Consider the following 99323-nt stretch of genomic DNA (forward strand, 5'->3'; position numbering starts at 1 on the left):
AGCGAGACCTGGGCGAACCTAAAATAAAAGGACTTGAACTTAAGATAAACGGCGGCCGCGTGCAAAGCAATGTCCGGGATACCAGCATTCAAGTATTTGATCTTATACCTTATACGAGTTATTTGATCGAACTAAATCCCAACAGTTTTGACAATATTGCATGGCAGCTGAAAAAAAGTATGTTTAAACTTACTATTGATCCTAATAAAGTGAAGCTGCTTGAAATACCCGTTAAGGTAAGCGGAGAAGCTTCAGGAATGGTTTATGGATGTTCTCGTGACTTGATCGGACAGGATCGAATTGTTATTGATTTTTACCAGGGTTCCAGACTTGTTGGAAAAACTATTACAGAAAGTGATGGTAACTTTAGTTTTCTCGGTCTTCTTCCGGGAACCTATACCGCATGCGTTGACCCGGAACAATTAAACAAATTAAAGATGAGAGCATTTCCATCTTCAGTACCCTTTAAGGTTAAAGTAAAAACAGATGGTGACGTGGTGAATAACATTAATTTTAAGCTTGAGCGATTAGTGGATAGAAGTGCAACACCAGCAATAAGTAAATGAAAGTACGCTTGCCTACGCTCTTATTCGAGTTGTTCAAACCATAATTATATTCTAAAAAGGTGTAACCTACAACGACGTTTTACGTACTATTGGTTAATTTTCGCCAATTTAATAACTATAATTTAAATAACTAATTTTAGTGCAAATCATGGAGTTGACTATGGCTATCTCTTCGCCACCGGCATTTGAGTTTTTTGTTGAACCGTTTTTATTCAGGTTCGCTCCTTCTCCAACAACCACTCAGCTGGACCTTTCCGTGACTTTGTTTTTAGCGGAGGCGGGGCTCCAATGTTGCAGCTTTTTTCTTTCGCCGCCGTCTTCTCAATTTAATTTAAGTGATTGCAAAAGTAAAATTTCCAGTCCGGAGTGGCCCTGCGGATACAGTATGTCGGGTCCCATTTGGGTGGTTTTTGGTGCAGATGGAAAGAATAACGTTATTTACGGTAATGATATAATATTCAAAAAAGATGGATACCAAACGCCACCTTTCAGCGGGATAATGGGTAGTTGGTCCTGGTAGATTCTTGACAGGTAAGTAATAATATTAGACATTTCAGAGCCATTAAGCAACATGTTCCGGAATTGGAAACAAATTGTTCCGGAACACTGTGACCATGCCAATAGTCTTAAATGCCGAATTTATCAATGATATACCTTACACAATTGACTAAACTTAGGGATGGAATCATATGGTCCAGTGTACCGAAATAGCCACTTTTAAAAAGCCGGTAGTCTTAAATCAGTTAAAAAGGAGTCGAAAAGTTTCCCATATGAGCTCATACACAACAAACATTTCCATCATTAAAAGAAAAGCCATACTGCCTAACTAACAATCCTCAAAACAGTATGGTTAGTTGTTGGTTCTTACAAGGTTTTTTTTATGTCTTCCAAGCGCTCATAATTTAAACTCCCCATGTTGTAATATCGTTTATATTAAGGTATAAATAGCGCATTGTTAGCAGCGGCATTTTGTTGCCGTTTATTCCTGAATAAACAGAAATATCAAAGAAAAACTTCTTGTTAAACCCTTGCGGCATATAAGCATCATTCCATATTTTCATAGCTCCTGTTATTTCTTTTGCGATGGCAGCAAAATTGGTATCCTGGTTTGGGGGGATAGGTATTGATGGGGCAAGGAAAACAGGCAGGCTGATGTCAATACTATCCGGAGCATTTTGCAATGTATAGTTGTAAGAGATCTCGATTTTCATAGTGATGTCAAAAGGAATCTTTTGTCCCAGCAGGCCAATGAACATACCAGATATTTGCAGTTGCAAATCCTGCGGTTGTCTCGCTATATTATAATTATATTTCGGATCACTGTAATCCAATAATGGAATTAACTTATTACCAAAGCTGATAAGTGGTGTCTGGTATACGAAATCATCGGCTGTTCTTATCCATTTGCCTGCCTTATCTTTTACTAAATTTTCATTTCGTTTTACCTTAATGAATGAAAGCGCATTCTGGAAATTGATCACATCTACTTTAGACATAGAAACAGTTCGTTTAGTTATCACTTTTGATTCTTCTACCGTCAGGTATTTGGTCGGGTCAACAAGTGATTGATAAGCGTATCTGTAGTCTCTGAGATCATTTACCAGCTTTAAATTATCCTGGGTAATTGTTTTGTAACCTTCAATTTCAATAAGTGGAGGCACTAAGCCCGGTGTTTGATTATCCGCGGCAGATAAGGTTATGATCAGCTTTTGCTTATCTATTGGTTCCTCATTCTTTTCAGGACGTTCTATTACACTGAACAGGTAGTTGCCGCTATATATTTCTTTCAGACTGTTTGAGAAAAGCCTGAATCCTCCCTGCCATGCGTGGGCTACTTTTTCTGTTATTTCTTGGAAAGACCTTAAGGCCGCTGCAGCTACCTTGTACTCAGGTGCGGCCCTGTCTGTTTTGGTAGTAACCGTTGTAAGCGATGCTATCAGGTCTTTGTGTATATCAGGATAGGTTGATATAAACTGTGCAAGGGTAGCGAATAAAGCTGCATTCACAGCCATAAAATTGACCGGCCCCGGGCGTAAATTAAACCTCATCTCAGAGTGTATCGTATCCTGCTGTGCATAGTGCTGGGTGTAATCGTAATCAAAGTCCCATTGCCTTGCAGTAGGTATCGTTACAGTATCATCCGAATTCGATTTTACACCTACCTGTGCTGTAAGTGAAGGTGGAGTAGGGTAGGCCCTTAGCACAATAGGCAGGTTTAATGCTTCAGTAGGAGTTAGGTTATTTACAGCCGGAACAATAACAAAATTCAGCCAGTCAGATGCTTCATATTCCTGTATCCCGTCTACTTGTGTTATATTATGCTCCAGGTGTGTTACCTGGTATTGCAGATCTAATGGTATGAATGTTTGATTTTTCGGATTCTTTACTGTAAAGATGAAATTCAGATAAGAAGGCAACTTGTTGTCGTTAGTCAGCACAATCTTGCTGTTAGACAGGCTAAACCCATCATTTTTAGGCGTATCTCCTGACAGGCCCGCGTTAATTGCTCTTGTACCCTTCATGCTGCCATATAATCTCGGATAACTTATTGCATTTTGCTCCTGGTTGGTCCAATCTACCGATACATCGATCGGATATTGAACTACTGCTGATACCGCATAAAAATCAGATAAGCGTATCAGCATTTGTTGTTTGAATTTATCTCTTGCTGTTGTATTATCTCCGGTATATCCAAAGAGAACGGGCTCTAAGTAATTAGCCAGCGATCCTGCTAATGATTTTTTGCTATTGATAATTGATAACAGCAAGTCTTCTTTTTTAGGATTTTGCGGATCATCTTTGTACAATTTTGATATCCAGAATGTAGCGTTGACATAAGCCGGGTTCAGTAAGTCATCTATAGAAAGCAGGAATTGTCTGCCCCATGCATCCATATCTATGCCAGAGAACGTTTTCTTAGCTACATTAGGGTCGTTCCAGTCAATTCCCTGCGCGGTTACGTATGGATAAATGTTTATGTTCGGGTACCCTTCTAATTGTGTAGAGATAGGCCTGGCAGCATATACGGTTGCATTCTTGTCGTCTTTTTTATAGAATATACCTTTAGCCCCTTCTTTCAGCGCCCATCTTACTATCCATATTCCTTTGCTATCGCGTTTGTATTCATTAGGATTTGCGCCCGAAGCAGTAGCTATTTTCAATACCAGGTCATCATACTTGAAGATGGTTTCGAATATACCCGCAAATACTTGCAGATTCATTGCGTCATCTGTAGATGAAGATTGAGGATTAATACTGCAAATAGCTTCATATACAGCATTATCGTCAAGAAAATCATCGTGCACACGTACAATATCCCTGTATATACCTACTGATACCAGCAATTCAAAAATGTTATTCATGTTCAGGGTAGCGCAGATCGCTTTAGATAACGGCGCTTTTATAACAGGTTTCTGATTAGCATCCCATTTTATGGTGCCGGCAATTAATTGATCAAGGTAAATATAAATATCGCTTATAAAGACCAATATACGCTGCACCTGTGCGTCCGGCAGCATATTATCCGTATCGGTGGTTAATGTGGTAGAAAGTGTGAACCGAACGTCACTTTTCTTCTGGCCTGGATTTGCAGGTTCAGGAGCATATAATTGGTTCAACTGGTAATATACTTTCTGGTATACCTCTCTGTCGCCGATCGCATTTTGTTTCCAGATAGGCGTGCTATCCGTTGTGCCCGGGCGAACCATGCTTAGTGAAGGGTCGTAGCGCGAATTATCAAAAACAACGTCTACCAATAATTGACGGTTATTAGATGAGTTGTCAAAACGATAGTTGGTGGTAATACCCGGCCATTGGTCTATGCCCAATAAAGTATCAGTATATCCTACTTGTATAGGTTGTTTATTTAAGGTGACGGTCGGGTCAATATCAGGATCAGTAAATGTATTTTGGATACGGTTACCATAAGTATCCTGCCAGTCAAGGAATAATTGGGCATAACCACTGATACCTGCATAAGGATTATTGGCAGCAGCAGGGAGGTTAGGCTTATCAACTATCGGGTTGTATTTGGCATAGCTATGTATCTTTACCACCTGTTCATAAGGCCAAATGCCAGGGTCATCATTACTTGTTTTTGCTCCAGCATTTTGGTCGGTTTTGTTGCTCTTTAATGGTCCTACAGGCAAGCCGAAATCTGACAGCTTAAAGTCTGCATTGTCGCTGGACGCGTAAGTAAGCAATTGATATTCATTTTGCAACGATTTTTCTGCATAGTCTGGTGGTAACGGCTGCCCCGCAGTGATAGCTGGTACAACGCCCGGATAATTTCTATTTAACTTAAAACCAATATTGCCCTGCGGTACTACTTCTTTATAATCAAGTACCTGATCTCTTACCGTTATATTGCCAGTCTTGAAGATATTGGCTTTACGGTCATTATAAAATGCCAAAGCCTCAATGGTAACGAAATAGTAGCCGGCAATGTTTTGCATTGTATTTCCTTGCGCTGCAGTATCGGATATTACATATTGAAGATTTGGTATGCGAAGCAATGTCCAGATGGCCAGGTTATCAAAATTTGGCACTTCCGGGTTGAACGCCTTGACGGCATCAGGTGTTACGCCAAAGTAACTGGCAATGGTTGCTAATGTTTTTCCCGGTTTCCTTTGTTCAGGACGCACCTCATACCTGATATTCTTAATATCGAGCGTAACACCATTTGATAATAGCGCAGTCGCATTTACCAATGCAATTTCGCTTATTGCTGCGTTGTATTTGTTACTTATTGATAGGATTGTATCATCGGCCTTTACCGGGTAGCTGATATCGTTTTCTTCAGAGCGTGACGCAACAATATCTGCCGACGGATCTATTTGATCGCCGGTCACCACACTGTTCATATAATTATATAGCGGTATCTCAGTGTTTTTGATCGTATTTGCCTTATAGGTTATTAAGATAGAGATCGTTGCATTACCATCACGGTCAAACAGTACATCAGCCAGCGCATTATTATTTACTTTCTCCTGGTAATATAAATAATAACCACCTGAGCGCACCACGCTGCATTCCCATAGTAATTTGATGAAATCATATTTACTATTAATAACACCGCTCGGATGTTCTATGGCCGCAGCTTTTAGCAATGGCTTCGCAAACTGTACCGGGTTAGTATCTGTTGAAAGGTTAACCTGTGTAAGGAACATATTCACATTATCAGGACCGTCGGTTAGGTAGCCTTTTGCATCAGCAGCAGTTGGGTTAGGCTGGTACAGCAGACTTATCTGGTCTATTATATTATCATTGCCAGTTGGCATAGCCGAGAGCAGTTTTTCAAGCAATGCAGTTCCGGCTTCGTCACTGCCTATGACTTCATAGGTATTGGCTCTCATGGCTGAAGCAGCTTTTTCTGCTGCAGGCACTCTCTTTATGCTCACATCAATTACGGTGGAATAACCATAGAAATTGCCTGGGGTAAATTCAAGCATATTTTTTCCTGCACTGAATTTTCCGATTTGTAAACTCATTAGCGGAGCCGCTGAAATTTTTTGTGCTAATAAACTTAACAGTGCAGGTGTAAAGGTCCATATGATAGGCGAAGGACTGGCCAGTTTTTGCTGGTCAGAACGTTTATCATAAGGTAATACAAAAGGATTGCTGGCGGTTCGTAATTGGTAATAATTCTGGAATGAATAACTGCCTGACAGTTTATCTACCGGCGAAATAATGCTCAGGTCTTTTATGGAAGGCCTAAGTTTGGTATTTCTGGCAAAGGCAGCTACTGCATTTACTACATCTATATCTACAGGTTTCAATATCGCAGCAAGGTCATCTCCGCCACCAAACGATATATAAGTACAGCCATTTCTTTTCAGCGTTATTTTATAAGCATCCGTATTCTTCATATCAGGCAGCGGGAATTGCTGTCCTGTTATACTCCACATAGAGCAATCTTTCGCTGTTCCGGTCACCCATTGTGGTGTAACTGAATCTGCAAATGAGATACCGCTAAGCGGCAAACGCAGTCCGTGCATCTGATACCTGGCTATCATACCGGCAATTTGTGCACTTTTGCCCTGCGATGATAACATACCGAAGATATCCTCAGTGCCGATGGTTTGCAGCGCTGTTATTACAAGGTATTTATCATCTTCTTTGCCGGCAACAAAAATATTTTCGATAGATGTATTCTTAGGCTCGTTGGCTAATGTGTCCACATCCGTATTATAGAGGGACAATATTTTTTGGAAATTATCATTCTCTTTGAGTTTATAACTCACTGTAGGAATACTGATAGTAGCAAGCGGCCGAAGAATATTGTTTAATTTCTGGAAATCTGCATTGTTAGCCAGGGTATTTATATCGGTTTTCAAACTTCCAGCCAAACTGGTCAAAGTATCTGCCGAAACAATGGTCCACTCATTACCCAACAACTGTACTTTCACTCCGGCGGCTAAAATATTATGGACTGTGGCGTTTAATAAAACAACAGCGCTTGGTGTTAATGCATACAATGGTTGAGTTGCGATGGAATTAAAGGAGTCATTTACTTTTATGTTGTATGATTGACTGTTAACGGTGATAATCTTATCTTTAGTAAGCGCATGTGTTTTATTGGCACTGATCACCTGGCTGGCAGTTAAATTACCCGGTTGAATAGCGTTTGCCCAAGTTAAAATTGTCTGGATGTCCTCACCGCCTTTTAATTCATAGCGGTAGTTTTGTGCAGCGTCGATGCTGTCTTGTATTACCTGCCTGGCCGTGAGCAGGAAATAGTCCTGGAAGATGTATTGGCTCAATGGGGTTTTATCAAGCGTACCTCTTATTGCCTTAGCTTTAGGTGCATTGCCTGTTTCTTTTTGTACCTGTACCGCTAATTGATTAAAATAATCTGAGAGTGCCTTCAGGTAATTATCATCAGCAAATGAATAATTATTAAAGGTTACTGCATACTGTGGTGCATCATTTAGCGAAGTATCCAGGCCAAATACCGGCGGCATCGGGAACACGGTTGCATTAATATTTCCGGATAACGGGAATGCAGTAATAGTTAATTGGTTTTGGAGAAAATCCGAGAGATCCGTATAAGGTATCGTATATCCCTTTACCGATAGTGCTGCGTAAATTGCTTTTAGGGTTTGAACGGGTATCCTTGCAAAATCAGGTATGTTAGATTCTGGTGTTGCAGCAGTAATTAACCACTTAAATAGATTCTCAATGATATTGTCAAACGACGTTTTCCCAACATCGGTGGCTCTACTATCTCCCTTAATGATTACCGGGCTATCTACAAACATCATGGAAACATAGGAAGCTTGTACAGTATTGGTATTGTTTTCACTATTTACAGCCAGATGAGGCGTGAAATATATTTTTACGGCATTATTAGCCTGCTTCGGAAATGGTCTGAACTTGAGTTGTATTTGTTGTGCAGACAAGTTGGCATTTGCGCGCAACATATGTTTAGGAGCTGCAAGGCAACTCCATGGTGCATCCTGAGTATGATCGCTGCCCAATTGGAATGTTTCATTTATAGTGGTGCTGAATGAGAAATCGATGGATATAGAGAACAATCCAAAATCAATAGAAATAGAAACTGCAACAGATACACCCGCAGAGATAGCAAATATGATGGCTTTATAAGATTCATAAGTGATGCGTGCCATTACATATACAGTAAGGCTCACAGAAGCTTTTACAATTGCAAAATCTACGGTGCCGTATAGTTTACCAAGGATGCCTAATGTTCCCTGTAATTTAAAATAGTAAGACTTTTGAACATCTGAGGGATTATCCCCAGGGCCTATGGCATTAGTATAGGGTAGCCATGTGGCTATCACACCTTCTACGATCCCTACGACAGTTACACTAAAGCCCGCTTTCAAAATCCCCTTATCAATATAGCGGCCTATACCTAACTGCATACCGATACCGAATATCAGCACAGGATCAAACTGACCACAGTTTGCATTAGGCACATCGTTTGATGTTGCGCTGCTTAGCTTGCCAAAATACAATCCGCCCGACCCCATCACGGGCACACCAAGAATAATTCCCTGTACAGTAAATGAACGGGAGAAATCCATATTGTAAGGGAACCCTATATCTACTTTAAAGTCGCCGTTGGTATAAATCTGCAAAGCTACCACAGGCAATACCACAGACACCGCGCCAAAATCCAAATAACGCATCGCATTTGGTAGTGTCAGTTCCATTTGGTACACACCGACCGAATCAGATATTTTGCGATATAGGATTTCAAATTTTAGTCCGGCAAATATTTTTGCTTTCTCACCATTCATTTCTATACGCAATCCGTATAGCTCAGGGTCTGCAAATACAACGGACAGATCAATAGTATATTGGTCTCCTACCTTCAATATACCAAAGTTGGTAGCAAAGAGCCAGCCATTATCAGCTTTAAAAGTCGGTTGCCCAGGCCCGCCAATAGGTATGGCATCACCAACTGGTGTGTTCAGCGTTTTTATTGCTTTTATTACTTCAGGTATGGTTTTAAATTTATCTGCTCCTATTGATACCCTTTGTCCTAATGCCAAAGCACGCAGGTCAAAATAGGCATTGCCCCGTCCCGGCACCTTTGGCATGTTCTGCACATCCTGCGGTTTATTCTTCCCAAATCGATCATTATCCCCTATCTCCTTGCCCAGGAATCTGCCTTTTATAGACAGTGTCATTTTTTTGTCTTTATTATTATTACCAAGCTCTAATGTAGTAATGGTGATAAAGCCAAGATTTATTTCGCTCGGTAGTGTATAGGTTACGCCAACACTCTTCGTGTCAAGGTCAAATGTGATACCGAATCCTTTTAGACTAATGTCGTTCAATATCGTCCATGGCGCCTCCAGTTTAAAATTGTGCACACCGATCACATTCATAATATTGATCAGCAATTCGCCTAGAGTCAGATCTCCGATCTTCAAGCTTATTTCCCGCTTCTTTTCTGTTATCGAATATTCAGCAATAAATTTTTCCCAGAATATGAAGTTGAGTATTTTATTATCCTTATCAAACCTGTATTGAATACCTACTTTTAGGTTAGAGAAGCCCGGAAATTCAAACACACCCTTTATTGATCCCGAGAAGGTGCTGGATTGGTATTTTATATCTACCGCTGCTGTTACATTTACTTTTGGCAAAGGCCCAAACTGAAAGGTCCATTTTCCGTCTGTACGTGCGGCAAAAGAATAACTCGTCGTATTATCAGACTTATCAATGGTGAATCCTATATCCGTTACACCAAGATTTGACGGGAATATTTCTGTAGGCATTACCACATTCAATGGCTTCAGTAATTGATTTACGATTGCCTTCAGGTCAATTACAGCTCCCGGTTGTGTCGCTGCAACAAATTTCCAGCCGGTAGCGTCTTCCTCTTTTGTTGCCGACAGATCAAAAGGTAGGCTAACAAGGGTGACCTTACCTTTTATCTCACCAAAAATAAAACGGTTGGAGTTTAAGGGATTTTTAATGGTCAGGTCAATAGCTGGATTGGATATTTCTAAAACATCTTTTAGAATCGTCCATTCTAATTCTGCCTGCACATTCACTTTTATAAAGGAGACAGTTCGGTTAGATGGATTAAATGATACTGTAAATTCTTCAAGGTTGAGGCTTTTGAAATCAAAGACATCTTTTGGTAAACCTATTGCCTGGGTATTGAGCCCGCCTGGTATATTAGTGTTATCTAAGGCTGCTATATCATTTATACTCGCATCAGTAGTGCCGGCCGAAACAGATAATTGCCAATCATTATTTCCCGGCGGAATTATAACATCTACTCCAAAATTCAGTGCGTTAGAAAAAACATAATGTCCTGTTATCAGCGTATTAATAAGGCGTTTGTTGTTCTGCCAGCTTATATTAAATGTTATACCTGTATTAATTATTTTGAATTTTCCGGGCACCACATCCCATGGTTCTACCGAACCGAGATCTAAAAATAAGGAACTGATTTTAGCCTGGGTAGGATCAAATACTACCTGCAATTGTTTTACACTAAATAGGTTGCCGATCTTTACCACAGCATCAGGTAATATCGAGAAGAGATTTACACCTAAGAATAATTTCACAAGGTCTGCAAGGCCCTGCACCAAGGGCGTAGAGGAGCCAAATGTAAGTATCCATATATTCTTAGTGCTTTGTGTGCTTACCGGCACTACTAGCTCAACAGTAAGATTTGTTTTTCCTAATGCAAGTGTTCCTATTAACTGAAACTGTACATCTTGATTAGTTACCCCTGGAATCTGCGTGATGATAAGACCAAAACCGAGATTAGTAAGCGACAGGCCAAATGCCGATATTAGACTTATATTCAGATCAGAACTGTCGCACAGCATGTTCAGTGTGAATGTGCTCGTATCTACTTTAAGATTTGTATTATTAAATAATCCTTTCGGGAATATAGCAGGATCAGAAACTTTGTCCAGGGCTATCAGTCCCTGGTTTACGAGCATAACTATAGAAATATTATTTAATTTCCCTGAAAAGGCGGACTGGTATTTATCTGTTCCGATTTCAGTAAATGTCCATTGAATGGTACTATCGGCATCAAATAACGAAGTCTGTGCATCTGCTATATTTATAGTATTGCCTGTTACCGTTACTTTGTCCGCGCTAAGCCCTCTCAGCCTAATAGACGACAGCTTCACATAGCCTAATGCGATGCCAATACTTTCGCATTTGATGGGAAAATCGTCAGGAAAATTAAGCACACCACCCTGGGCTGTAATGGTATCTTTTAGTTTCTGTGCAATGCTGTTAATATCCATGGATTGTTTTTTATCACAAACTGATTTTGTGTTCTATTGATGGCATTCATATCGTGCAAGAAATGTATGCTTTGATATATTATTAGTATAATTAAAGGGGCAGTTTACTCGCCATACCTGGAAATCGCTATAGTTTGCTATGTTTTGTGGCGGCACTATTATCAGGTAACTACCGTTGGTGTTAATATTATTATTTCCATAGTCATAACTTGTATTTGCCCGTGCAGCGAAAAGTGTATTAGCATAGGTAAGGCTAGCCTGCCCGGTAAAATTATAGAGATTGGTAAAATAATACCCTTGGCTGTATATCCCCAGGGTTGGGTTGCCATTGTTTGATAAAGGTGCTACCTGGCTCATGTTATAGAGCGTGTTTAATCTCGGAAGTTTATGATGGTTATCGCTGCCGGCAGAGGTAAAGATGGCCGCAGGTCTGAGCGTATTAAGCCACATTATATTATTGCTGCAGGCGCTTCCGTGATGGCTTATTTTTATGGCACATATATGCCCTGCCACATTAGTGCCCCCTCCTTTTGGTTGTGCATTGGGCAATAATGTCTGTAGTCCGGCAGCTATTGACGTTTCCTGGTCAGTATATGAAGCGCAGTTGCCCGTCACGGTAAGTGTGCCGGTACCATAAGGTATATTTTGGGTGTATTTAGCGTTGTGACCGCCGATATCTCCGGCAGTATAATATCTGAATTTACCATATACCAACAACCACCCGAGGCTGAAATTATTCTGGTTATTTCTACGTGCCGCAATATTATTTACTACTGCACCTCCTGTACCTACATTAGATCCATTTCCGGCAATGCATATCAGGTACACGTTAACGCCCTTTATACTTCCAAGAGTGAGGGTGTCGCGTATCTGGTTTGGTAAATTAGTTAACCCTGCTGGTCTTCTTGCTGCAGTATTAACGTTGTTCCCATAGGCCGAAACATTTGTTTCCCAGACGCCCGCTGCGCGTGGAGGGGGAAAAGTTATATTAGGAGGCGCTAATGCAGGATTGTGTGCTCCTGCAAGTATGGTATAGTTACCGCCATCGATTATATAATTGGCCCGTATTGTACCGTTACCAAGTGCCAGTAAGCCATTATAATGGTCGTTATGAAAATGGGACAAGATGAGATAATCGAAATTAGCATTACCTCCGAATTCCTGGTTGATATATGGGATCAGATAAGTTGTAGCGCTAGACTTACCGCCGTCTATTATTGTCTTTGCTACTACGGCGCCTGCATTATCAGTAATAGCGATGATCGTACAATCTCCATTTCCAATATTTACCTGGTGTATCTGTAACTCATTCTGCGCCTGAATAGTCAGCGGAATAGCCAATACTATCCATTGTAGAAGGAGAAAAGTTTTTATATAACCATTGTTTTTTGTTTTCATCTTTTCAGGTTAGGTTTTATTGATGGCATACATAGTTACAAATAGCAGGTAAGTAAATGTGTTAGAATTACCCCCCGTCAATTATTATTTCAGCTATAACAGCATAGTTATTATTCTTATGGCTATGATCGGTAAAGTCGCGATTACCAATATTTAACTCATGGATTTTGGACTGTTGTGCATTTACCAGCGGAATAATAAGCACGATCTATAAAAAAGAAAAAAGTTTTCTCATGTACTATTTAGTTTTCTCGGTTTCAGGTTTAGCAATTCTTTTTTTAGGCGCAGGCTCCGACGCTATTTTAGAAGCGTTATCATCTTTTACATACGCGGCATACCAGCCAAGCGTATCCTTCGATGTATCGGGCGAAGGATTGCCGAATAAATAGAAAGAGATAGTAGCCCCCGGTGGCAGCTTCGCTATACCCAGGAATTTTACGCCGATATCTACCAGTTTCAGAAGAAATGATTGTTGTTTGGGAGCATACAGCAAGTTAATATCCGCTATGCTCACTTTTAGAACCCCTTGAAGGCTCAATAGTTTAGCGTCGCCACCTGTGCCCGGAAGTTTCATTCCCACCATCAGGTTATAGTTGGAGTCGGTAGCCTTGCTTCCCGGAGCCCAGGCAAGCAATAAATTAGAATTAAAACCCACAGCCGATGCCAATGCGCCCGGAGTACCAAGATTTAAAGAACAATCCAGTCCGTACCAATCTCCGTCAGGCAAACTGTTGCTAAGTTGAGTGGTTGCCTCCAGGTAGCCAAGAGACATAGGTTTTTTATCCTTATTGCCGCTTATCAGTCCATTTAGTTGCAATGCAAAATTAGGGTATAAACTATCCTTTCTGCTCGTAGATTGTTTTAAGTCAAAAGCAACATGCGACGTGTCAAAGCTGAAAGTGCGAACCGTAGGCGTAGTGACATCAAAATCCATTTCTATAGCCAGGTTCGAGATGCTTAAACCTATCAATGTTGTATTCGGCGTTACATTGCCAAAAGAGAACAAATCAAGATTAACCGTGTTCTCGCCATCGATATAGGTAGGTATGTCAAAACTCAAATATCCCCAGAAGCTAAATCTTGATTTTACAAGACCCGTATTTGTTTTGCCCTGGTTAACAACCGTATTGAATTGAGATTTTATTACCTCTACATAATTCAATACATTGCTGTCAAACAGAAATTGATTATCGCCTACCTGATCAAATATATAAATAGGTTTTGCATCTCCTTGCTTCTGATAGCTGCCGTTGTAGACAATGGTATTGTTACTATTCACGCCGCTGTTAGTTCTGATACCTATCACTTTGTCAGAGAAAAGGCGATTCATTGTAAGCTGTGCCTTGCTGCTAAAATCTTTTACAGCGGCATTTTCAAAAAGCACCTGTAATTTCAATACCTTAAAGTCATAATCCACACCCGTAGGGGCCTGGACAGGCGTATTGGGATCTCCGCCCTGGTTTAATTGTGCCTCATAGGCCCTATCAAAATAATTGATCAGCCCAAACATCGACGATGTGCTCGATATATCTACTGTAGCAGCGCTCAGCGGGTTAACGCGTGTTCCAAAATGGTGCGCGTTGAATCTTGATATATCAATGCCGCCTATCAGGCCCTGCAATTCGGAAGGAAAAGTTTTAAGGTTGATATCAGTCTTTAAAGCCAGTACACCATTCCAGGTAGGATCAGTAACAATATTTACAAAATTTTGAAAAAATGTATCCTTATGAACATTCAGCTGTGATTTTGCATCAGCAATATAATCCTGTATCCATTGCGATACGGCAGTCAATTCCAATTGTGCAGCGTCAGGCGTTTCCTGCGAGGCGTTAAAATCCTTAGCCTGTGTCCATTTCTGCGGATTTCTCACCCTTTCCTCAAGCGTGCCCTCACAAAATTTGAAAATAAGCACATTGGTATAATCACCGAACTGTTTTTTTAAACCTGTATTTATTATAAAAGGCCATGCCTCTAAATTCATTTGGTTATAAAAAGCAATCCCAGGTGCCAGATCATTTGGATTAAGCGTAGAAGTGAGTGTACCTAAATTTTTATTTTCAGTAATTACTAAAAATTGCTGGCTCACCTGGAATGCCTGGAATAACGTAGCATTAGGGTAGGTAAATTTGATGTCTTGTTGCGCCGGTTGAAAATTACGTGCAATTAAAAGTTCTGCCCAGCTACCGTCACTTGTGTTCACAGTTGCAATAAGCCCCTGTGGTGTAGTAGCCTTTTTAGTTTCCCCTGAGCCCGATAACTGGTATAAATGTGCTGTGCCGGAAGGAGGTGGTATAATTTTACTTTTTCTGTGCGGGTTCAATATTTCAGCTTCAAAAGTTACCGCATCAAAATTTCCTTTCACAATACCTGTGTAGGCTACTAAAGGGAAGGCAACAGATTGGGCATTTTTTATGACAACGGGAGAAGAAAACCCGCCCAGGAATTCTGCATATGTTTTATTTATCAGCGCATCCTTATTATACAGGGAAGAGCCTTTAGGTTGGGTACTATATTTAGGTTGTACCGCGTCTTGTTCAATCGGATAGATGCTCACCCACGATGTCAAACAGTGGCCATCTAAAAGCAGTTTTTCCTTGCCATCACCTGTATCATATAATGATACATTTTTCATGGGAAAAGCAGGTGAGAAAGCGCTTTGGCCGGGTATGAAAGCTATCTGGTCTCCCTTGGTATTATCCCACGGTTGAAAATTGATTATTTCAGTTCCCGAAATACCGCACAATAAGTTTTGCCTGGAAGTAATACTGGTGTTATCTAATGCAAGCGTATGTATACCACCCGGCGCCAGATAAAAATTCCCATTCTCCGGGTGATCAGTCTGGGCATTATAAAACAGCATAATAGCGGTGGTACTAAGCGGTTGTCCGGTAACGGGGTCTATGCCGGGATGAGGTTTTAGGTTGATTTGGTAAGCAGTGTCAGTTTGCAGCCAGGTGCCTAATTGCGTATTGGTACCGTCTGAATTCTGCCCCGTAAAAGCAAACCACGTTCTTAATGGATTTATTTTGTTTAAAATATCTGTCGGGTCGAGGTTTGATTTAAACACAACAGAGATACCTTTGTTCGAGGGTTTAATGATCGGGTAATCTTGCGAGATCAATTGATTATCCTTATTATAGAAATAAGAAAATTGAAAATTAATATGATCAAAATCACATAAGCCCATTTGATCCCGTTGTGTTTGAAAATTTGCCTGATACCCAAAAGAGCCTCTCAGATTTCCCGTCAAAGGTAAGTTTGCAAAATTGGGGCTTATGTTACCCCTTATTTGGTATAATTGCGAAACCAGGCTGATATTACTGCCGCCGGCAGAACCAAATACAAAATCATTCTCCGACAGTTTTATAACACAACCGCTTGTTATAGAATAAGTCAGGTCATTTGTCATTTGAATATTCAGATCCCCAAATGTCGTAAAAGTACTACCTGTAGAAATGCCGAAATTAAACGATGTTATATTTTTTGAAGTTAATTCTGCTGCATTTGGATCAAGCAACCACATCATTATCCGCCCATTGAACTGATTGCCATAATTTTTGCTGATATAGTCCCTTGTATTTGAAACAAAGTCATCAGTTTTTTGCGGAGTGCTCAGGTCAGGCCCTTGTCCGCTATAGATGTACGATCCATCATATTTATTCCATGAGTTATCTATGGAAAAAGCATCTTTGGGTGGGGTACGCGTTGTACTAAATAAGTAGCCCACCCAACTTTTATCACCCCCATTTAACGGGGTGAGGAATAAAAATGGATTTGCACTTGGGAAAAAATATTCAGCCATAATAACTAATATTTAATGATCAAATATTGATGGGCTCAGGTCCCAACTTGCAACCTGTGCACTAAACTTTGCTGGGTCATGGTCATCACTTGTTATAGTGCAGGAAAGCTGTATATAACCCTTCTGTAATTTAGAAGGAACCTGCATTACTATTTTTGCACCTTTTGCAATTGTCAATCGTCCTATTGTAAGATCGTTAGGTATAGTAGCTGAAGGAGTGACAGGGGTCAGGGTTATGTTATACATAGGTGTATTCACATAATAAAAAATAATGGTTGTAATGTCTTGATTGTCTCCACTGATCGTAGTTTTTATCGAACATACAGTCCCCAGGTCATAGCTTTGCTGGCTTCCTGTCTGGTCGGTAGTGTTCCAGCCGGCCAGCTGCCCTACAAATTGGTTATTGTCACCGGGTTCGGTAAGCTTTAGGTTAGCATCGAGCGTACTTATTTGGTGATTACGACCAACCTTTAGCTTTATAGTTCCCGTTATACTACCGGTATTCCAACGGCTATCGATAGCTGTTACCGAGTCAGTCGCAGTTAAAGTATGCGTTACAATAGCTTGCTCTTTATAAGCGAGCACAAGTTCCACATACTTACCTGACTGGCTTGGTTTTATTTTTGCTGAAAAACTACTGCCCAGCTGCTTTTGATAGTATTTTCCGTTCTCTATTACCTGCGATCGCCCCACGTACGGTAACAATAGCAACAACAAGAACGACGAACATAATCTCATTGTTTTCATCGCTGCTTGGTATTAGGATAGATCACAGAGAATAAATGTGCTTTCCTTGAAAAGCACATTTATATAATTAGCTTGTTAAAACTCTAAGAGCTTAAAGGCCACTGTGCTACCATTGCCGAAAAAGGAGCTGGGTCATTATCACCGGATTTGAGCATGCAATTTAAAAACACGCTTCCTGGCTGAAAATTTGACGGAACGGTAAGTGAAAGCGTGGCACCTTTCAAGATCGTTAGCGATCCAATAATAAGGTCATGCTTAGTTGTTGCATCTAACTGAAGGGCATTCAGTGTTGTGGTATAAACCTGTGTGTTGACTTTAAATATCGCTATTGAAGCGACATCTCTGTCATCGCCTGTAACTGTAGTAACAATTTTGCCTTCGTTACCAAGAGTGTAACTCTTAACGATTGGATTTCCCATAATGATTTTTTTGTTTGAATGATAAGGTTTAAAAATGATAAGGTTCGAATTATAAGGATTAATTATAAAGCAATTCAAACTTATAGAAATATTTTCTAAATACAAATTATAAAGTGATTTTTTTAAAAAAGAGTAATACACGCTATTCTTATGCCTATAATTTTATTATCGTTTTGGGAACTTATCATCGCCCGGCTATTTTCTAAAGCCATGTTCAATTTGGTTTGCGGATGGATCTGCTTTAACAGGAAATGAATATATTGAATTAAAACAGAGCATTCCTGTTTATCCAAAGGAGGAGATAATTCCATGGGATTGGACTGGAGTAAATTTAAGTAGAGAAGCTCATTAATCGTAATGCGCATGTAGATGGACATTGCCCCCCTTTGTAGTTTTTTTGCTTTCTGATGTAAAAAAGCAGATGGAAATTACTTTTCATAATTACAAGCTTAAAAGTAAAACAAAAGTAAGTTTGTAGCCTGCTTTTATCAAGATGTTTAATATTTGAATATGTTGATAATCAATTAATTATAAGTAATTCGGTGCGTAGTGTTTTTCCATGTGTTACGCACCGAATTACGCTCATTTTTGTTGCGATTTGGTGCATATTAGGGTGTTTTGATATCAACAAAAAACCCTGCAAACTTTGGATTTGCAGGGTTTTAGCATCTTTTGGTATTGTTTTTTGTAGCCCCAAGGGGAAATTTTTCGAACCCCTTTTACAGGATTTAAGACTATTGGCCGCTTCCTAATAAGTGGCAAATATCTGACATTGAGAACCTTAAGAAAGTTTGTAAGTTTTCATGTTTAAAATTTACTTAACATAATATTCGGGAGAGCGTCCAAATACTCGGTCTAATTTTCTTTGAGGCGCTTGAAGAAAAGAAGTCGCCGCTAGCTCTCATTTATTTTTTGGTTTCACCAAGCCAAAGTTATTTTAGCAAATAAAGAGCGTGGATTTAACAAGACACTTCCATAAGTAACGATGAGGTTAATGCGCAGAATTATTTCATATATCAAATCCTCCATAAATTTTTCAGGGATTATGAGCGTACTTCTGAGGCATAAATTAGTGTTTACATTTCGGACACCTTCCGTTAACGAGAAAATTGTCATACCAATGATTTAAAAAACGAAGGTAATCAAAATGAAATGTTGCTCGAATCAAAAATCGAAATGGAGATTATTCCAAATGATACAACAAAACCGTATTTCAAACGGATCGAAGACGAAAACCGCAAACTTTTTCCAATAATTATTGCTCCAGGAGAGTATAAGACAATCAATCTAATTGGGGATAACAAACATTATTCAAAAGGTATGCTCGAATATACCCCATACGGTCCAAAGTTTAGAGAAATCACCAGATTTGATTCTTTACATCTGGTCAAACCGGGGGACCAAACAATTAAGGTTTTTGCAAACATTAAAAAATGCGTTTCCAAAACGCTCCCCCGGAATATTGCAAAAATAGCGCTATTTGGAATAAATGTCATCCTCCGTCAGGCGAGATAAAAACCGTAAAAATGGATCTGTTGTGGTAGTTGCCAAATTAAAAAACTCTTTAATCCAATTCATTTGGCCTGTTGTTATTGAATATACATTATTATATCATACTAAAAAACTGCTGGTCTTTTAATCTGCGATTTGACCTTCTGTGCCGTATGGAGAAAATTGGAACGCAGCCTTTTGGACGCAGAAAAGGCAACTGAAAAACACTGCGAGTATAAGCATTGGATTTTTCATGAGTTAAGGTCTTTAGACGAGTAATTTACAAAGATAGTTTGAAACTTGCCATTGTAGAAGATAGTAAATATCCCGGGTGGTTGATACCCATTTCACGGGATCAGCTAAAACGACCATTAGGGACGTGCCACCGTCGGAATGGCAGCAGAAGCCTTTAAACGGAAATGGATCATGAAGCAGGAATTCTCAGCCTTTTTCACTTATCAGCTAATTGGGGTTGTTTGATTTCGACCACGCCGATCATTCCTGATCCAAGTAGGTTCACCCATAATTTGCCAGCTTTAGTATTTAAATGGCAACAAATAGGCTTTGAAGTCATGTGCGACTATCGCAGGCTCTCAATGCTGCAAATAATATAATAAGCTTTGACCATTTTTTTAATTTGATTGAACTATAGTTATTTTACGGATTTTATTACCGGCAGCGTCCGATATAAAAATATTACCGGATGTATTGATTACTATTCCGAATGGGCCAAAAAAGGATGATGTTAGCCCGACGCCATTTGTTTCAGCCGGCATCCCATTACCTGCAATGGTTTGAACAATGGCCTCTGGCGATATCAACCTGATCAGGCTATTACCAGAGTCGGTTACATAAATGTTGGACTTAGAATCGACCGCCACTCCAGATGGGTGTTGAAAAGAAGCTGAGGTTCCTTTTCCGTCGACGTTTCCAACAAGGCCACTCCCCGCTACAATACTTACTTCAGCTTGTTGATTTATTTTTAAGATATTATTGCCGGCATTATCAGCGACATATAAATTTCCGGTTTGATCAATTGTTATTCCTGTCAATGTCTTAAACGAAGGGTCTTTTGAAAATGTACTTACGACCCCTTGATTAGTTATTTTACGAATCGCATTCAAGTCAGTAACGAATAGAGTCCCTTCTGAATTTATCGTTATACCGTAGATCCCTTGAAACGAAGCTGCCGCTCCTGTGCCATTTGACTGGCCTATGTAGCCGCTGCCGGCAAATATGCTTACCATCCCATCCGGGGTGATTTTTTTGATCAATAGGTCTGATTGATCGCTGACAAAAATATTCCCATTAGCATCACAGGCGATTGCGGTTGGATAATAAAAAGTTGATGTTGCTGCTGGTCCAATATCATTACCTTTTTTGCCAGTTCCCGCATAAATAGTTACCGTACCATCCGGTGTGATTTTTCTAATAACACAATTGTCATGATCTGCAACATACAAATTATTGTTTTTGTCCAGAGCAATGCCCATAGGATAGCCAAACGATGCGGCTGTGCCTATACCGTTGCCAGAACCGACACTTCCGCTTCCCGCAAAGCTACTTACTGTAAACGTTGAATTTGATTGAGCCGGGACTAAAGATGATTTTTTTGAACAACCAGATAAAAGTCCGGCAAAAAAAATGACTAGTATGAGAATTGATAAGGGCAGTTTCATGATGAGTGAATAAAATTAAGATTGTTCACAAGATATCTCATTTTAAATAGTTTTCATAATTTAAAGCGTGTTCTCAACATTTATCGCCATTCCGGCCGCCGGAACACAGTATAGAGAGCCATCAGTTATATATTTCGGCAACGTGGCAATAAGTTGTCGAAATTCGATGACTGTTAAATACTTTAAGTTTTAAATCCCAGGAGACTGGAAAATGATGATTAAATATAATTAATAGCAAATCTTATGGGAATTCGAACCTTGGCAATAAAAAAACCGTGCAAAATGGTTCGAATTCCGCACCTGCCGATGTAAATTAGGCTGTATTTTATATATGTTTAAACATGTAAATGTTAAAACATAGTCCGACAATAATTAGTTATTTTACGACAATCTGCATGAATTTTGGATAAATAACCTTGCAGCTTTCGCCATTTTTATTTATCTTTGCGTATTATGGCAATGACAAAAGTAGATGAGCTCCGCCGCCATTTAAAGCGGGGGAAGGTTTATAGGAGAAGCGATCTTGAAGTGTATTCCACTGCGGTTGACCGGCATTTGGGTATGCTGGTCAAAGAGGGTGCGCTGCAGAAAATAGCACCAGGTATGTATTATCATCCCAGGGAAACTGTATATGGTGCTGTTCCGCCTGATGAAGAGACTTTGGTTAAAAGTTTCCTAAAGGACGACCGTTTTCTGGTGACGTCTCCAAATGTTTACAATAGTCTGGGTGTTGGCACCACGCAGTTATATAATAAACGGGTAGTGTATAATCACAAGCGGCATGGAGAATATACGTTGGGCAATAAGCACTTTACGTTTTTAAAAAAGCCGCATTTTCCAAAACAGGTTACACCTGAATTTTTGGTGGTTGACCTGGTAAATAATGTAGATACGCTTGCCGAAGATAAAACAATGGTATTGGGTAAAGTAGCAGATAAAGTGCGACAGATGGATCATAAAAAGCTGGCCAAAGCTGTAAGGGAATATGGCAGCGTCAGGACACGAAAATTATTCGACAATGGCCGCTGGCTTTCTGCATAACCGCAAGGATTTCCCTGAGTTGATCAGGGTGATCGAGGGTGAAACAAATATTTTAGCCGGTCTGATCGAAAAGGATTACTGGATCATGCATGCCCTTTTTGGCCTGAAGTAATCAGGGCATGATTTCGAGTTGAAAGGCGGCACCTCGCTATCGAAAGCCTATAAAATCATCCACCGTTTTTCTGAAGATATCGATATTCATATCAACCCGCCTGCCGGGATGAAGATCAATGAAAACCCTAACAATACCAAAACTGCAACTGTCGCCGCACGTAAGGCTTTTTATGACTGGCTTGCTGAAAATATCAAAATTGATGGTATTGAAAAGATTGAACGTGATCTGAATTTTGACAATGATTCGGGGACAAGCGGAGGTATCAGGCTATTTTATAAATCACATTTTCCGGCTATAGCCGGAGTTAAGGAAGGGATCTTACTGGAAGCCGGTTTTGATACAGTAAGCCCAAATTCAACGCTTACGATCAGTTCATGGGCGTATGATAGAGCCGCAGAAAACAAGAGGATCGGGATCGTTGATAATCGTGCGGTTGATATCAAGTGCTATGATCACCGCTACACGTTTGTAGAAAAATTGCAGACCATTGCCACTAAGTTCCGGAAAGAACAGGAGTCAGGTGTCGAAACGCAGAACTTTATGCGGCAATATTATGATATATATTCTTTGCTGGCTGACGGGCAGGTCCAGGAATTTCTGGGAACTGCACCTTATTTGGAGCATAAAAAAAAGCGTTTTCCGGCAACGGATTTCGTCATCCCGGTAGGCGAAAACCAGGCTTTTCTTTTAGAAGACGAAAAGTTGCGCGCAAGATATAAGGTACGATATGAAGCGACTGCAGCGCTGTATTACAATGGCCAACCTGATTTTGAAGGGGTAATGGGACGCATTAGGGCGTTTGTGGCAAAGATGTAGGTGTTTCGTTTTTTATGCAATTTAATTAGTAACGACAAGTAAAATCAGGACGAGACATTAAGTTGGAAATATGGGGCCGTTGACCACCGGATTCTGGAATGTGAAGCAGGTTATCCAGTAACACTTTGACCATAGTAATTTATTGACTGGTTATTGCGATTATTTAGCATGTTCTTTCAAAATTGCGTCAAACAAACGCTCATGAACTAAATAAAAGCCCTCGACGCTGTGTGTAATAGGCGGCTTGTTAACGTCCCACATCTTTACTGATTTGTCCATATTAGCCAATACATCATCTGCTTTGTCCTTATGTTGATGTGCGGTTGTAGCCCATATATTGGGTTGAATTACCTGTTTATTCTCACAGATGAAATACATCTTTCTAAAACGATACTTTGGCATATTACAAAGCTATGCTAAAATTATTAGCAAACGTGAGCGTGTTGAAAATTTAATCCACAGGGAGGACTGCACTTACCAAGATACTCGGAACTTCTAACCTACCACAGGAACAACAGTTTTCTATAGCTTCACTCGATAAGGCAGCAAGCGAAGCAAAGTTTTTGGTGTTAAATGGAAAGCCATTGAATGAACCTGCAATACATAAAGGCCCATTTGTAATGAACACTGCAGAGGAAATAGATCAAGCATTCGAAGATTTAAATTCTGGAAAGTTTGGCTATCTCGAAGAAGAGAAAGTATGAGTTTAATTACTAATTATAGCACTCGCAAGGCTTAATTGTTAGTAATATCGAACTCTTGTTGAATTACTGTAGCCTGAACACCCTTTGCACTTTACAAAGATATTCAAAGCAAATACAGGAAAATCGCCAAGCGAGTATAGACACTTGAATTAAATCGCTACTAATTCCTTCTGCTGAAGACCGAGTAAAAGAAATTCTTTCGGAGCACATTCATTGGCGGAAAATGGATCCTGATTATAATAACCTTCCGCGCTAAGCTCCTTAATTGAACTTTAACCAAGGTTAATCATTCATAAATTTAACCAGGGGATTAAATAAACCCTGCTTTTTTAAGTCTTCCGTGTATTCCCAAAACATTACCCCCGCTAAATTATTCTTTTTCACATATCTGGTCTTATATTTAAATGACCTTACGTCATTATAAGTAACAAACGTGTGGACTTTACTGTTCCACAAGTAGGGTACTTTCGATTTTTTGTCCCAAAATCTTTCAAAACCATTCTTGTTGATGTACGAATTTTCCAGAGAATCATAAGGTAAAGAAAAATGATGGCCAGCAGAAGGCTGATATAATCCCCGATCCTGATCATTTACCATGGTCCAGCCGCGGCCATAAAAAGGTAAGCCCATCACTATTTTATTTGCAGGCACTCCTGCTTTTATAAAGTTTTGGATCGCATCAGCAGCGCTAACCCTGACTTGATGTCCATATTTTGATTGATAAAGATTACTTTGATGACCTGTTACTTTATCATTACCGTTATAAATATCGTAAGTCATTATATTTACATAATCAAGGTACCTACTAACGGGGCCTACTTCTGTATGGTTCATATAAGCAGTATCTACTCCCATAGCTGCTGTTAACAGGTAGTTTTGATGATGGCCTGAAGCAGCCTGTTCATCAAGCGCTGCACGAAACTCTTTCATCAGCAGAGTGAAATTTTGCTTGTCTTCCGGCCTGTATATATTACCTGCTCCTATTTGGGCAGGGTATTCCCAGTCAATGTCAATCCCGTCAAGTTTAAATTTCTCAATGAATGCTAATGCGCTTGCAATAAATTTCGCCCTGGATTCGGCAGTTAAAGAAGCATCCGAAAAATATTTACATCCGCCCCAACCCCCAACTGAAATCAAAATCTTAAGCGCTTTATTTTCGTCTTTAGTCGTATTTAATATAGCGAGGTTTGTTGAGTCTTTTACAGAAGCTGGTGCTAAAACTCCGTTCTGGGTCAGATTTGCAAAAGCATAAATGATATGAGTCATTTTTGTAGCAAGGATATCTTCTTTGGTCCAGTTTTTACTACCAATGTAACCCATTATCACGTATTTGCTGCTCCCGGTGCTATGGGACTGGGCAAATAAACAATGGCTTTGTATTAAAAGCATAATAGCCGCAAGGGAAACAAAAGTGCGCTTCATGAAATTTTGATTAAAAAATTAGAACCAATAGCTGTAAGATGATGTACTGAATAATTTAAAAAACGATAAAAAACTGGCATAAGTGGATATTGCCCTTTTATGAAATCATTAAACTATTCACAATTCAAACCTAATTAAAAGCCGCAATACTTTTTAAATTTTTTTAATAAGTAAGTATATTTGTTACAGTCAATACCGTAAAGTTTGTCGTTTCGCTTCATAATAAACGGTCAATTTAGGGTATCTATCGGTTGTTCCCTCCCTCTCCGCACATTTCGGTGGTAACATCAAATAGATTGAAAATCAAACAATTGTAAGTTTTTGTATTTTGCTCGAAACCCCTATTTATCCACCTATCCCTGACAGAAAAGGGCGTGATTAGGTGAGTAGTTTATCGCCTGCTACCTCAGTATTACGCTTGAAAGTGTCTGGTTAGAAAAGAGCCGGACCCCCATTTTTAAATCTCATCCATAATCATTTCTTACCATACATCAATGCACAGTGTCCGGTTTCGCTATAGTTTTGTTTTATCATTCAGCAGATCGTAAAACAAAATATCAAAGCAAACAAACACTCATATATTCATAAAGAAGGAAATGTACGGGCAGGTTTTGATCCAGGCAAATGAGAGTGGGGCAATCGCTGATCGATTTGCAATTGCCTCTTTTTTACATTAAAAAGTTGTTTTATGAAAACTTATTCATTACAGAACAGCAGCATTACCGAACTTTTCGATGTCGGTCATTAAGTAGCTAATATATGTAAAGGAATGAAACAAATCAGTTCGAAATTATACGCAGAAATTGATGCGATGAAGGGCAGGAGCATAGGGGATGATTACTACCAGGCGCATATAGGAATCATAGAGGAGCGCATTGAAAAGGCGGGAATTAGGTTAGCGGGCGTATTGAATGAGGTATTTAAAGGAGGGCCGGTTAACGGCGCTATGATCCCGCCACCGGCAATGGCGCAAAACCAGGGCGCCCAAACTGCACAACAAACTGTTTGCGATCAGGTGTATACGACCAGGTTGATAGATGGTTCCCAAATGACGCTGCTCAGCCTGGGGGGAGCTTATCCTAATCAAAAAATCACGATTATGATTAAAGGAAGTGACCGTTCGAAATTTACCGTTGCTCCGGAAGAAGCGTTTAAAGACAAGAAAATCTGCGTTACAGGTATTGTTGTTGCGTATAAAGGCAAGCCGGAAATTATGGTAACAGATCCGAAACAGATCACCGTCCAGTAACGGGGGACTCAAACAGACCCATAAGCTATCCAATCCGGGCGCATGCATTCGAATCAGCTAAGCGCCTGTTCCGGTAAATGAGCCAGGCTCTTTGCCCCGCCGGACATGAAAACCTTGGCCTCTTTATGCGCTTTCTTCGCAATTGGCACAGCAGCTTCTTCCAGAATTTTTATAATGATATGAATTATTTCACTACTTATGAAATAGTACAAATTATTTCACTATTTATGAAATAATTATAAATGTTTCATTATATTTGAAACATGAAAGAATACATCATTATAATGGCCGATGTAATCGGCAGCCGTGATGAAGATCAGGCGCTGCTCATGGCAGATTTCAAGGAGCTGGTAAGCGGGGTAAATGTGTCAAGAAAAAATACCCTGGTTTCACCGCTAACGATCACACTGGGGGATGAGTTTCAGGGGGTGCTGGATAATATTAAGGATGCGGTGAATGTAGTATTAGATTTGGAAGAAGCCATTGTGCGGAATGGTAAAGACTTTAAGTTAAGGTACGTTATTGTGGAGGGTTTGATTGAAACACCTGTCAATACGGAGATCGCTTACGGCATGCTGGGTGATGGATTAACAAGGGCGCGGAAATACCTGGAAAATTTGAAAAAAGACGATTTGCGCTTTTTCTTTTGGCTGAAGGACCAGCCGCAGAAGAACGCGTTAGGTAATGTATTCACTGCTTTACAGGATATCATTGACGACTGGAACCCGGAGCGGGATTTTTACCTGGTTACGGCTTTTTTAGAGTTTAAGGACTACAAAAGGGTGGCGATGGCGTTGCAGAAGGAGCGCTCTTTGATGTGGAAACGGAAAAAGAACTTAAAAATAAATGCTTACTTTGCTTTAAAAGAAGTAGCCAGTTATATAGGAGGAATCCAACATGCCTGAATTTTTGATCTTAAGCCTGCTATTTGTTATTACGGAGGTTTTTATCGCTTTTATTTTTGCTGCGATTGCGCAGATTTTCTATCACCAGATCGGCCTTAATTTTAAGGCGATTTTCAAAGGGATAGCCGAACGGGTGTTTTTATTTGTTACGCTGACGAATGGCTACACCCAGGCATTGACCTTTTTCAGCGCCCTTAAACTGGCGACCAGGCTGAAACATGAGGAACCTAAAGCTGATTTGGACGGGTTCAATGATTATTACCTGATCGGCAACCTGCTATCTGTAGTGGTCGCGATCGCCTATGTGTATACTTACCAGCATTTCAGCGAGATCCATTTGTTTCAATTACTGAGTGGCAAATAAACATGGCTAAATCTTTGAATAGCTTTGCATTTGAAGATTTTTTTATCCGTTTTAAGGAAGCCGCGACCAATGTTGGCATCCCTGGGCTGCCGAAAGATGTGCACCTTTCTATTTCACATCATCCGAACAGCCCGGACATTAATCTTTCAGGTTGTACAGACCTGGTAAATCAGCCCTCTGTGCAATGGCGCTTATGGCAGGCCAACCAGGAATTTGCGCGGCATCAGGCCGGGCCGCCGCAAGCGGGTTTATTGGCTTCACCAAACGCCTTTTTTGTGTATTACTCACTTCAGCAGGCTGTTTTCGACAGAAAACAGACGTAAGTCACGATTTATTTTTCTGGTTCATTCTTTGAGCGGCGTATTAATCGCATCCGGTTTAAAATGTTAATCGCTATTCGCCGGGTATCCTCGGCGTCTAACCGTCATGAAATTGCTATTTATTAATTGAAAAGATCACTAAGGTCGCTAATCAGATTAGTCGTCATAAATAATCGAAATACCGGTAACTTCCATCATGGAAAAGATACCAGTATCTAAGATCAATCGTATCCGGGAGGATTTTCTGGCTGGCGGCATACATCGCACCAATTTAGCTAAAGAATTAAAGTTAAACCGGCGCACGGTGGGAAAGTATGTGCGCGAATTCAAGCAAATCGCCCAACTATATCCCGGTAAGGAAAAAGACTTCAATTTTCGGCTGCCCAGGAAGCGTCGCGCTCAAACACAGTTATTTAAAGATCTCTCGGCGATTCTGCCCGTTTTAATAGAACGTGCGAAGACCCCGCGCTTACAACTCATTCATTTGTGGGCAGACTACCGGACGGTTTATCCGGGAGGCTATGGCTTATTCTGGTTCGAATTTCATTATAATAATTGGCGAAATGAAAATCAGGTTTGTCCTTATTGGAACCGGCGGATACGGCAGATCGATCCCTTCGATGAGGCTGTGCTCCTCAAGTGGAAAAATACCGGTAGCCGGGAGGAATGGAAAAAGGCGACGGTGATCTTAGGGTCTTATCATGGCAGGCCTTTAGCAGAAATGCTGCTGCAGGTTGAAAAAGCACGGGAAACGGTTTTGCTGTGGATCGATAACTTCAAAACCGGCGGTATTCCCAAGCTGGACAAACAACCTTATACCACCTGTCCTGCCTTATTGGAAAAGGTCAAGATCAAGCAGGAAAACCTGACCAAATTATTGCACCAGGCACCTCAGATACACGGGCTCAACCGTGCCTCCTGGCGGGTAGAAGACCTTTGTATTATTTATGAGCAGTTCTACGGGCAGGCGATCAGCCGCAGTTGCGTCCAGGAAAATTTGCATAAAATGGGATTGGGTTATTACCGGTCCCGCGAACTGCTGACCAGCCCTGACCCGGATTTTAGGCCAAAGCTGGATCATATTAAGCAGATTCTGGCCAACCTCGGTGAACGTGAACGGTTCTTCTCCGTAGATGAATACGGCCCCTTCGCCATTAAAATGAAGGTCGGCCGTAGTTTTACACCCAGCGGCCAAATGAAAACCGTGCCCCAGGTACAGAAGAGCAAAGGTTGCATCGTCGTGACCGCCGCGCTGGAGCTTTCCCGCAACCAGGTCAGCCACTTTTACTCGTATAAAAAGAATACCGACGAAATGATCAAGCTACTGGAATTATTACTGGTAGAATATCAGGACACCGATAAGCTGTATTTTTCCTGGGACGCCGCCAGCTGGCATGCTTCCAAAAAACTCTATGACAGGATCATTGAGCTCAATAGTGACGCCTACCGCACCCGGTACCACACACCATTGGTGGAACTCGCGCCTTTGCCTGTTTCCGCCCAGTTCCTGAACGTGATCGAATCGGTTTTCAGCGGCCTGGCCAAAGGTGTTATTCATAACAGCGATTACGAATCTGCAGAAGCCTGCCGTAACGCCATCGACCGGCATTTTCGCGACCGCAACTTACACTTTCAACAGCATCCAAAAAGAGCCGGGCATAAAATATGGGGCCAAGAAACGGTACCTCCTGAATTCAACGAAGGCCGGCACACCAAGAACCTGACGACTATGCGTGGCGCAAAGTAAGGGTGTAAACTAGCTATTGCCGTTCCATCCCTCAAATCCCTGTGTCGTGATCAAGGCTCGTGAATGGTTACCGAATTCAGTTTGCCATTGCGATAGGCTGATTCACCATAAATACCGTTTGACTTGACCTCAGCCACCTGGCTTAAATTGGGGTTACCTGCTATCCAAAAATTTTCGCTAACAGAACCCGGTGAAACTAAAAGCGGCCGCCAATGCGGCGGGCACTGGTGTGAAGGCTGTGGAAGCATGGTTAATAAAGACGTAATAAATAAATCAGATCTGGCGGTTTGTAGCCGGCCGAAGCCTTTGACCGGGTTTTAAAAAAGCGATGCAACAGGCCGAACATCCCCGGCCGCAAATGCCTGCTGGTAACGCATCCTGTACTTTGCAGCTGCTGCTGTTTTATGCTGTGCTTTCAGGCTGTTGTACAAACCCAGCAGCGACCAGCCGTCGCTTGATTCATTTTTAACAGGCAATTACCCAGGTACTGCCGCGCAGGCAGGAGCCACTCCTGCGGTTCGCGGTAGATCAGTTGTTCCCCGGCGCTGACCGTACTTTCACTCAAGTGTGCACATCCGGTCATTGTTATCACCGACAAAAGAATATCAACCGAATATTCCGGCTGGAACAAACGTAGTAGAGGGCATTAGAATCTTGTTGTTGACCAACAAGGGCAGAAAAGAAATAATGTAACAAAATCCGCTATAAGGCATCTGACAATAAACGTTCTGTATTCCTTGCAGATTTTTATAATACGTCAATTAAACCTCCTATAACATGGTCATCGACGAATCACAAGCCAAAGCAGGTAAAGTTGTTGGCTTCACTTACCTTTTCGCGCTGGTCCCGGCCATCTTCGCCGAGTTCTATGTCCGCGCCAATCTAATCGTCTTCGACAATGCCGCGCAAACCGCATTGAACATTGTGGGGCACCAAAGGCTCTTTCGCCTTGGCACCGCCAGCAATCTCATCGTCTTCGCTGTCGATGTGGCCCTTATCACCGCACTGTATGTGGTCCTAAAGCCGGTCAATAGCCGGCTTGCCTTGCTGGCTGCAGCCTGGGGGCTGATCGAGACCACCATCCTGGTCGTCGTTACGCTGAACGACCTCGACGTACTGCGGATCCTGGGCGGCGCGCACTATTTGCAGGCATTCCAGGTAAGCCAATTGCAGGCCTTGGCGAGGCTGTCGGTCAGCGCGCACGATACTACGTATAACGTCGCATTGGTATTCGCGGGACTTCGAAGCACCACCTTCTGCTATTTATGGTTCCGGTCGGGCTACATCCCGCGGGTATTGGCAGCCTGGGGAGTGCTCGCTTCCTTCCTGATGGGCGCGTTCGCCTTTTCGTTCATCATTTTTCCCGGGCTTGCCAGGGCCGTTCCTGTGGAGATCTACGGAGGGCCAATTTTTGTTTTCGAGCTTACAATGGGCTTTTGGCTGCTGTTTAAGCGGCTGCGGCCATCCGGTGTCACCGGGAGATAAATACCCTCCCGCACCGGCGGGCAAAGTGATCATTGTAACAAAACCCGTTGTAATTCATCTGATTATTAACGCTTCCCGCCAAAAACGTTTTGCGCGAATGGTCCATCCCGAGACATTTTAAACGATATTAACCATGGAAAAACCAACTACTGAAACTTCCCGGCAGTTTTACGCGAAGGTCGCCGGCTTCACCATCCTTTTTTACATCGCGGTGGGCCTTACCAGTGTTACTTTGTATAGCCGGGCAACCGGCGCCGAAGGGACTAACGCCATTCTCGCCGACATCGCCAGCCATGCGACCGCCGTGGGCATGACCGTTATACTGGAGCTGCTCGAATGTTTCTCGGCCCTCGTGCTGGCCGTCACGCTGTACCGGCTCACACGCGACGAGAGCCAGGAACTTGCTATGCTGGGTATGGTATGCCGCGTTTGCGAAAGCGTGCTGGCTGCCATCGGTATCCGCACCACACTGGGACTGCTGTGGCTCGCGGCAGGCGGCCATGCCCCTGCCAACGGCGCGCTCGGCACCTTCTTATTGATGCCCATCCCGGCCGCGATGGTCGGTTCGCCATTTTTCGCCCTGGGGAGCATGATCTTCTCGTATCTCATGCTGCGCTCCCGCATCGTCCCGGTCCCGCTCGCGGGGTTCGGCGTCGTCGCGTCGGCATTGCTCGTGGTGTGCGTGCCCCTGCAGCTCGCCGGGTTCTTAAAGGGGCCGGTCACTACGTGGATATGGATACCGATGTTCGCGTTCCAATTCCTGCTCGGGCTTTGGCTGCTTATCAAAGGAGTCGCCACGCCCGCGTCGCGGCAACCGGCATGATCGCGCTGCATTCCCGTGCGCTTAAGCGGAAAATCCTATTTAATCAAATCTTAAATTCAATAAAATGAACCATACCAATAAGTTAGAAGATCTGAAAATAAATGTAAAAATTAAATTAGCAGTATTATGGACATCCGTAATGTAATGATAAATATATGAAGACTATTTTGAATTATATGTTCCAAAAAAGGTTGAGCGTATAATTAGTGGAGAAAATTTTTTATCTACACCGATGACCTTGTTTTATGGGGCATTGCTATTGATAATACCTGCATTGATGATTTCTTTGTCAATATTATTACGACCTAAATTAAGCCGTTTGTTCAATATAATATTTGGTACATTATACACCGCATTAATGTTGTGGATCGCATCAAACTACTCATTGGATAAATGGCTAACATTTGCTGTGTTCTTTGCAATTGTTGAAAGTATAATTACCGCGAACATTGTTTGGTATGCATGGAAATGGCCGAGGCAGTTAAACCTATAATATCATTTTATTTCCCGCCTTTGTTGGTGTTATCAACAACAAACCGAATATTCCAGCCGGAACAAACGTAAATGGCGAATGGCAGTTACGCAAGCGTTCAAATAATAATTATATTGAACATGAAATTGTAAGCAGGGTTACCGCAAATGTTTGATGTTTAGTTGTGCACATCGGTTCTATACGGCGTGATCCCTATATAAAGACCATTGCTAATGGTACTCGGGCAAAGACAATTTACTTAAATTACCTATGTGTTAATATGAAACTAAAAATCAGCTTGTTGTTAGCTATAACATTGTCTTTTGCTCAACATATTCGTTATTCAGGCACACACCATACTTATAGCCATGGCGGGCATTATGCTGGTGGGCATGGCCGTTCACATAGAGGGTGGACATTATCGAAATGTCAGGACACATAATGAGCAGGAATAAAGCATAAGGCTCATGCTTAAGTATACAAGTTGTCTCATCTGTGATCAGGGAATAGTCTTCGGTGCGAAGGTAAATGGCGAATGGTAGGTACACAAGCGTTCAAACAGCAATTATATGGAACATAAAATTGTCAGCAGGGTACTGCAAATACTTGATGTTTAGCTGTGCACATCGGTTCTATTGGGTAATCCTCAAGGCGATACCAATAAGACCGGTGAACTGCTCTAAATAATATTGAATGGTCTTGAGCTTAAAATCTTCCCAATAAGGTGCCATTGGTGCCAATAAATCGTATTTGGCCATCACCGCGTCAAGTACAAACCCATTAGCATCTTGCTGTTGATCCGCAGCTAACCTTAAATCTTCTTCATGAATGACCCCTGGGAATTTGGATAAGAATAAAAGCTGTATGGCTGCTTTGTCTTCCAAATTCAAACGGGGTAGCTCAACGATTCTGGAAGCCTCCGAATCAATCTGTTCCAGCTGCACTAAAAGTGTCTTAAATTCGTTGCCTGCAATACGCAAACCGATCATATCCAGCAGCATCATTTCATCCGGATCCGATGGTGATGGCTTAGTGTAAAAGAACTTTTTAGTGCTGCCATCATAGTAATATCGCTCATCACACCTTGCCGGTGCTGTCATTGCATGGCATAGCCACAGTAGATTAAACTTTTCGATGTCTGTCATTGAGTAGCTAATATAACGTAAGTAAATGAAAAGAGCCAACTGATTTAGTTAGCGCTTGGTAATTGGCAGCAAGCAAATGAGTTTGCGAAGCCTGTCTAAAATCTATTGATGTATTAATAGCGCCCGGCAGGTTCTGTTCTATCAGCCAGAGCTGTAACTTTTTACATCAAGCCATTGTCAATAGCATTAATAGCGTTAGAATCCGGGAGATCGATTTGGATTTTACTATCAGGCCAACAATACAGCAGCGGGATTTTAGGCTATTAAAATAGCCGGTTATCAGGGACGGCACCGATTTATTTTATAGATGATGGCCTGATTTGCTATGATCAACGACGAGTTAAAATTTTGCAAGTTTGCTGATGATCATTGTAAAAATAATATTATTTGCGTAGTGCGAATGCTTATTCGTTAAATATAATATTAGTCAAAGAGATGATTCGCCAACTAAATATCTCCGGGTTCAAAAATCATTTCACTATTGACGCAAACCAATGACGTCAGATGCCCGGGGGACTATTATGGCAACTGATTTGGCAAAGCAGCATTATCAATGCTCAGCTGCGTTCAACCCTCGTTAGGTATCCCCAAGGCATAAGGCTGCGCCCATGACGGTTTACAAAGTTTACAATTTGGTATACAGTTATCTAAAACGGCTAATTTATGCAAAACATGCGCTAAATTTACTTGCCTGATACGAAAGATGCTATTAATTAATAATTTAAACCTTTATTCATGAAAATAAGATCCAAGTTAACCGACCGCAACTTCAGCCCCAGCAGCCCCGGGCATTTTGCCCTGTTTAGATGTCCTGCCTATGTTGTTCTCCAGGGTATATAATTTATAAAAAAAACCAGTAGCCGTTATTTAATGGTGAATTTTAATTTTTCGCAGCTAAATTAATTGACTTTAAAATACAAAAATCACCCCCATACAATTATTATAATACCTGTATTTTTTGATCGTATAGCATTCATACTATAAATAAATGAAAACCATATTCATTGTTGTACTATTCATTTTATCTTTTTGTAAGAATGTAGCTGCTACTAATTTGAGAGGACAAATAGTGCGCTACAACCCTGATTACGGGCGATTTTTTCCTCTGCCAGGTGTAAGAGTTGATTTAATGGTATGGAACGGGACACAATGGATAGATTTAGCCTATTCAGTAACAGGCAATGATGGATTTTATTATTTTGCAAACCTGCAACCCGGAGGCACCTTTCAAATAGCTGTATTTGGGCAGTTTAAGCTTAGTCAACCAATGGTTATCGGACAAGTTAACCCGCCTTACTTTGAGGATATACCGGTAATAAATACTTAGAAAAAAAATCATTATGAGTCTGCCTCAAAAATATTATCTCGAACACATGTTCAAAAACACAGGATACCGGGCAAACTGGCTGCCTGACCACCCTTTGCGTATTGGTGATATCGGTAAACTGGAAGACGGTCTTTTTACGCTGTATACTACGCTCGAACAGCAACAAATAGGATACTCATTAAGAGAAGGCAATTCCGAATTGGACGTGGATTATTCTTCAAAAAATTCAGTTAACATAGAAACAAGCGTATCCACCGGCGATGCATTAAACCTGTCATTGAGCACACCTGTAAACGGACGGGTGATCATCAATTTCACTGAAAGCAATGGTATTGTGTTTCAAATGACAGGCGCCAAAAAAAAGGTAATCGAAAACCTGGCAGAAGTTGAAAATACTGTTCTGAATAAATATAGGTCCGGGGAGTGGCCAAAGGAATGGGTCGTTATTAGCGAAGTGGTCGTCACCGATCATGCGACGATAATAATCTCTACCAGCAGCAATAATAAAATTGAACTGGGTTGTAATGCGCAGCTTGGCATTGCTCAAGGTAAACTGGCAGATCCAAAATTAAACCTGACGCTGATAAGTGAGAAAGGCAGTAGTACCAAAATTTTTGGCGCCAATAACTTAACACCCTTTTACCAGGTGAAGGGCATCTATAAACCATTTTTAAGAAAACCGCAATTTAGGAAAAGAGCGGATATAACCGATGAACTTGAGACGTCAGAAGTGACGGATTTAGGGTTTGACTTAAGAGAATTATAATTAAACAGTAAAGAATGCCGGAAACCAATATCCATGAGATAGAATATTTTGAGGAAAGAGCCAGAAGTTTATCCGATATCGCTTCGAATATTAAAACAGGCAACTGTGTATTGGTATTGGGGCCGATGTTTGGTATTAATAAGGGGCAAAGGCCGATCTATGAAGATATCAAAAACTTCCTGCGTGAGGAGGACGGGTCTCTAATGCTCGATAACGAGTTTCAAAATCTTTACCTCGTTGAAAAGATGGATTCCTACGATCAGACAGAAATAGAAGAAATGATATTTCGGTCGTATGAAAGGTTTTCTGCGGATAATATATATAAGTTTCCAAAGGCCGGTAATGACGAATCAGAAGAGGATATCTATACAACGATCGCTAAAATAAAATTCAGTGCGTTCATAAATTTTTCACAGGATATTTTTTTAAATAATGCTTTTGATCGTAATGAGAACTTGAAATATCAATTTACCTATCTTTCAATTTATCAGACACAGGTAGAATTTGAAAAACTTTCAAATGATCCTGAATATAAAAATGCCCCTTTCATTTACAACCTTTTTGGCCATTATCAGCATAAACAGTCACTTATTTACAGCTATGACCGTTTTTATAAGTTTTTCTTCAAAACCCTTGGAGAAAGCAATGAAAACAATGTGTATCCTCCGGAAATAGTAAAAAGGCTTTCTGATGCCAGGATATTCATCTTACTGGGGTTTGATCTGAAAAAATGGTATGTGCCTATTTTTATTGCCAAACTTTGTAGAATAGGCAGGGAAAATAAAGAAGACAGGCCCATGGTTTTAACAGCGCTGAATAACACAAATTTAGATAACCTTACCTATGTGGGCTGGCTGACACGCTATCCCCTTAAGTTAAAGTTTATAAAGGATACTTATGATTTCATCAATCAACTATCAAAGATTCCCGGAGTTATAAATGAGCCAAAAGTGCCTTTGGGTCATGAACCATCTAATAATGAGGAGGAAGAAGTTTTAAGCGATCGCTTGTCTGAAGAAGAGCGGAATGATTTTTATGACAGAATTTCTGATGTAGGTGATGACGATGAATTACTTAATTTGATAAATGAACTTAAGTCAATCTATGAAAATAAGAAGAATAACGGAGCAGTAAAATTTATGACTAATACAAGATCCGATACTAAAATTTTAAAAGTTTCTAAAAGAAGTAACAAAATAAACCGTGACGATTATAAGGTGGAATTTGCCCAAATAAGAGACAGGATTTTAGATTATATATAGGTTCAGATCACTTACCTTATGACAAATCATGAGTAAATATAGATATCCCGGCCCCAAACCTTTTACAGATAAGGATAAAGACCTTTTTTTTGGCAGGGAAAAAGAGCGGGAAATCTTAATTAACTTAATTAAAACCAAAGGGCTCAGTATACTTTTCGGAAGATCCGGAAATGGAAAATCATCTTTAATTCACGCGGGTTTAATTCCATATTTTGAAGCTGAACAATATAAAATTGTTGAAATAAGGTTGCAGCCATTCAAAAGCTATGAATCGGAACAGTTCTTATTAAAAAACCAGATCATTACTGAGTTAAAAAAAAATCAGGATTCTGATAAGATCTATTTGAATGAAATATTGCCGGAGAATAATGAAAGCAGTCTGTGGCAATACTTCAAAACCTTGCAATGGGATGCCAATAAAAAGGGATTTGAGGGAATCATATTTATTATTGACCAGTTTGAAGAATTATTCAATTTCCCGGCAGACCAATACAAACAGTTTGCAAAAGAGTTCTCGGAAGTTATTTATAACAGAATTCCCTATAAATTTCAGGAAACTTTAAATGAAAAGATCAAATCAGAAAGTAGCTTTATATCGGAGAATAAATATAAAATTGATTTTCTGAGAGGTGAATTATTTTCCAGTTTCTTAATAGGAATAAGGTCGGACAGGTTATATTTATTAGATGAGCTGGGAGATGTAATTCCTATCATTTTTAATAACAGATTTAGGCTTGATCACCTGGATTCAACTAAAATTGATGAAGCAATAACCAAGCCTGCCGGCCTCAAAGGAGATTTCTTGTCGCCACCGTTTGAAATTGCTCCCGAAGTAATAAACGAAATTAAAAAATATTTGTTTGAAGACAATGCTGCAACCCAAATGGGCTACATCGAAACATTCCAGCTTCAAATTATCTGCGAGTTTATCGAGCACAAGGCTATGGAAGTTGAACCGGCAGAGGGGAAGATCGTTATCACAAAAAATATGCTAAGCAAACAGGTCAGCGATATTATAAAGGAATATTATGAAAATATTATAAAAAATATCGATACTGATAGTGCCAGCGATGTTCAGTCATTATTTATACGCTTTTTAATTGAGAAGAAACTTATCGATATAAAAACCAACAGCCGCATTTGCCTGGATAAAACTTCAATTTACCCGCTTGGAATCAATGATAAACTCTTGGCTAAATTAATTGATAGCAAAATAATCCGCAAGGAAATTAATACCGTAAGCGGCGAGAGTTTTGAAATAAGCCATGATAGTTTGGTAAAGCCTATTTTGGAAGCCGCAAAATCAAAAGTATTAGGGAATCTCGAGTCTCAATTGTATAATTATTATTCAAACAACATCAAGAACCTTGATGACAGAGCGAAACGGGATTATAAGCATATTTTATTATCAAAACTGCTCGACAAAGAAGGTAACCTGAGTGCTTTTAAAATTAAAGATGTTTCACAGCAGGAAAGATCAGTTGAATCAAAGCCAAATGAATATATGGAAGCCGGAGAAACCATATTTGAATCATTCAATGAATCAACGGAGTCCATTGAAATACTTGAAGCGTCTGATAAATTAAAAGCATCTATCGATCTGTTTGAAAAATGGAATATTATAGAGAAGGTAAGAGGAAATAAAAAAAATAAAGACTTTTATATAATTAATGAAGCCTTCCGTGACGCTATCATTAAAAAGCAAAACATAGACAACCTGAAAAAGCAGAAAATTATTAATTCAGGTATCGTTGCTTTGTGTATCATTCTGGCTTTTTTCATCGGCTTACACCTTATAAATAGAAGACAGCATAAAATAGATTATGCGAAAATTTACTTATTTAGTCATACTTCATTTTTCGGCCCCCCTACAGATAACAAAGCTGATACCGTTAGGTCTGTCAGAAAACTAATACTCTTATCAGAATTATATAAAATTATTAAGCCTGCTGATCCTGCATCGGAATTAATAGTTAAAAATGTATTTACCACCTTTTTTAATTCCTATGACTTTTTAGGAAAGAGAATTTCTGTTCATAATTTATATCCTTATTCTTTAAAGCGTAATAGCCGAAACCAATTATTGGTTTTCTATAAATCCGCTAAGGATATTAGTCAGAATTCTCCGATGTCGGCATATCTGTACGATCAAAAAGGGAATAGCCTTGATGTTTATAAAAACATTCGGGATGCGGCTTTTGCCGGTGTTTCCGAATTAGTAGTTTTGCTAAATGATTCGCTAATTATACGCACAGATAAGGAAGTTAAAAAAGTCAAATTAAAGCCTGGCAATATAAATCTGAAAAATGCTTTAATTCATATAGACTCTATTAAAGGTGACAATATATTTCTCCAAGTCCGTCTTATTGCCAAAAGCATTAATAATAAAAGTTATCGCCCAATGCCGCATTCCATTTTTAATGCTAAGATAGGCTACGATGGCAATATCAGCGAAGTTAAGCCGCAATTACCATACATGACGAATTATAGTAATGCATATGCTTCAATAAATGAGCTTAATCAAAAAGGAATTACCAAATTTTTTAAACACTTTACCTTGAGTTATTCTTATTTAGGTCATATCTTGTCTTTAAAATCAGATAGCGACAGGTCCAAAAGCGTGTCTTTGGTCTATCCTGTTTTGGATGCTTCATTTTCCTCATCGGGAGATACTATTTTTGTACGTGACGGGCAATATTTAAATATATTTGATAAATCACTGAAAATACACTCCAAATACAGGAACAGTTCGGCCAATTATGGCGAACTAAAAAGCGCCTCTCCCTCCATTGCTTATATTCAACCAGGCTACGTAGTTTTAGTTAATTTTCAAGACCCTGTAATAAAATCTGTCAATACAATTGATCCGAATGATATAATTAAATATATCGACAAAAAGAAAAGTATAAAACCCTGGCAACCTTTAAGTGCTGCCGAGAAAAAGAACTTTGGTTACGATAACCCTTAAAATAGTATTGAAATGTTAGATTTAAAAACTGAACTATTAAGCAAGTTTACAGATATTTCCATTCATGAAGCGATTTTTGGGGTATATGCTGCTCTGCCATCAAATAAGTTTATGATAGGATTAAAAGCTCAGTCTAAAACACTTGAAAAAGATTATAAGTCAAAATTAATTACGCGTGACGTTTATATCGTTGAATCGGAAAATTTACGGAGTTCACTATTTTTCCTGATAGATGAATTAAACGACGCCGACCTGAAAAAGGTTTTTATTCAGGTCGTGAAAAATGTCGACGGAGGAAATCCATCAAATGAAAATAAATCCATATTATTTATCGCCGCCTCACCAAAAGACCTGGATAATCTTCAAATTGCATTCGAATATGCCGCAATTAAAAATGTCCTTGTTTCTTCTATTGACAGAGATAAATTCCTTTTTGAAGATCCGGTTTTAGCTGCCACAATTGATGCCATGGTTGATGCCATAAATATATCAAAGCCGGCAATCATACATTTTTCAGGCCATGCGGGTAAAAAAGGCATCATATTAAGTGATCGCGACAATAATGCCGAGTTGATACCCACAGGAATATTGGATAACTATTTTGGTACATTTCATAATGGAATTGATTGTGTGTTCTTAAATGCATGTTATTCTGTTGAACAGGCAACAGCAATTTCTAAACACGTTAAATATGTTGTCGGTATGAACTGCCCGATAGGAGATGATGCTGCAATAATATTTTCGGAAGCTTTTTATCGTTGCCTTTTTAATGACAATGACCTGAATTATAAAAAAGCGTTTAAGCAAGCCTGTATAAAACTACAATTAAAGGCAGTTGAAGAATGCACTACTCCTGACTTATGGGGAAACGGAGAGAAAATAGTATAAGATTATTTGGAAATTCAGAGAGGCTTGACCATCTCGTTCCGTGCCACAAGTTCCTTCAATTGTGCGGGTGTCAGCGTGCATATGGATAATGCCGGTGGAATTTATAACACCATGCTGGTACTGCAAAACAGGGGTGGCCGGGTTTTAAAAATAAACAGCAGGATATCCGGGTTTTTTGACGCAGGTGGATCGGTATGAAAAATAGGGATACAACAACAAAAATGTTAGCGCAATTTTGCAAGTGAAGCTTGTAAAATCGGGACTTCGGAATTACTGTTATTTAATATTATCTAAGGTTGCTGCCGGTTTACCTTCCATTCCCCGTGTTACCAGGTCAGCTAAAAATATAGCAAACGGCGCAATATTACCGGTTACACTGGCAATTTCCAGGCATTTCATATATTCAGCTCGTTTTTCCACTGGTATTACAGTCCAGGGGTATCCGCCTGAAGATAACATAACATTCATCATAAACCTGCCCATTCTGCCGTTCCCGTCCATGTAAGGATGAATGTTTACAAAAACGAAGTGTCCCAGTACAGCCCGTACAGACGCGTCGGGTTCGTTGGAAAGCAATTCAAAAAGCAGTGGCATGGCATCTCTTAATGCAGCGACATTTAGTGGCACGTGCTTAGAGCCACCAATGTATACCTGGTGGGTACGGTACCCGGCAAGATCACCAGCCTTTAGTATACCGGCAGTTACACCAGGGCTAAATAGTTCCCTGTACCAGTCCTGATGCTCCTCATCGGCAATCACACCGGCATTTGCACCATCCAATATTTTATTAATGCTTTCTTTTACCACCTGGAACGCCTGCCAGTAGCCGCGTGCCGCCATCGCATCTTTCTGTTGACGGTCATCCTTGTTTCCTTCACTGTCCCATTGTCCGCTTCGAACCCTTTCGATCAGGTCGGGTGTAACCCGGTATCGCTCGATGGAAAGGGAATGGTAAGCATCGGTTACGTAAACCTCCTCGACGGCTTTAAGATAGGCATCTTTAACTTGAGGTATACCTGGTGCCTTTGGAAATACGTCGATCACCGCTTTTTGCATCGTGTTCCACGTTAACCTTATCCTGTTCGCATAAGGCGATCGTTCTTTGAAAGATAGGCCAACCTCTATTTTTGTTTCGAAAGGGTCTGTTTCCCGTATATCATAATCAGCAGCCTTCATGGCTTTTAAAATATCATTAGCGATCCTTTCACGGCCTATATTCCGGAAAGCGCCGCATAACCTGCCGGCAATAGTGGTGTGTCCGCCGTTCAACAGGATGGTCAAAACTTCGGCTGAGTCACCTATCAAAGCCAATGCAGTCCGTGCGTCTGTCGGGCTTTGGATAAATATGGATTGACTACAAAACACCAACGCAGCTGGCAGTGTATACAGCATAATACCGTTTTGCTTTTCTCTCAGGTCGTCTGCCGGCAGCTCACCTCTCATATGGAACAGTGAGGTGTGGTGAGCTAAGTCTGTTTTAAAGTTGGATGCTTCAGGTGCACGGATCACTAATTGAGTGGGCACTGTTTGATTTCCGGAATGGAGCTGTAAAGATTGATCAGCCGAAACGGTATACCTATCGCCATACTTTTCGCTAATATACCCGCTGCAAAAATCCCAGTAATTAGCGTACCATGATGTACTATCCCCGGGTAATTCATCCGGACGTGATGGTATATACCAACCCTTGAGTACTTCTTTGAGGAAACCGTTTTTTGTTAACCGTTGTCTGTAAACCGTACTGATATCGTCGGTATGAATCGCTATCATACCCTTGTTTTGCAAGGCGTGCAACGTGTCTAAAGCGTCCGCCAATTTCTCTGCCGGTGTTGCCATATCTGTGATTAATTAATTCTTAAGCCGGATTTAGCATGAAGACATCCGTGTTATTTTTATAGTTATCAACTGTGTTAAAATTATAATTATCAAATGTACTAAAATTATAATTATCGAACGCGTTAAAATTATAATAAATGAATGTAACGATTCTCAAATAACCTTATGGAATCAAAAACCGCTTATTTAACTTATCGATAAATAGCTATTTATAACTATTGTTGTATCGGATCTGCCCACATACCTCTCACAACTCAAATTAACCGAACTTGTCATGAACAAGCCATCAGTCCGAAAATATTTTTTTGCATCCGTTCACTTTGGTGAGCCTCTGGCCATTGGTTTTTTCCGGTTGATGTACGACCTGGTTTCTTCTTATCCGGATGCAGTATTTTATTTGAATCATAGCCACTATAGCCTTCTCTGTAGTAATTAATGGCGACTAGACACTTTGGGGGCTATAAACTAAGCAGCCCCTTATTTTACTGGTTCTGTTCTCTCCGATTGATAAGGAATTGGGTAAATTTGAACCGGAATCGAAAATTGCGGAGAGGAAACCCGGATTTAATTATGGGGCCCGCAGTAAAAAATAAAGAAGCAACAACTGTCTATGATAAACTATAAAATGGAAGCGGCTAAAGCCTGTTTGGGCTTCATAGAGCCTGGCCTGGTAGTCGGGCTGGGTGCAGGGACTACAATTTCTTATCTGGTAGACTGGATTAGTGAGCAAACGGATCTGGCAAAGCAGCTTACTTTTGTATCGTCTTCATTCAAAACACGCCTCTTTTTGAAGGAAAAGGGCCTCATTCAGAAATTATCATCGCAAATCAATAGGCTGGACGTTTATTTTGATGGTTGTGACTGTTTCGACAATGAATTAAATGCCCTGAAAAGTGGCGGTGGAATCCATACGCATGAAAAGATTTTGGCATCAATGGCAAATAATTTTATTTTGGTAGGGGACGAAAGTAAATTGATCCCCGACTTGGGTACCAGCTATCCGCTGGTAATTGAAATTCTGCCGGAAGCTTTGCTCTTTGTAGAAAATTTTATTAAGTCAAACTATCCGGAAGCTTTTTTTGATTTGCGTATGAGCCAGCAGAAAGATGGCGCGGTCATTTCCGAAAATGGAAACTTTCTTGCCGATATCAGGTTCCGCAAATTTCCTGACTTAGGAACATTGAATATAAATATAAAAATGATCCCGGGCGTTGTAGAACATTCCTTGTTTTATCGAATGGCTTCGAAAGCCATCATTGCAGGAGAGAAAGGAGTGCAGGTAATCTGTGCTGACCGGTAGAACCAGCAGTATATCCTGATTTAATATCCCCTTTTGGCCGGCCGGGCCGTTATTATGGCTGGTCTGCAATTTGTCTTATTAGAGCCACCCACACCCGAAATCTGCCAAAGCAGGGCAGCGTATGCCTATCATTCCCATGAGTGCCGGGGGCTATCACGCTGCACCCATGGGCATTGCAAAGATTCCCAAGGCCCAGGCAATCAACAAGGGTACAAGGCCTGCAGGATTTGCTACCGGTAGGAGGGCCCTGCCGACCGTGAAGACTATTATCTAAAAAATACAAATAACGCATATAAGCGTCTATAAAAAACAATCATATGGCTGAATTTCGGTTTTTTACCAAACATCCAAAAAATGATCAGGTTAAAGGCTTTGGTATAAGGCCAAAAACTTTGAAAATGGATGGAGATTTGTCACGGGAGCACTGGCAAGCCTGACAGGAATTCCGCCTTCCCGGGTTAGTAAAATTGAAAGGGAAGATATCAAATCCGGCCTTAAGTGCCATGTATGCTTGGCAACTGGCTTTAATATGTTTTTGTTAGCATTTTAACCGGTTTTTAAACTTACGATAAATAATAGTTGCAACTCACCGTTCTTTATAAGACCATGATTAACAGATCATGAAATAACAGGGAAGCCGGGTTGGCATCCCTGTTACCCGATCATTGCCCGCCATTTTTAGGCTGCAGGTAAGGGAGACCGAAGCGTTCACTGTGAAAGATCATCTCCCGCCACTCCCAAAACCGCCAGGGTTTAATCGTAAATGTCCGGTAGAGCTTATTGTCGCCATGGTCTTTTTCCGGGTGCTGGCAAAGGAAATAGCCATACAAACGCTGACAACCAGAAAAAGATTTGCCTTTACCCGCTTCCTCGTTATAGATAAAACTACTGTCAGCATTACTATAAGCGTAATTTTCTTCAAATAAAAAGCTGATAAATGGCACGTTACTGAATAGGATGAATGCCGTTGTGGCTATAATATATATTTTTTTCATTTTTATCTAGTTACAAGGTCCCTTACTATTAGGCGTTATTCCACCTGTCGTATTAACATTATTTTGGCCTTTTAGCTTCTCAATACTATTGCCAAGACCTGCCGGCGTCATCGCGGTAACCGGCAAAAGCCCTACCGTAGAAAATGGATCAGGCAGCGTAACCCCACCGGCTTCGCAGGCATTATACACAAAATTAGTGCAGTTAAAGTCTGTCAGGTCGTAGTGAGTCGGCGGGTTTGAAATATAACTGGTAATTTGGTTAAATTGACCTGCGCTGACAGTATAGCTAATGCTTACGTTGTATTCAAGATCACCACCATTGTTGACTACTTTAGAAGGTGCATGTATTTTATCGAGCCCGGAAGCGTTTGGGTAATACCCGACAATCTGGGTCACCGAATTGTTGCCGTTTGTTTTGGTCAGGCCGATGGCAACATGACCGACACTGTTAGGCCCGATATTGAAGGAGGTGCCGGGAAATGGTTCCTGGACATAAACGGTGACCTTCATGGCCGCACCTGCACTGGGGACATTTCCGAAACAATCCATCAGGCTTTTTGGGTTGATTGCCGGACCAAGCTCCCCCGGGAGATTGGAAGCGGGTGGGGTGCCTGCGGAATCGCCGTTCCCGCCATCGCCGCTGCCTGCATAGTTCCCGCTGCCGCCGTCAAAGCCATCGCCCGTACCATCACTGCCACTAATGGATAGGGTGCAGATCCTTTCGGAATAAACGACCAGCATACCATCCGAGTTGATATAGTTGTTATCATACCACTCACAATCTTCCGTTACTGCCATGCTATCCGTGCGTACCAGGGAAGAGGTGCCGGAAGCATGAGCGGAGGGTCTTATTTGCCCGGCAAGCTTTCCGTTTGCTCTCAGCTCGCCGCCCAGCAAATGATAGGCCTGGTCATAAATAAAGATCCGGCCCGTATAATCGGCAGTGGTTACTTTTCGTTTTCGCTGGAAATACAAGCCGTCCGGAATGAACTCCAGTATCCGCGCCTGGATTGTCCCGTCAGCATCACGCAAAAATGCCAGCTTCCGGTAGCCTTGTTTTGTTTTTTGAAAAATTGGCGCGCCACTTAACGGGACCAGCCAGTAATTGCCGCTTTTGTTGGCAAATGAACGGGCATTATTCCACGGGACCGCCAATTTTGAAAGACTGAAAGATTGCCCGGTACTTTCAGCGGTAAGATTTGAGCTGGCCGTTTGTTTGCTGTAGAACTGTTTTACCCTGTCAAGTGTGAGGGAATCGGTTTTACTTGCCGCTGCCGCATTGTTCGGCAGCACTTGCTGTTCTTTCCTGCAGGCAGCCAGGCTGCTTAAAAGCAGGAATACATAGGTAATTCTTCTTTTCATTGCTTTTTTTAGGAACAAAATTGGAAAATCCAAAGTGCCGTTTTCTTGATTTAAATCAAATTCGACTTTTGTGCGCGGATCCGGCTTAGCGTTTCCTGCGTTATGCCCAGGAAGGATGCGATCTGCCGGAGCGATGCTTTTTGAAGGATCCCCGGGTGGCTTTGGAGCAGCCGCTGGTAACGCTCCGCAGGTTTTTTTGTACGGAGCAATATGGCGCGTTCCTCGGATTGTATATAATACTTCTCCGTGAGCAGCCGGCCATGGTAGTTGAATTCGGGATGTTCCGCATAGATGGTGTGCACCTGGTCCCAGGTCAGCGATAAAAGCATACTGTCCTCCAGCAATTCAATGTTTTCAGCGGAGGGCTGTTGTGTATAAAAGCTATAAACAGAGATCATGATATCGTGCATGCCCATGAACCAGCTTGTATGTTCATTACCTTCTTTATCATGAAAAAAGGACCGGGCAAACCCCTTCCTGATAAAAAAGATTTTCCGGGCAATTTCGCCCTGCCGCAACAAGAGGTGTTTTTTGGGGTGGTTTTCCTGTTTTAGGTAACCGCCCATCCGTTCCTGCAATGCCGCAGAAAGCGGGGCGATAAAAGTAAGGACCTGGAACAAATGTTCCGCCGCCTCGAGTTCATTCCATTCGGCCATATGATTTTGATTTAGATCAAAACTGCCGGGCTTTACAAGACATTAACTTTGGATTAACAGATCGTAATTAAAGATTAAACAAGTCAGTAAATAAAAAGTTTTTTTACTTATTTTTTTTCAACAGTTAATGGCCCGAATTATACTGAGCCGCAAGTTTTACGAGGTGTTTTGGCAAGCTTTTAAAGCGGGGCCTAAAGATAATTTGAAAAGAATAATTCTTATAAAGAGGAAGACCACACTTTTTTCACCATTAAAACACCTGAAGAGAAGCACAATTTTTGCATCTTTTCCCGGTCAGCAAAATGGAATGAACTTTTTAAACAACATCCACGCTGTTACCGGTCGCCCGGCGAATAACAGGAGGAACTGATTTTAACCCGGGAGGTTAAGTGACCTGCTAAAAGAAGATCTGGAAACCTTAATATGCAGTTAAAGCGATGAGCAAATGTCTACTCAGCAAACAAACCTATCCGTTTACCTGGCTAGAGGAAGTGGTCGAAGTGACCTTAAACCCGGATCAAACCAACATAGCGCAATTACCGGCAGCTCAAATTGAACTGATCCGGTCACAATTAAAAACAGAAAACCGTAATATCCTTTACAGCCTTAAAACCCAAACCTTTTTTTTGTGTTCGCAAAAAAAGCAAAAAATACTGCTCCGGCAGTATGCCCGGGCACTGGAATTTCTAAAGGATCAGGCCATGGTTAACTTTTCAGCCTATCCGGGAAACAGCCCGCTTTTCGAAACGGGTGAGCGGATCATTATGGAACTCGAGCAACTGCAAAATCAACTTGTCAAAAGATATGGCCGGCATATTTCGGACGAGGATGGAAAAGACAGGATGCTGCGGTCAAAAAATAGTTCTGCAGGCTTTAAAGTGCTGTGCAAACTGAGCGTCGACCAGATGGGCCTCATCCTGAAAGCTGCTGACGATACCCGGCTCATCATGTCGCGTTCCATCAGCCTCGTCTTCCGCTCCATTGTGCCCTTCCTGTCCACTTCCCAAAAAAAGGACATCTCCTGGAACAGCATGCGCAGCAGCACCTACCACCCCGAAGAAGCCGATAAAGCCATCGCCATTGACGCACTCGAAAAACTCATCCGCAAGATCAGGGAATATAAATAAACACCAGCGTGAGAAACCCGTTCCGCCCGCGGATAGCGGGCCTTTTCCGGCCAAAAACCAACAACCCTGAATTTTTTTCCGCCCGCCTTTAATCCCTCCATCGCATAGCCTGAACCGTCCTTCCCGGTTTCCTTCCTTCCACCAAATCTTAAGCTTATTGTTTTTTTCTTTCATCAGCAAAATATATCACGCTCATTATCAATCGGATTCAAGGATGCAGCTGCGGGTTCAGCCGGAACTTGAACTTGTAGCGCGAAGCCGGATAAAGTTCTTTTGTACTGGCAAACAGGCAGCCATCTTAGTGCTGCCGGCAAAATAAAAGCATCCAAATTAACCAAAGAGGAAGAAAGAAATGAGCTTACTACACCGCATTACCTGGACCAGCTACCTGGAATTTATCACCTTCCTGCTGGTCATTTATTACATCATGCTGGGCATCAGATTTTTTGCAGGCGACATCAGTCAGCTGTACAACCGGATCTGCGGCAACAAACCCGTTGCAGGCAATGCTTTACCCGCTGCCTTAATGTACGGGGAACCTGAAGCGGCAGCTGCTGCGCCAGCTCCTGCCAATAGCAATTATGATGGACTGCCGGATGATTCCATGGCTGAAGCAGATGAACTGATCGGGAAGATCAAGCAAATTATACTGGCTGCGGCTGACAAGCCCTTTGCGCCTGCGGTGCTCATCCCGCAGCTCAAAAAACTATTCCGCGGTCATGTTTCGCTTAAGACCTCACCGCATCGGCCGGCCATCAATGAACTGGTGGTTTCGGAATGTGAAAGGACAGGCGTTGCCGGACTGACCGAAGATGAGGCAGATGAGTGGTGGAGCGGTTAGCAGGCAGCGCGGCTCCCGGCCCCGGCCAGCTCAAGAGTTGGCCGGGATAACCGGAAGCAGCCAAAAAGACCAGGCAGCAATTTCCTGCTGTCCGCCTGACCCTGCTGCTGACGACGCGGTGATAAACCGGGAGCGCAGGAAAGTTATTGGCCCGGATGATTACCAAACGGCGAAGCGCGCGAGCGCAATTGAAAAAGAATTTTTAACCGAAAAAAGATAAGTGAAGATGGACCCACCAGTCCGGTGAATATCAGGCTGGCAGCCCCATCGCCTTTAAAAACAATGAAGAAGATGAAAACGTGGAGTGGAAAATTCAGGGGTAAACCCCTTAAAACAGGCAGCACCCTCATACTGCTGCTAATCATGAGCATGGCTGCCCGAAGCCAGGACGGCAATGCGGGTATCAACCAGGCGAACACGCAGGTCAGAAGTTATTTTGATTCCGGCACCAACCTGATGTACGGCATCGGGGCAATCGTCGGCCTGATCGGGGCCGTCAAGGTATACCAGAAGTGGAACAGCGGGGACCAGGATACCAGTAAGGTTGCGGCAGCCTGGTTCGGCTCCTGTATCTTCCTGGTCGTGGTGGCCACCATCATCAAATCATTTTTCGGGATGTAAACCCCCTGGCTCCTGAAGGGGGAGCATAGAAACCCAATCGATACCGTCATGAAAGAACTACTTATGAATAAGCTGCACAGCTACCTGGTTCAAAACCACCTGGACCTGCTGATCTCCCTGCAGGAAGATCACCGGCTGCCCCACTACCTCGAACACAAGGTCGACTCAGTAATGGACCTTTGCGAAGCATTGCAGGCAGAGAACCGCCCGCCCTATGTCATTGAAGCCCTGTGCATGGAAGAACTGACCAGGGATCTCAGGCCATCACGCTTCGAATATATGCGGAGCTTGCTGGAGGAAGAGTTTGAGGTAGATTACCGGCGCATGAGCACGAGCGGCATCCTGACCTACGAGCTCATCAACCTGACCGGTGCCTGCGAGCCCATTTTCGAAGTGTTCGGTTTCGGGGAGGAAAACGAGGATAGCAGGGAATTGAAATATGCGGTCATGGGTATGATCGCAGAATACCTTGAACGGTAAGCAAAGAAGGAAATAGTCAGAAAGATAAGTGCGGAACAATGGCTTACAATCAGTTTCAAAAACTAAGGGATAATATCACCGCGATTAAAATCGCGCTGGCGCACCGGAACGGGCAAACCGCCCATCCTGAAGACCAGGCGGCTTTGCAGGCTTATGCCGGTTTCGGCGGACTGAAAGCGGTGCTGTTTCCTGCCGGGGAAAAGCAGGGCTGGATTGACCGGAATGCTTCCCGGCAGGATCTGCGCCTGTACCCGTCCATGATGGAACTGCACGAGTTGCTTAAGGACGGTTTGCCGGAAGCGGATTACAAGGCCGCTGTACAATCCATTCGTGACAGCATCCTGACCGCCTATTACACACCGGCAGTTGTTCCGCAAACGCTGTATGCAGTCTTGAAGGAAAACGGCATCGACCCTAAACATCCCTATGAACCGAGCAGCGGCGCGGGTATTTTCATCACTGAACTGATCAAGGCCTTCCCAAACACTGAACAGATCACCGCGGTCGAAAAAGACATCGTTACAGGTATGGTGTTGCGAGCACTGGCAGCGACCTTACCGGCGCCAGTTAATGTGCAGGTCAAAGGGCTGGAAGAAACGGCCGATACAGAAAATGGGCAGCATGACCTGATCGTCAGCAATATCCCATTCGGCAGTTTCCAGGTTTATGACCCGGCTTTCCCGGATAAGGATATCAGTGGCAAGATCCACAATTATTTTTTCGCCAAAGGGCTGGATAAGCTGGCCGACGGTGGCATTATGGCATTCATCACCACAGATGCTTTTCTTAATAATCCGTCTAACCGCGCAGCCAGGGAATACCTTTTTCACCACGCTGATTTTATCAGCCTCACCGTCATGCCGGATAACCTGATGAAGGATACCGGTAACACCGAAGCGCCCAGCCATTTACTGGTTGTGCAAAAGAACAGCAGTAAAACGGAACTGAACGCTGATGAAGAGATGCTGCTGGAAACCGCGCATAAGGCAAATGAGTTCGGCAGGTACCATGTCAACGAATTTATCGACACCGAACGGGAACGGATCATCGCCGCAGACACCATCAGGGCGGGTAAGAATCAGTATGGGCAGGCGCACGAGGTCACCTGGCAGCAGGGCGACATTGCTGCGGTTACAGGCGTTCTCCGGGAGAACCTCCGCGATGGTTTGCAGGCTCATTTCCGGCCTGAAGCTTTCAAGCTGGCGCAAAGCCCGTTAAATGAAGCGCAAAAAGCAGCACAAAAGCCATTGCTTAACTACCTGCCGATGCCTGAAAATACGGCCGCACAAGTCAGCGTTCAGCTGGGCCTTTTTGACAGCGCACCCGCCGAAAACGGTAACCGGGCGATGGATTATATAAAGGAATCGGACGAAAATACGGTACAGAAGATCAGCGCCCGGCTCATCGGCACCATCCGCACGAAGGATAACCCGGAGCACGAAAGCGTGGTGCTGCTGACCGCCCGCTATCAGGGGGGCAAACAATTCGGGTACAAACTGGTAGCCAACGTAGAAGGGATCGTTGTGCCTTTTCATTGGCTCAATGGTAACTTGCTCAGCCAGGAGCTGCCACGGCTGGTGGCCGCGCTCCAAAAATATAACCATGATTTTTACGTCGAAGGCGACCAGAGCCTGAAGGGATTTTTCAATTTCGGCCAGAATGCCGAAATTTATTACCGTGCACTGAACGCCTTTCACCAGGAAGGCAGCCTGGTCAGCCTGAACGGGCAGACCGGAACGATCCACCGGATCAACGATACGCGCAGCCAGGCCGTCTTTCAGCCGCTGGCCGATCAAAAGGACGCCTTGTTTTATGAGCGGTATATCACCGTAAGGGATCATTACCTCGCACTATATGCAACTGAAGCCGCCGCGCAAACCGAATACCCGGCCTTCCGCCGCGAACTGGAGGAGGCTTATAACCAATTTGTGCAGCAATACGGCGAACTCAATCGTCCGGCTAACCGAAGGCTGGTCCTGGCCGATGAAAAGGAGGGCTTTAAACTGCTGTCCTCTATCGAAGTAAAAAACGGTAACGATTTTCAGCCTGCCGATATCCTGACGGCGCCGGTGTTCCGGAACCGGGAGGACTTTAAAACCGATGACCCGGTATCGGCGCTGGCCCGCTGTCTGAATGAAAAAGGTGCGGTCGACCTGAGCTTTATCGGCGCTGTGACGGGGCTTTCTGCAGATGAGGTAACCATCAGCCTGCAAAGCCATATCTGCCTGAACCCTCAAACCCGGGAATGGGAAACGGTCGACCAGTACCTATCGGGTAACGTGGTGCAGAAGCTGGAAATCGCGCAACAACGGGCGGAACAAAACCCGCAGGATGCACATCTGCAACACAGTTTGCAGGCGATCAGCAGGGTGCAACCCGAACCGATCCCTTTTGAGCTGCTGGACTTTAACCTTGGTGAGCGCTGGTTCCCGCTGGCTTATTACGAACGGTTCGCCAGTGATTTCTTTGAACTGCCTGTGCATATCGCCTACCTGCATTCCGGCGATAACTTTAAAGTCAGTACCAAGGGCAGCAATCTGAAGATCAGCCGGGAATTTGCCATCACGCCAAAAGAAAGCAGCCGCCGGACTTACGGCTATACCTTATTGGAACACGCAATGGAAAATACCAGCCCTTACTTTAGCTACGAGGTTTCTCTGGGCAGCGGCAAAACTAAAAGATACCCCGATAATGAAGCCATCCAGCTGGCTCATCAAAAGATCGAAAGCATTCGTTCCGGCTTTGTGGGCTGGTTACAGGAGCTGCCTGCCGAGGAAAAGAAATACCTCGAAAAGCTGTACAACGATACCTTTAACTGCTATGTACTGCGCGCGTATCAGGGCGATCACCTGAGTTTCCCGGGCCTGGATAAAAAAGCGCTGGGCATCGAAGACCTTTATAGTTCGCAGAAAAATGCCGCCTGGCGGATTGTGCAGAACCGGGGTGCACTGATCGACCACGAGGTGGGTTTGGGCAAAACGCTGACGATGATCGTGGCAGCGCAGGAAATGAAGCGCCTCGGCATCGTGCATAAACCCATGATCCTGGCGCTTAAGGCAAATGTCAACCAGATCGCTGAAACGTACCGGAAAGCCTATCCCAATGCCCGTATCCTAGCGCCCGGAGAAAACGATTTTACGCCCGACAAGCGCCTGCGCCTTTTCCACGAGATCAAAAACAATAACTGGGACTGTATCATCCTGACGCATGACCAGTTTGGCAAGATCCCGCAGTCCCCGGAGATCCAGCGGCGCATTTTCCAAACCGAGCTGGATCATACCGAACGTGACCTGGACACGCTGCAGGACGAAGGCGGCGATATTTCGCGCCGTATGCTCAAGGGGCTGGAAGTCCGCAAAAAGAATTTAACAGCTAAGCTCAAAACGCTCCAGCATGAGATCGAGGGCAAAAAGGACAAGGGCATCGACTTTAAGGAGATGGCCATCGACCACCTCTTCGTGGACGAATCCCATAAGTTCAAAAACCTGACGTTCACCACCCGGCACGACCGGGTGGCGGGCCTGGGCAATACCGAAGGCAGCCAGAAGGCGCTTAATATGCTTTTCGCGGTGCGCACACTGCAGGAAAAGTTTGACGCCGATCTCTGTGTGACTTTTCTGAGCGGCACGCCGATCTCCAACAGCCTGACCGAAATGTACCTGATCTTTAAATACCTGCGGCCAAAGGAAATGGAACGGCAGCGCATTGAGAACTTTGACGGCTGGGCGGCAGTTTTCGCCAAAAAGACGACCGACTTCGAGTTCTCAGTTACCAATGAAATTATCGCCAAGGAACGCTTCCGGCATTTTATCAAAGTACCCGAACTGGCGCTGTTCTATAACGAGATCACCGATTACAAAACTGCTAAACATATCTCCCTGGATAAACCGGCGCTGGACGAACGGCTGGTCAATATTCCGCCGACCCCCGAGCAGGCTGATTTTATCAAACGGCTGATGCAATTCGCCAAAACCGGCGATGCGACCCTGATCGGGCGTCCCCCTTTGAGCGATGACGAGGATAAAGGCCGGATGCTGATCGCCACCAATTACGCGAAAAAGATGGCGGCGGATCTACGGCTCATTGACCCGGTTAAATACGAGGATCACCCGGACTTTAAGGTGAATGTCTGCGCCAGGAAACTGGCCGAATTATACCGGGGCAGTCAAAAGGAACGCGGCACCCAGATCGTGTTTTGCGATATCGGTACGCCCAAGCCCGATGCCTTTAATATCTATGATGCCTTGAAGCAAAAGCTGGTCCGGGATATGGCGATCCCGGCAGGTCACATCACTTTTATCCACGACTGGACGGATAAGCAGAAACCCGACCTGTTCAAAAAGATGAACCGCGGCGATATCCGCATACTCATCGGCAGTACCGAAAAAGCCGGTACCGGCCTGAACGTGCAGGAACGGGTGATCGCCATGCACCACCTCGACATCCCCTGGAAACCCAGCGAGCTGGAACAGCGCAATGGGCGCGGCGCGAGGCAGGGCAATAAACTGGCCAAATCAGGTTACGATAACAAAGTGCAGAACTTTATCTACGCCGTAGAGCAATCCCTTGACAACTATAAGTTTAACCTGCTCAAAAACAAACAGACCTTTATCTCGCAGATGAAGAACTGCGAGCTCAACGTGCGCACCATCGATGAGGGTTCCATGGATGAAAAGAGCGGCATGAATTTCTCGGAATACATCGCTATTCTCTCGGGAGATACGACCCTGCTGGAAAAGACCAAGCTGGAGAAAAGGATCGCGGTCACCGAAAGCCTGAAAACGGCTCACTTCCGGGAGATCGTCCGTATCCGCTACCAACTGGAAAATCTGGAATGGGAAAAGGAGCGGAACATACAGATGCTGAAAGTGCTCGAAAATGACCAGGCAGTTTACCATAAGCAGCTGAAACTGGAAAAGGACGGCTCGAAAGCCAACCCCATCCGCCTGAAAGAACTGGAAAGTGCTGACAGCAAAGCCATCGGAAACTACCTGATCCGGCTTTACCGGACGTGGAAGCCCAAAAGCGCGGCTGATAATCCAAAGGAACTAGGTAGCCTCTACGGTTTTAAACTGTACATCCGGAACGAACAGGAACTGACCAATCTTGATGGCAAGCCACTGACCAGGGAGTACAATACCCTGTTTGCTGAGCGGCCGGGCAGCAGTGTCCGCTATACCTTCAGCTCAGGCACGCCCAATACGGATAATCCCAAGCTGGCGGCCCGCTATTTCCTGAACGCCATTGACAAGGTGGACGGCCTGGTGGAAAAGCAGGGAAGGGAGCTCCGGGAAATGGAAGAACAGCTGCCCCAATTGCAAAGCCTGCTGGGCAAACCTTTTGAAAAAGAAACCGAACTGCAGCAGATGAAAGGTGAATTATCCCGGCTGGAAAGGGAGATCGCGCAAAAGATCCTGGAAAAACAAGCGGCACAAAACCAGCAGGAGGGATCCGAAGAAATGCTTGCAGATGAGAAAAAAAACGGGATCAACCAGGCGGAAGCAAAGGTTATTGCCATGCCCGGCCAGCAAAAACAAAACGACCCCGAGAAATGGGTAACGCAGGCCGTAGTCAATGGGAGCGCGCTGCGCGGGGAGATATCGCTGCGTGGCAAAAAGACGAAAGGTTTAAAATTATGAATGCCCCGACCTTTCAACATATCCGTTGTCCGCTGCACCGTTACATTTTTTCGATCGCTGCTATCCGCCATCGGGTAGAACAGCACTATGAAGGCCGCATGCTCAATTTATTCGCCCGGCAAACGAAACGCGCGGCAGGTGACTCAGGAATGACCCCGACCCAACCAAATACAGCAAATATAAGACCATGAGCAACAGTATATATCACATCAATAAAGGCATTAATAAGAGTATTGAGTTCCGGGGGCTTAAAGCGCAATATATCTGGTATTTCGGCGGCATGGTGATCGCGCTGATGATCTTTTTTGCCGTCCTGTACATCGCGGGAGCGGGAACAGTCATGTGTTTTGCGGTAATCGGCGGAAGCGGTGCTTACATGAGCATCAGACTCTTTGCCATGAGCAGGAAATACGGTGAATACGGCATGATGAAAGCCCTTGCTAAACGGCGTGTACCCCAGGTGCTGAAATCCTATAGCCGCAAATTATTTCGGTATTTATCAAGATAAGGAGGAATGAAAATGAAAAAGCTAAGGCCAGTGCCGTTATTCACGATTGAGGGAACCAGCTTCCTGGTTGATATCGAAAAGCAGGTATTACGGCAAACCAATGACCATGCCAATGAAATATCCTTTATCAACGATATGCAGGATCACGGCGCTTTTTACCGTTTGCTCTATGATCCGGATGAATTGCGGGCGGCGAAAGATCTTTTTGATCAGAACCGGGTAAAAGTTATCGATGTTCCCCAAATGACCGACCTCGACCGCGAGGGAATGGCAGCCAGGTATGGCCTGCCGCCGGAGCTGGTGATGGGTAAATCGGACTTCGAGCTTATCGTTGACCAGGAAGCATTGGACTTGCGCCTGAAAGGCGCACTGCCCAGGATCGATATCGCCGGTGAGGGATTTATCATAGACCTCCGCCTGCAGGAACTGCGGCACGCCAAAAACTTTCACCCGGTCATCAGTTTAAAATCATTCGGCCTTAGCGGCGACGGCTCAAAGTATGAGGCTTTCTACCACCCGCTCCTAAAACAGGTGGTGAAGATCGACCCCAAACTGACGGAATTCCCGGGCAGCGTGGTCAGGATCCAGATACCCAACGGGACCGGCCTCGACCCGGTGGCCGCTGCCCGTCAGTATGGTATGGAGGAAAGGGAGCTGCTCCGCCGCTACCCGATCCAAAAAGAGCTGAAAGCAGCGGTCATCCCGCTCAGCGAAACCCATATTCCCGCGCTTATCCGGCGCAACCGCGAACAATTGCGGCGGGAGCACCAGGAAATAGTACGGCAAATGAAGCCCAAAAACAGGCCACGCTTTTAAAGCAGCCTCAGTTAGAGAGGGGCTTAAAAAAAACAGAGAAGAATAAACGGAGATGGAAAAAGAGTTGAAGGATATATTACCGATTATGGGCGTGGAGCATGACTGCATCCTGTCCACGCAAGGGGAATTTACCGTGGTGTTCAAAGCCACGCTGCCGGAAGTGTTTACGCTATCGGACGAGGATTACGAAAACCTGCACCAGGCCTGGCTGAAAGCGGTTAAAGTGCTGCCCAAAAACAGCGTGCTGCACAAGCAGGACTGGTTCGTCCGGCGCAACTACCAGGCCGCTGAACAAAAAAAGCAGCGCAGCTTTTTAAACGAAAGCAGTGCGCGCTATTTCAGCGGCAGGCCGTATCTGCAGCATGACTGCTATATCCTGCTGACGAAAAGACCGGCAGGCCGGAAACCGGGCAATTCCGTTTTTTCCAACCTGCTCCGGCCGTCCCTCGTTCCCAGCGAGACACTGAAGCCGCAGGCTTTGAGAGAATTCCTGGACCTGGCCGGGCAGTTTAAACGCCTGCTGGAAGACGGCCGCCTGGTCAAACTGACCCAGCTGAAAGCGGCTGACCTGCAAAGCCTGCCCCGAAAAACCGGACTGATCGAGCGGTATTGCTGCCTGCCGGAACAGGATGAGCAGCAGGTATACAAAGACATTCAATTTCAGGATACTATCCGCATCGGGGACCAGCAGCTGGCGATCTATACCTTAGGCGATGCGGAAGACCTGCCCGGTCTTTGCGGTTCGCGGATCACCTATGATGCTTATTCTACGGATAAAACCAAATTCCCGGTCAGCTTCGCCGCCGGCCTGGGATTACTGCTGCCCTGCAACCATATCTATAACCAGTTCATCCTGGTCGGCGACGCACAGGATACGCTCCGGCAACTGGAGAAAAAGCGCCTGCGGCTGCAATCCCTGTCCGCTTATTCCCGTGAAAATGCAATTTCCCTGGAGGCGACCAACGACTTTTTAAACGAGGCGATCAGCCAGCAAAGGCTCCCGGTCAAGGCGCATTTCAACGTGATGGTCTGGTCGGACAACCCGGAAGAGCTGAAGGACATGAAAAACCAGGTCGCCTCGGCACTGGCCGGGATGGATGCCGCTGCCAAACCCGAAACGGCGGGTGCCGCGCAGATCTGGTGGGCGGGCATCCCCGGCAACGCGGCGGATTTCCCGGTCAATGACACCTTTGATACCTTCGCGGAACAGGCCTGCTGTTTCCTGAACCTGGAAAGTAACTATAAGAGCGCGGCACCGGATGAGGGCATCCGTTTTTGTGACCGTTCCGGCAGGCCGGTGTTTGTGGACCTGTTTGACGGGCCGCGCAGGGAAGGCATTTCTTCCAATATGGGGGTGCTTTGTTGCGGGACCTCCGGTGGCGGTAAATCGATGACCGTCAATCATATCCTCCGTTCCCTGTATGACCAGGGGGCGCATTGCGTAACGGTAGACATCGGCGGCAGCTACCTGGGTTTGTGCGAGCTGGTTGGCGGCTATTATTTCACCTATACGGAAGAAAACCCTATCCGTTTTAACCCTTTTTATATCAAAGCCGGGGAAATCCCGGATACGGAAAAAAAGGAAAGCCTGAAAGCCTTGCTGGTCGCCTTGTGGAAGCAGGAAAACGAAGGGTTTAACCGCTCGGAATACGTCGCGCTGTCCAATGCGCTGCAGGGATTTTACCGGTACCTGGAAAAGGACAAGAGCCTGTTTCCCTGCTTCAATACTTTTTACGAGTACCTCGAAACGCATTATGTGGACGTATTGAAGGGGCAGCGGGTAAAGGACCGCGATTTCGACGTCGATAATTTTTTATACGTGCTCAGGCCCTATTACGAAGGCGGGGAGTTCGATTACCTGCTCAACGGCAAAGAGAACCTGGACCTGTTAGACCAACCCTTTATTGTCATAGAGCTGGACAACATCAAAGACCACCCGATCCTGTTCCCGGTGGTAACGCTCATTATCATGGAGCTGTTCATCAGCAAGATGCGCAAGCTGAAAGGCGTAAGAAAAGTTTTGACCATTGACGAAGCCTGGAAAGCCATTGCCAAATCCGGTATGGCGGAATTCCTGAAATATGCCTTTAAGACGATCCGCAAGTTTAACGGCATTCCCATTGTCATCACCCAGGAACTGGAAGACCTGGTCTCATCGCCGATCATCAAGGACGCCATCATCAATAACGCCGATATCAAAATATTGATGGACATGCGGAAATTCCAGGGCAGGATCGAAAAGCTGCAGGATGTACTGGGGCTGCCGGAAAAAGGCAAGACCATATTACTATCGGTCAACAAGGATAACCACGAGATCTTCATTGACATCGGGGGACAACAGCTGAAAGTATATAAAAATGAGCTGTGCCCGGAAGAATATTATGCCTACACCACGGAAGGAACCGAAAGGGTGAAAGTCATGGAACTGGCCGCCAGGCACGGCAGCGTTCAAAAGGGCATTGAAGCCATGGTAAAGGAAATGCAGCAACCCAAATTATTAGCGTGATCATGAAAAAAATAATATTTACTATCGGCGTTATGGTGGCGCTCACAATCGCCCGGCCCGAAAGATCACAGGCCCAGGTCCCCATCGTGGGCTTGTTCACCTCAGCGCTCAAAAAGATCATCACGGCTATCGACCTGAAGGTACAACGACTGCAAAACCAGACGATTGCGCTGCAAAATGCGGAACAACAACTGGAAAACAACATGTCGCTGGGTAGGCTGAACGATATCTCCGGCTGGCTGAACAAGGAAAAGAATTTATACCAGGGGTATTACCAGGAACTGGCGCAGGTCAAAACCATTATTGCAGATTATGACGTGGTAAAACGGATCATCAGCCAGCAAAAGCAATTGCTCAGCGAGTACCAAAGCGCCAATGCGCTTTTTCACCGGGACAAGCATTTTTCAGCCGGAGAAATCAGCTACATGGGGAATATCTATGCCGGTATCCTGCAGGAAAGCCTGCGTAACCTGGACGAGGTGCTCTTAGCGGTCAACTCCTTCATCACCCAGATGGATGACGCGGGGAGGCTGCAAAGGATACATCAGGCCTCCAGTGGCATGCAGGCCAATTTGGACCACCTCCGGCAGTTCAACCAGCAGAACGTGATGCTCAGCCTGGCCCGTGTTAGGGACGAACAGGACAGGTTAGCAGTAAAACAGCTTTATGGCATTACCCCCTAAGCCCCTGAAGGGGGATAAAAGCAGCAGCATCAGCATATAAACAAAAAATAGAGTTTTATGAAACGGATAAAAAAGACCGGGTTATTTTTTCTTTTCACCAGCCTTACCTTAATGCAGGTGAAAGCACAGTTCTTAGGCGGCTTTTTCAGCCAGCAATCCCAAAAAGAGCAGTTAATGGCAGTGCAGATCGCTGACCTGGAGATCTGCCTGCAGGCCATCAAAGGCGGCTACCGCATTGCTGAAAACGGGTTAAGTACGGCACATGAGCTCAAAAACGGCACCTTCGGTTTACATACCGCCTATTTTAATTCCCTTTGGCAGGTCAAACCGGTGGTACAAAACAATCTCCAAGGTAAGGCCATCGCCGGTTTGCAACAGCAAATTATCCATGTGTTTTCCGGTGAGATCAGCTGGCAGCAACAGCAAAAACTATTGCAGCCTAACGAGCTGGCCTATCTGCAAAATGTTTATGACAATATCATAGCAGCATGCAAAAAGGACCTGGACGAATTGACGCTGGTACTGACACCCGGCAAGTTGCAGCTGACCGACCAGCAAAGGCTGGAACGGTTGGATCATTTGTATAATGCTATGAAGGATAAGTACGCCTTTACCGGGTATTTCACTGCGAAATGCCGGAAGCTGGCTACCGGCCGGTTACAGGCCCAAAGAGAAAAGCAACAGCTTAAAAAATTATACGGGATCAATTGAGATAAAAACAGAAAGGGTCAAGGTAAAAAATATGAAAAGCGTGTTTAAAATGGGATTTGTCTTACTGGTGACGGTATGTTTTTCTTCAGAGATAAGTCGGGCGCAGTCCGTTGCCCAATGCCTCGAGCAGCTCAGCCTGGACTACCGGAAGCTTGCCGGGCTGAAAAGCATTTTACAGCAAATGTACAAAGGTTATGAGGTGCTCAATAAAAGCTATAACGCCGTAAAGGCTGTATCACAGGGAAACTTCAGCTTGCACGAAGCATTTCTCGACGGCCTGATGCTTGTCAGCCCTGCTGTCCGGAAGTACCCCAGGATAGCGGACATCATTAATGATCAGGCTGCGCTAGTCGGTGAATATAAAGCCGCCTGCACGACTTTCCGGCGCGATCCGCATTTTGACCCGGACGAGACCGGCTACATGATGGCTGTTTATGATCACCTGGTCAGCGCCAGCCTGAAAAACCTGGATGATCTGACCATGGTGGTGACGGACAGCCAACTGCGGATGAGTGATGCGGAGCGGCTGACAGCGATTGACCGGATCTATACAGACAGCCATAGCCAGCTGAGTTTTTTAAGAAGATTTAACGATCAGGCGTATAAAACCGCCTTGCAAAGATCAAGGGATGTAAACGACCGCCGGACACTCAAAAAGCTGTATGGCATAAACTAACGGATGATGAAAAAAAGGATTTCAAAGGTTGCCATGCTGGCAACATTAGCCACGCTTTCGCCTTTACTCTCCCGCGCGGAAGGCGTGGCGGACGACCTGCATAGTTTACAAGGGATACTCCAGCAGCTGTATAATCAAATGTTGCCGCTGTGCAGCGGAATGATTGGCGTAGCCAGGGGCATCGCCGGGTTTGCTGCCTTGTGGTATATCGCTGCCAGGGTATGGAAACATCTAGCCGCGGCTGAGGCAATTGATATCTATCCCCTGCTGCGTCCTTTTGCACTGGGTTTCTGTATCATGTTTTTTCCAATGGTGTTGTCGCTGGTCAACGGCGTTTTGCAGCCGGTGGTTACCGCCACACAAAATATGGTGATGAATGCTAACCAGGCGATCGCAACAATGCTGGCGGACAAACCGGAGGATGCAAACGGAGAACAAGAACCAAATTCAACGAATAACGACCCGGATAAATGGTATCAGTACAGCCATCCCGGTAATTCAGGTGTAAACGCTGCGAATGCCAATCCTATTGCTGATGCATTTTCAGGCTGGAGCGTCAAGAATATGGCCAGAAAGTGGATCGCCGAATTATTGAACGTATTGTTCCAGGCAGCAGCCCTTTGTTTAGATACGATACGGACGTTCAAGCTGATCGTGCTGGCCATTCTCGGCCCGCTCTGTTTCGGGCTGAGCATTTTTGATGGTTTCCAGCATACGCTAAAACAATGGATAGCCCGGTACGTCAATGTGTTCATGTGGCTGCCTGTTGCCAATATATTCGGGGCCATCATCGCCAAAATCCAGGAAAATATGATTATCGCACAGCAAACGGGCAACCTGCCCGGTACGGAATTCGGCAATAGTAACACGGCCTACCTGATCTTCCTGCTTATCGGCATTGTGGGTTACTTTACAGTTCCCAGTGTCGCCAATTACATTATGAATGTCGGCGGCCATGCATTGTTTGCCAAAACCAGTGCACTATCGTCTATGGCCTTGTCGTACGCCGGGGGAGCTATTATGCAAAACATTTTTAAAAGTAGTTCGGCGAAGACCGGTATGCCAAAAACAGACCCCGGCGGCGTAAACGGACACACCAGGAGCAAGCTTTCAGGCAAGACCTGATAACAATCTATCAGCTAAACAAGGAAGTGTGTAAGAAAGAAAGAGGAAAAAAACCATGTTTAAAAAAATGCGAAATATCGAAACCGCCTTTCAGCATGTGCGCGGTTTTACCATCCTGCTAACGATAGGTTATTTTATAACCATTGGCTATGTCGAATACCAGCATAACGCGCTGGTAGCCATGATACAGCGCCGGCTTTATATTCTTTACAACGGGAAGGTACTGGAAGCCATTGCCACTGACCGGAAAGATAATGTAGGGGTGGAGGCCAGGGATCATGTGAAGACCTTTCACCAGCTCTTTTTTACGCTGGCGCCCGATGACAAGGTCATCCAGGCCAACCTGACCAAAGCGCTTTACCTGGCGGATGAATCTGCTAAAAAGGAATATGATAACCTTTCTGAAAATGGTTATTACGCTGGTATCATTGCCGGGAATATCAGCCAGCAGATCCGGGTGGACAGCGTTGCGGTCGACCTGCGCAGCTATCCCTATCATTTCCGGTGCTACGGTACCCAAAGTATCATCCGCACCACCAGTACTGTTACCCGGAGCCTGGTCACGGAAGGGGAGCTGCGTAATGTATCCAGGAGTGACAATAACCCGCATGGCTTCCTGATCCAGCGCTGGAGTACCCTGGAAAACACGGATTTAAAAATCATCAATCGTTAACGGCACCGCGTTTCAGGATGCCTCAACTCATAAACAAGAAAAAATCAATAGTATGGAAACAACAACATTAACCCTTAAAGAGCGCCGTCAGCGCAAATCCCTGCTGGTGCTTCCGGTGATCGTCTTTTCGTTCACCACGCTACTGTTTTGGGCGTTTGGTGGCGGTAGACCTGACAGTGCTCGGGCCGAAATCCACCAGCGCGAAGGCTTGAGCACAAAACTGCCGGATGCCAAACTGAAAGATGACCACGGTTTGAACAAAATGAGCTATTACGACAAAGCGGCGTCCGATTCCGTGAGGTTGAAGCAACAAATGAAAACCGATCCTTATTACCGGCAAAATAACGGGTCCGATACTGCCGGCCTTCATTTTCCGGTTCATACGAAACCTGTATGGACTAACGAAACGGGCGCCGGTAATCCATCCGGATTAACCGGTACCGGCAAGCAACCGGCGGAAGTTGATGAGGTTTATCAAAAATTGGCCCGGCTGCAAACCGCACTGAACAAACCGGCACAACCCGTCAAGGTCAGTCCCGATCTTTTGTCAACCGGAAATACAACAGTAAATAGGCGGGAGCAGCTTAGCCCGCAAAGCGATGAGGACCCGGAACTGAAACAAATGAACGGCCTGCTCGAAAAAATACTGGACATCCAGCATCCGGAGAGGCTAAGGGAAAAAACAGCGCCGCAAGTTTCAGCGACAAATAATGAACGGTTCAAGGCCATCCCTGCGGTTATTGACGGCAAACAAAAGATCACCGAGGGTACGGTCGTCCGGTTGCGGCTGCTGGACACGGTAACGATCAACGGCCAGCTGATCCCGAAGGGACAATTGCTTTATGGTGGCGGCGCACTGTACAACCAGCGGATGGCGATGACCATAAAGCTCATCCGCCTGGGTACCCTGATCCTGCCCGTGGACCTGACGGTATTTGATATGACGGATGGCTTAGAGGGCATTTGCGTGCCTGAAGCCATTACCGGGGACGCGGTAAGGGATGGCGCGGCGAGCGGCGTGCAGGGGCTGGAACTGATGAGCCTTGACCAGTCCGTCAGCACCCAACTGGCCGGTGCCGGGATCAGCGCGGCTAAGGGTCTTTTTTCCAAAAAGGTCAAGCGCATCAAGGCCAAACTGAAAGACGGGCATCTGCTCTTGCTGCGGGATAATAAAAAAATGAGTCCGGCTATTAACACAAAATGATCAGCGATGGAAATTGAACCAGGCAATCGAAATAAAATTCTTCGCTTTTTTCGCGCGGCAATATTGCTGACAGAAAGCAAAAATTATGTAACGACCGGCTTAGGGAAACCAAACCGGAAGAGCTGAAAGTATCAACCTATCCCGGTCAGTTTAATCAAGAAAAATTAACCATTAAAAATTCAATCGTTATGGAAATCAACATGAAAAATTATGATTACCTGAAAAACCAGGTAAAGTTCCTGGGTTTTGGTGAAAACCTGGACAATGTATTAAAGGAAAAGATACAGGCACAGGAGCAGGAATTTACCCTCCCGCACAAGGCTAAATTCGGAAAGGATGAAGTTTCCTCGACTTTGCATTTCAGCAAGTCAAAGGAAAGCGAAATGTATTTTTTTAACGGGTATGACCTTGCCTTGAAGCAACCGGGTAAGGAAGATGTGCTCAACCAATCCTATTATGTCGGCAAAGAAAACAACTACACGCTGAAAGAGCGGTACAATATGCTGGATTCCCGTGCGGTTTTTAAAGAGCTGAATAAACTGGAAGTGGTGGGAGAAGGCGATGGTAAAAAGTTGAAAGCTACCGACGAAACCTATAAAGCCTGGAAGGCCCTTGATTTTAAGGAAACCGATGAGCGCGGTAATTTCCGGACCAAAACCATGTTCTGGAACCATGAAAAGGCCATAGAAAAGTATCCGATAAAGGAACTTGAGGTGCCTTATGACCGGAGCCGGTTGCTCGCTTCCCTGGAAAAGGGCAATGTTACAAGAATGACGGTGATCAAAGACGGAGAGGAAATTAAGGGAACGATGGCCGCTAACCCGCGCCAGGAACGTTTTGATTTTTATGATGGCAATAACCAGCGCCTGGAGCTAAAGCCGGTCGGAAAGCAACAGGAACAAAAGCAGGTACAGAGTGAAACCAACACCATTCCACAAATGGATGGAGGTGCTAAAGTTGTGCAGCTGCAAAACAACCCGGCGGATCAGCCCAATTCTCCGACTGTTCAGCCGGACAGTAGCAAACCGGCTGAATCATCAACTATCGGAAAGGAGCATAAACAGGATGATCAGAAGCAAGCGCAGGGAGAAAAACAACGTACGCGGCGCCAGGGAATGAGGGCATCCTAAAGCTTTTAATCCAAAAAGTAGAGCATAAGACATGGAGGCGATCAAGCCCTTATCGGATTTTTTTACCGCGATTGAGAAGGATGCGCGCATAAGTATCACTCATATTGGTATTTATGCCGCGTTACTTCAACATTGGCAGCAAAACGATTGTGCAAACCCGTTGCGTGCTTTTAGTTATGAGATCATGCGGATTGCAAAGGTTTCCGCCCAGGCGACGTATCATAAAAGCATAAAGGACCTGCATTCGTTTGGCTATGTCCGCTATGAACCCTCCTTTAAACGCAACAGTCGCAGCAAGGTGTACCTGCTGTTCTGACGAAGATAAATCTGAACAAACAAGACGATGTAGCGATGAGTGTAGAAGTAATAACCAAGGAAGATTTGCAGGCGTTTCGGAATGACCTGATTAATGATATTAAGTTTTTATTCAGTAAGAACATGCAACAGTCCAAAGAGTGGTTAAAAGCTGCAGAGGTCAGGAAGTTGCTTAAAATTTCACCGGGTACTTTATTAACGCTGCGGGCAACAGGCAAACTGCACTATTCCAGGATCGGCGGTACCTATTATTACCGTTACCAGGATATACAAAGAATGTTGACTGACGCAAGCGATAGCCATGAATAGTCAGCTCTTATTTAGCGATCTGTTCAGGGTCATGGCTGCTGACCGGCGTATCAACGTCTGGCATTTCAGTATTTATATGAGCCTGTTCCATAAATGGCTGCTGAATGGATTTGTTAATCCGGTTGCGATCTCACGCAAAGAAATTATGGGACAAACGCATATCGGCAGTATTGTGACCTACCACAAGTGTATCCGCCAGTTGAATGATTTTGGGTATATTATTTATGAGCCATCTTATAACCCGTTTATAGGGAGCTATGTGAGTTTGCTCGTACCAGGAAAATTACCCGAAACCTTCAAGGTGCCAAACCGGCACCCTGAAAAGTTAAAACAGAAAACTTGATGTTCCATTTTGGAACATCAAGTTTTAAAGATCTATTCATTATCCGGTTTATAACCGATCCTTTTTCGTGGGCCAGGTTCTGGTACCTGCGGGATACGTTCAGATAATTCATCAAGATAACGAAATATGATTTCCATGCTTTTATCCTGATTATCCAATTTTCCTTTGATTTTTTCAATTGCTAACCATATTTCCGTTTGGTCTGATAAGGTTTTCCTCAGTTTGACAAATACATCAATGATCAAAAAACTAACTTTAATCGCTCGCTGACTTTTAAGTACATTAGAGATTTGGAGAATGCCGTATTCAGAAAAGGCCATAGGCAAATACCGTGTACCGCCGCGCCCTTCATTTGAGGCCGCATTTTGTGACCTCAAAGATTGAAACTCATCTTGGGTTAATTCAAACATATACGATTCGGGAAATCTTAGCGCATTCCGTTTAACCGCCTGTTTTAAAACTTTCGTTTCAACATTGTAAAGTGCTGCAAGATCATTGTCAAGCATTACTTTCTGACGCCGGATAAAATAGATTTTTCCGGTTATCACTTCTTCATTTAGGCTTGTTATATCATTCATAATAAAATATTTATCCTTTGTTTAATGCTGCATTTTGCGATCAATCATTTTATTCCTTATTGTAATATGTTTTGAGGTCACAAATTGTGACCTCAAAACTTGATGTTCCAAATTGGCACTTCAGGTTTTATACATTAAGATGCCACAAGCACATAGGTGTATTTTGGCGACACAGACGCTGATCTCAGAGGTTCAATTACAACTTCGGCACATTCCTTTTCAGGTTCGGGCGTTGTAACCGCATACTTCTCCCGCAGAGCCGCCATGTCCATGCTGATCTTGCTGTGCAGAATTTTCGCATAGTGTTGGGTCTGCTTGATGGTGGTGTGTCCAAGCATTTTGGATACAGTTTCTATCGGCACGCCGTTGCTTAGTGTGATGGTGGTGGCAAAAGTGTGCCTTGCCAGGTGAAAGGTGAGCGCCTTTTTGATACCACAGATATCGGCAATCTCTTTCAAATAGGCGTTCATCTTTTGATTGGAAAGCACTGGCAACACCTTGTCCTGGTTCAGGCACTTTGGATGATGGGTATATTTATCCAGCAGTTGCAAGGCTACGGGCAGTAACGGTATAGGGCAAGGGGTATCTGTTTTCTGGCGGGGTGTAAAGATCCACTGTTCGCCGTCGACGCCGGTTTCAATCTCGGAGCGTTTCAGCTTTTTTACATCAGCATAGGCCAGCCCCGTATAACAGCTGAATATGAAAATGTCCCGTACCTGATTCAGGCGGCCATTTTCAAAATTCTTTTTGATCATCGCATCCAGCTCCCAATCGGAAAGCGGTTCACGAATGACGGGCCTTTTAGTCATTTTGAAATTGGCGAACGGATCACCCGGCAGCCATTTGTTCTTTACACAGATCAGCACGATCTTTTTGAAGTTAGCCAGGTACTTCATGGTGGTGTTATGATTGCAGACACGCACGGTTTTCAGCCAGAAAGCGTATTGCTCTATAAAAAAATGATCAAGTTTGCGGATAGACCTGTCCTCGGCCTGGTACTGCCACCGGATAAAGGCTTTGGTGTGATCGTAAGAAGTTTGATAACGTTCTAAAGTACCATCGGCGTAGTCGCTTCCAACCAGCGCCTCCATTTGCTGATTGTGACTGGCGAAGATTTCCAGGATCATTTTCCGGCCTTCCTGGCCGGTGAGCATACTTCTGAGAAGCTCAGCCGTGATCAGTTCATCATCTTCAATCAGCTCTTTACGGGCCTTAAATACCTTGCTTTCTAAAGTATCCAGCAAGGAGTTTACCTCCCGGGCGTCCTGCTTGACGCCGATGGCCCTGCACTTTTCCTGGTCCCAGCGGTCTTCCCACCACCGCTTTTTGGTGGACAGTTCTACCGCATGCCCGTCCACGGTTATGCGTAAATAAATGTACTTTTTAGGTTCGAATCCTGCCTGCTTCAGAAAATACAGCAGGGAAAAGCTTTTTTCCATGATTTTGCCACGATTAAGAGTGAATAAATGTCGGAATACAGCTATCGGGTATCAAGATGTTCATCTCATGTACAACTTGATAATCAGTAAGTTATACAGTAATTCGTGGCAGTTTTATTAAAAATAAAAACTGCCACGATTCTGCCACGAACTTATGGGCATTTTTGGTGTTTTTTGTGCATTTGATAGAAAAACAAAAGCCTGTAAATTATTGATTTACAGGCTTTTGTTCATTTTTGATGACACGGGTTGCGGAGAGGGAGGGATTCGAACCCTCGATACCCTTTTGAAGTATACACACTTTCCAGGCGTGCTCTTTCGACCACTCAGACACCTCTCCTTTTATCAGTTGGAAACGTTATAATAGTTGTAAATGTTAAAACTATCGCAATTACAACAAACCCTTCTGCAACTCCCGCAAAGGTAAAATAATATTGCTTTTTATGAATAATAAAAAACCTTAATGAATTCATCATTCTGAAACTTCGCAATAACTGCAATAATTCTAACTTTTGTAACCTCTGCAACAACCAATAAAAAAGCGTCCACGGCAAAAAGCCGTGAACGCTGCATGAAAACTAAACTTATACAAAAACTATAATCACTATTATCTTATCCGCTCATTATGTTTGTGGCGATAAATGGTCTGGCTGGTGCGGTTTTCTTCGCGACGCAAATGTCTGCGTTCTGCAACGCTCACATGGTCGTCGACGCGGGCCATCCGTTTATCCCTGCTAATTTTCCGTTCATCAGCACGCATATGATGGGCTTCGTTGCGGGTAAGCTGTCCACTGCGAACGCCGTGGTTAATACGACGGTCCTGAATGTGTTGCCTGTGAGTTATAGCAGGGGTTCGGGTTTGCGCTTGTGCCATTGAGGTGATGGTTAATATGGCCACTAGTAAACCTCCAAATATTTTGATCTTCATAATGTTTTTTATCTAATGTTGTTATTGTAGTAGAGCGAATTTGTTGTGAAAGGTTTAATGGGGAGGTTGATTGGGTTGATTAAGTTGGATTAAGTTGATTGAGTTAGAATAAGTAACAATTTCTATCAGCCTAATAAACCATTCACTCAATCTCAACTTAATCAACCTAATCAACTACTCACAAAGCAAAATTTACCTTATGTTTGTGCGGACAGCCGGTTAAGCGGCGCAACACATAAAAAAGCGTGTATTTTAATGCTGAGCATCAACGAGATTAAAAAACCAATTGCGGCTGATATTGACGTTTTTGAAGGGAAGTTTAAAGCTTCTATGCAAAGCTCAGTTCCGCTGCTTGATCGTATTACTCACTATATTGTTAAGCGTAAGGGGAAACAGATCCGGCCCATGTTCGTATTTTTTTCGGCCAGTATTTGCGGTGGCATCAATGAATCAACCCACCGGGGTGCCGCCCTTGTTGAGCTGTTGCATACCGCTACCCTGATTCATGATGATGTGGTTGATAACTCATACCAGCGGCGCAGCTTTTTTTCGATAAACGCTTTATGGAAAAACAAAATAGCTGTTTTAGTAGGCGATTTTCTGCTGTCAAAAGGCTTGCTGCTCTCCATGAAGAATGACGATTACAGGTTTCTGAAAATAGTTTCTACAGCAATGGAACAGATGATTGAGGGTGAGCTGCTGCAGGTGGAGAAGGTACGCCGGATGGATATAGAGGAGAAGGTTTACTATGAAGTGATAAGACAAAAAACGGCCAGTTTGATAGCCAGTTGCTGCGAGTGCGGAGCAGCATCGGCAGGGGCTGACGATGAAACCATTGAAAAAATGCGCCTGTTTGGCGAAAAAATAGGCATAGCTTTCCAAATAAAGGACGATATGTTTGATTTTGGCACAGATGATGTCGGTAAACCGCTTGGAATTGATATAAAGGAAAAAAAGGTTACCCTGCCGCTTATATATGCGCTTAATAACAGCAAAGCTGATGTTAAGAAACAAATGATAAACCTGGTAAAAAACCATAATGACGACCCGGCTAAAATTGCCCGCATTATTAGTTTTGTAAAGGAAACCGGCGGACTGCAATATGCCGAAAGCCAAATGAAGAAATACCAGGATGAGGCATTTGAGATCTTAAATACATTCCCAAATGGTGATTCACGCCTGGGGCTGGAGCAGTTAGTAAGGTTTACGACCGAACGCAATAAATAATGAGTAACGAATTAATTTTTATTTCGGGTTTCATTGTATTCATTTTAATAATGCTTGCGCTTGACCTCGGCTTGTTTACAAAAACCGACAAGCCGGTAAGCCTGAAACAGGCAGGAATTATGAGCGCGGTTTGGATAGGCATGTCGCTGGGTTTTTATACCCTGATCTTAAATTTCGGCCACCTGCTGCACCATATTGATAGTTTTGCCGCCCTGCAGCAGGTCAACATTGATAACTTTCATCACCTTAAGCTTAACCCTAATGATTTTGCTGGGAGCCTTGAGCTTTACCGCAAAAACCTGGGCCTGGAGTTTATCACCGGTTACGTTGTAGAGTATGCCTTATCGGTTGATAATATATTTGTCATTGTATTAGTGTTTACAGCTTTTGGCGTTAACCCGAAGTATTATCATAAAGTGCTTTTTTGGGGGATCATCGGTGCTGTATTAATGCGCTTTGCCTTTATATTCCTTGGCTCTGCACTTATCACCCGTTTTCATTGGATCCTTTACCTGTTCGGCGCATTTTTGGTTTATACCGGCGTTAGCATGTTTATTAACCGTAACCAGGAGGACAAGATAGACCCGGAAAACCACAAAATAGTAAAATTAGCATCCAAATATTTTGCGGTGCACCCGCAGTTTGAAGGGAATAAGTTTTTTGTTAAGATAAACGGTAAAAAACTGATCACGCCGTTATTCCTGGTGCTGCTTATCATTGAGGTTACTGATCTTGTTTTCGCGGTTGATTCAATCCCCGCTATATTTTCAATAACTAAAGATCCTTACATCGTTTTCTTCTCCAACATATTTGCCATACTGGGCCTGCGCTCCATGTTCTTTTTACTGGTTAATATTATTGATAAGTTCCATTATTTAAAGGTTGGGCTTGCGGTATTGCTGGCCTTTATCGGACTAAAAATGCTGGCCGCAAATTATGTGGATAGGATAGGGCTTACCACCGGCAACTCACCGTTAATAATTTTAGCCATCCTGGTGATAAGTGTGGTAGCATCTTTGGTGTTCCCGAAGAAAAAGGAAAAAGTGATTAGAGGTTAGAGACCGGAGATTAGTTCGTAATTTTGAATAGGAGATTTTTCAAATAACTTTCCAACCTTTAAACATTACAACTTTCCAACATTACCCACATGGCAGCAAACGATAACCCAAAGGTTCCTACGCTTTACGAATGGGTAGGCGGAATGCCCGTATTTGTAACCCTTTTCGATAAATTTTATGACAAGGTTTTGCAGGATGAGATCCTTGAACCTGTTTTTAAACATATGTCTGCTGAGCACCGGCTGCATGTGGCGCATTTTGTTGCCGAGGTATTGGGCGGGCCTAAAGTTTACAGTGAGTCGGAAGGCAGTCATTTTAATATGATAAAAAAACACCTTCAAAAATACCTTACAGAAGAGCACCGCAAACGCTGGATGGAGCTGTTACTCGAAACTGGCGATGAACTGGCATTGCCTGCTGACCCTGAATTTCGCTCGGCGTTTATGGCCTACCTTGAATGGGGTACCCGCATAGCAGTTATCAACTCAAATACAGACAGCATAACCGAAGATCCAAACGTACCAATGCCCGAATGGGGCTGGGGCGTACCCGGCGGGCCGTTTTTGGGATAGAGTGCTGATGTGCGGATTTTTGATGTGCGAATGTGCGGACGAGAAAAAAAACCGAAAAAACTTAGTTTTCACAACTTCGTAAGTTTTAAACCTTTTATCTTTCCGACTCCCGGACTTTTCCGACTTTTAGATTAAACAAAATCTCAAATCTCATATCTCAAATCTCACATCTCTTCTTACCTTAGCTAAATGCAATCGTTTGATTTCGGTCTCTTAAAAATTACGCCATTCTCCATCCTGGATATCATTCTGCTGGCTATTATTATATATCAATTATATAATCTTATACGAGGCACCATTGCAGCAAATATATTTATAGGGCTTACGCTGATATATGTGCTTTACTTTATTGTGCCGCAAGAGAAAATGCCCCTGCTTGCAGGCATCCTTAAAAAAGTAGCCGATGTTGGTATTATAGCCGTAATAGTATTGTTTCAGCAGGAGATCAGGAGGTTTTTACTGTTAGTAGGTAAAAATGCATCATTACAGCGTAATAAGGCATGGTGGCAATATTTTTTTGGCAAAGCACAAATAGAAAAGGATAACTATGCACGTATTAAACCAATAATTGATGCCTGCAAAAGCCTTAAGCAGACGCGTACCGGCGCACTTATAGTTTTTGCAAAATATTATGATGAGCAGTTTTACCAGAACAGCTGCGAAATAATTGAAGCAAAGATCTCAAAGCGTTTGCTGGAAAGTATTTTTCAAAAAAGCAGTCCGCTGCATGACGGAGCTGTGGTTATTGCAGAAAATAAGATAAAATCGGCCAGCTGTATTTTGCCACTTACCGAAAAAACAGATCTACCAACGCAATTTGGTTTACGTCACCGTGCAGGCATTGGCGTAACCGAAGCAAATGATGCCACAGCAATAATTGTGTCTGAAGAAACCGGCGAGATCTCATATGCCAAGCAAGGCCGCGTTAAAATGAACATCAGCTTTGCTGAATTGGAAAAGCTACTGAATAAGGATTTTTAATTTTTTGCGTTAGAAACAATATGCAATCGCTTTATTCATATGATACTTTAAAAGTACTGTTTAATATAAGCACCCGCTACTTATTATTTACCGGCACGTTTTACCTGTTTTTTTATGTATGGAAAAATAAACGGTACTGGTACTCAAAAATTCAGCAGCATTACCCGGATAAACGGCACATCTTCCGCGAAATAAAATATTCCTTTGTTACCGTACTAATATTTGGCGCAGTAATAGTGCTGACGATACTTGCTGGGGCTAAAGGCTTAACACTTGTTTATGCTCCGCTCAACAAATACGGGTACATATATTATTTTGTCAGCATTGTGCTGATGATCCTTTTGCATGATACTTATTTTTACTGGACCCACCGTTTAATGCACTGGAAACCGCTTTTTAAATGGGTACATAAAACGCACCACTTATCCATTAACCCAACTCCGTTTGCAGCCTATGCCTTTCACCCGGTTGAGGCAGTGGTAGAGGTCGGCATTATTCCGTTGATTGCATTTACTATTCCCCACCATGCTTCGGCAATTGCCTTGTTCGGAATTTATTCATTATTGTTAAATGTGGCAGGGCATTTGGGCTATGAGCTTTTCCTCAAAGGATTTGCCAGCCATAAAATATTTAGATGGCACAATACATCAACCCACCATAATATGCATCACAGACTGGTTAAATGCAATTACGGTCTGTATTTAAATTTTTGGGACAGGATTATGCACACCAATCACCCAGATTACGAGGAAAGCTTTAACAAGGTAGTTGAACAAAGGGAGCAGGGAAAAATTATCCGCGAAGCCCTGAAAGAAACTGCAAAACCAAACCTCACTTTTGCGGAGCCGGAGAAAGTATTGCCGGAGATTTAAAGGTTGGCAACCCCTGAATCGTTTTTTGCTGCAAAAGATCCCGGTAAACAGGGTTTATCCGGATTACCGGCATCTTATCATACCCATCTAATTGTGCTATGGGCATTTTTGAGCTTCCTTCCAAAATCGCTACCGGCATATTTTCGCGGAAGTAGCTTGTTTTAAAATCAGGATAGTTTAATTTGTTCGTATTTATAGCCAGCGTTTCATTTGCTTTTAAAGTTGATGTTAAAAGTTTCCATGAATCCATTTGCGATTTGATTGATCTGTCTATCGCGTTAGCCAAACTATCCGCAGGTTTAACCTGTAATTGCTGTGCTTTTAACTGGTAAGCACCGCTCAACAATATACATGCAAGTACTAATTTTTTCATGACGATTTATTGTAGACACGCGATGTTTCGCGTCTTTTTATAACAAATGTAATTAACAGAAATGTTAAATGACGTTAATTTTGACAGGTAAAATGTTAAAACCATTGGTTAAGTGGTTGATTAGGTTAGATTGAGTTGATTAGGTTTTATATTTGAAAACCGTAACTTATTCAACTCAATCTAACCTGATCAACTCAATCAACTAACATCACTTAGCATCATTCACCGCTTTAATAGCATCATCTGCTGCGGTTGCCGAAGCGGTATCATTCAGTTTTGTACGTGCAGTTTTTATGTCGGTTAATAAACCGGTTATAAAAGGGCCAATACCAAATTGTTTATATTTAACGCCAAGATCTTTTATTGCGCTGATACCCTGCTGTGCAAATTCGGGCTTATCAACGCGGCCTGTCATTGCGGCAAAGCTGCGGGTAAGTGCAAATTTACCTTGCGGGCCTGCATCACTATATTTCTGATAAACATATGGCCATTGTTCGCTGCCGCCATTGGTTGCATAAGTAGTTACAATAGCCTGCGTTAATGCACCTTTATTATCCTGTTCAAAGCCTTTAGCCAATGTTAATGATTGTGCCGGATCTAACAAGGCAATTGCGTTCAAAGCCGCACCCTGTACAGCATATGACTGACTGCTTAAAGCCTGTTTAAACAAAGTTAAATTATCCGATGCCTTTAATGCACCAAGCTTGGCTATAGCAGCGGCACGTACCAATGTGTTTTCATCGGTTTGTGCTAATGATGTTAATATAGGCAATGCCGCATTATGGATATCATCATTGCTCATACTTAATGCCTTGATGGCTTTAATGCGCAAGCCAAAGTATTTATCCTTTAAAGCAGCCAGCATAACTTTTTGCCCGGCTTTATCAGTCTGGTGGCTTGCGGCAAAAGTTATAGCTTCAAACCTGTCAAGGTATAACGGTGCATTAAAGTATTGAAATGCAAATTCATCGAGGGTTTTGTTGTCGGTTTTTTTGGCAAGCAAAGTTTTGTCGCCGTCAACATTTACCAGATCAGGTTTTGTTGCCGATGGGAAGCTAAGCGTATCAGCCTTATCATTCATCCAAACTTTATACCTGTTTTTTTTGCCGTTAGCATAAATATCAATAGCCATAGGCAATTTAAATGTTTGCCCTTCCTGTGTCTGCTGCAGGTAAACGGTTTCTGTTTTTGCAGCATCATCATATTTATAGCTGATGTTTAAAACCGGGTGCCCTGCGCCGTAATACCATTGGTTAAAAAACCAGTTCAGGTCAAGTCCGCTGGCTTCTTCTTCTGCTAAACGCAGCTGTTGGGCCTCGCCATTTTTGTAAGCATACGTTTTAAGATAAATGTTTAACCCTTTGTAAAATGCATCCTTACCCAAATAGTTGCGCAGCATATTTAAAATACGTCCGCCTTTTTGGTAAGTTACCACATCAAACATATCCATCTCACTGCTGTAATGAAAACGCACCAGGTCTTTTTTAGCAGCATCGGGCGAGTTTAAATAGTTTGTTAATGCATCATAGCTATGTGCATCGGCTTCATCCTTGCCATATTTGTGTTCGGCCCAAAGCATTTCGCTAAAATCGGCAAATGATTCGTTTACGGTAAGGTTGCTCCAGCTTTCGGCAGTAACCAAATCGCCAAACCACTGGTGAAACAGCTCGTGCGCAATGGTGCTGCGACCGGCATCATAACCTGCATCGATCAGCTCGCGCGGGGTTTCCTGTACATAATCGCCATGCAGGGTTGCAGATGTATTTTCCATCGCACCGCTCACATAATCGCGCACAACAATTTGCGAATATTTATACCATGGGAAATCAACCCCTAAAGTTTTGGAATAAAACTCGATCAATTCAGGTGTCATCCCGAAGATCTGTTTTGCATAAGGTGCATATTTAGGCTCCAGGTAATAGCTTACCTCTTTGTTGCGCCATTTATCCTTATAAATTTTAAAATCGCCAACAGCCATCATAAACAGGTATGGCGAGTGAGGCAACTCTTGTTTCCAGGTATCGGTACGGGTACCATCGCCATTAACCTTTTGCGAAGCCAGGCGGCCGTTTGATAAAGTAACATACTTGGCCGGAACGGTCATTGCTATCTCGTCAGTAGTTTTTTGTTCGGTTTTATCGATCGTTGGGAACCAGCACGATGAGCTTTCCGATTCGCCCTGGGTCCAGATCTGGGTTGGCTTATCTTTTTCGGTGCCATCGGGGTTAATAAAATATAAACCTTTAGCATCGGTTATAGCCGCGCTGCCGTGTTGTTTTATCTCGTTTGGCTTTGATGTGTAGTCAACGTAAATGGTATAGGTCTCGTTGTTGTGGTAAACTTTATCAAGCTGGATAGCTACGGTAAGACTGTCGTCATACTTAAATTTTAGTGGGATGTTTTTACCGTTTTTAACAACAGCAATGGTTTTCAAATCCATGCCTTTGGCATCAAGCCTAAGGCTATCAGTAGGATAAAAATGTGGTTTTAATGTGACCCATTCTTTACCATACAGGTAACGTTTTTTGTAATCGAAACGTACATCAAGCTTGGTGTGTATCAAATCGTTGATCCTTGCAGGGGTAGCCCTGTAGATTTTTAATGCCGGATCCTCAGGTTTAGCATCCTGTGCGTACGTTGCAGATACTGTCAAACCCATAAAAAGGCCTGAAAATATAAATGCTGAAAGGTTTTTGGTTGTTATCATATTGATGAATATAGTTTTATAGCTATTAAAAAATAAAATGAGGGTCAGTTGGGTTGTAATATTTAAGCTAAATTATAAAGTTTTTATTTAATAAAAGCTATGACGGGATGTAGACAAATAAGTTACAACCTTAAAAATTTTCTGATTTTTTGAAATGTAATAACCACATGGCATGTCAAAAACGCACGCAAACTGTACGAATGCGAACAATGTTTGAAAGATAACTATATGTAATTATTTGATAATTAGATATTTAATCAAATGGCATGTCTTTTATTACTTATAGGCAAACCAGGGACACAATTTCGTAAGCTATTGTAAGGTGGTCGAATTGAGTTTAGGCTCCTGTTGGTATTAAATTAAAAATCCCCCTAATAGGGTGAGGTAAAAATGAGTTTGCAGCAGGCAATTATGAATGGATGGTCATCTATGACAAACACACTAATGCCCAATGAAACAATGACTAATGACCAAATAAAATGATAAAAAACTATTTAAAAATTGCCTGGCGCAACCTTTTAAAGAACAAGGCGCATACATTTATTAATGTAACCGGTTTATCGGTAGGCATGGCCGTAGCAATGCTTATAGGCCTGTGGATCTGGGATGAATTATCTTATAATAAATACTTTCAAAATCACGATAAGATAATGCAGGTATGGCAGCATCAAACGTTTAACGGCAAGGTGGGCAGCCAGACTGCTATGCCAATACCCTTAGGCACCATGCTAAGTAAGGATTACCGCAGTGATTTTAAGTATGTAGTATTATCAAGCTGGAACTATGATCACATACTGGCTTACGGCGATAAAAAAATAACGCAGCAGGGCAGTTTTATGCAGCCTGAAGCGCCGGATCTGCTTACCCTGAAAATGCTTAAAGGAACAAGGAAAGCCTTAAAAGATCCTGCATCCATTATGCTTTCGGCTAAAGTGGCAAAAGCCATTTTTGGTAACGCCGACCCGATGGGTAAAACCATTAAGCTTGATAACCAGCAACTGGTTAAGGTTACCGGGGTTTATGAGGACCTGCCGCATAATACAAGTTTTAACGAACTATTAGTTATACTTCCCTGGGACCTGTACGTAAGCAGCCAGCAATGGGTAAAACAGGCTTCAACGCAATGGGGAGAAAATTCCTTCCAGATTTTTGCTCAGCTAAATGATAATGTGGACATAGGTAAGGTTGATGCCCGGATAAAAAAGCTTAAGGCAATTAATATTGCTGCGCAGGGCGATAATGTCGGTGCGTCTTTTAAGCCGGTAGTGTTTTTGCACCCCATGAACAAATGGCACTTATATTCGGAATTTAAGGATGGCATTAATACCGGCGGCGCTATACAATTTGTATGGATGTTTGGGATCATTGGCGTGTTTGTATTACTGCTGGCCTGCATTAACTTCATGAACCTAAGTACTGCACGGTCAGAAAAAAGGGCAAAGGAGGTAGGCATCCGTAAAACGGTCGGATCGTTGCGGATCCAGCTTATCGGCCAGTTTTTTAGCGAGTCGTTAATGGTGGTTGCATTTGCTTTTTTATTTTCTATAGTAATTGTTTTATTGATACTTCCATGGTTTAACCAGGTGGCAGATAAAACCATGGTCATTCTTTGGGATAGTCCTGGTTTTTGGATAATGGGCATCGGCTTTAGCCTCATTACGGGTTTAATAGCAGGCAGCTACCCGGCATTTTACCTGTCGTCTTTTCAGCCGGTTAAGGTATTAAAGGGCACGTTTAAGGCGGGCAGGTTTGCCGCTATACCCCGTAAGGTGCTGGTTGTATTACAGTTTACTGTTTCGGTTACCTTAATTATTGGTACCGTTATCGTTTTCAGGCAGGTGCAGCATACCAAAAACAGACCTGTTGGCTATGAGCGTACAGGCCTTGTACAAATGGGAATGAAAAGCGACGGGATCCACAAAAGCTTTGCTGCTGTGCGCAACGATCTGCTGCAAAGCGGTGCTATTATTGAAATGGCCGAGTCAGGCAGCCCCTTAACTGATGTTTACTCAAACAATAGCGGGTTAAAATGGCGGGGCAAGGCACCTGACCTGCAGGACGATTTTGCAACCATCCGGCTAACACCCGAATTTGGCAAGGTGGCCAAATGGAAAATTTTGGATGGCCGCGATTTTTCAAGGGAATATGTGAGCGATTCGTCAGCCATGATCCTGAATGAGTCGGCTGCAAAGTTTATGAACTTTAAACACCCGGTAGGTGAAATAATTGATTGGGGTAAAAAATTTACAGTGATAGGGGTTGTAAAGGATATGGTGATGTCATCACCTTATGAACCGGTAAAACCCAGCATATTTGTATTGGACAGTGGCATAGGGAACCTGGTTGATATTCGCTTAAATCCCAAAGTGAGCACGCATGAGGCCCTGGCTAAAATAGAAGCCGTATTTAAAAAGTACGATCCCGGCAGCCCGTTTGATTACAGGTTTACAGATGAGGAATATGCCAAAAAATTTGCCAACGAGGAACGTGTGGGAAAGCTTGCCGGCTTTTTTACCATACTGGCTATCTTCATCAGTTGTATGGGCTTATTTGGAATGGCATCGTTCATGGCCGAACAACGCACCAAAGAGATCGGTGTCAGGAAAGTGCTAGGCGCTTCTGTATTCAGTTTATGGCGTTTAATGTCATTTGATTTTATAACCCTGGTGAGTATTTCACTACTGATAGCGATACCTACAGCCTATTACTTTATGCATGGCTGGCTGCAGGATTACAAATACCGCGCAGATCTGTCCTGGTGGATCTTTGTCTGTACCGCAGCCGGCGCCATCATTATTACAATACTTACCGTGAGTTACCAAAGCATTAAAGCTGCGCTGATGAACCCGGTAAATAGTCTTAAAACGGAGTAGGCAGTTATGAGTAGGCAGTTGGCAGTTTCAAATGTAGGGGCGAATTGCATTCGCCCTATGCTCCAAACAAGATTGCAACATGCTCAGGTTATGAACCATAAAGCACCAACGAACTAATGACTAATGATCAAATACCATGATAAAAAACTATTTTAAAATTGCCTGGAGAAACATAGTAAGGCATAAAGCATATTCGTTTATCAATTTATCGGGCCTGGCCATCGGTATGGCTTCAAGTATACTGATATTGCTTTGGGTGCAGAATGAGTTAAGCTACGACCGCTTTTACAAAAATGCAGATCAAACTTACCGCATAACATGCGATGCCAGTGGTTTTAAAGCAGCAATAAATACTGCAGGTATGCCCGGAGGCCTGAAAGCGAAAATGCCCGAAATAAAAAATACTGTAAGGCTAAGCCATCTTTCCAGCAGTTTGTTCGAGGTAGATAACAGGAAGTTCGAGGAAAAGCGCGTGTTTTATGTCGATTCTACTTTTTTCCAGGTGTTCTCATTTCAATTGGTTAAGGGCAACCCTGCAACAGCTTTAAATCGTATTGACGGCGTGGTGCTTACGCAGGAGATGGCCAAAAAGTATTTCGGGCAGGAAGACCCTATAGGCAAAGTGCTGCGCAAAGACAATGGCGGCAACGTAGTGGTTACCGGCGTTTTGGCTAATATCCCCGCCAACTCTCATTTACAATTTGATTTTCTTTTGCCGATGTCGTCAATCGTTCAAAGCACTGATGACTTGAAGAACAACACTTGGAGCAACTTTAATTTTTATGGTTATGTGGTGCTTGATAAAAGCTTTGTTCCATCACCGGCCGCTTTTTTAAAGTTCAATCAAAAGATGAATGCGATTTATAAAGCGCATCAGCCTGACCAAAAAATAATTTTTCAATTACAGCCCTTAACCGCAATTCACCTTGCAGCGCCTTTGCAAGTGGATTTGGAAGGGCATGGAAACTCGCAATACGTTACCATTTTCTTTATCGTTGCTATTTTGGTACTCGTAGTTGCCTGTATAAATTTCATGAACCTGGCCACTGCGCGTTCAGCCCGCAGGGCAAGAGAAATAGGGCTGCGTAAAGTATCGGGCGCTATTCGCGGGCAACTCATTTTGCAATTTTTAAGCGAATCTGTATTGATATCGTTTTTCGCGTTGCTGCTGGCACTGGCAATGGTCTGGCTGTTTTTACCGGTGTTTAATAACCTGGCCGATAAGCAGCTCGCCATAAATTTTTTAGACGCAAAACTTTGGTTAAGCCTGCTTGGTATTGCGGCTCTTACCGGGCTTATTTCGGGCAGCTATCCTGCTTTGTTCCTTTCAGGCTTTAACCCGGTTAAGGTGCTTAATGGTAACATGAAGTCGATGGGGGGCAATCTTACCTTCCGTAACGCACTGGTGGTAATACAATTTGCCGTTTCTATTTTGTTGCTTGTAGGCACCGTTACTATTTACAACCAGCTTAAATTTATCCAAAACCGCAACCCGGGTTTCGAAAAAGCTAACCTGCTGTATATGCCCATGAATGGCGATATGTGGAACAAACAGCAGGCATTGAAAACTGAGCTTAAGCGTAACCCGCTTACTGCTAATTTTGCAATTGTTAACGATTTGCCCATCAATTTGATAGCCGGTACGCTTGATGTAAAATGGGAGGGCAAAGACCCAAAATCGCAAATAGTTATCCCGTCGATGGATGTTAACGAGGATTTTATTTCGGTATTTAAAATGAAAATACTGAAAGGCCGTGGTTTTTCAAGTGCATTTAAAACTGATTCGAACAATTATGTTGTAAATGAAAAAATGCTGGCTGTAATGGGGCTTAAACCTGACGACGCAATAGGAAAACCCCTATCGTTTAATGAAAACAAAGGCTACATTATAGGTGTAGTTAAGGATTTTAATTTTAAACCTATCCAGCAGGCTATCGAGCCGCTGGCATTAAGGTTTAATAAGTATGGCGGTTACATAATTTTACGAACCCAACCCAAAACCACCGGGGCAACTATAAAGGCCCTTGAACAAGTAAGCCGCCAGCTTAACCCGTCTTATCCGTTTAAATATGATTTCCTGGACCAGGATTTAGCCAGGATGTACAAAGGCGAGCAGAAAATGGGCAGCATATTTAACCTGTTTGCAGGCCTGGCCATCTTTATTTCGTGCCTTGGCTTGTATGGCCTGTCGGCATTTATGGCTGAACAGCGCACCCGCGAAATAGGCGTGCGCAAGGTTTTAGGGGCTTCGCTGATGAATATTGTTTATTTATTGTCGACCGGATTTACCAGGTTGATATTGATAGCCATAGTTATAGCAATACCGCTTTCGTGGTTTGCGGTTAACCATTGGCTGGAAGGCTTTGCCTATCATATCAATGTCGGGTGGACGGTCTTTGTCCTGTCCTCCATAGCTGCATTAATCATTTCGTGGGTAACGGTTAGTTATGAATCTATAAAAGTAGCCATCGTTAACCCGATAAAGAGTCTTAGAAGTGAGTAAGATTAGTCATTGGTCATTAGGTCATTGCCTGTGGAGCCACTAAAAAGATGATTAATAGCCGTAGACCTGCAAACCAATGACTAATGACACAATGACAAATGACTAAATAAAATGATAAAGAACTATTTAAAAATTGCCTGGCGTAACATTGTAAAGAACAAGGCTTCCTCATCAATTAACATTGGAGGGCTTTCAGTTGGTATGGCAGTAGCTATGCTGATAGGGTTTTGGATATGGGACGAACTCTCATTTGATAAATATCACCAGAATTATAGCCGTATTGCCAGCGTTATGGAGAACCGTACCGTTAATGGCGAAATTTATACAGGAAACGCTATTCCGTTGCCGCTCGGTGCTGAAATGCAGAAAACCTACGGCAGTGACTTTAAACATATTGTTATGGCATCCTGGAATGATACCCATACGTTAAGCTTAGGGGATAAAAATGTGGCCTTCGCCGGAAGCTTTATCGGCGAAGAGGCGCCGGAAATGCTATCGTTAAATATGCTTAAAGGCAACCGGACTGGTTTAAACACGCCCTCGTCAGTATTGCTATCGCAAACGGTAGCAAAGGCTTTATTTGGCGATGCTGACCCGATGGGTAAAACCATAAAGCTTGATAATAAAGCTTTTTTTAATGTTTCGGGCGTTTATGCCGACCTGCCCCGTAACACCAGCTTTCACGATGTTACGTTTATGCTGCCCTGGCAATTTTATGTTAACAATAAAGATTGGATAGACCGTGACCCCGCTAATTGGAATGACAACTCCTTAATGCTGTATGTGCAGATAGCAGATAATGCCGACATGATTAAGCTATCTGAAAAGATGAAAAACGTAGTACTTAAACATGCCGACCCAGGGCTTGTCAAAACCAAACCTGCAGTTTTTCTGCAGCCCATGAGCAAATGGCACTTGTATTCCGAATTTAAAAATGGCGTAAATGCGGGCGGGGCAATCACCAATGTTTGGTTATTTGGTACAATTGGGCTGTTTGTGCTGCTGCTGGCCTGCATCAACTTTATGAATTTAAGCACTGCCCGCAGCGAAAAGCGGTCGAAAGAAGTGGGTATCCGTAAAGCCATCGGCTCATTAAGGGGCCAGCTTATCAGCCAGTTCTTCTGTGAGTCGCTTCTGATTGCTGTGTTGGCGTTTGCCTTTTCGCTTGTAATAGCAGCGCTGGCAATGCCTTACTTTAATAATATCGCCGGTAAACAAATGTCCATTTTGTGGAGCAGTCCGTTGTTCTGGATGATGGGTGCAGGGTTTACCCTGTTTACAGGAATAATTGCCGGCAGCTACCCTGCGTTTTATCTTTCTTCGTTCCAGCCGGTTAAAGTGTTAAAGGGTACTTTTAAAGCCGGCAGGTTTGCGGCGCTTCCGCGCAAAGTGCTGGTAGTTATCCAGTTTGCGGTATCAGTTGTGTTAATTATCGGCACCATCGTTGTATTTAAACAAATACAATTTGCCAAAAATCGCCCGGTAGGCTATACCCGCGATGGCCTTGTTGATATACCGCTTACCAATGATGACCTGCATAAAAACTTTAATGCTTTCCGCACAGATTTGCTTGCATCGGGTATGGTTTCCGAAGTAACAGGTTCCACAAGTTCGACCACGGGAATAAATAATAACAGGGGAGACGTTAGCTGGACAGGTAAAGACCCGGCAATGACGACTAGTTTTGCTAACATTGCCATAACCAGTGAGTATGGCAAAACAGTAGGCTGGCAATTCACCCTCGGCCGTGATTTTGAGAGGGCGAACATTAGCGATTCTATAGCGGTGATATTAAACGAAGCCGCTGTTAAATATATGGGGCTTAAAAACCCCGTTGGCAAATTAGTACAAGCTGGCAAAAGAAGCTTAAGCATTATCGGCGTTGTAAAAGATATGGTAATGGCATCGCCTTATGAACCGGCTAAACAAACGCTTTTTTATTTGGAACGTGGCGGGTTTGATGATGTAATTGTGCGGGTAAATCCCAAAGTGAGTACCCATAATGCACTTGAGAAAATTGCGGAAGTAAGCAAAACCTACTCCCCGTCAGTGCCGTTTGCTTATCGTTTTGCAGACGATGAATATGCCAAGAAATTTGCAGATGAGGAACGGGTAGGCAAGCTGGCGAGTACATTCGCTGTGCTGGCTATCTTCATCAGCTGCCTGGGCTTGTTTGGAATGGCATCGTTCATGGCCGAACAACGCACCAAAGAGATCGGTGTCCGGAAAGTGCTGGGTGCCTCCATATTCAGTTTATGGCGCTTAATGTCCTTTGATTTTATCATCCTTGTGGGTATTTCATTGCTTATAGCCATACCTACAGCCTATTACTTTATGCACGGCTGGTTGCAGGATTACAAATACAGGGCCGAGCTATCCTGGTGGATCTTTACCGGCACAGCTGTAGGGGCTATTATCATCACCATACTTACCGTGAGTTACCAAAGTATTAAAGCAGCGCTGATGAACCCGGTGAATAGTCTTAAAACAGAGTAATTAGAGACCAGAGATTAGCTAAAAATGCTTCAAACTATCAACCACGAACTATAAAATACTAATGAACAATTGAATTAATAAACTAAATCCAGCTGCGGCTCGGTGATAAATAATTTCTGCAAAATGCTACATTTAACATAAAGAAAATATGCTGATGCTGTAACTAGTTTATAGAATTTATCGTCATACTGCTAAACCATAAAAATCTTCACAATGAATAAGATCTACTCTTTTTTAATACTGCAGGTAATTATTATTTGCGGCTTAATTAACTATGCCGGCGCTCAGGATCTGCCCGGGAAACGGGATTCTATTAATTCAGCAATACTAAAAGAGAAAAGAGTTATCCAGGTAGTGTTACCGGAAAAATATAAACCCGGAAGCGCGGATAAATACGATGTGGTGTATGTGCTTGATGGCGACTGGAACACAAAACTGATGACGCAGGTTCAGCAGTTTATTGAGGGCGAGGGGGGCATGCCATCAACAATTGTTGTTGGCGTTTTAAATACCGACCGCAACCGTGACTTTTTACCTACCCATGTTGATGACACAAAAACATCAGGCGGGGCCGATAAATTTTTAAGCTTTTTGAAGGATGAACTGATCCCTTATGTAAATAAAACTTATCCGGCTGATGGGGATAATATTTTGTTCGGGCATTCATTTGGCGGCGTTTTTGTTGCTTATGCGTTGTTGAATGAGCCACAACTTTTTAAATCGTACATCGCCGCCGATCCAAGTTTTTGGTGGGATAAGCGTATTATGCATAAACAGATTAAAGACAAGGTGGCATCGCTGGCCAACTTAAATAAAAGCTTTTTTATAACCGGACGCGAAGGAGAGGGGATGACCGGAATGGGGATCCCGCCGGTAGATAGTATGCTTAAAAAGGATGCACCTGCTGGTTTAAGCTGGAAGGTTTCAGGTTATCCCGATGAAACGCATGGTTCGGTAAGGCTTAAAAGTATGTACGATGGGTTAAAGTTTAGCTACAGTGGTTATAATCCAAATTCAATTCAGTTTCACCCAACCAATGGTATTATTTTGAAAGATAAGCCAATCAAGGTCTGGTATTTTGCCGATACGTCCAAAGTACATTACACTACCGATGGCACTGAGCCTGAATTAACTTCGGCAATAATGAAGCGCGAGATCATTTTAACGGCTCCCGGTAAAGTAATCTTAAAGCAATTTACCAGTTGGGCCAAATATGATAGAGCGGCAAGCGGGGATTTTAAAGCAGGAGAGTTTTTACCAGCGGTAGCGAAAATAAAAAATAGTAAGCCGGGTGGCTTTCATTATGCTTACTATGAAGGAACCTGGGATAAGCTGCCCGATTTTAAAACCTTAAAACCAATTAAGCAGGGTATTACCGACAGCAGTTTTAATATTACTAAATTACCCCGGCAAAATAATTTTGCCCTGCTTATTGATGGCTACATAGAGGTAAAAGAGGAAGGCTATTATATTTTGGGATTAGACTCTGACGATGGCTCAAAATTATACTTAAATGACCAGCTTTTGATAGATTATAACGGATTACATGGTACCCGTGGCGGTAAATCATTCATATTGCCATTGAAAAAAGGGTTTTATCCAATCAGGGTTGAATACTTTCAGAAGGATGGCGACCGCAAGCTGGAGCTTGAATACGTAACTCCTGGTAATATTGAAAAAAAGCATTCGGTTGCAATTCCGTTAGAGCTGCAGTATAGTAAGAATTAGAATGTTAACCCCTCGGCTGTAACTTCACAGCAGGCTGCCAGATAATAGTTGACGGTATGGCTACAAGGTAAACAAAAAACCCGGTTTGCAGCGCAAGCCGGGTTTTATTTATTAGGTATAAAAACTCTTTAGCAATATTGTTCAAACGCACCAATAAGGTTATCAGCAATCATTTGTGCCGGACGGCCTTCAATTTGATGGCGCTCGATAATATGAACCAATTTGCCATCTTTAAATAAAGCTATAGCTGGTGATGATGGAGGATAAGGCAGCATATAGGCACGTGCCTTATTAACAGCATCGGCTTCCATACCTGCAAAAACTGTTACCAGTTTATCAGGATGTTTTTCACTTTGTGCCGCCATACGTGCAGCAGGGCGTGCATTGGCTGCAGCGCAACCGCACACTGAATTTACCATCACAAGCACTGTGCCTTCGCTTTCAATAGCTTTGGTAACTGCATCTGCATCTTTCAACTCTTCAAAGCCAACCCTTGTAAGTTCTTCCCGCATTGGGGCTACTAAATATTCTGGATACATCTTTCTCTTTTCTAAATTTCAATACAAAAATAACAAATGATTACCAGTTAAATTTTAAAAATAAGAATAATAACAATTTGCTGACGTTTGATAAGGGTCCAAATGTTGGGAAAGTATGAAGGACAGGAAGAAGAAAGGTTAATTTAATGAGTTATTTCATAACAAAAACATCATTTTGTTTTTTTAACCCTATTAGTTATCTTGCAATCCCTAATTAAATAATCACGATGAAATTGAAGCCGTCTGACGTAAGCACAGTTATTATAGTAAACAAAAATAAAGAAGGTTCTCAAACTTTACAGATCAAAACAAAACATATTAGCCGGATTAAGCATTACCTGCTTAGTGTTTTAGCTGTTATTACCACTCTTACACTATCTGTAATTTATTTGAGCCATAAAAATCAGGAGCGCGAAGAAGAAAATCAATATCTTGTAGCACAGTTAACAAAGCTTAAAGGCGAAGTACCTCCCGCTAATATAGAAGAAAAAAAGGCTGCCACGGCCCAAAACTATATACAATCTATTGAGGTAAAACTTCAAACCATTAATAATTATCTTAAAAAACGTGGCTTAAAAGGCTTTGCAACAAAAGCAGTTGGTGGCAATGGTAATGCCGAGGCCACTAAACTTAGCGACGAAGAAACCTATTCATTATACGATGAATATTTAAACCGACTGGTGCATACCGTAGCATTTACGCCGATGGGCTATCCCCGTGTTAGCTCATTAACCTCTTATTTTGGTTATCGCAGTGATCCCTTTAATTCAGCAAGCGCGGAATTTCATCCGGGTATTGATTTTAAAGGCAACCGGGGCGATGAAGCTAAATGCACCGCCACAGGCAAGGTTGTTTTTGCCGGGCGCTATGGCGGTTACGGCAATTGCGTGCGGATAGAACATGCCAATAATTTTGAAACCTTATACGGGCATTTGTCGCGTATTACGGTAAAAGTTGGTCAGGAAGTTGCCGTTGGCCAAAAAATTGGCGAGGTAGGCTCAACCGGGCATTCAACAGGTAATCATTTGCATTATGAGGTGCGCAAAAATGGCAAGGCAATAAACCCTATTAAATTTCTTACACTTAATAATTAATAACCGGAACAAAACAATGGCATTATTTTCAAAAAAGGAAAAAGTTGCGTTGGACCTGCAATCCATATCAACATTAATAAGTGATGGGTGTATTTTTGATGGAAATCTGAAAGCGCCTTCCTATGTTCGTATTGATGGGCAGATAACCGGGGATGTAATAGTTGATGAAGGCCTGATTTTAGGCGAAAATGGATCGGTAATCGGTAACATTATCACCAAAGAAATGGTTGTTTACGGCGATGTAAACGGCAATATCCAAACCAATTCTCTCGAAATTAAAGCAACGGGTAAAGTTACCGGCGAGATAAGGACCCAAACCCTTACCGTTGAAAACGGCGCTGTTTATAACGGAATCCTTTCCATGACCCAAAACAATAAGTTGGCACAGGCTAATAAGCTGCCAAAGCATGAGCAAAAGGTTATTGAGGTTTAGGCGGACAGTTCATTAGTTCATTAGTGCAAAGTTCAATACCTTCTTATGGGGGATTAATTCAACCAGAATTCTGAAACGATAATGAGCCAACAGATGATCCCGCAGGACAATACCAATGAACCATTAAACTAATGAACGTTCCGGACTTGCCATATGACAACTTCGTAATGCAATAGGTCCAACTTGTACGGGCAAATTTCATTTTGATGAACCTATGCCTTACCTTTGGAAAAAAACAAAAAACTATGTCATCAGTAGAGACCGCTTATACCAAATACAAGGTAAAAGACTTTTCATTGGCTCAATGGGGTCGAAAAGAAATTGAATTAGCCGAAGCTGAAATGCCTGGCTTAATGGCTTTACGTAAAGAGTATGGCCCGTCAAAAGCATTAAAAGGTGCTCGTATTGCCGGCTGTTTGCACATGACTATCCAGACTGCTGTGCTGATCGAAACATTGATCGAACTAGGTGCTGAAGTTACCTGGTCATCATGTAATATATTTTCAACGCAGGATCATGCTGCTGCTGCCATTGCTGCTGCCGGTGTTTCTGTTTACGCCTGGAAAGGCATGAACGCCGAAGAGTTTGACTGGTGCATTGAGCAAACCTTATTTTTTGGTGAAGACCGCAAGCCATTGAACATGATATTGGATGATGGCGGCGATTTAACTAATATGGTTTTAGATAAATACCCTGAGCTTATTGGAGGTATTAAAGGTTTGTCAGAAGAAACTACTACAGGTGTACACCGCTTATATGAGCGCGTAAAAGCCGGTACGCTTCCAATGCCTGCCATTAACGTTAACGACTCTGTTACCAAATCAAAATTTGATAATAAATACGGTTGCCGCGAATCATTGGTTGATGCCATCCGCCGTGCTACAGATGTAATGATGGCCGGTAAAGTGGCTGTTGTTTGCGGTTATGGCGACGTAGGTAAAGGTTCTGCCGATTCATTACGTAATTCAGGTGTACGTGTTATTGTTACAGAAATTGACCCTATATGCGCTTTACAGGCAGCTATGGAAGGCTTTGAAGTTAAGAAGCTTGACACCGCTATTACCGAAGCTGATATTGTAGTTACCGCAACGGGTAACAAAAACATTGTTCGCGAACAGCATTTCCGCGCTTTAAAGGATAAAGCCATTGTTTGTAACATTGGTCACTTTGACAACGAGATTGATATGGCCTGGTTAAACGGTGCTTATGGCAATACTAAAATTGAAATAAAGCCACAGGTTGATAAATATACCATTAATGGTAAAGATGTTATTGTTTTAGCTGAAGGCCGTTTGGTAAATTTAGGTTGCGCAACTGGTCACCCAAGCTTTGTAATGAGCAACTCGTTTACCAACCAAACTTTAGCTCAATTAGAACTTTGGAACAATGGTGATAAATACGAAAACAAGGTTTACACCCTGCCAAAACACCTTGATGAAAAAGTTGCCCGTTTACACCTTGCCAAAATTGGTGTTGAGCTGGAAGTTTTAGACCAGGATCAGGCTGAATACATTGGCGTAACGGTTGATGGGCCGTTTAAACCAGAGTATTACCGTTACTAATTGAGGTAAAAGCTTAAAGCTTAAATATATGGGAGCGGTGCCAGCCGCTCCTTTTTTTTGTGCTGCCGCGAGTTTAGCGTAGCGTAACTCGTGGTGCGGCATGTAGTAAGCTTTCAGCTTACGAGCCAAAAAGCATTTTATTGGTATTTTAGTATTAATACTATGAAGCTGAGAGCTTCAGCACTGCTATACGACGAGTTAGACGGTGCTAAACTCGCGGCAGCGGTGGGGAAAAGCTCTTGCGGCAGTATGGGACGCGGCAGCGGCGGTTTCTTAAATTGCTTTTAGTTATCCTTTAAGCGGCAGTTTATTATGTTCTAAATATTCTTTTACTTTATTATAATTTGTTATAGAATCAGGCTGTACGTCGCTTAGCGTCCTTTTAATAAGTTCATCGTAAATGGCAACCAGCTTTTCATAGTTAGGGTTATTTACAAGTTTTGCCACAATCAACCCTTTCATACAACGTTCATTGGTAGTGCTACCGATGTAAGCAGGGCTATGATCAAATGGCGGATTATTCATAAAATCGTCAAAGGCTCCAAGTGTACTAAACCTTTCAAAATAGGGTTTAGCTATTTTATTATAATAAATGTTTAGGATATCTACTGCATTAATTATATCATTATCTTTGACCAGCCATATACCCATACCGTCACCTTTTACTATTTTTCTTCCGTCCGGACTATAATATATTCTTTCGATCATTTCTTGGTTTAATGTCAAACCATGAGACTTGCCTAAAATTGATTCGTAGACATTTTCTATTCTCTTCTGCTTGATAAATAACCGTACACTCAATTCATAACTTCTGCTCCATGAAGTAAGTGGCATATTGAATATATAAGTATAATCTCCTTTGCTGCAAAAAAACTCGTTATCTGTTTTTTTATACAAAAACCCATTATCAGTCATCAGCTTTCCAAAATGTATTAAAATATATTCTTTGATATCTTTAACTTTTAACGTAATCTCTTTCATTTTAATTTATTAGCCGCCACCGGTAGTTGTTTTTAAGTTTGTTCTTTCTACTTTTATACTATTTGTCTTAATGTCTTGTGTTTTTGCCACTTTATATCTTTTTGAGCCTTTAAATTTCCCTCCCCGCTGCCGCACCACGAGTTACGCTGCGCTAAACTCGCGGTAGCGCTGCCGCAAACAATTCAAAATCATCAATATTCATTAAGATAGAACCGGCCTCTTTACTTGCTCCGTATAGTTTATCAACCTTTACGGGCTCTTTAAATGTAATAAGCATGTTGCCGCTGTTTTTGCTTATGCCGCCCTTAAAAAAGGGATCGGCTGAATGATAATCATAAAGGATTTTTTCAATTGAGTTGATATTACTTATGTTAGTGCAAACCCGCCAGCGAAGACCTGTACGCAAAATTATCTGTTCATCATTTATCAGCACCTTTCTTTTAATAACCGCAGACAGATCAGCAATAAAGAAAATAACGCCATAAAGCGATAGGACGGTAACTATATTGGCGGCTATATGGCTCCATTTCATTAATAAAAAATGAAATGCAACAGTTTCTACCATAACTGCCGTTAGTAAAATGCACCAGATAGCAACGTATCCAAACTCTTTGTGGGTACTGAAAGAGCTGTTTGTTTTTATTGCAAGCGTTTCCTTGCGCCAAAAAAGCACGCCATACCTGAGTACGGCTAACTCTGACGCTATTATTTTTACAGCTGCGGATTCACCTATAACTTCGGCCATAGCAGCGCGTAAATTATAAATAGGATCGGTTAATAAGAGTTGATTGGCTTTATACGCTTTTCGTAATGTATTAAATTTAGAAACCGCATAAATAATAAAAAGAAGCTCGGCTACTGCGGTAAGCTTCCGGATCTGCAATATATAGTCTTTTTGATGTTGTGGAAGTACTAAATAAGCAAAGCTGCAGCAAAAACTGACCACAAATGCCATTCGCCTTACTGAAATTTTTAAAGGGCGTACTATGATAAAGTAATAAAGCGCAGGAAATGTAATTACAAAATCTGCCAGCAAACCATTGGCAACTTTATTTTTAATGGTTAGCGGTACTGTGTGAAGGATGAATGTTCCGCCTAAAAATATCAATAAAGCTAAAACGGTGATCAGAATAATATTCCGGTTTGATTTGAGTAGGAGTGCTGCCATAAATTAAGTAAGGATAAGATCTACTTAGACTTAGAGCATTGAACTTTTCATTTGTTTCAGATTATTGCGATTTATATCAGTTACACACCTAAAAATGTCCGTTCTTTAAAAACAAAAGTTTGTTGTTTTTGCCAGGGTTATGTTTACGATAAAAACTGTAAGATTTAAGAGCTTTGCTATTAATCGTTTTAACTTTACAACTATGTATTGCACTTTTATTATTGTATGATAAAAGAACATAATAACCTGTATTTTTATATCTTGAACGGTACTTAATTAAACATGACAAACGATTATTATATTTTAGTAGATGGTGAGCAAAGCGGCCCATTTAGTTATGATGAGTTAACTGAAATGGATCTTGATATCCACACAAGGGTGCTGTCCCCATTAGGCGATACCTGGCAGGACGCCTGCGACCTGCCAGAATTTTATCCTTATTTTGAATCGAGAGGGATCTATTTGCCTACGGGGGATAACCTGGCTTCATTTGGATGGCGGTTTTTAGCCTGGATTTTTGATTACCTGGTTGTTTCTTATTTAACCAGCTTTGTGGTTAAGGTTTTAGTATTAAAAAATGTAATTCCGGTTGTACAATCATACGAAGCCTTGCTAAAAGCGCCGCGTGTTTTATTGATACTGCAGCTTAGCTTCAGTCTTACACTAATACTTTACAATTCAATTTGTGAAGCATCACCACTGAAGGGCAGTATTGGAAAAAAATTATGCAGGCTGGTTGTTGTTGATATTAATGGTATGGGACTTAGCTATTTAAATTCGCTTTTACGGAGTGCAGGTAAAGCAATATCTATCTTTTTTCTTTATACGGGGTTTTTAAGCATCTTTTTTACTGAACACCGCCAGGCATTGCATGATATGCTTGCCAAAACCTATGTAGTAAAGCTATAGTTTTTGGGATTCATAGTTGATGGTTCATAGCAGAAGGTGTAGTGGCTATGAACTACTAAAATAATCTATCCTTCACCACCAACGTACCGGCAACCATATCGTGCAGGCATTGCTGCTGTTTGTTGAAAAAGCTGAATAAGTAACCTATAAAAAAGGTGAGCACTGAAAGTAATTTGGCCAGGTTTCTACCGGCTGCGTGGACCGGGCTTATCCGGAAGCCCTGCATATCACAAACTTTTATTTTTAGGATCTGCTTGCCATAGGTTGCCTGTTTTGCAGAGCTTTCCATTATTATATGATAAATGAACTTTACTAAGGGTATTATGCCGAAAAGGCTGAAAACCATTACAAGGCGGGTAGCTTTGTCACTAACAAATAAGGTAACAATAAATACAATGATGATACACACGCCCGAAACAAAAAACCAATCGAGCGCAGACGCCATCAGGCGCTGATCAAAACTACCAAAATACTGAAGAACAAGCGCCTCGCGGCTAAAGCCTAAAAGTTCGCGTAGCTCAGCAATTTCATGAGCTTCTTTATAGTCGTCCATAGCGGCGGTTTTTAAAAAATCGCCCGGTTTTATTTTGCGTTGTTTTAACTGCTCAATGCTGAATGGCCCTTCAGGTTTGCCATTAACGACAAGAAAGTACATATTGGAGGGTTCCATACTTATCAAAGTTAGGTTAAAACCTGTGTAAAACGGAAAGGTTGTAACGTTTATTTAACAACATTACAACCTTCCAACATTTTAACTTTACAACGTTATTTAATACCTGTTTACCGTAAAGCCAGACAGGCCGCCGCTAATATGTATATGTATTTTGTTTTTGGCTGATGAAAAACCGGGAGTTTCGTAATTATTATCGCGGGTCTTATTAAAACCTTCAAAATCATTGCCAGATAAACCTGAATCTGTTTCAATGCTGCATGCCGCACTTTCAGGAATGCTCACCTCTACTCCAGATACGCCTGTTGAAATATCAACATTAGTTAGTAATAACGGTGCACCTAATTTAACATTAAAAGATGCCGCGCCGCCATGCAATTTAAGTTCCCTGACTTTAAATTTTGAAAGGTCGAAATCAACGCTTGCAGCTCCGGTTTCTACACTTATGTCCCAAACCGGATTTGGATTTAACCGCATATCTGCCCTGTTTTTGTCCGAATCGAAATTTAAACCTTTACGGTCCTTCATTTTAAAATTAACCACGTAAACAGAATCCTCTTTACTGCTTGAGAAAGTATAACGGCTATCGCCATCCTTTGTTGAGGCGCTGAACAACTGATTGGTGGTATCAGATAAATTGTAAGCAGTACCGCCTCCGTTTATGTTAAGGCGTGCAAGTTTTATGCTGGCATTATAAGGCTCATTAAATGCACCCTTGCTGCTCATTTTAAAATCAGACCTGCTGCTGTCGTTATCATCATCATAACCGTTGTTGCTGTCGTTATCATCAAAATCATCGTTACGGTAACTGAAATTATGACGGGGCCAAAAGTTATAACGTTCGCCAAAATTGCCAAAAAACAACAGGCCAAGGCCAATTACCAATACGCTTATTTTTATAACTGTTGCCCAAATTGATTTGTTATGTGCAAATACAAGGTTTACACCGGCAATAACTAAAAATATTGGCCACAGGTGAAATATATTATACCAACGGAAATGCAGTAATCCAAAATTACCCAGCAGGATGGCTGCTCCTATAAGTACCAGTATAGTGCCCGGAATTATTTTATCGTTTTTCATCTTAATTTTATTTTAAGGTTAGCTCATTTCATGAGCCTGTAATTATAAAGTTGGAGTGTTATCAGTTGTTGGTTTTTCCGGATCTTCAGCAGATGGCTCTTCGGCAGACGGTTCTTCAGCAGCAGGATCTTCTTTTTCCGGTGCAGTTGTCCAGTCTTGTTTTTGCCAGGCTTCTTTTCTTTGGCCCGATACGATCAGTGAGCCGCCAACAATAACCAATATTATTGGCCATAACCTGCCAAAATCAAAATCGGGGATAAGATCAAATTCATCAATCAGGATTGCTGCTCCAATCATAATAAGCACCAAACCTATGATGACACCTGCATGAGATTTTTGTTTTGGAGTAGTATTCTCTACCGGATTGCCACCAAATGGATTGCCACCAAACGGGTTATCACCAAATGGATTGCCACCGAAAGGATTACCTGTTTGCTGTGGGTTATTAAACTGACCACCAGGCTGCTGAGGCGGAACGGTATAATCTACCGTAGGGTTATTGTAATTGTTATACAGGTAACCCTTTTTAGGTAATACTATCCATAAAATAATATAAGTACCAAAGCCCACACCCATTATAAAAAAGGTGAAAGCAAATAACAGGCGCATAACAGTAACGTCCATGTCGAAATATTCTGCCAGGCCCGAACAAACACCACCAAACACTTTGTGGTATTCATCACGATATAGTTTTTTGTTCATTTTATTTTGTTTTTAGAGTTGATTTATATTTGACCGAATGCCGGTTTTATTATTATTTCATCAACATTGGCCCCGGCGCTCATTTTATAAATATTTACAATAGCCGATGCAATGTCTTCAGGCAGTACCATTTTATCTTTATCTACCTCCATGCCCTTCCACGAGTCCGTTAATGTTGAGCCCGGTATAATAGCGGTTACTTTTACCCCGTATTGCTGCATCTCAGTCCGCATTACTTTATTAAGACCTAACAGCGCAACCTTTGTTACACTATATGTACCTGCCTCAGCAATAGGGTTTAAAGATGCTATAGAACAGATGGTGAATATGTGCCCCTCGCGTGCAGCTATCATAGTTTTGCCAAAATAACGGTACAGCTCATAGGCAGGCATCAGGTTGGTGTTTACATGTTTTTCAAGCGTTTCGTCTGCATCATCCAATATGCTGGAGTACTCATAAATGCCTGCATTATTTACAATTATGCTAATAAAGCCCAGTTGCTGCTCTGCCGCCCTTGCAAAATCCTGCAACTGCTGTTTTACGCTTACATCCACTACGGCGGTAAAGATCTTTATATTGGGATTTATAGCTGATAACTCATCTTTAAAGGCAACAAGGTCTTCACTGTGCCTTGAGCAAATGGCCAGGTTAATCCCTTCCTTTGCGAAAGCTATTGCTGTTGCCCTGCCCATGCCTTTTGTTGATGCTGTTATTAGCGCGTTTTTCATTTGTTTTTTATTTAATGTTTGAAAGTTGAAATGTTATATGTTAATACCGTCAAACAATAATATCTAAAATCCCAATGTTATTATAAATCAAATCTAAATTTAATATTAAGAGGCCGATTATTGCTTTTGGTAAAGCAGGTTAAATTTTCGGTAAACCGGGGTAAAAGAGCGGTGAAAAAAAGTACCCGCCCGGGTTTTCCAAAGCGGAAACAGGTGTAATTCCATTTCGTAACTTACAGCGTTAGATGCAAATCAATATTTCGGCTTCGGTCTAAAGAAAAAATAGGTTTGGCTGCTATAGCTAAAAATAATAACCAAGGCTGTAGTTAAAACTTTTGACGGGGTAGGATACCATCCAAAATAATCGACAAATAGTTTTAAAAGCAGGTAATTAAAAACAACACATATAAATACAACTACCAGGTATCGCATAAGCTGACTTCTGCGCCTTAACCCCGATTCCAGGAATACTACATAACGGTTAAGATAAAACCCTGTTGGCAGGCTAAAGCAAAAAGCAAATATCAGCGATGCAATATGCGGGCTTAAGGTAAAATGGCCGATATCAAAATTGTGCTTTTTAAAAATGAAGTTATAACCAATTGAAAAAAGGCAGATATCAAATAAGGTATTTGCCCCACCACTGGCAGCATACCGGAAAGTTTGTAAAGGAATAATATTTTTAAAGGGCGTATAAAAGAAATCAATAGCAGATAAAATGAATTGCCTTAAGGAATGGTGGATGTGTTTCATTTTACGCTGTATTTTTCAATTAAAATTTTGCCAAGGGTAATATTGCCCAAAACTAACTGTTTGTTATTTAGTTGTAATAACAATTATACGATCAATAATTTTATCACTGAAAAGGCATAATATTAATTAAGAGAACAGGCTTAATGCACTGTATTGCTTAAAACCGTATTTTTAGCACAATTTTAATTATTTAAATGTTTCACAGCTTAGGAAAATATATACTCTTACTGCATTTAAGTTTCCGCAAACCCGAAAAGTTCAAAGTGTATTGGACTGAAGTTATGCGCGAAATGGTATCTGTAGGGATTGGCTCATTGGGTATTATCAGTATCATATCCCTGTTTATAGGCGCAGCTACCACTATCCAGGTTGCTTTTCAGTTATCCAGCCCGCTGGTGCCACGCAGTATTGCAGGCAGCATCGCCCGCGATTCAACCATACTGGAATTTAGTCCAACTATTTCATCACTTGTATTGGCAGGCCGGGTGGGTTCAAGTATTGCATCGCAGATAGGCACTATGCGGGTTACCGAACAAATTGATGCGCTTGAAATTATGGGTGTTAATGCGCCGGGCTACCTTATTGCTCCCAAAATTATTGCCGGGATGACCATGGTGCCTCTGCTGGTTATTGTTTCCATAGCCCTGGGTATTACAGGCGGCTGGATTGCCTGCGTGGTATCAGGCGACGTTAGCCCGGCCGATTATATCTCAGGGGTACATAGCGATTTTGATGGCCTGACAGTTAGGGTTGCACTGGTTAAGGCAGTTGTTTTTGGTTTTATCATTGCTTCCATCTGTGCTTACCAGGGATTTTATACATCAGGGGGCGCATTGGAAGTGGGGCAATCCGCTACCAAAGGTGTAGTATACAGTTGTGTAATGATTTTATTTGCCGATTTGGTTATTACACGCTTAATGTTATGATCGAGGTAAAGGATATTTATAAAACATTTGGCGATAATGAAGTACTGAAAGGTATTAGTGCAAAATTTTCGCCTGGTAAAAATAACCTTATTATTGGTGGCTCAGGCTCAGGAAAAACCACTTTACTTAAGTGTATTGTTGGCTTGCATGATCCGACCAAAGGACAGGTGTTTTTTAATGATCAGAATTTTACGGAAATGGATTTTACCGAGCGTGTGCCGATCCGTACCGAAATAGGTATGCTTTTTCAAAACTCAGCATTGTTTGATTCCATGACGGTAGAGGAGAACATTATGTTCCCGTTAAACCTGTTTACCCAACAATCAAATGCTGAGAAGCTTGAACGGGCTAACTTTTGCCTGGAAAGGGTTAATCTTAAGGGGAAAAATAAATTATACCCATCTGAGCTTTCCGGAGGGATGAAAAAAAGGGTAGGGATAGCGCGGGCTATCTCTATGCAGCCAAAATACCTGTTTGTTGATGAGCCAAATTCAGGCCTCGACCCCAAAACAGCCATCCTGATAGATGAGCTAATAAATGAACTAACCGAGGAATATGAGATAACTACCGTTGTTGTTACACACGATATGAATTCAGTTATGGGAATAGGCGATCATATTGTGTTTTTACATGAGGGTAAAAAATGGTGGGAAGGCTCAAAACAGGAAATTGCACATACTGATAATAAAGAACTGAACTCGTTTGTATTTGCCAGCAAATTTATGCAGGCAGCGAAAGGGAAGCTGTAAATTAGTTTAAAGTAAAGAGTCTTTAGGCAACCTCTAAAAACTCAGTTGAAAGAATAGTCATTATAATCAGTTGTCATTGAGTATCTTGCATTAATGAAACAATATAAACGTCATAGAGATTACGGTTTTTTTGACCAGGACATCAGATTGACTAAGCTGAGTG

88 protein-coding genes and 1 tRNA gene are annotated in these 99323 nt (G+C 42.7%); 59 read left to right on the forward strand and 30 right to left on the reverse strand.

Going from position 1 to position 99323, the window contains the following annotated elements; genetic code table 11:
- Together JWQ54_RS18510 and JWQ54_RS18515 are read left to right on the forward strand one after the other, a co-directional pair.
- Nucleotides 1-566, forward strand: a 566-nt coding sequence (locus tag JWQ54_RS18510) for a carboxypeptidase-like regulatory domain-containing protein (protein ID WP_299587800.1), incomplete at its 5' end; no start/stop codon positions are given.
- 148 nt (nt 567-714) lie between these two features.
- Complete coding sequence (locus tag JWQ54_RS18515) at nt 715-1086, forward strand: hypothetical protein (RefSeq protein ID WP_299587801.1); 372 nt, start codon at nt 715-717, stop codon at nt 1084-1086.
- A 382-nt stretch (nt 1087-1468) separates the two neighbouring features.
- Here JWQ54_RS18515 and JWQ54_RS18520 read toward each other — a convergent pair whose 3' ends face one another.
- The 6 genes from JWQ54_RS18520 to JWQ54_RS18545 all read right to left on the reverse strand — a co-directional run bounded on the left by JWQ54_RS18520 (nt 1469) and on the right by JWQ54_RS18545 (nt 17994).
- Nucleotides 1469-11317: a hypothetical protein gene (locus tag JWQ54_RS18520; RefSeq protein ID WP_299587802.1), complete on the reverse strand. Its 9849-nt coding sequence runs from the start codon at nt 11315-11317 to the stop codon at nt 1469-1471.
- Between the two features lie 33 nt (nt 11318-11350).
- Complete coding sequence (locus JWQ54_RS18525) at nt 11351-12715, reverse strand: MBL fold metallo-hydrolase (RefSeq protein WP_299587804.1); 1365 nt, start codon at nt 12713-12715, stop codon at nt 11351-11353.
- A 238-nt stretch (nt 12716-12953) separates the two neighbouring features.
- Nucleotides 12954-16517, reverse strand: a complete 3564-nt coding sequence (locus JWQ54_RS18530; RefSeq protein WP_299587806.1) for a hypothetical protein — start codon at nt 16515-16517, stop codon at nt 12954-12956.
- Nucleotides 16518-16529: 12 nt separating this feature from the next.
- Nucleotides 16530-17264, reverse strand: a complete 735-nt coding sequence (locus JWQ54_RS18535; RefSeq protein WP_299587808.1) for a hypothetical protein — start codon at nt 17262-17264, stop codon at nt 16530-16532.
- Nucleotides 17265-17347: 83 nt separating this feature from the next.
- Nucleotides 17348-17683 (reverse strand): hypothetical protein, encoded by a 336-nt coding sequence (locus JWQ54_RS18540; protein WP_299587810.1) that lies wholly within the window; start codon nt 17681-17683, stop codon nt 17348-17350.
- Between the two features lie 122 nt (nt 17684-17805).
- The gene (locus JWQ54_RS18545) at nt 17806-17994 is read right to left on the reverse strand and encodes a hypothetical protein (protein WP_299587811.1); all 189 of its coding nucleotides are present in this window, start codon (nt 17992-17994) and stop codon (nt 17806-17808) included.
- Between the two features lie 865 nt (nt 17995-18859).
- On the opposite strand from JWQ54_RS18545, the gene JWQ54_RS18550 reads away from it, so the two are divergent.
- Both JWQ54_RS18550 and JWQ54_RS18555 read left to right on the forward strand, forming a co-directional pair.
- Nucleotides 18860-19198, forward strand: a complete 339-nt coding sequence (locus JWQ54_RS18550; protein WP_299587812.1) for a hypothetical protein — start codon at nt 18860-18862, stop codon at nt 19196-19198.
- Between the two features lie 395 nt (nt 19199-19593).
- Nucleotides 19594-19788, forward strand: a complete 195-nt coding sequence (locus JWQ54_RS18555) for a hypothetical protein (RefSeq protein ID WP_299587813.1) — start codon at nt 19594-19596, stop codon at nt 19786-19788.
- An 18-nt stretch (nt 19789-19806) separates the two neighbouring features.
- On the opposite strand, the gene JWQ54_RS18560 is transcribed toward JWQ54_RS18555, so the two are convergent.
- A complete protein-coding gene (locus JWQ54_RS18560) occupies nt 19807-20853 on the reverse strand; it encodes a hypothetical protein (protein WP_299587814.1) in 1047 nt (348 codons plus the stop codon).
- Nucleotides 20854-21306: 453 nt separating this feature from the next.
- On the opposite strand from JWQ54_RS18560, the gene JWQ54_RS18565 reads away from it, so the two are divergent.
- From JWQ54_RS18565 to JWQ54_RS18575, 3 genes are read left to right on the forward strand one after another with little or no spacing between them, the layout of a single operon-like run.
- Nucleotides 21307-21894, forward strand: coding sequence for a DUF6088 family protein (locus tag JWQ54_RS18565; protein ID WP_299587815.1), 588 nt, complete (start codon nt 21307-21309; stop codon nt 21892-21894).
- Nucleotides 21872-22006 (forward strand): hypothetical protein, encoded by a 135-nt coding sequence (locus JWQ54_RS18570; protein WP_299587816.1) that lies wholly within the window; start codon nt 21872-21874, stop codon nt 22004-22006. The genes JWQ54_RS18565 and JWQ54_RS18570 overlap by 23 nt, the downstream gene beginning before the upstream one ends.
- 18 nt (nt 22007-22024) lie before the next feature.
- Nucleotides 22025-22825: a nucleotidyl transferase AbiEii/AbiGii toxin family protein gene (locus tag JWQ54_RS18575; protein ID WP_367187109.1), complete on the forward strand. Its 801-nt coding sequence runs from the start codon at nt 22025-22027 to the stop codon at nt 22823-22825.
- Between the two features lie 159 nt (nt 22826-22984).
- Here JWQ54_RS18575 and JWQ54_RS18580 read toward each other — a convergent pair whose 3' ends face one another.
- The gene (locus JWQ54_RS18580) at nt 22985-23203 is read right to left on the reverse strand and encodes a hypothetical protein (RefSeq protein ID WP_299587817.1); all 219 of its coding nucleotides are present in this window, start codon (nt 23201-23203) and stop codon (nt 22985-22987) included.
- 146 nt (nt 23204-23349) lie between these two features.
- On the opposite strand from JWQ54_RS18580, the gene JWQ54_RS18585 reads away from it, so the two are divergent.
- On the forward strand, nt 23350-23529 hold the full coding sequence (locus JWQ54_RS18585) for a pirin-like C-terminal cupin domain-containing protein (RefSeq protein WP_299587983.1): 180 nt from the start codon (nt 23350-23352) through the stop codon (nt 23527-23529).
- Between the two features lie 84 nt (nt 23530-23613).
- Complete coding sequence (locus tag JWQ54_RS29205; protein WP_367187111.1) at nt 23614-23682, forward strand: helix-turn-helix transcriptional regulator; 69 nt, start codon at nt 23614-23616, stop codon at nt 23680-23682.
- A 129-nt stretch (nt 23683-23811) separates the two neighbouring features.
- Here JWQ54_RS29205 and JWQ54_RS18590 read toward each other — a convergent pair whose 3' ends face one another.
- Nucleotides 23812-24951 (reverse strand): glycoside hydrolase family 18 protein, encoded by a 1140-nt coding sequence (locus JWQ54_RS18590; RefSeq protein WP_299587818.1) that lies wholly within the window; start codon nt 24949-24951, stop codon nt 23812-23814.
- A 769-nt stretch (nt 24952-25720) separates the two neighbouring features.
- On the opposite strand from JWQ54_RS18590, the gene JWQ54_RS18595 reads away from it, so the two are divergent.
- From JWQ54_RS18595 to JWQ54_RS18615, 5 genes are all read left to right on the forward strand, one after another.
- Nucleotides 25721-26200 (forward strand): S1/P1 nuclease, encoded by a 480-nt coding sequence (locus tag JWQ54_RS18595; RefSeq protein ID WP_299587819.1) that lies wholly within the window; start codon nt 25721-25723, stop codon nt 26198-26200.
- 263 nt (nt 26201-26463) lie between these two features.
- Nucleotides 26464-27105: a SatD family protein gene (locus tag JWQ54_RS18600; protein WP_299587822.1), complete on the forward strand. Its 642-nt coding sequence runs from the start codon at nt 26464-26466 to the stop codon at nt 27103-27105.
- On the forward strand, nt 27098-27469 hold the full coding sequence (locus JWQ54_RS18605) for a hypothetical protein (RefSeq protein ID WP_299587824.1): 372 nt from the start codon (nt 27098-27100) through the stop codon (nt 27467-27469). Before JWQ54_RS18600 ends, JWQ54_RS18605 begins: the two co-directional genes overlap by 8 nt.
- Nucleotides 27470-27471: 2 nt before the next feature.
- On the forward strand, nt 27472-27792 hold the full coding sequence (locus tag JWQ54_RS18610) for a hypothetical protein (protein ID WP_299587826.1): 321 nt from the start codon (nt 27472-27474) through the stop codon (nt 27790-27792).
- A gap of 193 nt (nt 27793-27985) precedes the next feature.
- Entirely contained in the window at nt 27986-29536 is a 1551-nt protein-coding gene (locus tag JWQ54_RS18615; RefSeq protein WP_299587829.1) for an IS630 family transposase, read from the forward strand.
- Between the two features lie 50 nt (nt 29537-29586).
- On the opposite strand, the gene JWQ54_RS18620 is transcribed toward JWQ54_RS18615, so the two are convergent.
- Together JWQ54_RS18620 and JWQ54_RS18625 are read right to left on the reverse strand one after the other, a co-directional pair.
- Complete coding sequence (locus JWQ54_RS18620; RefSeq protein ID WP_299587831.1) at nt 29587-29784, reverse strand: hypothetical protein; 198 nt, start codon at nt 29782-29784, stop codon at nt 29587-29589.
- Nucleotides 29785-29853: 69 nt separating this feature from the next.
- Entirely contained in the window at nt 29854-30012 is a 159-nt protein-coding gene (locus JWQ54_RS18625) for a hypothetical protein (RefSeq protein ID WP_299587834.1), read from the reverse strand.
- A gap of 301 nt (nt 30013-30313) precedes the next feature.
- Between JWQ54_RS18625 and JWQ54_RS18630 the strand changes: the two genes are divergently transcribed.
- The 3 genes from JWQ54_RS18630 (at nt 30314) to JWQ54_RS29210 (ending at nt 32337) form a co-directional block, all read left to right on the forward strand.
- Nucleotides 30314-31021, forward strand: a complete 708-nt coding sequence (locus JWQ54_RS18630) for a DUF4386 domain-containing protein (protein WP_299587836.1) — start codon at nt 30314-30316, stop codon at nt 31019-31021.
- A gap of 133 nt (nt 31022-31154) precedes the next feature.
- Entirely contained in the window at nt 31155-31844 is a 690-nt protein-coding gene (locus JWQ54_RS18635) for a DUF4386 domain-containing protein (RefSeq protein WP_299587838.1), read from the forward strand.
- 151 nt (nt 31845-31995) lie between these two features.
- Nucleotides 31996-32337, forward strand: a complete 342-nt coding sequence (locus JWQ54_RS29210; protein WP_367187112.1) for a DUF6326 family protein — start codon at nt 31996-31998, stop codon at nt 32335-32337.
- A gap of 611 nt (nt 32338-32948) precedes the next feature.
- On the opposite strand, the gene JWQ54_RS18640 is transcribed toward JWQ54_RS29210, so the two are convergent.
- Complete coding sequence (locus JWQ54_RS18640; protein ID WP_299587841.1) at nt 32949-33461, reverse strand: hypothetical protein; 513 nt, start codon at nt 33459-33461, stop codon at nt 32949-32951.
- Between the two features lie 988 nt (nt 33462-34449).
- Here JWQ54_RS18640 and JWQ54_RS18645 point away from each other — a divergent pair.
- From JWQ54_RS18645 to JWQ54_RS18670, 6 genes are read left to right on the forward strand one after another with little or no spacing between them, the layout of a single operon-like run.
- Nucleotides 34450-34788: a hypothetical protein gene (locus JWQ54_RS18645; protein WP_299587843.1), complete on the forward strand. Its 339-nt coding sequence runs from the start codon at nt 34450-34452 to the stop codon at nt 34786-34788.
- Between the two features lie 46 nt (nt 34789-34834).
- Nucleotides 34835-35554: a hypothetical protein gene (locus JWQ54_RS18650; RefSeq protein ID WP_299587845.1), complete on the forward strand. Its 720-nt coding sequence runs from the start codon at nt 34835-34837 to the stop codon at nt 35552-35554.
- Nucleotides 35555-35568: 14 nt separating this feature from the next.
- Nucleotides 35569-36816 carry an SIR2 family protein gene (locus JWQ54_RS18655; protein ID WP_299587847.1) on the forward strand — a complete coding sequence of 416 codons (1248 nt, stop codon included), beginning with the start codon at nt 35569-35571 and terminating at the stop codon, nt 36814-36816.
- Nucleotides 36817-36844: 28 nt separating this feature from the next.
- A complete protein-coding gene (locus JWQ54_RS18660) occupies nt 36845-39784 on the forward strand; it encodes a hypothetical protein (protein WP_299587849.1) in 2940 nt (979 codons plus the stop codon).
- Between the two features lie 12 nt (nt 39785-39796).
- Nucleotides 39797-40672: a CHAT domain-containing protein gene (locus JWQ54_RS18665; RefSeq protein ID WP_299587851.1), complete on the forward strand. Its 876-nt coding sequence runs from the start codon at nt 39797-39799 to the stop codon at nt 40670-40672.
- Between the two features lie 6 nt (nt 40673-40678).
- Nucleotides 40679-40870: a hypothetical protein gene (locus JWQ54_RS18670; protein ID WP_299587853.1), complete on the forward strand. Its 192-nt coding sequence runs from the start codon at nt 40679-40681 to the stop codon at nt 40868-40870.
- A gap of 78 nt (nt 40871-40948) precedes the next feature.
- Here the strand turns inward: JWQ54_RS18670 and JWQ54_RS18675 are convergent, their stop codons facing one another.
- Nucleotides 40949-42508 (reverse strand): Fic family protein, encoded by a 1560-nt coding sequence (locus tag JWQ54_RS18675; RefSeq protein ID WP_299587855.1) that lies wholly within the window; start codon nt 42506-42508, stop codon nt 40949-40951.
- Between the two features lie 625 nt (nt 42509-43133).
- Here JWQ54_RS18675 and rpiA point away from each other — a divergent pair.
- Nucleotides 43134-43808 (forward strand): ribose 5-phosphate isomerase A, encoded by a 675-nt coding sequence (rpiA, locus tag JWQ54_RS18680; RefSeq protein WP_299587858.1) that lies wholly within the window; start codon nt 43134-43136, stop codon nt 43806-43808.
- 662 nt (nt 43809-44470) lie between these two features.
- Here rpiA and JWQ54_RS18685 read toward each other — a convergent pair.
- The 3 genes from JWQ54_RS18685 to JWQ54_RS18695 are packed head-to-tail and all read right to left on the reverse strand — an operon-like array spanning nt 44471 to nt 46821.
- The gene (locus JWQ54_RS18685; protein ID WP_299587860.1) at nt 44471-44803 is read right to left on the reverse strand and encodes a hypothetical protein; all 333 of its coding nucleotides are present in this window, start codon (nt 44801-44803) and stop codon (nt 44471-44473) included.
- Nucleotides 44804-44809: 6 nt separating this feature from the next.
- Nucleotides 44810-46165, reverse strand: coding sequence for a hypothetical protein (locus tag JWQ54_RS18690; protein ID WP_299587862.1), 1356 nt, complete (start codon nt 46163-46165; stop codon nt 44810-44812).
- A gap of 50 nt (nt 46166-46215) precedes the next feature.
- Entirely contained in the window at nt 46216-46821 is a 606-nt protein-coding gene (locus tag JWQ54_RS18695; RefSeq protein ID WP_299587865.1) for a Crp/Fnr family transcriptional regulator, read from the reverse strand.
- Between the two features lie 127 nt (nt 46822-46948).
- Between JWQ54_RS18695 and JWQ54_RS18700 the strand changes: the two genes are divergently transcribed.
- The 20 genes from JWQ54_RS18700 (at nt 46949) to JWQ54_RS18795 (ending at nt 66528) form a co-directional block, all read left to right on the forward strand.
- Nucleotides 46949-47191 carry a hypothetical protein gene (locus tag JWQ54_RS18700; RefSeq protein WP_299587868.1) on the forward strand — a complete coding sequence of 81 codons (243 nt, stop codon included), beginning with the start codon at nt 46949-46951 and terminating at the stop codon, nt 47189-47191.
- Between the two features lie 67 nt (nt 47192-47258).
- On the forward strand, nt 47259-47948 hold the full coding sequence (locus JWQ54_RS18705; RefSeq protein ID WP_299587870.1) for a hypothetical protein: 690 nt from the start codon (nt 47259-47261) through the stop codon (nt 47946-47948).
- 352 nt (nt 47949-48300) lie between these two features.
- Nucleotides 48301-48789 (forward strand): hypothetical protein, encoded by a 489-nt coding sequence (locus JWQ54_RS18710; protein ID WP_299587872.1) that lies wholly within the window; start codon nt 48301-48303, stop codon nt 48787-48789.
- Nucleotides 48761-49009 (forward strand): hypothetical protein, encoded by a 249-nt coding sequence (locus tag JWQ54_RS18715; RefSeq protein ID WP_299587874.1) that lies wholly within the window; start codon nt 48761-48763, stop codon nt 49007-49009. Before JWQ54_RS18710 ends, JWQ54_RS18715 begins: the two co-directional genes overlap by 29 nt.
- A 71-nt stretch (nt 49010-49080) precedes the next feature.
- Nucleotides 49081-49410: a DUF4134 domain-containing protein gene (locus tag JWQ54_RS18720; RefSeq protein ID WP_299587986.1), complete on the forward strand. Its 330-nt coding sequence runs from the start codon at nt 49081-49083 to the stop codon at nt 49408-49410.
- Nucleotides 49411-49458: 48 nt separating this feature from the next.
- Nucleotides 49459-49890, forward strand: coding sequence for a DUF1896 family protein (locus tag JWQ54_RS18725; protein WP_299587876.1), 432 nt, complete (start codon nt 49459-49461; stop codon nt 49888-49890).
- Between the two features lie 38 nt (nt 49891-49928).
- On the forward strand, nt 49929-55529 hold the full coding sequence (locus JWQ54_RS18730; protein ID WP_299587877.1) for a helicase-related protein: 5601 nt from the start codon (nt 49929-49931) through the stop codon (nt 55527-55529).
- 187 nt (nt 55530-55716) lie between these two features.
- On the forward strand, nt 55717-56037 hold the full coding sequence (locus JWQ54_RS18735) for a DUF4133 domain-containing protein (RefSeq protein ID WP_299587879.1): 321 nt from the start codon (nt 55717-55719) through the stop codon (nt 56035-56037).
- A gap of 12 nt (nt 56038-56049) precedes the next feature.
- Nucleotides 56050-56853, forward strand: coding sequence for a hypothetical protein (locus JWQ54_RS18740; protein WP_299587882.1), 804 nt, complete (start codon nt 56050-56052; stop codon nt 56851-56853).
- 52 nt (nt 56854-56905) lie between these two features.
- Nucleotides 56906-59359 carry a TraG family conjugative transposon ATPase gene (locus JWQ54_RS18745; RefSeq protein WP_299587884.1) on the forward strand — a complete coding sequence of 818 codons (2454 nt, stop codon included), beginning with the start codon at nt 56906-56908 and terminating at the stop codon, nt 59357-59359.
- A 2-nt stretch (nt 59360-59361) separates the two neighbouring features.
- The gene (locus tag JWQ54_RS18750) at nt 59362-60042 is read left to right on the forward strand and encodes a conjugal transfer protein TraI (protein ID WP_299587886.1); all 681 of its coding nucleotides are present in this window, start codon (nt 59362-59364) and stop codon (nt 60040-60042) included.
- A gap of 57 nt (nt 60043-60099) precedes the next feature.
- A complete protein-coding gene (locus tag JWQ54_RS18755) occupies nt 60100-60753 on the forward strand; it encodes a hypothetical protein (RefSeq protein WP_299587888.1) in 654 nt (217 codons plus the stop codon).
- 31 nt (nt 60754-60784) lie between these two features.
- A complete protein-coding gene (locus JWQ54_RS18760) occupies nt 60785-61429 on the forward strand; it encodes a TerB family tellurite resistance protein (protein WP_299587890.1) in 645 nt (214 codons plus the stop codon).
- Nucleotides 61430-61432: 3 nt separating this feature from the next.
- A complete protein-coding gene (traJ, locus tag JWQ54_RS18765) occupies nt 61433-62554 on the forward strand; it encodes a conjugative transposon protein TraJ (RefSeq protein ID WP_299587892.1) in 1122 nt (373 codons plus the stop codon).
- Between the two features lie 67 nt (nt 62555-62621).
- Nucleotides 62622-63227 carry a conjugative transposon protein TraK gene (gene traK / locus JWQ54_RS18770; RefSeq protein ID WP_367187110.1) on the forward strand — a complete coding sequence of 202 codons (606 nt, stop codon included), beginning with the start codon at nt 62622-62624 and terminating at the stop codon, nt 63225-63227.
- Nucleotides 63228-63279: 52 nt separating this feature from the next.
- Complete coding sequence (locus tag JWQ54_RS18775; protein WP_299587896.1) at nt 63280-64431, forward strand: conjugative transposon protein TraM; 1152 nt, start codon at nt 63280-63282, stop codon at nt 64429-64431.
- 188 nt (nt 64432-64619) lie between these two features.
- Entirely contained in the window at nt 64620-65561 is a 942-nt protein-coding gene (locus tag JWQ54_RS18780; RefSeq protein WP_299587898.1) for a hypothetical protein, read from the forward strand.
- 31 nt (nt 65562-65592) lie between these two features.
- Nucleotides 65593-65877, forward strand: coding sequence for a hypothetical protein (locus tag JWQ54_RS18785; protein WP_299587901.1), 285 nt, complete (start codon nt 65593-65595; stop codon nt 65875-65877).
- Between the two features lie 35 nt (nt 65878-65912).
- Nucleotides 65913-66185: a helix-turn-helix domain-containing protein gene (locus JWQ54_RS18790; RefSeq protein WP_299587904.1), complete on the forward strand. Its 273-nt coding sequence runs from the start codon at nt 65913-65915 to the stop codon at nt 66183-66185.
- Entirely contained in the window at nt 66178-66528 is a 351-nt protein-coding gene (locus tag JWQ54_RS18795; RefSeq protein WP_299587907.1) for a hypothetical protein, read from the forward strand. Before JWQ54_RS18790 ends, JWQ54_RS18795 begins: the two co-directional genes overlap by 8 nt.
- Before the next feature lie 32 nt (nt 66529-66560).
- Here JWQ54_RS18795 and JWQ54_RS18800 read toward each other — a convergent pair whose 3' ends face one another.
- From JWQ54_RS18800 to JWQ54_RS18815, 4 genes are all read right to left on the reverse strand, one after another.
- Nucleotides 66561-67106: an ORF6N domain-containing protein gene (locus JWQ54_RS18800; RefSeq protein WP_299587910.1), complete on the reverse strand. Its 546-nt coding sequence runs from the start codon at nt 67104-67106 to the stop codon at nt 66561-66563.
- A gap of 134 nt (nt 67107-67240) precedes the next feature.
- A complete protein-coding gene (locus tag JWQ54_RS18805; RefSeq protein WP_299587913.1) occupies nt 67241-68545 on the reverse strand; it encodes a site-specific integrase in 1305 nt (434 codons plus the stop codon).
- 252 nt (nt 68546-68797) lie between these two features.
- Nucleotides 68798-68885 (reverse strand) — tRNA-Ser (locus JWQ54_RS18810).
- Nucleotides 68886-69152: 267 nt separating this feature from the next.
- Nucleotides 69153-69473, reverse strand: a complete 321-nt coding sequence (locus JWQ54_RS18815) for a hypothetical protein (protein WP_299587916.1) — start codon at nt 69471-69473, stop codon at nt 69153-69155.
- A gap of 255 nt (nt 69474-69728) precedes the next feature.
- On the opposite strand from JWQ54_RS18815, the gene JWQ54_RS18820 reads away from it, so the two are divergent.
- From JWQ54_RS18820 to JWQ54_RS18840, 5 genes are all read left to right on the forward strand, one after another.
- A complete protein-coding gene (locus JWQ54_RS18820) occupies nt 69729-70700 on the forward strand; it encodes a polyprenyl synthetase family protein (RefSeq protein ID WP_299587919.1) in 972 nt (323 codons plus the stop codon).
- A complete protein-coding gene (locus tag JWQ54_RS18825) occupies nt 70700-71758 on the forward strand; it encodes a TerC family protein (RefSeq protein ID WP_299587921.1) in 1059 nt (352 codons plus the stop codon). The genes JWQ54_RS18820 and JWQ54_RS18825 overlap by 1 nt, the downstream gene beginning before the upstream one ends.
- Before the next feature lie 89 nt (nt 71759-71847).
- Nucleotides 71848-72330 carry a group II truncated hemoglobin gene (locus JWQ54_RS18830; RefSeq protein WP_299587924.1) on the forward strand — a complete coding sequence of 161 codons (483 nt, stop codon included), beginning with the start codon at nt 71848-71850 and terminating at the stop codon, nt 72328-72330.
- A 189-nt stretch (nt 72331-72519) separates the two neighbouring features.
- Nucleotides 72520-73311, forward strand: coding sequence for a diadenylate cyclase CdaA (gene cdaA, locus JWQ54_RS18835; protein WP_299587927.1), 792 nt, complete (start codon nt 72520-72522; stop codon nt 73309-73311).
- A gap of 20 nt (nt 73312-73331) precedes the next feature.
- A complete protein-coding gene (locus JWQ54_RS18840; RefSeq protein ID WP_299587930.1) occupies nt 73332-74183 on the forward strand; it encodes a sterol desaturase family protein in 852 nt (283 codons plus the stop codon).
- Here JWQ54_RS18840 and JWQ54_RS18845 read toward each other — a convergent pair.
- Entirely contained in the window at nt 74143-74556 is a 414-nt protein-coding gene (locus JWQ54_RS18845) for a hypothetical protein (protein WP_299587933.1), read from the reverse strand. The genes JWQ54_RS18840 and JWQ54_RS18845 overlap by 41 nt on opposite strands.
- Before the next feature lie 208 nt (nt 74557-74764).
- Entirely contained in the window at nt 74765-77263 is a 2499-nt protein-coding gene (locus JWQ54_RS18850; RefSeq protein ID WP_299587935.1) for a M1 family metallopeptidase, read from the reverse strand.
- Between the two features lie 479 nt (nt 77264-77742).
- Here JWQ54_RS18850 and JWQ54_RS18855 point away from each other — a divergent pair, with 479 nt between their 5' ends.
- The 4 genes from JWQ54_RS18855 (at nt 77743) to JWQ54_RS18870 (ending at nt 86863) form a co-directional block, all read left to right on the forward strand.
- Nucleotides 77743-80136, forward strand: a complete 2394-nt coding sequence (locus JWQ54_RS18855) for an ABC transporter permease (protein WP_299587938.1) — start codon at nt 77743-77745, stop codon at nt 80134-80136.
- A gap of 136 nt (nt 80137-80272) precedes the next feature.
- Nucleotides 80273-82639 (forward strand): ABC transporter permease, encoded by a 2367-nt coding sequence (locus JWQ54_RS18860; RefSeq protein WP_299587940.1) that lies wholly within the window; start codon nt 80273-80275, stop codon nt 82637-82639.
- A gap of 111 nt (nt 82640-82750) precedes the next feature.
- Nucleotides 82751-85135, forward strand: coding sequence for an ABC transporter permease (locus tag JWQ54_RS18865; protein WP_299587942.1), 2385 nt, complete (start codon nt 82751-82753; stop codon nt 85133-85135).
- Nucleotides 85136-85348: 213 nt separating this feature from the next.
- Entirely contained in the window at nt 85349-86863 is a 1515-nt protein-coding gene (locus JWQ54_RS18870; RefSeq protein WP_299587945.1) for an alpha/beta hydrolase-fold protein, read from the forward strand.
- A 128-nt stretch (nt 86864-86991) separates the two neighbouring features.
- Here JWQ54_RS18870 and JWQ54_RS18875 read toward each other — a convergent pair whose 3' ends face one another.
- Entirely contained in the window at nt 86992-87402 is a 411-nt protein-coding gene (locus JWQ54_RS18875; protein WP_299587947.1) for a BrxA/BrxB family bacilliredoxin, read from the reverse strand.
- 227 nt (nt 87403-87629) lie between these two features.
- Here JWQ54_RS18875 and JWQ54_RS18880 point away from each other — a divergent pair, with 227 nt between their 5' ends.
- From JWQ54_RS18880 to ahcY, 3 genes are all read left to right on the forward strand, one after another.
- Nucleotides 87630-88496, forward strand: a complete 867-nt coding sequence (locus tag JWQ54_RS18880; protein ID WP_299587950.1) for a M23 family metallopeptidase — start codon at nt 87630-87632, stop codon at nt 88494-88496.
- A 16-nt stretch (nt 88497-88512) separates the two neighbouring features.
- Nucleotides 88513-88929, forward strand: a complete 417-nt coding sequence (locus JWQ54_RS18885) for a polymer-forming cytoskeletal protein (protein WP_299587953.1) — start codon at nt 88513-88515, stop codon at nt 88927-88929.
- A gap of 245 nt (nt 88930-89174) precedes the next feature.
- Nucleotides 89175-90491 (forward strand): adenosylhomocysteinase, encoded by a 1317-nt coding sequence (gene ahcY, locus JWQ54_RS18890; protein ID WP_299587956.1) that lies wholly within the window; start codon nt 89175-89177, stop codon nt 90489-90491.
- A gap of 288 nt (nt 90492-90779) precedes the next feature.
- Here the strand turns inward: ahcY and JWQ54_RS18895 are convergent, their stop codons facing one another.
- Together JWQ54_RS18895 and JWQ54_RS18900 are read right to left on the reverse strand one after the other, a co-directional pair.
- Nucleotides 90780-91472: a hypothetical protein gene (locus tag JWQ54_RS18895; RefSeq protein ID WP_299587959.1), complete on the reverse strand. Its 693-nt coding sequence runs from the start codon at nt 91470-91472 to the stop codon at nt 90780-90782.
- A gap of 151 nt (nt 91473-91623) precedes the next feature.
- Entirely contained in the window at nt 91624-92640 is a 1017-nt protein-coding gene (locus tag JWQ54_RS18900) for a hypothetical protein (protein WP_299587962.1), read from the reverse strand.
- A gap of 282 nt (nt 92641-92922) precedes the next feature.
- Between JWQ54_RS18900 and JWQ54_RS18905 the strand changes: the two genes are divergently transcribed.
- Nucleotides 92923-93549 (forward strand): RDD family protein, encoded by a 627-nt coding sequence (locus JWQ54_RS18905; RefSeq protein WP_299587964.1) that lies wholly within the window; start codon nt 92923-92925, stop codon nt 93547-93549.
- A 55-nt stretch (nt 93550-93604) separates the two neighbouring features.
- Here JWQ54_RS18905 and JWQ54_RS18910 read toward each other — a convergent pair whose 3' ends face one another.
- The 5 genes from JWQ54_RS18910 to JWQ54_RS18930 all read right to left on the reverse strand — a co-directional run bounded on the left by JWQ54_RS18910 (nt 93605) and on the right by JWQ54_RS18930 (nt 97485).
- Nucleotides 93605-94219: an RDD family protein gene (locus JWQ54_RS18910; protein ID WP_299587966.1), complete on the reverse strand. Its 615-nt coding sequence runs from the start codon at nt 94217-94219 to the stop codon at nt 93605-93607.
- A gap of 99 nt (nt 94220-94318) precedes the next feature.
- Complete coding sequence (locus JWQ54_RS18915; protein ID WP_299587968.1) at nt 94319-95302, reverse strand: DUF5668 domain-containing protein; 984 nt, start codon at nt 95300-95302, stop codon at nt 94319-94321.
- 42 nt (nt 95303-95344) lie between these two features.
- Nucleotides 95345-96004, reverse strand: a complete 660-nt coding sequence (locus JWQ54_RS18920; RefSeq protein ID WP_299587971.1) for a PspC domain-containing protein — start codon at nt 96002-96004, stop codon at nt 95345-95347.
- A gap of 23 nt (nt 96005-96027) precedes the next feature.
- Nucleotides 96028-96732, reverse strand: a complete 705-nt coding sequence (locus JWQ54_RS18925) for an SDR family oxidoreductase (RefSeq protein ID WP_299587973.1) — start codon at nt 96730-96732, stop codon at nt 96028-96030.
- Nucleotides 96733-96984: 252 nt separating this feature from the next.
- Nucleotides 96985-97485, reverse strand: coding sequence for a GtrA family protein (locus JWQ54_RS18930; RefSeq protein WP_299587976.1), 501 nt, complete (start codon nt 97483-97485; stop codon nt 96985-96987).
- Between the two features lie 194 nt (nt 97486-97679).
- Here JWQ54_RS18930 and JWQ54_RS18935 point away from each other — a divergent pair, with 194 nt between their 5' ends.
- Both JWQ54_RS18935 and JWQ54_RS18940 read left to right on the forward strand, forming a co-directional pair.
- Nucleotides 97680-98411 (forward strand): ABC transporter permease, encoded by a 732-nt coding sequence (locus JWQ54_RS18935; RefSeq protein WP_299587979.1) that lies wholly within the window; start codon nt 97680-97682, stop codon nt 98409-98411.
- The gene (locus JWQ54_RS18940; RefSeq protein WP_299587981.1) at nt 98408-99160 is read left to right on the forward strand and encodes an ABC transporter ATP-binding protein; all 753 of its coding nucleotides are present in this window, start codon (nt 98408-98410) and stop codon (nt 99158-99160) included. Before JWQ54_RS18935 ends, JWQ54_RS18940 begins: the two co-directional genes overlap by 4 nt.
- The last annotated feature ends 163 nt before the right edge of the window (nt 99161-99323 follow it).

It is taken from the genome of Mucilaginibacter sp., from assembly GCF_028288225.1.
GTDB lineage: Bacteria > Bacteroidota > Bacteroidia > Sphingobacteriales > Sphingobacteriaceae > Mucilaginibacter.

Excerpts from the sequence above, each read along its gene's own strand:
- JWQ54_RS18515 (WP_299587801.1), top strand. The coding sequence starts at position 715 with ATGGAGTTGACTATGGCTATCTCTTCGCCACCGGCATTTGAGTTTTTT.
- JWQ54_RS18520 (WP_299587802.1), bottom strand. The coding sequence starts at position 11,317 with ATGGATATTAACAGCATTGCACAGAAACTAAAAGATACCATTACAGCC.
- JWQ54_RS18525 (WP_299587804.1), bottom strand. The coding sequence starts at position 12,715 with ATGAAAACAAAAAACAATGGTTATATAAAAACTTTTCTCCTTCTACAA.
- JWQ54_RS18530 (WP_299587806.1), bottom strand. The coding sequence starts at position 16,517 with ATGGCTGAATATTTTTTCCCAAGTGCAAATCCATTTTTATTCCTCACC.
- JWQ54_RS18535 (WP_299587808.1), bottom strand. The coding sequence starts at position 17,264 with ATGAAAACAATGAGATTATGTTCGTCGTTCTTGTTGTTGCTATTGTTA.
- JWQ54_RS18540 (WP_299587810.1), bottom strand. The coding sequence starts at position 17,683 with ATGGGAAATCCAATCGTTAAGAGTTACACTCTTGGTAACGAAGGCAAA.
- JWQ54_RS18545 (WP_299587811.1), bottom strand. The coding sequence starts at position 17,994 with ATGGAATTATCTCCTCCTTTGGATAAACAGGAATGCTCTGTTTTAATT.
- JWQ54_RS18550 (WP_299587812.1), top strand. The coding sequence starts at position 18,860 with ATGGAGATTATTCCAAATGATACAACAAAACCGTATTTCAAACGGATC.
- JWQ54_RS18555 (WP_299587813.1), top strand. The coding sequence starts at position 19,594 with ATGGATCATGAAGCAGGAATTCTCAGCCTTTTTCACTTATCAGCTAAT.
- JWQ54_RS18560 (WP_299587814.1), bottom strand. The coding sequence starts at position 20,853 with ATGAAACTGCCCTTATCAATTCTCATACTAGTCATTTTTTTTGCCGGA.
- JWQ54_RS18565 (WP_299587815.1), top strand. The coding sequence starts at position 21,307 with ATGGCAATGACAAAAGTAGATGAGCTCCGCCGCCATTTAAAGCGGGGG.
- JWQ54_RS18570 (WP_299587816.1), top strand. The coding sequence starts at position 21,872 with ATGGCCGCTGGCTTTCTGCATAACCGCAAGGATTTCCCTGAGTTGATC.
- JWQ54_RS18580 (WP_299587817.1), bottom strand. The coding sequence starts at position 23,203 with ATGTATTTCATCTGTGAGAATAAACAGGTAATTCAACCCAATATATGG.
- JWQ54_RS18590 (WP_299587818.1), bottom strand. The coding sequence starts at position 24,951 with ATGAAGCGCACTTTTGTTTCCCTTGCGGCTATTATGCTTTTAATACAA.
- JWQ54_RS18595 (WP_299587819.1), top strand. The coding sequence starts at position 25,721 with ATGAAACAAATCAGTTCGAAATTATACGCAGAAATTGATGCGATGAAG.
- JWQ54_RS18600 (WP_299587822.1), top strand. The coding sequence starts at position 26,464 with ATGAAAGAATACATCATTATAATGGCCGATGTAATCGGCAGCCGTGAT.
- JWQ54_RS18605 (WP_299587824.1), top strand. The coding sequence starts at position 27,098 with ATGCCTGAATTTTTGATCTTAAGCCTGCTATTTGTTATTACGGAGGTT.
- JWQ54_RS18610 (WP_299587826.1), top strand. The coding sequence starts at position 27,472 with ATGGCTAAATCTTTGAATAGCTTTGCATTTGAAGATTTTTTTATCCGT.
- JWQ54_RS18615 (WP_299587829.1), top strand. The coding sequence starts at position 27,986 with ATGGAAAAGATACCAGTATCTAAGATCAATCGTATCCGGGAGGATTTT.
- JWQ54_RS18620 (WP_299587831.1), bottom strand. The coding sequence starts at position 29,784 with ATGCTTCCACAGCCTTCACACCAGTGCCCGCCGCATTGGCGGCCGCTT.
- JWQ54_RS18630 (WP_299587836.1), top strand. The coding sequence starts at position 30,314 with ATGGTCATCGACGAATCACAAGCCAAAGCAGGTAAAGTTGTTGGCTTC.
- JWQ54_RS18635 (WP_299587838.1), top strand. The coding sequence starts at position 31,155 with ATGGAAAAACCAACTACTGAAACTTCCCGGCAGTTTTACGCGAAGGTC.
- JWQ54_RS18640 (WP_299587841.1), bottom strand. The coding sequence starts at position 33,461 with ATGACAGACATCGAAAAGTTTAATCTACTGTGGCTATGCCATGCAATG.
- JWQ54_RS18645 (WP_299587843.1), top strand. The coding sequence starts at position 34,450 with ATGAAAACCATATTCATTGTTGTACTATTCATTTTATCTTTTTGTAAG.
- JWQ54_RS18650 (WP_299587845.1), top strand. The coding sequence starts at position 34,835 with ATGTTCAAAAACACAGGATACCGGGCAAACTGGCTGCCTGACCACCCT.
- JWQ54_RS18655 (WP_299587847.1), top strand. The coding sequence starts at position 35,569 with ATGCCGGAAACCAATATCCATGAGATAGAATATTTTGAGGAAAGAGCC.
- JWQ54_RS18660 (WP_299587849.1), top strand. The coding sequence starts at position 36,845 with ATGAGTAAATATAGATATCCCGGCCCCAAACCTTTTACAGATAAGGAT.
- JWQ54_RS18665 (WP_299587851.1), top strand. The coding sequence starts at position 39,797 with ATGTTAGATTTAAAAACTGAACTATTAAGCAAGTTTACAGATATTTCC.
- JWQ54_RS18675 (WP_299587855.1), bottom strand. The coding sequence starts at position 42,508 with ATGGCAACACCGGCAGAGAAATTGGCGGACGCTTTAGACACGTTGCAC.
- rpiA (WP_299587858.1), top strand. The coding sequence starts at position 43,134 with ATGGAAGCGGCTAAAGCCTGTTTGGGCTTCATAGAGCCTGGCCTGGTA.
- JWQ54_RS18685 (WP_299587860.1), bottom strand. The coding sequence starts at position 44,803 with ATGAAAAAAATATATATTATAGCCACAACGGCATTCATCCTATTCAGT.
- JWQ54_RS18690 (WP_299587862.1), bottom strand. The coding sequence starts at position 46,165 with ATGAAAAGAAGAATTACCTATGTATTCCTGCTTTTAAGCAGCCTGGCT.
- JWQ54_RS18695 (WP_299587865.1), bottom strand. The coding sequence starts at position 46,821 with ATGGCCGAATGGAATGAACTCGAGGCGGCGGAACATTTGTTCCAGGTC.
- JWQ54_RS18700 (WP_299587868.1), top strand. The coding sequence starts at position 46,949 with ATGGCCCGAATTATACTGAGCCGCAAGTTTTACGAGGTGTTTTGGCAA.
- JWQ54_RS18705 (WP_299587870.1), top strand. The coding sequence starts at position 47,259 with ATGAGCAAATGTCTACTCAGCAAACAAACCTATCCGTTTACCTGGCTA.
- JWQ54_RS18710 (WP_299587872.1), top strand. The coding sequence starts at position 48,301 with ATGAGCTTACTACACCGCATTACCTGGACCAGCTACCTGGAATTTATC.
- JWQ54_RS18715 (WP_299587874.1), top strand. The coding sequence starts at position 48,761 with ATGAGGCAGATGAGTGGTGGAGCGGTTAGCAGGCAGCGCGGCTCCCGG.
- JWQ54_RS18720 (WP_299587986.1), top strand. The coding sequence starts at position 49,081 with ATGAAAACGTGGAGTGGAAAATTCAGGGGTAAACCCCTTAAAACAGGC.
- JWQ54_RS18725 (WP_299587876.1), top strand. The coding sequence starts at position 49,459 with ATGAAAGAACTACTTATGAATAAGCTGCACAGCTACCTGGTTCAAAAC.
- JWQ54_RS18730 (WP_299587877.1), top strand. The coding sequence starts at position 49,929 with ATGGCTTACAATCAGTTTCAAAAACTAAGGGATAATATCACCGCGATT.
- JWQ54_RS18735 (WP_299587879.1), top strand. The coding sequence starts at position 55,717 with ATGAGCAACAGTATATATCACATCAATAAAGGCATTAATAAGAGTATT.
- JWQ54_RS18740 (WP_299587882.1), top strand. The coding sequence starts at position 56,050 with ATGAAAAAGCTAAGGCCAGTGCCGTTATTCACGATTGAGGGAACCAGC.
- JWQ54_RS18745 (WP_299587884.1), top strand. The coding sequence starts at position 56,906 with ATGGAAAAAGAGTTGAAGGATATATTACCGATTATGGGCGTGGAGCAT.
- JWQ54_RS18750 (WP_299587886.1), top strand. The coding sequence starts at position 59,362 with ATGAAAAAAATAATATTTACTATCGGCGTTATGGTGGCGCTCACAATC.
- JWQ54_RS18755 (WP_299587888.1), top strand. The coding sequence starts at position 60,100 with ATGAAACGGATAAAAAAGACCGGGTTATTTTTTCTTTTCACCAGCCTT.
- JWQ54_RS18760 (WP_299587890.1), top strand. The coding sequence starts at position 60,785 with ATGAAAAGCGTGTTTAAAATGGGATTTGTCTTACTGGTGACGGTATGT.
- traJ (WP_299587892.1), top strand. The coding sequence starts at position 61,433 with ATGATGAAAAAAAGGATTTCAAAGGTTGCCATGCTGGCAACATTAGCC.
- traK (WP_367187110.1), top strand. The coding sequence starts at position 62,622 with ATGCGAAATATCGAAACCGCCTTTCAGCATGTGCGCGGTTTTACCATC.
- JWQ54_RS18775 (WP_299587896.1), top strand. The coding sequence starts at position 63,280 with ATGGAAACAACAACATTAACCCTTAAAGAGCGCCGTCAGCGCAAATCC.
- JWQ54_RS18780 (WP_299587898.1), top strand. The coding sequence starts at position 64,620 with ATGGAAATCAACATGAAAAATTATGATTACCTGAAAAACCAGGTAAAG.
- JWQ54_RS18785 (WP_299587901.1), top strand. The coding sequence starts at position 65,593 with ATGGAGGCGATCAAGCCCTTATCGGATTTTTTTACCGCGATTGAGAAG.
- JWQ54_RS18790 (WP_299587904.1), top strand. The coding sequence starts at position 65,913 with ATGAGTGTAGAAGTAATAACCAAGGAAGATTTGCAGGCGTTTCGGAAT.
- JWQ54_RS18795 (WP_299587907.1), top strand. The coding sequence starts at position 66,178 with ATGAATAGTCAGCTCTTATTTAGCGATCTGTTCAGGGTCATGGCTGCT.
- JWQ54_RS18800 (WP_299587910.1), bottom strand. The coding sequence starts at position 67,106 with ATGAATGATATAACAAGCCTAAATGAAGAAGTGATAACCGGAAAAATC.
- JWQ54_RS18805 (WP_299587913.1), bottom strand. The coding sequence starts at position 68,545 with ATGGAAAAAAGCTTTTCCCTGCTGTATTTTCTGAAGCAGGCAGGATTC.
- JWQ54_RS18815 (WP_299587916.1), bottom strand. The coding sequence starts at position 69,473 with ATGAAGATCAAAATATTTGGAGGTTTACTAGTGGCCATATTAACCATC.
- JWQ54_RS18820 (WP_299587919.1), top strand. The coding sequence starts at position 69,729 with ATGCTGAGCATCAACGAGATTAAAAAACCAATTGCGGCTGATATTGAC.
- JWQ54_RS18825 (WP_299587921.1), top strand. The coding sequence starts at position 70,700 with ATGAGTAACGAATTAATTTTTATTTCGGGTTTCATTGTATTCATTTTA.
- JWQ54_RS18830 (WP_299587924.1), top strand. The coding sequence starts at position 71,848 with ATGGCAGCAAACGATAACCCAAAGGTTCCTACGCTTTACGAATGGGTA.
- cdaA (WP_299587927.1), top strand. The coding sequence starts at position 72,520 with ATGCAATCGTTTGATTTCGGTCTCTTAAAAATTACGCCATTCTCCATC.
- JWQ54_RS18840 (WP_299587930.1), top strand. The coding sequence starts at position 73,332 with ATGCAATCGCTTTATTCATATGATACTTTAAAAGTACTGTTTAATATA.
- JWQ54_RS18845 (WP_299587933.1), bottom strand. The coding sequence starts at position 74,556 with ATGAAAAAATTAGTACTTGCATGTATATTGTTGAGCGGTGCTTACCAG.
- JWQ54_RS18850 (WP_299587935.1), bottom strand. The coding sequence starts at position 77,263 with ATGATAACAACCAAAAACCTTTCAGCATTTATATTTTCAGGCCTTTTT.
- JWQ54_RS18855 (WP_299587938.1), top strand. The coding sequence starts at position 77,743 with ATGATAAAAAACTATTTAAAAATTGCCTGGCGCAACCTTTTAAAGAAC.
- JWQ54_RS18860 (WP_299587940.1), top strand. The coding sequence starts at position 80,273 with ATGATAAAAAACTATTTTAAAATTGCCTGGAGAAACATAGTAAGGCAT.
- JWQ54_RS18865 (WP_299587942.1), top strand. The coding sequence starts at position 82,751 with ATGATAAAGAACTATTTAAAAATTGCCTGGCGTAACATTGTAAAGAAC.
- JWQ54_RS18870 (WP_299587945.1), top strand. The coding sequence starts at position 85,349 with ATGAATAAGATCTACTCTTTTTTAATACTGCAGGTAATTATTATTTGC.
- JWQ54_RS18875 (WP_299587947.1), bottom strand. The coding sequence starts at position 87,402 with ATGTATCCAGAATATTTAGTAGCCCCAATGCGGGAAGAACTTACAAGG.
- JWQ54_RS18880 (WP_299587950.1), top strand. The coding sequence starts at position 87,630 with ATGAAATTGAAGCCGTCTGACGTAAGCACAGTTATTATAGTAAACAAA.
- JWQ54_RS18885 (WP_299587953.1), top strand. The coding sequence starts at position 88,513 with ATGGCATTATTTTCAAAAAAGGAAAAAGTTGCGTTGGACCTGCAATCC.
- ahcY (WP_299587956.1), top strand. The coding sequence starts at position 89,175 with ATGTCATCAGTAGAGACCGCTTATACCAAATACAAGGTAAAAGACTTT.
- JWQ54_RS18895 (WP_299587959.1), bottom strand. The coding sequence starts at position 91,472 with ATGAAAGAGATTACGTTAAAAGTTAAAGATATCAAAGAATATATTTTA.
- JWQ54_RS18900 (WP_299587962.1), bottom strand. The coding sequence starts at position 92,640 with ATGGCAGCACTCCTACTCAAATCAAACCGGAATATTATTCTGATCACC.
- JWQ54_RS18905 (WP_299587964.1), top strand. The coding sequence starts at position 92,923 with ATGACAAACGATTATTATATTTTAGTAGATGGTGAGCAAAGCGGCCCA.
- JWQ54_RS18910 (WP_299587966.1), bottom strand. The coding sequence starts at position 94,219 with ATGGAACCCTCCAATATGTACTTTCTTGTCGTTAATGGCAAACCTGAA.
- JWQ54_RS18915 (WP_299587968.1), bottom strand. The coding sequence starts at position 95,302 with ATGAAAAACGATAAAATAATTCCGGGCACTATACTGGTACTTATAGGA.
- JWQ54_RS18920 (WP_299587971.1), bottom strand. The coding sequence starts at position 96,004 with ATGAACAAAAAACTATATCGTGATGAATACCACAAAGTGTTTGGTGGT.
- JWQ54_RS18925 (WP_299587973.1), bottom strand. The coding sequence starts at position 96,732 with ATGAAAAACGCGCTAATAACAGCATCAACAAAAGGCATGGGCAGGGCA.
- JWQ54_RS18930 (WP_299587976.1), bottom strand. The coding sequence starts at position 97,485 with ATGAAACACATCCACCATTCCTTAAGGCAATTCATTTTATCTGCTATT.
- JWQ54_RS18935 (WP_299587979.1), top strand. The coding sequence starts at position 97,680 with ATGTTTCACAGCTTAGGAAAATATATACTCTTACTGCATTTAAGTTTC.
- JWQ54_RS18940 (WP_299587981.1), top strand. The coding sequence starts at position 98,408 with ATGATCGAGGTAAAGGATATTTATAAAACATTTGGCGATAATGAAGTA.